At 40.6% G+C, this 115,343-nt stretch carries 109 protein-coding genes and 1 other RNA gene (1 of these 110 running past the window's edge); 67 read left to right on the forward strand and 43 right to left on the reverse strand.

The features are described from left to right. Nucleotides 1-189: 189 nt before the first annotated feature. From pheA to hutC, 4 genes are all read right to left on the reverse strand, one after another. On the reverse strand, nt 190-1,326 hold the full coding sequence (pheA, locus tag FAX86_RS17900; RefSeq protein ID WP_144394856.1) for a prephenate dehydratase: 1,137 nt from the start codon (nt 1,324-1,326) through the stop codon (nt 190-192). A 415-nt stretch (nt 1,327-1,741) separates the two neighbouring features. Continuing rightward, nucleotides 1,742-3,259 (reverse strand): histidine ammonia-lyase, encoded by a 1,518-nt coding sequence (hutH, locus tag FAX86_RS17905; RefSeq protein ID WP_205859249.1) that lies wholly within the window; start codon nt 3,257-3,259, stop codon nt 1,742-1,744. A gap of 11 nt (nt 3,260-3,270) precedes the next feature. Next, on the reverse strand, nt 3,271-4,944 hold the full coding sequence (gene hutU, locus FAX86_RS17910; RefSeq protein ID WP_144394857.1) for a urocanate hydratase: 1,674 nt from the start codon (nt 4,942-4,944) through the stop codon (nt 3,271-3,273). A 194-nt stretch (nt 4,945-5,138) separates the two neighbouring features. Beyond that, nucleotides 5,139-5,852, reverse strand: a complete 714-nt coding sequence (gene hutC, locus FAX86_RS17915) for a histidine utilization transcriptional repressor HutC (RefSeq protein ID WP_144394858.1) — start codon at nt 5,850-5,852, stop codon at nt 5,139-5,141. Nucleotides 5,853-5,938: 86 nt separating this feature from the next. Here hutC and hutG point away from each other — a divergent pair, with 86 nt between their 5' ends. The 3 genes from hutG to FAX86_RS17930 all read left to right on the forward strand — a co-directional run bounded on the left by hutG (nt 5,939) and on the right by FAX86_RS17930 (nt 9,107). Next, nucleotides 5,939-7,150 carry an N-formylglutamate deformylase gene (gene hutG / locus FAX86_RS17920; protein ID WP_246128657.1) on the forward strand — a complete coding sequence of 404 codons (1,212 nt, stop codon included), beginning with the start codon at nt 5,939-5,941 and terminating at the stop codon, nt 7,148-7,150. Between the two features lie 69 nt (nt 7,151-7,219). Then, nucleotides 7,220-8,455, forward strand: coding sequence for a cyclic di-GMP phosphodiesterase (locus FAX86_RS17925; protein ID WP_144394859.1), 1,236 nt, complete (start codon nt 7,220-7,222; stop codon nt 8,453-8,455). 22 nt (nt 8,456-8,477) lie between these two features. Then, a complete protein-coding gene (locus tag FAX86_RS17930) occupies nt 8,478-9,107 on the forward strand; it encodes a hypothetical protein (protein ID WP_144394860.1) in 630 nt (209 codons plus the stop codon). Nucleotides 9,108-9,387: 280 nt separating this feature from the next. Here the strand turns inward: FAX86_RS17930 and FAX86_RS17935 are convergent, their stop codons facing one another. From FAX86_RS17935 to FAX86_RS17970, 8 genes are all read right to left on the reverse strand, one after another. Next, entirely contained in the window at nt 9,388-10,149 is a 762-nt protein-coding gene (locus tag FAX86_RS17935; RefSeq protein ID WP_144394861.1) for an SDR family oxidoreductase, read from the reverse strand. Nucleotides 10,150-10,387: 238 nt separating this feature from the next. Further along, the gene (locus FAX86_RS17940) at nt 10,388-10,888 is read right to left on the reverse strand and encodes an HIT family protein (RefSeq protein ID WP_144394862.1); all 501 of its coding nucleotides are present in this window, start codon (nt 10,886-10,888) and stop codon (nt 10,388-10,390) included. Between the two features lie 4 nt (nt 10,889-10,892). Next, the gene (locus FAX86_RS17945) at nt 10,893-12,500 is read right to left on the reverse strand and encodes an AMP-binding protein (RefSeq protein WP_144394863.1); all 1,608 of its coding nucleotides are present in this window, start codon (nt 12,498-12,500) and stop codon (nt 10,893-10,895) included. A 4-nt stretch (nt 12,501-12,504) separates the two neighbouring features. Then, nucleotides 12,505-14,547, reverse strand: coding sequence for an alpha/beta fold hydrolase (locus tag FAX86_RS17950; protein ID WP_144394864.1), 2,043 nt, complete (start codon nt 14,545-14,547; stop codon nt 12,505-12,507). 26 nt (nt 14,548-14,573) lie between these two features. Next, nucleotides 14,574-14,816 carry a hypothetical protein gene (locus FAX86_RS17955; RefSeq protein ID WP_144394865.1) on the reverse strand — a complete coding sequence of 81 codons (243 nt, stop codon included), beginning with the start codon at nt 14,814-14,816 and terminating at the stop codon, nt 14,574-14,576. Next, entirely contained in the window at nt 14,816-15,676 is an 861-nt protein-coding gene (locus tag FAX86_RS17960) for a diiron oxygenase (RefSeq protein ID WP_144394866.1), read from the reverse strand. The genes FAX86_RS17955 and FAX86_RS17960 overlap by 1 nt, the downstream gene beginning before the upstream one ends. A gap of 263 nt (nt 15,677-15,939) precedes the next feature. After that, nucleotides 15,940-17,673 (reverse strand): dipeptidyl-peptidase 3 family protein, encoded by a 1,734-nt coding sequence (locus FAX86_RS17965; RefSeq protein WP_144394867.1) that lies wholly within the window; start codon nt 17,671-17,673, stop codon nt 15,940-15,942. 105 nt (nt 17,674-17,778) lie between these two features. Further along, nucleotides 17,779-18,753 carry a DUF523 and DUF1722 domain-containing protein gene (locus FAX86_RS17970; RefSeq protein ID WP_164503664.1) on the reverse strand — a complete coding sequence of 325 codons (975 nt, stop codon included), beginning with the start codon at nt 18,751-18,753 and terminating at the stop codon, nt 17,779-17,781. A 53-nt stretch (nt 18,754-18,806) separates the two neighbouring features. Between FAX86_RS17970 and FAX86_RS17975 the strand changes: the two genes are divergently transcribed. Beyond that, the gene (locus tag FAX86_RS17975) at nt 18,807-19,265 is read left to right on the forward strand and encodes a tellurite resistance TerB family protein (protein WP_144394869.1); all 459 of its coding nucleotides are present in this window, start codon (nt 18,807-18,809) and stop codon (nt 19,263-19,265) included. Between the two features lie 15 nt (nt 19,266-19,280). Here FAX86_RS17975 and FAX86_RS17980 read toward each other — a convergent pair whose 3' ends face one another. Then, nucleotides 19,281-21,260, reverse strand: coding sequence for a monovalent cation:proton antiporter family protein (locus FAX86_RS17980; RefSeq protein ID WP_144394870.1), 1,980 nt, complete (start codon nt 21,258-21,260; stop codon nt 19,281-19,283). 171 nt (nt 21,261-21,431) lie between these two features. On the opposite strand from FAX86_RS17980, the gene FAX86_RS17985 reads away from it, so the two are divergent. The 9 genes from FAX86_RS17985 to FAX86_RS18025 all read left to right on the forward strand — a co-directional run bounded on the left by FAX86_RS17985 (nt 21,432) and on the right by FAX86_RS18025 (nt 33,629). Beyond that, a complete protein-coding gene (locus FAX86_RS17985) occupies nt 21,432-22,673 on the forward strand; it encodes a choice-of-anchor H family protein (protein ID WP_144394871.1) in 1,242 nt (413 codons plus the stop codon). A gap of 627 nt (nt 22,674-23,300) precedes the next feature. Continuing rightward, nucleotides 23,301-24,995: an acetolactate synthase 2 catalytic subunit gene (gene ilvG, locus FAX86_RS17990; RefSeq protein WP_144394872.1), complete on the forward strand. Its 1,695-nt coding sequence runs from the start codon at nt 23,301-23,303 to the stop codon at nt 24,993-24,995. Then, on the forward strand, nt 24,992-25,261 hold the full coding sequence (ilvM, locus tag FAX86_RS17995; RefSeq protein WP_144394873.1) for an acetolactate synthase 2 small subunit: 270 nt from the start codon (nt 24,992-24,994) through the stop codon (nt 25,259-25,261). The genes ilvG and ilvM overlap by 4 nt, the downstream gene beginning before the upstream one ends. After that, entirely contained in the window at nt 25,245-26,909 is a 1,665-nt protein-coding gene (gene cimA, locus FAX86_RS18000) for a citramalate synthase (RefSeq protein ID WP_144394874.1), read from the forward strand. Before ilvM ends, cimA begins: the two co-directional genes overlap by 17 nt. Continuing rightward, nucleotides 26,890-27,843 carry a branched-chain amino acid transaminase gene (locus tag FAX86_RS18005; RefSeq protein ID WP_144394875.1) on the forward strand — a complete coding sequence of 318 codons (954 nt, stop codon included), beginning with the start codon at nt 26,890-26,892 and terminating at the stop codon, nt 27,841-27,843. The genes cimA and FAX86_RS18005 overlap by 20 nt, the downstream gene beginning before the upstream one ends. A 61-nt stretch (nt 27,844-27,904) precedes the next feature. Next, a complete protein-coding gene (gene ilvD / locus FAX86_RS18010) occupies nt 27,905-29,731 on the forward strand; it encodes a dihydroxy-acid dehydratase (protein WP_144394876.1) in 1,827 nt (608 codons plus the stop codon). Nucleotides 29,732-29,895: 164 nt separating this feature from the next. Further along, nucleotides 29,896-30,279, forward strand: coding sequence for a hypothetical protein (locus FAX86_RS18015; protein WP_144394877.1), 384 nt, complete (start codon nt 29,896-29,898; stop codon nt 30,277-30,279). A 155-nt stretch (nt 30,280-30,434) separates the two neighbouring features. Next, a complete protein-coding gene (locus FAX86_RS18020) occupies nt 30,435-32,768 on the forward strand; it encodes a carbohydrate binding family 9 domain-containing protein (RefSeq protein ID WP_144394878.1) in 2,334 nt (777 codons plus the stop codon). A 126-nt stretch (nt 32,769-32,894) separates the two neighbouring features. Further along, the gene (locus tag FAX86_RS18025; protein ID WP_144394879.1) at nt 32,895-33,629 is read left to right on the forward strand and encodes a DUF481 domain-containing protein; all 735 of its coding nucleotides are present in this window, start codon (nt 32,895-32,897) and stop codon (nt 33,627-33,629) included. Nucleotides 33,630-33,702: 73 nt separating this feature from the next. On the opposite strand, the gene FAX86_RS18030 is transcribed toward FAX86_RS18025, so the two are convergent. Then, a complete protein-coding gene (locus FAX86_RS18030) occupies nt 33,703-34,341 on the reverse strand; it encodes an MBL fold metallo-hydrolase (RefSeq protein WP_144394880.1) in 639 nt (212 codons plus the stop codon). 150 nt (nt 34,342-34,491) lie between these two features. Here FAX86_RS18030 and FAX86_RS18035 point away from each other — a divergent pair, with 150 nt between their 5' ends. The 7 genes from FAX86_RS18035 (at nt 34,492) to FAX86_RS18065 (ending at nt 44,906) form a co-directional block, all read left to right on the forward strand. After that, nucleotides 34,492-35,703, forward strand: a complete 1,212-nt coding sequence (locus tag FAX86_RS18035) for a cyclic di-GMP phosphodiesterase (RefSeq protein ID WP_144394881.1) — start codon at nt 34,492-34,494, stop codon at nt 35,701-35,703. Between the two features lie 139 nt (nt 35,704-35,842). Then, on the forward strand, nt 35,843-36,847 hold the full coding sequence (locus FAX86_RS18040; protein ID WP_144394882.1) for a response regulator: 1,005 nt from the start codon (nt 35,843-35,845) through the stop codon (nt 36,845-36,847). Further along, nucleotides 36,844-37,812 carry a GGDEF domain-containing protein gene (locus tag FAX86_RS18045; RefSeq protein ID WP_246128660.1) on the forward strand — a complete coding sequence of 323 codons (969 nt, stop codon included), beginning with the start codon at nt 36,844-36,846 and terminating at the stop codon, nt 37,810-37,812. Before FAX86_RS18040 ends, FAX86_RS18045 begins: the two co-directional genes overlap by 4 nt. Nucleotides 37,813-37,926: 114 nt before the next feature. Then, complete coding sequence (ppnN, locus tag FAX86_RS18050) at nt 37,927-39,291, forward strand: nucleotide 5'-monophosphate nucleosidase PpnN (protein WP_144394883.1); 1,365 nt, start codon at nt 37,927-37,929, stop codon at nt 39,289-39,291. Nucleotides 39,292-39,346: 55 nt separating this feature from the next. Next, entirely contained in the window at nt 39,347-41,188 is a 1,842-nt protein-coding gene (locus tag FAX86_RS18055; RefSeq protein WP_144394884.1) for a M1 family metallopeptidase, read from the forward strand. A gap of 518 nt (nt 41,189-41,706) precedes the next feature. Continuing rightward, a complete protein-coding gene (locus FAX86_RS18060; RefSeq protein WP_144394885.1) occupies nt 41,707-42,306 on the forward strand; it encodes a DUF4124 domain-containing protein in 600 nt (199 codons plus the stop codon). A 293-nt stretch (nt 42,307-42,599) separates the two neighbouring features. After that, a complete protein-coding gene (locus FAX86_RS18065) occupies nt 42,600-44,906 on the forward strand; it encodes a TonB-dependent receptor (protein ID WP_144394886.1) in 2,307 nt (768 codons plus the stop codon). A 50-nt stretch (nt 44,907-44,956) separates the two neighbouring features. On the opposite strand, the gene FAX86_RS18070 is transcribed toward FAX86_RS18065, so the two are convergent. Together FAX86_RS18070 and FAX86_RS18075 are read right to left on the reverse strand one after the other, a co-directional pair. Further along, nucleotides 44,957-45,766 (reverse strand): metal-dependent hydrolase, encoded by an 810-nt coding sequence (locus tag FAX86_RS18070; RefSeq protein WP_144394887.1) that lies wholly within the window; start codon nt 45,764-45,766, stop codon nt 44,957-44,959. A gap of 273 nt (nt 45,767-46,039) precedes the next feature. Continuing rightward, nucleotides 46,040-46,618, reverse strand: a complete 579-nt coding sequence (locus FAX86_RS18075) for a superoxide dismutase (protein ID WP_144394888.1) — start codon at nt 46,616-46,618, stop codon at nt 46,040-46,042. Nucleotides 46,619-46,870: 252 nt separating this feature from the next. Here FAX86_RS18075 and grxD point away from each other — a divergent pair, with 252 nt between their 5' ends. Further along, nucleotides 46,871-47,191, forward strand: a complete 321-nt coding sequence (grxD, locus tag FAX86_RS18080; RefSeq protein WP_144394889.1) for a Grx4 family monothiol glutaredoxin — start codon at nt 46,871-46,873, stop codon at nt 47,189-47,191. A 112-nt stretch (nt 47,192-47,303) separates the two neighbouring features. Here grxD and FAX86_RS18085 read toward each other — a convergent pair whose 3' ends face one another. Beyond that, a complete protein-coding gene (locus FAX86_RS18085) occupies nt 47,304-47,498 on the reverse strand; it encodes a (2Fe-2S)-binding protein (protein ID WP_144394890.1) in 195 nt (64 codons plus the stop codon). Nucleotides 47,499-47,706: 208 nt separating this feature from the next. On the opposite strand from FAX86_RS18085, the gene FAX86_RS18090 reads away from it, so the two are divergent. Continuing rightward, nucleotides 47,707-48,312, forward strand: coding sequence for a peroxiredoxin (locus tag FAX86_RS18090; RefSeq protein ID WP_144394891.1), 606 nt, complete (start codon nt 47,707-47,709; stop codon nt 48,310-48,312). A 98-nt stretch (nt 48,313-48,410) separates the two neighbouring features. Here FAX86_RS18090 and FAX86_RS18095 read toward each other — a convergent pair whose 3' ends face one another. The 7 genes from FAX86_RS18095 to FAX86_RS18125 all read right to left on the reverse strand — a co-directional run bounded on the left by FAX86_RS18095 (nt 48,411) and on the right by FAX86_RS18125 (nt 54,468). Beyond that, complete coding sequence (locus FAX86_RS18095; protein WP_144394892.1) at nt 48,411-49,100, reverse strand: hypothetical protein; 690 nt, start codon at nt 49,098-49,100, stop codon at nt 48,411-48,413. 61 nt (nt 49,101-49,161) lie between these two features. Next, nucleotides 49,162-49,650: a hypothetical protein gene (locus FAX86_RS18100; protein WP_144394893.1), complete on the reverse strand. Its 489-nt coding sequence runs from the start codon at nt 49,648-49,650 to the stop codon at nt 49,162-49,164. A 473-nt stretch (nt 49,651-50,123) separates the two neighbouring features. Beyond that, nucleotides 50,124-52,526, reverse strand: coding sequence for an endopeptidase La (lon, locus tag FAX86_RS18105; protein WP_144394894.1), 2,403 nt, complete (start codon nt 52,524-52,526; stop codon nt 50,124-50,126). A gap of 147 nt (nt 52,527-52,673) precedes the next feature. Next, complete coding sequence (locus FAX86_RS18110; protein ID WP_164503665.1) at nt 52,674-53,162, reverse strand: DUF3106 domain-containing protein; 489 nt, start codon at nt 53,160-53,162, stop codon at nt 52,674-52,676. 1 nt (nt 53,163) lies between these two features. Next, complete coding sequence (locus tag FAX86_RS18115) at nt 53,164-53,502, reverse strand: hypothetical protein (protein WP_144394896.1); 339 nt, start codon at nt 53,500-53,502, stop codon at nt 53,164-53,166. Further along, entirely contained in the window at nt 53,486-53,854 is a 369-nt protein-coding gene (locus tag FAX86_RS18120; RefSeq protein ID WP_144394897.1) for a hypothetical protein, read from the reverse strand. Before FAX86_RS18120 ends, FAX86_RS18115 begins: the two co-directional genes overlap by 17 nt. Further along, nucleotides 53,851-54,468, reverse strand: a complete 618-nt coding sequence (locus tag FAX86_RS18125; protein WP_144394898.1) for an RNA polymerase sigma factor — start codon at nt 54,466-54,468, stop codon at nt 53,851-53,853. Before FAX86_RS18125 ends, FAX86_RS18120 begins: the two co-directional genes overlap by 4 nt. 208 nt (nt 54,469-54,676) lie before the next feature. On the opposite strand from FAX86_RS18125, the gene FAX86_RS18130 reads away from it, so the two are divergent. The 6 genes from FAX86_RS18130 to FAX86_RS18155 all read left to right on the forward strand — a co-directional run bounded on the left by FAX86_RS18130 (nt 54,677) and on the right by FAX86_RS18155 (nt 59,462). Further along, on the forward strand, nt 54,677-55,069 hold the full coding sequence (locus FAX86_RS18130) for a hypothetical protein (RefSeq protein ID WP_144394899.1): 393 nt from the start codon (nt 54,677-54,679) through the stop codon (nt 55,067-55,069). A 44-nt stretch (nt 55,070-55,113) separates the two neighbouring features. After that, nucleotides 55,114-55,557: a hypothetical protein gene (locus tag FAX86_RS18135; RefSeq protein WP_205859251.1), complete on the forward strand. Its 444-nt coding sequence runs from the start codon at nt 55,114-55,116 to the stop codon at nt 55,555-55,557. A 13-nt stretch (nt 55,558-55,570) separates the two neighbouring features. Further along, nucleotides 55,571-57,487 carry a DNA repair helicase YoaA gene (gene yoaA, locus FAX86_RS18140; RefSeq protein ID WP_144394901.1) on the forward strand — a complete coding sequence of 639 codons (1,917 nt, stop codon included), beginning with the start codon at nt 55,571-55,573 and terminating at the stop codon, nt 57,485-57,487. After that, nucleotides 57,484-58,203 (forward strand): tRNA (adenosine(37)-N6)-threonylcarbamoyltransferase complex dimerization subunit type 1 TsaB, encoded by a 720-nt coding sequence (gene tsaB, locus FAX86_RS18145; protein ID WP_144394902.1) that lies wholly within the window; start codon nt 57,484-57,486, stop codon nt 58,201-58,203. Before yoaA ends, tsaB begins: the two co-directional genes overlap by 4 nt. Nucleotides 58,204-58,338: 135 nt before the next feature. Beyond that, complete coding sequence (locus FAX86_RS18150; RefSeq protein ID WP_144394903.1) at nt 58,339-58,680, forward strand: hypothetical protein; 342 nt, start codon at nt 58,339-58,341, stop codon at nt 58,678-58,680. 215 nt (nt 58,681-58,895) lie between these two features. Then, complete coding sequence (locus FAX86_RS18155; RefSeq protein ID WP_144394904.1) at nt 58,896-59,462, forward strand: Slp family lipoprotein; 567 nt, start codon at nt 58,896-58,898, stop codon at nt 59,460-59,462. A gap of 82 nt (nt 59,463-59,544) precedes the next feature. Here FAX86_RS18155 and bfr (FAX86_RS18160) read toward each other — a convergent pair whose 3' ends face one another. The 4 genes from bfr (FAX86_RS18160) to fliK form a co-directional block, all read right to left on the reverse strand. Further along, nucleotides 59,545-60,012, reverse strand: coding sequence for a bacterioferritin (gene bfr, locus FAX86_RS18160; RefSeq protein ID WP_144394905.1), 468 nt, complete (start codon nt 60,010-60,012; stop codon nt 59,545-59,547). A gap of 13 nt (nt 60,013-60,025) precedes the next feature. After that, the gene (gene bfr / locus FAX86_RS18165; RefSeq protein WP_144394906.1) at nt 60,026-60,490 is read right to left on the reverse strand and encodes a bacterioferritin; all 465 of its coding nucleotides are present in this window, start codon (nt 60,488-60,490) and stop codon (nt 60,026-60,028) included. A gap of 181 nt (nt 60,491-60,671) precedes the next feature. Next, nucleotides 60,672-60,953 carry an EscU/YscU/HrcU family type III secretion system export apparatus switch protein gene (locus FAX86_RS18170; RefSeq protein ID WP_144394907.1) on the reverse strand — a complete coding sequence of 94 codons (282 nt, stop codon included), beginning with the start codon at nt 60,951-60,953 and terminating at the stop codon, nt 60,672-60,674. Between the two features lie 2 nt (nt 60,954-60,955). Continuing rightward, on the reverse strand, nt 60,956-62,632 hold the full coding sequence (fliK, locus tag FAX86_RS18175) for a flagellar hook-length control protein FliK (protein WP_144394908.1): 1,677 nt from the start codon (nt 62,630-62,632) through the stop codon (nt 60,956-60,958). 87 nt (nt 62,633-62,719) lie between these two features. Between fliK and ccmA the strand changes: the two genes are divergently transcribed. The 13 genes from ccmA to FAX86_RS18240 all read left to right on the forward strand — a co-directional run bounded on the left by ccmA (nt 62,720) and on the right by FAX86_RS18240 (nt 72,816). After that, on the forward strand, nt 62,720-63,358 hold the full coding sequence (gene ccmA / locus FAX86_RS18180) for a cytochrome c biogenesis heme-transporting ATPase CcmA (RefSeq protein WP_144394909.1): 639 nt from the start codon (nt 62,720-62,722) through the stop codon (nt 63,356-63,358). Further along, nucleotides 63,351-64,013: a heme exporter protein CcmB gene (ccmB, locus tag FAX86_RS18185; RefSeq protein ID WP_205859252.1), complete on the forward strand. Its 663-nt coding sequence runs from the start codon at nt 63,351-63,353 to the stop codon at nt 64,011-64,013. The genes ccmA and ccmB overlap by 8 nt, the downstream gene beginning before the upstream one ends. Before the next feature lie 7 nt (nt 64,014-64,020). After that, nucleotides 64,021-64,758: a heme ABC transporter permease gene (locus FAX86_RS18190; protein ID WP_144394911.1), complete on the forward strand. Its 738-nt coding sequence runs from the start codon at nt 64,021-64,023 to the stop codon at nt 64,756-64,758. Further along, the gene (gene ccmD, locus FAX86_RS18195; protein WP_144394912.1) at nt 64,755-64,955 is read left to right on the forward strand and encodes a heme exporter protein CcmD; all 201 of its coding nucleotides are present in this window, start codon (nt 64,755-64,757) and stop codon (nt 64,953-64,955) included. The genes FAX86_RS18190 and ccmD overlap by 4 nt, the downstream gene beginning before the upstream one ends. 9 nt (nt 64,956-64,964) lie before the next feature. Further along, nucleotides 64,965-65,414 carry a cytochrome c maturation protein CcmE gene (gene ccmE / locus FAX86_RS18200; protein WP_144394913.1) on the forward strand — a complete coding sequence of 150 codons (450 nt, stop codon included), beginning with the start codon at nt 64,965-64,967 and terminating at the stop codon, nt 65,412-65,414. Between the two features lie 5 nt (nt 65,415-65,419). Continuing rightward, on the forward strand, nt 65,420-67,363 hold the full coding sequence (locus FAX86_RS18205; protein ID WP_144394914.1) for a heme lyase CcmF/NrfE family subunit: 1,944 nt from the start codon (nt 65,420-65,422) through the stop codon (nt 67,361-67,363). Between the two features lie 62 nt (nt 67,364-67,425). Next, nucleotides 67,426-67,971 carry a DsbE family thiol:disulfide interchange protein gene (locus FAX86_RS18210; RefSeq protein ID WP_144394915.1) on the forward strand — a complete coding sequence of 182 codons (546 nt, stop codon included), beginning with the start codon at nt 67,426-67,428 and terminating at the stop codon, nt 67,969-67,971. Continuing rightward, on the forward strand, nt 67,971-68,465 hold the full coding sequence (locus tag FAX86_RS18215) for a cytochrome c-type biogenesis protein (protein WP_144394916.1): 495 nt from the start codon (nt 67,971-67,973) through the stop codon (nt 68,463-68,465). The genes FAX86_RS18210 and FAX86_RS18215 overlap by 1 nt, the downstream gene beginning before the upstream one ends. Then, nucleotides 68,462-69,703: a c-type cytochrome biogenesis protein CcmI gene (ccmI, locus tag FAX86_RS18220; RefSeq protein ID WP_144394917.1), complete on the forward strand. Its 1,242-nt coding sequence runs from the start codon at nt 68,462-68,464 to the stop codon at nt 69,701-69,703. The genes FAX86_RS18215 and ccmI overlap by 4 nt, the downstream gene beginning before the upstream one ends. Before the next feature lie 270 nt (nt 69,704-69,973). After that, nucleotides 69,974-70,438, forward strand: a complete 465-nt coding sequence (locus tag FAX86_RS18225; RefSeq protein WP_144394918.1) for an HvfA family oxazolone/thioamide-modified RiPP metallophore — start codon at nt 69,974-69,976, stop codon at nt 70,436-70,438. Nucleotides 70,439-70,444: 6 nt separating this feature from the next. Continuing rightward, nucleotides 70,445-71,290: an HvfB family MNIO-type RiPP peptide maturase gene (locus tag FAX86_RS18230; RefSeq protein ID WP_144394919.1), complete on the forward strand. Its 846-nt coding sequence runs from the start codon at nt 70,445-70,447 to the stop codon at nt 71,288-71,290. Continuing rightward, complete coding sequence (locus tag FAX86_RS18235; RefSeq protein ID WP_144394920.1) at nt 71,283-72,050, forward strand: HvfC family RiPP maturation protein; 768 nt, start codon at nt 71,283-71,285, stop codon at nt 72,048-72,050. The genes FAX86_RS18230 and FAX86_RS18235 overlap by 8 nt, the downstream gene beginning before the upstream one ends. Before the next feature lie 55 nt (nt 72,051-72,105). Further along, nucleotides 72,106-72,816 (forward strand): MlaA family lipoprotein, encoded by a 711-nt coding sequence (locus FAX86_RS18240; RefSeq protein ID WP_144394921.1) that lies wholly within the window; start codon nt 72,106-72,108, stop codon nt 72,814-72,816. A 334-nt stretch (nt 72,817-73,150) separates the two neighbouring features. Here FAX86_RS18240 and FAX86_RS18245 read toward each other — a convergent pair whose 3' ends face one another. Then, entirely contained in the window at nt 73,151-73,456 is a 306-nt protein-coding gene (locus tag FAX86_RS18245; RefSeq protein WP_144394922.1) for a PilZ domain-containing protein, read from the reverse strand. Between the two features lie 172 nt (nt 73,457-73,628). On the opposite strand from FAX86_RS18245, the gene FAX86_RS18250 reads away from it, so the two are divergent. Together FAX86_RS18250 and FAX86_RS18255 are read left to right on the forward strand one after the other, a co-directional pair. Then, nucleotides 73,629-74,855 carry a SpoIIE family protein phosphatase gene (locus FAX86_RS18250; protein ID WP_144394923.1) on the forward strand — a complete coding sequence of 409 codons (1,227 nt, stop codon included), beginning with the start codon at nt 73,629-73,631 and terminating at the stop codon, nt 74,853-74,855. Further along, a complete protein-coding gene (locus tag FAX86_RS18255; protein WP_144394924.1) occupies nt 74,839-75,318 on the forward strand; it encodes an STAS domain-containing protein in 480 nt (159 codons plus the stop codon). The genes FAX86_RS18250 and FAX86_RS18255 overlap by 17 nt, the downstream gene beginning before the upstream one ends. Before the next feature lie 25 nt (nt 75,319-75,343). On the opposite strand, the gene FAX86_RS18260 is transcribed toward FAX86_RS18255, so the two are convergent. From FAX86_RS18260 to FAX86_RS18270, 3 genes are all read right to left on the reverse strand, one after another. Continuing rightward, complete coding sequence (locus FAX86_RS18260; RefSeq protein WP_144394925.1) at nt 75,344-76,111, reverse strand: hypothetical protein; 768 nt, start codon at nt 76,109-76,111, stop codon at nt 75,344-75,346. Nucleotides 76,112-76,173: 62 nt separating this feature from the next. Continuing rightward, nucleotides 76,174-76,863, reverse strand: a complete 690-nt coding sequence (locus tag FAX86_RS18265) for a sensor histidine kinase (RefSeq protein ID WP_144394926.1) — start codon at nt 76,861-76,863, stop codon at nt 76,174-76,176. A gap of 5 nt (nt 76,864-76,868) precedes the next feature. Next, nucleotides 76,869-78,494 carry a tetratricopeptide repeat-containing response regulator gene (locus FAX86_RS18270; protein WP_144394927.1) on the reverse strand — a complete coding sequence of 542 codons (1,626 nt, stop codon included), beginning with the start codon at nt 78,492-78,494 and terminating at the stop codon, nt 76,869-76,871. A 124-nt stretch (nt 78,495-78,618) separates the two neighbouring features. Here FAX86_RS18270 and FAX86_RS18275 point away from each other — a divergent pair, with 124 nt between their 5' ends. The 3 genes from FAX86_RS18275 (at nt 78,619) to FAX86_RS18285 (ending at nt 81,826) form a co-directional block, all read left to right on the forward strand. Further along, nucleotides 78,619-79,536 (forward strand): 5'-nucleotidase, encoded by a 918-nt coding sequence (locus FAX86_RS18275; protein WP_144394928.1) that lies wholly within the window; start codon nt 78,619-78,621, stop codon nt 79,534-79,536. Nucleotides 79,537-79,806: 270 nt separating this feature from the next. After that, on the forward strand, nt 79,807-80,784 hold the full coding sequence (locus FAX86_RS18280) for a LysR substrate-binding domain-containing protein (protein ID WP_144394929.1): 978 nt from the start codon (nt 79,807-79,809) through the stop codon (nt 80,782-80,784). A gap of 208 nt (nt 80,785-80,992) precedes the next feature. After that, a complete protein-coding gene (locus FAX86_RS18285) occupies nt 80,993-81,826 on the forward strand; it encodes an esterase/lipase family protein (protein WP_144394930.1) in 834 nt (277 codons plus the stop codon). On the opposite strand, the gene FAX86_RS18290 is transcribed toward FAX86_RS18285, so the two are convergent. From FAX86_RS18290 to pabB, 4 genes are all read right to left on the reverse strand, one after another. Continuing rightward, nucleotides 81,782-82,555, reverse strand: coding sequence for a CPBP family intramembrane glutamic endopeptidase (locus FAX86_RS18290; protein WP_144394931.1), 774 nt, complete (start codon nt 82,553-82,555; stop codon nt 81,782-81,784). The two genes, FAX86_RS18285 and FAX86_RS18290, sit on opposite strands and share 45 nt — an antisense overlap. Nucleotides 82,556-82,636: 81 nt before the next feature. Continuing rightward, on the reverse strand, nt 82,637-84,016 hold the full coding sequence (locus FAX86_RS18295) for an L-serine ammonia-lyase (RefSeq protein ID WP_144394932.1): 1,380 nt from the start codon (nt 84,014-84,016) through the stop codon (nt 82,637-82,639). Between the two features lie 98 nt (nt 84,017-84,114). Then, on the reverse strand, nt 84,115-84,741 hold the full coding sequence (locus FAX86_RS18300; RefSeq protein WP_144394933.1) for an NUDIX hydrolase: 627 nt from the start codon (nt 84,739-84,741) through the stop codon (nt 84,115-84,117). Then, nucleotides 84,738-86,135 (reverse strand): aminodeoxychorismate synthase component I, encoded by a 1,398-nt coding sequence (gene pabB / locus FAX86_RS18305; protein WP_144394934.1) that lies wholly within the window; start codon nt 86,133-86,135, stop codon nt 84,738-84,740. Before pabB ends, FAX86_RS18300 begins: the two co-directional genes overlap by 4 nt. A gap of 219 nt (nt 86,136-86,354) precedes the next feature. Between pabB and FAX86_RS18310 the strand changes: the two genes are divergently transcribed. From FAX86_RS18310 to FAX86_RS18325, 4 genes are all read left to right on the forward strand, one after another. Further along, on the forward strand, nt 86,355-87,872 hold the full coding sequence (locus tag FAX86_RS18310; RefSeq protein WP_144394935.1) for a fumarate hydratase: 1,518 nt from the start codon (nt 86,355-86,357) through the stop codon (nt 87,870-87,872). A 127-nt stretch (nt 87,873-87,999) separates the two neighbouring features. Next, a complete protein-coding gene (gene prpB, locus FAX86_RS18315) occupies nt 88,000-88,890 on the forward strand; it encodes a methylisocitrate lyase (RefSeq protein WP_144394936.1) in 891 nt (296 codons plus the stop codon). A 2-nt stretch (nt 88,891-88,892) separates the two neighbouring features. Beyond that, nucleotides 88,893-90,035, forward strand: coding sequence for a bifunctional 2-methylcitrate synthase/citrate synthase (gene prpC / locus FAX86_RS18320; protein ID WP_144394937.1), 1,143 nt, complete (start codon nt 88,893-88,895; stop codon nt 90,033-90,035). Nucleotides 90,036-90,285: 250 nt separating this feature from the next. Continuing rightward, nucleotides 90,286-90,933, forward strand: a complete 648-nt coding sequence (locus FAX86_RS18325; protein ID WP_144394938.1) for an OmpW/AlkL family protein — start codon at nt 90,286-90,288, stop codon at nt 90,931-90,933. Nucleotides 90,934-91,037: 104 nt separating this feature from the next. Here the strand turns inward: FAX86_RS18325 and tsaA are convergent, their stop codons facing one another. Continuing rightward, nucleotides 91,038-91,745 carry a tRNA (N6-threonylcarbamoyladenosine(37)-N6)-methyltransferase TrmO gene (gene tsaA / locus FAX86_RS18330; protein ID WP_144394939.1) on the reverse strand — a complete coding sequence of 236 codons (708 nt, stop codon included), beginning with the start codon at nt 91,743-91,745 and terminating at the stop codon, nt 91,038-91,040. Nucleotides 91,746-91,753: 8 nt separating this feature from the next. Next, nucleotides 91,754-92,362: a YceI family protein gene (locus FAX86_RS18335; protein ID WP_144394940.1), complete on the reverse strand. Its 609-nt coding sequence runs from the start codon at nt 92,360-92,362 to the stop codon at nt 91,754-91,756. 110 nt (nt 92,363-92,472) lie between these two features. On the opposite strand from FAX86_RS18335, the gene FAX86_RS18340 reads away from it, so the two are divergent. The 13 genes from FAX86_RS18340 (at nt 92,473) to FAX86_RS18400 (ending at nt 108,657) form a co-directional block, all read left to right on the forward strand. Then, the gene (locus tag FAX86_RS18340; RefSeq protein ID WP_164503666.1) at nt 92,473-93,162 is read left to right on the forward strand and encodes an SGNH/GDSL hydrolase family protein; all 690 of its coding nucleotides are present in this window, start codon (nt 92,473-92,475) and stop codon (nt 93,160-93,162) included. 214 nt (nt 93,163-93,376) lie between these two features. Beyond that, nucleotides 93,377-94,555 (forward strand): acyl-CoA dehydrogenase, encoded by a 1,179-nt coding sequence (locus FAX86_RS18345; RefSeq protein WP_144394942.1) that lies wholly within the window; start codon nt 93,377-93,379, stop codon nt 94,553-94,555. Between the two features lie 149 nt (nt 94,556-94,704). Next, nucleotides 94,705-95,277, forward strand: coding sequence for a nucleotidyltransferase family protein (locus tag FAX86_RS18350; RefSeq protein WP_144394943.1), 573 nt, complete (start codon nt 94,705-94,707; stop codon nt 95,275-95,277). A gap of 219 nt (nt 95,278-95,496) precedes the next feature. Beyond that, nucleotides 95,497-98,091, forward strand: a complete 2,595-nt coding sequence (acnB, locus tag FAX86_RS18355; RefSeq protein ID WP_144394944.1) for a bifunctional aconitate hydratase 2/2-methylisocitrate dehydratase — start codon at nt 95,497-95,499, stop codon at nt 98,089-98,091. A 184-nt stretch (nt 98,092-98,275) separates the two neighbouring features. Then, complete coding sequence (locus FAX86_RS18360) at nt 98,276-98,665, forward strand: hypothetical protein (RefSeq protein ID WP_144394945.1); 390 nt, start codon at nt 98,276-98,278, stop codon at nt 98,663-98,665. A 168-nt stretch (nt 98,666-98,833) separates the two neighbouring features. Further along, complete coding sequence (locus FAX86_RS18365; RefSeq protein WP_144394946.1) at nt 98,834-99,625, forward strand: M48 family metallopeptidase; 792 nt, start codon at nt 98,834-98,836, stop codon at nt 99,623-99,625. A gap of 69 nt (nt 99,626-99,694) precedes the next feature. Next, on the forward strand, nt 99,695-100,153 hold the full coding sequence (locus FAX86_RS18370) for a type VI secretion system tube protein Hcp (RefSeq protein WP_144394947.1): 459 nt from the start codon (nt 99,695-99,697) through the stop codon (nt 100,151-100,153). Between the two features lie 209 nt (nt 100,154-100,362). Further along, nucleotides 100,363-102,285 (forward strand): assimilatory sulfite reductase (NADPH) flavoprotein subunit, encoded by a 1,923-nt coding sequence (locus FAX86_RS18375; RefSeq protein WP_144394948.1) that lies wholly within the window; start codon nt 100,363-100,365, stop codon nt 102,283-102,285. After that, on the forward strand, nt 102,285-104,051 hold the full coding sequence (gene cysI, locus FAX86_RS18380) for an assimilatory sulfite reductase (NADPH) hemoprotein subunit (RefSeq protein WP_144394949.1): 1,767 nt from the start codon (nt 102,285-102,287) through the stop codon (nt 104,049-104,051). Before FAX86_RS18375 ends, cysI begins: the two co-directional genes overlap by 1 nt. Nucleotides 104,052-104,079: 28 nt before the next feature. Next, nucleotides 104,080-104,811, forward strand: a complete 732-nt coding sequence (locus tag FAX86_RS18385; protein ID WP_144394950.1) for a phosphoadenylyl-sulfate reductase — start codon at nt 104,080-104,082, stop codon at nt 104,809-104,811. Between the two features lie 118 nt (nt 104,812-104,929). Continuing rightward, nucleotides 104,930-106,009 carry a CNNM domain-containing protein gene (locus tag FAX86_RS18390; protein ID WP_144394951.1) on the forward strand — a complete coding sequence of 360 codons (1,080 nt, stop codon included), beginning with the start codon at nt 104,930-104,932 and terminating at the stop codon, nt 106,007-106,009. 530 nt (nt 106,010-106,539) lie between these two features. After that, complete coding sequence (locus tag FAX86_RS18395; protein ID WP_144394952.1) at nt 106,540-108,273, forward strand: trypsin-like peptidase domain-containing protein; 1,734 nt, start codon at nt 106,540-106,542, stop codon at nt 108,271-108,273. A gap of 15 nt (nt 108,274-108,288) precedes the next feature. After that, complete coding sequence (locus FAX86_RS18400) at nt 108,289-108,657, forward strand: hypothetical protein (RefSeq protein ID WP_144394953.1); 369 nt, start codon at nt 108,289-108,291, stop codon at nt 108,655-108,657. A 76-nt stretch (nt 108,658-108,733) separates the two neighbouring features. On the opposite strand, the gene FAX86_RS18405 is transcribed toward FAX86_RS18400, so the two are convergent. Beyond that, a complete protein-coding gene (locus tag FAX86_RS18405) occupies nt 108,734-109,156 on the reverse strand; it encodes a hypothetical protein (protein WP_144394954.1) in 423 nt (140 codons plus the stop codon). A 151-nt stretch (nt 109,157-109,307) separates the two neighbouring features. Beyond that, on the reverse strand, nt 109,308-110,780 hold the full coding sequence (gene ilvC, locus FAX86_RS18410; protein WP_144394955.1) for a ketol-acid reductoisomerase: 1,473 nt from the start codon (nt 110,778-110,780) through the stop codon (nt 109,308-109,310). Between the two features lie 147 nt (nt 110,781-110,927). Here ilvC and ilvY point away from each other — a divergent pair, with 147 nt between their 5' ends. Together ilvY and FAX86_RS18420 are read left to right on the forward strand one after the other, a co-directional pair. After that, nucleotides 110,928-111,812 carry an HTH-type transcriptional activator IlvY gene (gene ilvY / locus FAX86_RS18415; protein ID WP_164503667.1) on the forward strand — a complete coding sequence of 295 codons (885 nt, stop codon included), beginning with the start codon at nt 110,928-110,930 and terminating at the stop codon, nt 111,810-111,812. Nucleotides 111,813-111,964: 152 nt separating this feature from the next. Continuing rightward, entirely contained in the window at nt 111,965-112,762 is a 798-nt protein-coding gene (locus FAX86_RS18420; protein WP_144394957.1) for a DUF4097 domain-containing protein, read from the forward strand. A 93-nt stretch (nt 112,763-112,855) separates the two neighbouring features. On the opposite strand, the gene FAX86_RS18425 is transcribed toward FAX86_RS18420, so the two are convergent. The 3 genes from FAX86_RS18425 to FAX86_RS18435 form a co-directional block, all read right to left on the reverse strand. Further along, nucleotides 112,856-113,155: an STAS domain-containing protein gene (locus tag FAX86_RS18425; protein WP_144394958.1), complete on the reverse strand. Its 300-nt coding sequence runs from the start codon at nt 113,153-113,155 to the stop codon at nt 112,856-112,858. Nucleotides 113,156-113,198: 43 nt separating this feature from the next. Continuing rightward, nucleotides 113,199-113,624, reverse strand: a complete 426-nt coding sequence (locus FAX86_RS18430; protein WP_144394959.1) for an ATP-binding protein — start codon at nt 113,622-113,624, stop codon at nt 113,199-113,201. A gap of 459 nt (nt 113,625-114,083) precedes the next feature. Further along, nucleotides 114,084-114,611, reverse strand: a complete 528-nt coding sequence (locus tag FAX86_RS18435) for a hemerythrin domain-containing protein (RefSeq protein WP_144394960.1) — start codon at nt 114,609-114,611, stop codon at nt 114,084-114,086. A gap of 426 nt (nt 114,612-115,037) precedes the next feature. On the opposite strand from FAX86_RS18435, the gene ffs reads away from it, so the two are divergent. Together ffs and dnaX are read left to right on the forward strand one after the other, a co-directional pair. Then, nucleotides 115,038-115,134, forward strand: an RNA gene (gene ffs / locus FAX86_RS18440) — signal recognition particle sRNA small type. A 178-nt stretch (nt 115,135-115,312) separates the two neighbouring features. Beyond that, nucleotides 115,313-115,343, forward strand: the 5' portion of a protein-coding gene (gene dnaX, locus FAX86_RS18445; RefSeq protein ID WP_144394961.1) for a DNA polymerase III subunit gamma/tau. Its footprint extends 2,168 nt past the window's final position; 31 of the gene's 2,199 nt are visible here — the first part of the coding sequence; its start codon is at nt 115,313-115,315; the stop codon falls past the right edge of the window.

Here is a 115,343-nt window from a genome sequence, read left to right on the forward strand (position 1 = left end):
GTTCAGCGCCGATGGTAGTGTGGGGTTTCCCCATGTGAGAGTAGGTCATCGCCAGGCATTTAATTATAAGCCCCTGCACATACCGTGCTGGGGCTTTTTTATATCCCTCAGTTTAATAACAATAAACCACTTAAAATTTAAGACTTTGATTATAGGTTTAGAATTAAGCTTTCCGGCCTGAGACCTTTCTCAAGCTAATTTTATTTCACACTTTGGGTAGTTACCGAGCACTTTGAGAAACTGACAACTGTTTTCGGCGAGCTTTAAAGCTTCCTTGACCTCAATGGCATCTAAGTGGCCTTCAAAATCAGCATAAAACATTTCTTCCCAAGGTTTTTCTGGAATGGGCCTTGATTGTAATTTAGTAAGATTGATACCGCATGATTTGAAATCATTAAGAACAGTAGCAAGGGATCCCGGTCCTTGTTGAGTCGCAAATACAATGGAAACTTTACATGGAATTTCTTCAGGAAAAACAAATTCCTTTTTACATATAAAGATGAATCGGGTGAAGTTACTACGTTGATTGCTGATATTCTCTTTTATAATGGATAGATTATAAATTGTGGCTGCATATTCATTGGCAATAGCAGCAATGTCGTCTTTATCTAATTGAATGATTTTTTCGAGGGCATCAGCACTGCTTGCACAGTATTCTATCTCTACATCTGAGTTTGCTTGAATCAGATCATTGCATTGAGTAATGGCTTGGGGGTGACCAAGTATTTTCTTTATCTGATTTGTATTAGAGTTTTTACCAACTAAACAATGTTTTATCTCAAAAATTTCTTCACCAACAATATTTATTCCTGAACCTTGAAGTAAATCATAAACTTCTAAAATTGCGCCCGAAGTTGTATTCTCAATTGGCAGAACTCCAAGATCCATATCTGAATTTTTAACAGAATGAACAATGTCCTTGAATGTTTTAAATGGAAAAGGTTTTGGATTACTAGTTTGATTGTCAAAGTATTTGATAAGAGCTTGATGACTATAACTTCCTTGATCACCTAAGTAAGCAACTCGTGGAGATTTAAATGGTTGGTTCATTTTCATTTGGTATTGTTTTTTTACCGAATGATTAATAATTAATTCAAATAGTTCTTTTACAAAGATTGGGCTAAGTCCAATTTCTTTTGCTAATTCGATTTTGTTTTTTAACAGCGCATCTTCTCTTTCCGGATCTCGCGTAACCGATTGAGTAGCTATTTTGTGCTCGCCTACTTGATCACATAATGATATTCGTCTTGCGAGTAGATTTAATAATTCTAAATCCAAATGGTCTATCGCTTCGCGAAGTTTATTGAGTTCTTTGTTTGATAACATAAGTTGTTAATATCAAAAGTAGTAAATTAGTTAAGTTAGAGTATCAGATCGAGTTTAAGAGTTACTAAAGGCTTGTCAATAAAAAAGCCCGGTGGGGAACCGGGCTCCATAACTGAATGGAATAAATAAATGTAACAACCAAGACTGGGAAACCTGTCTAGCATCATGGTGTCAAGAAATGACTGGGAGAATGATGCTGGATATTGGTTAACCCATATTCAGTATAGTCCAAATTTCTTAATGTCAACTTTTTGCAAATTATTTTAAAAATGATTAAGACTCAATAGCTTACAGTTGTGGTTCTTTTTTATTGACGTTTTAATGCAAAGTAAGTTGTAAAAAACATAATTCATTATAACCAATTTGTCTTGGATTCATGGGCTTTCTTTTTCAGCAATAAGCCTATTGAATATGGCTAAAACACTGTCGGAATATGGCTTACAAAGGATCCAGTCAATATTAGGTCTTGTATTTTTATCATGTCATCGGACATGTATCTATCTTTGTCGTAATGTGAAACATGTTGTCGGATTAATTGATAAGTGGTTAATAATTTCTTCGAGGTCTTCAATGGAGCTCGAAAGTCTATTCCTTGCGCGGCGCACAACATTTCGACGGATAAGATCCCTGCAACATTTTCATTTATGTCTGTTAATCTTCGTGCAGCGAAGGTGGCCATACTAACGTGATCTTCTTGGTTAGCTGAGGTAGGTAGACTATCGACTGAAGCTGGATGAGCTAATGTTTTGTTTTCACTCGCTAGAGCGGCAGCAGTAACCTGGGCAATCATAAAGCCTGAATTGACGCCACTGTTCTCAACGAGAAATGGCGGTAAACCGCTCATATGCTTGTCGACAAAAATTGCGATACGTCTTTCTGAAATTGAACCGATTTCCGAGATTGCTACAGCCAGAGCATCAGCCGCTAGAGCGACGGGTTCTGCATGGAAATTACCGCCGGAAAGAATATCGCCGTCTTCAGTAAAAACAAGGGGATTATCTGATACTGCGTTCGACTCTATGAGAAGTGTATTAGCGACAAACCGAATTTGATCGAGACAAGCTCCCATTACTTGAGGTTGACATCGTAATGAATAGGGATCTTGAACTTTATCGCAGTCCGTATGCGATTGATTAATTTCACTTCCTGTAAGTAACTCTCGATATATCTTCGCAGTTTCTATTTGACCTTGATGACCTCGAACAGCGTGAATTCTTTCATCGAAAGGTGTGACACTCCCCATAAGTGCATCGACACTTAAACTTCCTGCAGCCAGTGCGGTACAAAAATTATTTTCAGCTAAAAACAATCCTTTCAACGCGAGTGCGGTAGAGGCTTGTGTTCCATTTAAAAGCGCGAGACCTTCTTTAGGTGACAGTTCGATGGGTGAATAGTTTAACTTCTTCAGAGCGTCAGACGAATTTAAAGTTACCCCATCCAAGTGAATCTGTCCTTCACCCAATAAAACGGCACTCATATGTGCCAGCGGTGCCAAATCACCACTTGCGCCAACGGAACCTTTTTCTGGGATGACCGGCAAAGCGTTCATGTTAAATAATGCGATGAGTCTTTCAAGCGTCGACATTTTTATTCCGGAATGTCCTTGCGCCAAACTATTAACCTTTAATGCAATGAGTAATCGAGTTGTTGGCTCATCGAGCGGCTTTCCTATTCCTGCGGCGTGCGAGAGAACTAATGATTTCTGTAGATCAACAAGTTTATCGTTTGGGATTCGAGTTTGAGCTAACAACCCAAATCCAGTATTGATTCCGTACACAGTTTGGTTTTTATCAATACAGTTTTGAACGGTTTGCGCCGATTGATTAATCTTATCTATCGCTGAGTCGCAGAGTTCAAGCTGCACGCGTTCTCTAAAAATAATTCGTAAATCATCAAGAGATAATTTTCCTGGGATAATTTTTATCGTTTTCATTAAGGTGTTCCTTAGCCATTAACCATCGGCAAATTCAAACCGTTTTCTTTTGCGCATTGCTTGGCAATCTCATAGCCAGCATCGGCATGTCGCATGACACCGGTTGCAGGATCATTCCATAGCACTCTTTCAATACGTTTATCAGCTTCTTCTGTTCCGTCACAACAGATAACAATGCCGGAGTGTTGCGAATATCCCATACCGACACCGCCGCCGTGATGCAAAGAAACCCAGGTAGCACCGCTTGCAACATTTAGCATGGCATTTAGAAGGGGCCAATCAGAAACTGCGTCAGAACCATCTTTCATGCTTTCCGTTTCTCGGTTTGGGCTTGCGACCGATCCAGAGTCCAAATGGTCACGGCCGATAACTACCGGAGCCGATAATTCACCGTTACGTACCATTTCATTAAATGCGAGACCAAGTTTGTGACGTAAACCAAGACCAACCCAACAGATTCTTGCCGGTAATCCCTGAAAACTAATGCGCTCTCTGGCCATATCGAGCCAGTTATGCAAGTGAGGATCGTTTGCGATTATTTCTTTAACTTTCTGATCGGTTTTATAAATGTCTTCTGGGTCACCAGACAATGCTGCCCATCGAAATGGACCAACACCTTTACAGAAAAGAGGGCGAATGTAAGCTGGAACAAAGCCAGGAAAATCAAACGCGTCTTTGATACCTTCGTCAAAGGCTTGCTGACGAATGTTATTTCCATAGTCAACCGTTGGAATTCCTGCGTGGCAAAACTTCACCATGGCTTCAACTTGAAGCGCCATGGATTTGCGTGCTTCAGTTGCTACAAGTTTGGGATTTGTTTGCGCTTGTTCACGCCACTGTTCAACCGTCCATCCAATAGGTAAATAACCATTTACCGGATCGTGTGCTGACGTCTGATCGGTCACCAGATCCGGCTTTACATCTTGTTTTTCCATTTCTGGGAATATTTCGGCAGCGTTACCTAAAAGACCAATAGAGATGGCCTCTCCTTTTTCTAAAGCGGTATTTAACATTGTCATCGCTTCTTCAATCGAGGTGGCTTTCTTATCGAGGTAACGCGTACGTAGACGAAAATCGATACGCGTTTCATCGCACTCTACGGCAATCATGCAATAACCAGCCATTGTCGCTGCAAGTGGTTGGGCTCCGCCCATGCCGCCGAGTCCACCTGTTAAGATCCATTTGCCTTGGGTTTTACCTTCAAAGTGCTGACGACCGGCTTCAACGAAGGTTTCGTAAGTTCCTTGAACGATGCCTTGACTGCCAATGTAAATCCATGAGCCAGCGGTCATTTGACCGTACATCATGAGTCCTTTTTTATCGAGTTCATTGAAGTGATCCCAGTTTGCCCACTCGGGTACCAAGTTTGAGTTAGCTATCAGAACACGCGGTGCATCAATATGTGTCTTAAAAACGCCGACGGGTTTACCAGATTGAACGAGTAGTGTTTCATCGTTATTTAATTGTTTTAACGACTCAACTATCTTGTCGTAACAGGGCCAATTTCGGGCGGCTCTGCCAATTCCTCCGTACACCACTAAGCTTTGAGGATGCTCAGCTACCTCGGGATCTAAATTATTCATCAACATGCGTAAAGGGGCTTCTGTTAACCAGCTCTTAGCGTTTAGCTCAGAGCCATGAGGCGCTCTAATAACGCGTGTTTCATCGATTCTATTGTCTGTCATGGTTAACCCTTAAATTTGAAGCAATTTATTAACTTTCTCCGAGTATACTGAAAATTTTCTTGTATATACAAAGAGAAAAGGCGTTATAACGCAATGACTTACTGCACTATAACGCCTTGTATATCTCGTTTTTTTTACTCAGTCGCCGATAATCCAGCGATTCATATCAGTTGTATAATCTTGTTGTCACAATTTTATGCTTTTGGAGTAAAGCGACTTCCCAGTCGATAACGCTTACCAGGGTGATACAGCTTGGCATAACTCACGGCATTATCAAAACTCCAGGTAATCCGCGTGAGCAACAAAACGGCCTCATCTTGTTCCAGATTTAACAAGTTGTAGTATTGTTTTTCTGGCACGATAGCCTCAATAATGTGTTCTGCTTCAGTGACTGGAGCAATCTGAGTTAAGTATTCGTTGGGAGTCGTCGATTTAAAATCTTGTTGTAGATAATCCGACGCAACCTCTGGATTAATAAATCGTTCTTCAACTTGGATGGGCTCGTTGTTTTGATAGTGCACAATAACCGAGTGAAAAACGTTACTGTCTTTTGGTAGACGAAACAACTCTGCTAATTCCACAGTCGCCGGTATCGAACTCATTTCAACCAGTGAAGCGCGATGTTGATGACCTTGATTGGTAACTTCTGTTTTAATATTTTTTATTTCTAACAATGAGCTTTGATGCTTTTCTTCGGCAACAAAAGATCCTTTACCACGTACCCGATAGAGAATTCCCTCAGAGTCCAGTTCTTCGAGCGCTCGTCGTGCAGTCATTCGACTGACTTGACAGAGTTTAACTAATTCGTTTTCGGAAGGTACTTGCTGACCAGGTTGCCATAACCCGTTTTTAATACCATCCATGATATGACGTTTAACTTTTATGTAACGAGATTCAGACTTCTGCATAGCACGCACTTTGATTGTATAGACAAGAATTTGAAGGCAGGATGTTATAAAATACTCAGCGCCTAAGCAACGAGAATCGGGGAATTATGCAAAATTACCAAAATGACGATCGTGAATTTTTACATTCCATCGAAAACCACACTTTACCGAAAGAACATTTTAATCATGAGTCCCATCTGAGACTGGCTTGTCTCTATTATTGGCAAATGGGATTCGACTCAGGATTATCGAAACTCGCTCATACTATTCGATCTTATGCAGAGTCGGTTGGTGCAACAGAAAAATATCATGCGACAGTGACTTACGCTTATTTTCGAGCTGTGGTTGAAGTCTTATTAAAAAAACCATCATTGAATAATTGGCTTGATGTAAAGTCGATCATTCAAGACAAGAACAAGAGTTTCAGTTTAGAAAGAGTTAGTTATCATTACTCAGAATTTTTGTTGTCGACGCCGGAAGCTAAAAAAAGTTTTTTACTTCCTGATATAAACGTTTTTAATTCTGATAAAGAATTAAATCAACCGCCTTATGAATGGGTTGAAGGTCAAGTGCCTGTTTTGATCAGTATGCCGCACAATGGAACATGCGTCCCGCAAAATATTCAACAAATAATGACGGATGAAGCACGCCAATTAAAAGATACGGATTGGTTTTTAAGATTGCTGTATAGTTTTGCCATTAAGAAAGGTTGTTACCTTATTAATCCATTGTACTCACGTTATGTGATCGATTTAAACCGATCGAGTACCGGCGAAGAGCTGTATCCTGGCGCAAATAATACTGAGCTTTGTCCAACTACGACCTTTAATCTTGAGCCAATCTATCAATCAGGACATTCCCCAAATAAACAAGAAATTGAACGTCGTATTAATAACTATTGGTTACCTTATCATTCGCGGTTACAACAAGAGATCGATTCTATTCGATCCAAGTTCGGTCGCGTACTCTTATTTGAAGCTCATTCAATAGCATCTGTCGTACCCCGTTTTTTTGAAGGACAACTTCCCGATTTTAATTTTGGTACGAATAATGGAGTTTCATGCAATCAATCGATCGCGAAACTCGTGACTTCTTTCGATACTCAGCAGTATTCAAAAGTGGTAAACGGACGATTTAAAGGTGGTTACATTACTCGACAATATGCCAAGCCTGAGTCGGGAGTCTCTTCTTTGCAATTGGAGCTTTCTCAAGCGACTTATATGGATGAGAAGCAGCTTGAATACAGCCCAGAACGAGCTGAGCAGGTTAAGGTTGTTCTAGCCGATTTAATTGATAATCTAATTCGTGAGATAATATAACTAAAAACGTGCATGTGACTCAATAATTGAGTATTCTTAAAGAATATCGCAACAAAGGACTAGCGAGTTGTGTCACATATAAAGCGAGTCAAAGTATTCTCCGACCAGCTGGAAATTGGCATGTTTGTGTCGGATCTTGATAGAAGCTGGAGCGAAACGAGTTTTCTGCTCCAGGGATTTACGCTTGAAGATCAAGAAGATGTCGCTTCGGTTAAAGAGCAATGTGATTTTGTTTATGTCGACTTTCCTAATGAGTCGCTCTACAAGAAGTTTCGTGCTCGCTCTACCGTCTCACCAACTTTAAAGAAAAAGTACGAGCAAGAAATTAATTCTTCCGATCTTCATGATGAGATCGGTCCTGCCGCAAAAACATTTAAGAAATCCAAACAGGTCATTAAAAGTGTGCTCGATCGAGTGATGCTCGGTGAAGATTTTGAGATCGCTGCGGTTAAAGAGCAGGTGAAAGATTGCGTCCAAAGTATCATTCGCAATGAGAGCGCAATGCTCATGATGACGCTTATAAAAAATAAAGACGAGTACACTGCCGAGCATTGTCTCAATGTTGGCATATTATCTATCGCTTTTGCTCGGTATTTGGGGCTTGAAGAGCAACAGCTGGAGGACATTGGCGTTGCCGGTATGTTGCATGATGTAGGGAAAGTGATGGTGCCTACAGCTATCTTAAATAAACCTGGCAAACTTTCTGACGAAGAAATGGCAACGATGCGCAGTCATGCGCAAAAAGGCTATGAAATCTTGCTGAAAAAACGAGATGCCTTGCCTTCAACCGTTGATGTGGCATTTACTCATCATGAGCGTCTCAATGGTGAAGGATATCCAAGAGGGCTTTATGATCATCAGATCTCGACTTTTTCAAGATTAGTTTCTATTGTCGATACGTTCGATGCGATTACCTCTGATCGGTGTTATGACCAGTCTCGAGCGATAATGGACGCTTACAAGGTGCTAATGTCCTGTCGTGATACCCATTACGATGGCAAGATGGTTACAAAATTTATTGAATGGCGAGGTATTTATCCGCCGGGTTCGATAGTTGAAATGGAAAACGGTGAAGTCGGGATTGTTACAGCGACTAATCCGAGGTACAAATTGCGGCCGAAAGTGCTCTTAATACTTGATGAGAACAAAAAACACCGTCGTCGTGAACGATTGATTGATATGTCTAAGCTTGATTTAGATGCATCTGCCCATACATACCGTATTATTAAGGCGGTTCCAAACCGTGCGTTCGGTATCGATCTTCAAGAATTTGTCGATAAAGGCTTGAAGATCGCAGCTGTATAACCTTGAATGAGTTTAGAAAATTATGTCATTAGAAAATCACCTAGGGCGATTGAAAGCCTTATTGTCTGAAGAAGACCTCCAGAAGTTTGAAGCTTTGAGCCACCGCTTAAGCGAAACTGAGGGCGATTTTTCATTGCTGAATGAAAGCGAACTCGAGCTAATTGCTGAGATGGAGCGTAAATACGGTGATCAAATACATGCCACTGCAGTAAATCATGCGTCTGATGTTGTCGCTGAGACAAATCCCGATTTCTCTGAGACCGAAAGTGAAGGAAACGCAAAAGAAACCATACGAGATACCATAAACGAAAACGCGGTGGTTCTAGATGAGTTTCCTTTGTTAAAAACTGAATTTGCTCAATATGTGAAAGATATGTTGTTACGAGAATTAGGATCGCAATTTCCTGATTTAAAATCTTCGGTTTCCTATGCCTTTGAAAATAAATGGATTCCTCAAGAGTTGAGAAATCAAGATGTCTGCGAAACCTTATATGAGCGCTTCTTTTCAGATATTGAAAAAGCGAATGAATGGCGTTATCAGTTGAATGGACAACGAACTGAGTCGGACAACAAGACAATGGCTATTGGACTGACTTGGTTTATGTACATATTCCAATTAAAACAATGGATTGAAAAGCTAACCGTCGAATAAATTTTATCAAAATATCAATGAGTTGCTGTCATTACATTTGATAAACGGACTATGCTGTGGGACCGGCAGCTCGCTTTGTAATACTGAACTTAAAATAATCCAGCAAGGAACATAAACAGCAGCGCGATTAAAACAATGATCGCCATTTTAAGTACTCTGGTTGAGATAAAGGACCAACATTCAACCACGAAAAGCTGCTAAAAGGCAACATTTCGTGATTCATATTGGCCTATTTAGACTTTAGAGCCAAAAATTGGAGAGATAGTGGTATTTATCTCGATTAAAGTCTTAAAGCACCATCAACTTCGATTACGCGTCCGCTGACATAATCATTCGTAAAAATAAACTTTACTGTTTCTGCAATGTTGTCAGGTGAGCCCATTTTTTTGAGAGGAATAGTGCTTTTAATTTTATCCAGAATCTCAGGTTTGATTGAGCCTGTCATTTCCGTTTCGATAAATCCAGGAGCAACGGCCGCTGAGCGTATGCCATACCGGGCCAACTCTTTTGCCCAGGTTGTCGTCAAAGCGGCTACACCAGCCTTTGCGGCAGCGTAATTACTCTGACCAACATTTCCATTACGAGATATCGATGAGATATTAACAATAACGCCTTTGCGGCCGTCTTCTATCATATGCTTAGCGGCTTCACGCCCACAGAGAAAGACACCTGTAAGATTGACATCAATGACTTGCTGCCAGCTTTTAAGGCTTAATGTATCCGTAACTTGCCCATCTTTAGCTTTTACCAGGAGGCCATCTCGAAGAATTCCAGCATTGTTTACTAAGCCATCAACCCCGCCAAGATCCGATTGAATATTGTTAAAAAGATCCACGACTTGTGCTTCGTCAGCAATATTGCACACAAAGGTTGCTGCTTTACCTGGAAGGGCTTCAAATTCAGCTTTTGCTTGAGCTAATGCTTCACTATTTACATCTATTAAAGCGATGTTTGCGCCTTGCTCAGCCAGTGAGAGAGCAATGGCTTTACCTAGCCCTTGAGCAGCTCCCGTGACTACGATTACTTTCTTTTCTAGATTCATAGTTTGACCCTCGGGTTGATGTCAAAACGGTATGTTGCATTGCAATATAATAGACTAATGTTACCGCTTGGTTAAAGTTTTATCTAGTTTTTCTTTTTTTGGCTCACTCTAAGTTCAGAACCGAGATAGCGAAGGGAGGTTAAACATTTAAACCGTCGGCGTAAAGTTGATTGTTTCAATTGAATAAATTAAAACCAGTAAAATTGAAACTGTGTCTATTGATTTTTATAGAAAGAACTTAGTTATTAGTTACTTCTTCGAGTTTTGTTGGATTCTTATCGAATTGCCATTCTAATCGTTGTGCTATTTCTTGGTGCAATTTTTTCAATGCTTTTGGATTGTTTAAACGACTTAGTGGGTTTAAAAATCGAGTAAGGAGTCGCCAATAAAAAGATAAGGTATCTTTTTTTCTGCGGGGGATAACATGAACGTGAACATGCGGGATATGTTGGCCTGAGTTTGCACCATTATTGAGCAATACATTGCAATCGTTTACATCGGGGAAGAGTTTGGGGAGCTGTTCAGTAAGCTGCTGAACAGCGACAAAAATTGCTTCGTTACTTTCTTTTGAAAGTTGATGAATATGACTTGCATGCTGCTTGCTGATAATCATCATATGGCCAAAGGTCATAGGGCGAATGTCCAAAATGATTTTATAAAGTTCTGACTCAACTATTTTATAATGATGAAGTTGATTTTCGATGATTTCGCAAAATAAGCAGTGTGAGTTTTTCTTCATGCAATTAAACCTTTTCCACTTTATTGGACAATGCGGTTCTGTCTATTTTTCCATTACTGTTTAAGGGCAATTCTGAGAGCTCGTGAATTTGATCTGGAACCATGTAGTCGGGTAAATGGTTCTGACAGTTCTCAATTATTTTCGATTTTGATATTTTACATTGGCTGTAGAATGCGACAAGCCCCTGAGCTTCATTGTTTTCACCTAAAGGAAAAGGAATAACAGCAACATGACCCGCTCCTGTACACTCGCGAATTCTAAATTCAATTTCTTGCAGCTCAATACGATATCCTCGAATTTTTATCTGGTGATCTTGTCGACCATGGAAATGCAAAATGCCATATTGATCTTGATGGACTCGATCGCCTGTTCGGTATACCGACGACATCTTTGTTTTTGATTGTTGTATTCGAAAGAAACTTTTAAGCGTATTATTTAAATCATTCCAGTATTCATTCACTACTTGTGGGCCGAGTAAGCATAGCTCGCCAACTTCACCAGGTCTTACCGGGTCTAACGAATCATCAACGATCAAAATACGATTGCCTTCGAAGGGTTTACCAATGGGTACGACAGGTTGAACGTTATGTTCATCATTTAAACTGTCAGTGCAGCGAAATAGTGTGAATGCAATAGTGGCTTCAGTGGGGCCGTATAAATTGTCAATGGTTGAGTGCGGCGCTATTTTACGCCAAGTAGAAACGGTACTTGAAGGTAGGGCCTCACCGCAAAATAAGCTATGACGAAGAGCAGGAAGCGATAAGTTATCAAACTTATCCTTCATAATTGCTCGAGCGCTCGTTATTTGAGAGGGAACTGAGAACCAAACACTGAGTTGATGTTTTTCTGCAAATTGAACCGGCATCAACTTTGCAAATTCATTGGCTGCAAATAGACAACCACCCGTTGTCCAACAAACCATTAAATCATGCATCGAAAGATCAAAGGTGAACTCAAAAAACTGGCTATGTCTGTCGTGCTCTGAAAAACTATAAAGCTTCTTAATATGATCGAGGTAAGCCACCAAGTTTTCATGTGATACAGGAACTCCTTTCGGAAGTCCCGTACTTCCAGAAGTAAACATAATGTAAGCGATGGAATCTTTAGAGGCTGTTTGTATGGGAGTCAATTGCTGTGATTCAAAAAGAGCGACGTTTTCGGCTGATAGCTCAATATGATTTAACCTATGAAAAGGGGGCATTGTTTTTGTAAATTGGTCAAAGCTATTTGAATGGCCAACAAAAAATACATTTAAAGGATTGTCATGTGCTGTGAGCAACTGGATACATTCGTCTAGACAGCTTTCATCAATCAGTATGTTCTTTGAGCCACTCTGATGAATAATGGACTTTAACTTCTCTACCGGAAAGCTTGGGTTTATAGGTATATAGGTTTTGCCTGTATAAAAGCTTGCTAAAATATTTGAGTAACCAATGAATGTTTTTTTTGAAAAAACAAGTACGGCGTTTTTTTCAAGTTTTTGTTCAATTTCTTTTGCAATAAACTTCGCGCAGCCGAACAGCTCATTATAAGAATAAACATGGTCCTGCACATGAAGTGCAGGACGTTTGGGAAAATCACGAAGCGTGGACTCTAGTTTAGCGATGAGCATAAAGTTATACCAGTTCTTCTGTTACTGCTAAATGACTTTGAATAAATGTTGTTGCCATAATAGCAACATTAGTATCGTAAAATTGAGCAAAATGTCCTGCATCTTGCTCCAGCACCAGTTTAGAGTTTTTAAGTTTTCGGCAAAGTGCTTCCGCCAATTGCGGGTGGGTTACTTCGTCATCTGTACAGCCAAATACTAAAACGGGTGTTTCGACACCTGTCGTGTAGGCATCTTCTCTCTCATTGAATAAGTTATGCATCATATTAGCGTATCGGTAAAGCGACTCAGCGCTTCTAAATGGCATACTGGTCATGTACAGTAAGTAAGGATCGGTACTTGTTAATATGGAATCAATTGCCTTTTCATCGGATTCGCCTGCCTGGTGGTTACCGTAAATAAGTTGGCAGTAAAATTCTGCCATTCGTCGATTACTACTAATTTTGGGTAGAAGCGATTTTAAATTCTCTTCAAATTGAGTAATGGGAATACCTGCTTCATCTTTTAAAGAAATGCCGCCATTTAATAATACAGCAGACGAAATACGATTTTGAAATTCGTGCATGGTTCTAAGGCAGGTTTGCACGCCACTACTCCAGCCAATAATGGCAGCTTGTTCAATATCAAGATGATCCATAATTGAAATCAGGTCTTTCGCATGAGTGAGTGAATTGCACTTATCCAACTCGAACTGATGAGTTAAAGAAGGAACCCAGCGAGTGTCCCAGGTAATCACAAAGTGGTGTTTACTGAGTCTACGAGCCAAAGGCGTGATAAAATCTTTAGGCATCCCATAAGCGTTGGCAATTATAATTGGTGAGTTTGAAGGTGAACCCAAGGTATGGACACTTAATGGCGTAGAGTCCCAGCTCGATATTTGGCTGCGTTCGAAAATACTGCCTTCCTCTTCGGCTTTCAATTCATCAACAAATAAACGCATGTAATTATCAATATCTTGAATGGTTAACCGTTTGTGATTGGGAAGTGAACGCTCGAACGTTTTTTGTGTGCCATAGTATCCTTCGTAAAAACGAGTTTTATTATCGAACAAGGACTCAAATGACGAAACTTTCCCTTCTCGTTCTTTCACTATGGTAATGCAATTTAGCTGGTTGTGCTTTTCACATTGCTTTATCGCATCGAGTATTTTTAAATCACTCAGATTGCATGAGTGATAAATTTCTTGATCTCCAAACCCGATAAACTTTAAGTACAGCATGTCATAAACAACTTGGTCGACAGGAATAAAGTTACCGACCGAATTTTTATCGCCTACTAATCGCAAATCTTTTTTAACTTGAGCCAAGGTATCGCGCATTTGATACATTTCCTGGCAAAATCCATAAAGTCCAAAACGTGTGCCACCACTACTGCGAGTTAACTCAGGCCCAAGAATGATAGAGGGGCGGATAATTGTGCATCCCATAGATTCCAATTGCGTAAAATGATAGATAATCCTTTCAGCTTCGCATTTGCTCGCTTCGTAATAATTGGCAAACTCTGTGTTTTCCGGGTGAAGCTCTTCTTTAATTAATCCATGTTTTTTACCAGCCGTGTAAGCCGTAGAAACATAAACAAATCGTGATATATTTAGCGATTTAGATAGGCTTAGCAGGCGATTGACTCCGTGTATATTAACCGCGTCTATTTTTTCTTTGTCTTCCCAGCGAAAAGAGAGGCTTGCTGCGCAATGCCAAACTTCTTTAATCTTGGTTTGCGACAGCTGATTGTATTGTTCTTCTGAAATTCCTAGGTCGTCCTGTTTTAAATCGCCGACTATGCACTGCAAACGCTTTTCAATGATTTCATCCGATAACATGGGCAAATTATAGCTTTTTGCACAAGTCTCCAGGTTTTCGATAATTCTCTGTTTAGCTTGTTCTGCATTTCTTCCTCTAACTAAAGTGAACACTTTTCCAGGGGTTTGTAATTTCCAAAAAAGAAAATTACCTCCAAGAAAGCCCGTTGCCCCGGTTAAAAAAATTATATCATCTTCCGAGAAGTTATCTTGAGTTACAAAATCTATTAAGTTTCCATAGTTATTCGACATGTCACGACTCCGCTGTTTATTAATTCCTAATCATTAAAGAAGTTATCTTTAATAGCTTGTAAAGAATAGACTTTTGATAATAATGCCTCGTTAACTTCAATTTGCTCATCGATAGACTCTTCGAGCATCATCATAAATTCAACAAACACAAGAGAGTCAACAACTTTTTTCTCGATAAGGTTTAGGTTGAGTGGTATGGGCTCTGCTCGTTTGGTTTTTACTCTTAACCATTCGCAAAGTTCATCAAAACTATCATTAATAACATCCATTACAAGACTTCCTCCATTAGGTTTAAGCCGCAACGTTTTAGAAGTCGCTTAACACCTCGTAGCATTTTTTGTTCATGAATATTGATTCGTCCAGGATCACTCAATAATTTTTCTCTTAATAACATGCCTTGCTTTATTCCTGAGTCGCGATAGGCAGTCGGGTTGTAAAGGGCTCCAATGTTGATAGCAATCGATTTTTCTAACTCTTCACGAATGAGCTCTTTTGCTGATTCGTTAGCGAGAGCTTTTTCTGCAAGTTGCTCAAGAGTTCGATGTCCGTAGGTAATGTGTCGAGCCTCATCTTGATAATGTGCTTCATTAATCTCTCTTACAAATGGATTTACTCGAGCATCTTTTGCATTGAGAATATTAAAGTAATGTCCAATTTCCTCAAAAATCAGCACTCGTGCAAAAACTAAAAAGTGATCAACGTCTTTTGAATATTCTTGCTTTTTTAATTGAAACTTTTTATTCGGATAGACTTTTCCAACGTAGTTGTTGCAGAACTTGTTGAAGTACCACATATGTTGATTTTCTTCATCAATAAGGTGGTGTAAATATTCTCTGGCTTCTCCTAATTCAACTTCGTGCATTATTCGACTCACCTCTTGAATGAGCTCAAGTTCGCCGGTATTGTTTAAGCTGAATATATTGATACATTCCCATTTTGCGAGATGCTTTTTTTGGTCTTCAGTAAAATTTGATTCAACTTCCGAATGTGCAATGGTTAATGCATCTGGTGAAAACCACCAGTCATCTTCCGGAATCGACTCTGGCCATTGAAAGCGACGGAAAGCAGTGTTGTGTTGATCAATAGAAACCTTGGAGAGTGTTTTAGCTCTGGCAATGAACTTTTCCACTAATTATCCCTCTTTAATTATCGTCTTCTGAGAAGACTATGAATAAGTCTTATTTCGGGATCAACAGGTATGACCTCATAAGTCATGTTTTTTATGAGATATAAAACAAAAGGAGATTTTTTTCGTCTTTTAATTTCTTCTGTTATTGCTAGTTGAAATAATCTTAAGCGAGTTTCTGTTCAAAAATAAAAGACTTTAGAAACATTCGAATTAATTTGGGATGAAGCAGCGCCTGAAGCGCTGCTTATTGAATGAAGAGATGGTTATTGGAGTCCTAAAACGCTTTTTCCTTGTGTAAAAACAATATCGACAGGAATGTTGGCTTGAGTTAATTTTTCAAGCTCTGCTTTTAAGTCTTCTGTAATTACACCCTGGGTATCAAGAAGCTTCTTTGCCGCTTCATAATCACCATTGCCCTGAATTGTCAGTAGTAAATTGGTAAGGCTATTCATCGCTTCGGTCATTTTGTCGAAGTCGACACTGTAGCGCCCCGTTTTGTCATCAACTTTAAATGCGCCATGTTCTTTAAAAAAGTTAAAGCGGACCATATTTGCTTTACCGTGTGCGGAAGAAGCACCAAATCTTACCGAGCGAAAAATACTGGCCAAGAAAGTAACGTAGTTATCCATTAATTCGCCATCAGTAATTTCACCTTTCTCAAATAGGGATTTCACCATATATAAACCTAAAATATCGGCTTTACCTTCTTCTAGTGCTGAAGCTGTTTCTTTTAGAGCAACTCGAACAACCCCTTTGTCATTAACTGTATTTTTAATTCCAAGGCCATGTGCTACTTCGTGAAACATTGTATTGGCAAAGAAGGCATCAAATGTGATGTATTTTTGCTGGTCCTCAGCAATGAGTTGTTTTGAAATCGGGACGAGTATTTTGTCAAACTTTGCTTTCATTGCATTTTTTAACTGCAACCGTCGCGTTCCTTTGGCTAATTGAACTTCTTCATCATTCGGGAGATTAATTGCGATGGTTTTTGAGCCCGCATTACTATGACCTGCATAATAAATAACATCATAGGCATTCAAGTCGGCATCTGTGCCCGGCATTTCACTTTTGTATTTTTCATCAACGGGTAAGCCTCTTTGCAACTCTGGAAGAAATGCAGCAAACTTTGCCAAGCGTTCGCTCCACTCGAGGTCTTTAATCAGTACGTAAGATTCAAAAGCGGTTCGATAACCAAATAGTTGATCTTCATAAGTTTCAATTGGACCGATAACCAGTTCAATAGGATTGGTTTTCATATCCATCCAGACAAAGTCGGAAGGTTGATAGTTATTGCTAAGCAGTGCGTCGGCTCGAACGGTCAGGTAATTAGCGAACTCTTTGTTTTCAGCAAGATTAGAAGCTTGTTTTAAAAGATCGGCTGCTTTGAGAAGCTCTTTGTGAAATTTTTCGCTGTAAGGAATAAGTTTTAACTCGCCTGATGCGTCGCGCTCGACCATAGTGTATAGCTCAAAATCGCGATGACTTTCTAATTTTTTCTGGTTGTTTCTTTGCCAATTTTCGTATTCTTCCTTAGTCATATCTGCGGGATAAAACTGCGCTCCGGCGGGTTTTTCTTGAATTCCTTTAATAAATGGTTTGTCGCCCGCAAGTCGATCCCAAGGACCATAGTTAACGTCAGCGAAGTATTTAGTCTTTTCGTGTTTAATATTAGCGAGTAAAGAATTTTTGTCGCCATAAGCCTGTTGCCAAAATAAGTCATCCATAATTTTACTGGCATCGATTAACAGCGAAATCATTCTTTTTTGATTGTCTGATAATTTAGAAAGGTCTGCCGTTAATTTAAAATCGGCATAGATGTCAAATCGTTCGGTGCTGATGGGTTGATAAAGCCCTTCAGGACTTGCTTTTTTATCGGACGTTATGGACTGAGACGCTTGCGTATCTGCAGACTTTGTTTCGTCGCTTGATTCTTTTTTTTGACATCCCGATAAGGCGAGCGTTATCGCTGTTGCCAGAGTAATTAGTTTGTACTTCATTCTATAGGGTCCCCCAAGTCATTGATTATTATGACGTTTAATTTTTTGTTTTTGAGTGGCGGACAAAACTATAACAGGAAATTCATGAAACGCCTATGTATCAAGTCACTCTTTAATGTCGTTCAACTCCTTGGGGTAAGGGCGAAAGAGAGTTGATTGTGACAGTTGATTTATATTCGTTCGATGGGACTGTTCGGCCAGACAAAGGTGGAGTTTGTTAGAACTCTGGATGTCATTGTTCTCGATTAACTGATGGAGTAAACGAGCGAGGTTCTGATATTCCACTCTTTCCCGTCGAGGAAAAAGGATGTTGTTTGCTGCCGATGTAAATGTTTTTGCCAATGAACTCAGACTCAAGTCGGTATCAAAAATATCGATCCAATGTTTGATAGCCGATAACTCAGAGTTTTCGTCTGACATTAGCATTTTCTCGAATAAATTGTCTTCGGTTATCGCATTTTCAATACAATAGGCGGTTAATAGTAATCTGTGGTTGGCAATAAATGATTTTGTCGGTGTTTTTGATCGCTTTTGATTTAAATACCAGCGATGTAGGGTAAATGCTTTAGTTAAAAATCGATGGCGCAAATTTGCTATTTTTATTTGGTTTTCGTCAATGATGGGGAGGAAATTCAAATGAGATTTAAAGTGTTCTATAAAGAATCCATTCCCAGGTTCGATATATTCGTTGGCGACACTTAAATCACTTGTTTTCTCAGGTCGATGAACATGCTTTACTGGCGTATCAACAATCCCGCAGCTAGGCGATTTACTTTTACTAATCAGGCCGCAAAGGCTTGGATTCTGTCCTGCAATTTGATGCGCTATCTTTGCCATTGTCGTGCTGTGATTAATGTGTGTGTTATCCACATTGACTAATTGTCGTTCTGTTCCGACTTTAATTATTTGTATCGGCGGTCTGGGGGTTGGCATACCGCAAGCGACTTCAGGACAATTGGGAACAATCTCCATGAATGGCATGACATAGTTGATGATGAAATCATCAATCTTGTGCTTCCCATCGTACCGAACTGGGTCTCCAATTAAACATTGGCTAATCATCACTTGCGGTTTCATCATAAAACCAACTATATTGGTGCTGTAGTTCACTGACATTATTCAATAAGAAGGCCATGTTAGACAAATTAAAAGCTTTTTTCGACAAGCATCTGAAAGTTAATGATGAGTCACCCGAAGAAACAGAGCACGCTATTCGAGTGGCTGCTGCTGTGTTAATGATCGAAGTGATGAAAATGGATTTTGAGATTAAAGATGAAGAGCAAGAGCAAATTTTGTCATTATTGAAAGAGGAATTTGAACTTACTGATGAAGATGCGAACGATTTATACGAAGTAGCTACCGACAAAGCGCTTTTCGCGACCGATTTTCACGAATTTACTCGACTGCTGAATGACCATTACTCTATTGAACAGAAAATACGGCTAATTCGGCTGCTGTGGAAGGTTGCTTTAGCTGATGGAAAGGTTCATGCGTACGAGGAGCATTTGATACGTCGGGTATCCGATTTGCTGCATCTTCGCCATAGTGAATATATTCAAGCGAAATTGTCTGAAGTCCATGAAATGGAATAAGTTCTGCTGATGATCTCAACCAGAAAATAGTCGGTTTTCAGCATGCTCTATATAATCGGGTTCGCCTGATAATAGGACAATATCTCCTAGTTGAAGCATTAAATTGCGGTCAGGTGGTGTAAAGGATGTTTTTCCTCGTTTAACCGCTTCAATGCAGGTTTTTTCTGGTAGCTCTATCTCATTAATTGCTTTTCCAATAGCAAACGCATTGCCTGTTAATACGACTGCGTGCAGTTGTTCATGGTGCGTCTGTAGGACTCTCATTAAATCCGACGATGAACCGTGAAAAAAGCTTTGTAATAGATGGTACCGATCATCTCGAACGCTCTGTATTTCCTCAATAATTTGCTTCAATGGTAATCCCAAAGTATATAAAACCTGACCGACCAGCATTAAACAAGATTCGAGTGATTCTGGAATGACTTTGGTTGCACCATTTTGTAAAAACTTCTCCAGATGACTGTCATCTTTGGTACGAACTAAAACTGGTACGTGAGGATAGTTGTGTCGTGTTGTCGCTAACAGATCCATGGTTGATTTAGGGTTATCAAAAGTAACTATTACAAGACGAGCATTGCTAATCTCTGCCGCATTCAGAATGCTTTTTCGAGTGGCATCACCATAAAAAATCGCTTCACCCGCGGTGCTTGCTTCTTTTACACGAACGGGATCCAGATCTAAAACTACGGAAACGATATCCATTCGATCGAGAAAACGTTTAATGGTTTGACCATTTCGACCAAAGCCGCAAATTATGACATGAAATTTAAATCCCTTTACAGCTTCACTGATGAGACGCTTGCTGGCGCTATGTTGTTTCAGATGGTCGCTTTTTGGAAATAGTAGATTGTTAATTGCTGTGGAATAGCGGATCAAAAATGGAGAGATAAACATGCTGAGTACGCCAACCGATAAAATAATTGAGGCGACTTCATCATTTAAAATATTTTGCTGACGTGCAAGACCAATCAGTACAAAACCTAATTCACCCGCATGAGACAGTATTAAGCTTGCTTTAAAGGCATCCTCAAAGGATTCTTTCATGACTCTTGCAATAACTAGTATGAGTCCCAGTTTAGAAATCATAAAAGCGATAAGTAAACCAAGAATAAGAAAAGTATGGTGAAATAGCAGTTCGATATCAATGAGTGTACCGATAGTAATAAAAAATAAACCCAGTAATATATCTCTAAATGGTCTTATTTCTGTTTCAATTTGATGTTTGAATTGCGATTCAGCGAGTAACATACCCGCCATAAATGCTCCCAGCGCCATAGAAAGTCCGAGCCATTGAGTAAACCAAGAGGCAACCAAAGCGACCGTTAAACTGGTCATAACGAAGAGTTCATCGCTGTGAGATGATGCGACTTCGTGAAACAGTTTTGGTAAAAGCCATTTGCCAAAAGCGATGATGATTAAAAAGGCAATGGTTCCTTTTAATAAAGCCAGTGAAATTGTCGAGGTGATTAGTTCAGGTTCAGCACTAGCGAGAATGGGTACTAAAATAAGTAGTGGAACTGCGGCCATATCTTGAAAGAGCAAAGTCGCAATGGAGAGTATTCCATGTCGATGATTTACTTCTTGTTGATCGTCAAGCTGCTTAGTTACGATAGCGGTTGATGACATAGCCAGCGCTGAGGCAATGACGAGAGAAACGGTCCAGTCAAGTTTAAACAAGCTGGCGATGATAAAGTAAAACAATATACAGAGTACGACTTGAAGCGATCCAAGGCCAAGTACTTGTGTCTTCATGGCAATCACTCTGGGTAAGGAGAATTCAAGGCCCAAAGTGAACAGCATAAATACAACACCCACTTCAGCAATGATGTAAGCATTTGAATTTGGGGCAAAAAACTCAAGTCCCATTTGTCCGAGAAATAGCCCTACAACTAAATAAGCGAGAATCGTTGGTAGATTTATTCGGCGAAATAAGGCAACAAGCAAGACACTGGCTGCTAGCGTTAATAAAATTTGCGCGTAAATCGCATGATGCATCTGTGTTGAATCTTCTCCATTTTTCGCCTTCAAGTAGTAAGTTTAGTCGCTTTTCCGCGTTTAGATACAGGCAGTAATATATTAAATTTCATAGAGTTAATTGATTCAGGATGCATTCAGTTTACATTTGTTTAAATGGATACCAAGATAATTAATCAGTAAGGAATGGTTATGTCCATTAAAACATTGTCAATAGCAGCTTTAACGTCGTTGTGTTTGAGTTCAGCATGGGCACAAGACAAAACCTCTTCAGAAAGGCAGGCTTTGAAACACGAGAGTGCACCTAAGTCGAGTATCAGTCGAGAAGGTTTTCAAAGTCAAAAACAACTTAAAGAACATTCTTTGACAAGAGATTCTTTAACGAAAAAGAAATCTAGCCGATCATCTATAGCTAATCGAGTCGAGAAGCCAGAGACGCAAGAAAATAAGTCGCTGAAAAAAGATCGAAAACTCACTTCAAGTTCTGAACTCAAACAAACACGAAGCGCATTGGTGACCAAGTCATCGCGAGCAAGTCATTTCAGTTTTTATGATGCGCGCGCATATTTGCTTGATGATATTGATGGTGATGGGTATTACAGTGAATTTGAAATTGAATTCGATGCCGACACAATCTATGACTGGGCTGAAGTTTATGCGCAATTATACATCCGTCGTGGAGCGGGAGACTGGGTTCTTTATCACACCACTCGTGTATTTGATATTTATGGGACTGATGGTGGAGATGATTACTCTGTAGCGACGGTACTTAATTTCGATTATCCGACAGGAGACTACGATATCTTGATTGACTTATACGAAGTGGGATTTAGCGATATCGTTGCCACCTGGAGCTCTTACGAAGATGCTGATCTCTATGCTCTACCACTGGAAGATCGTAATCATGAGTCAGCCTATAGTTCCGGATTCGAGTTTTACGATATTAATACCGACTTGTTATTTGATAATGACGGTGATGGATTTTACAGTGAATTTGCCATGTCATTTGATATCGATACTGAGTATGCATCAGCTGATGTTTATGCCGAAATATACTTTTTAAATGAAGATGGATATTGGGAGCAAGAGTACACGACTGACATTATCACCCTCCAGGGAAATTCTACATTGGATACAGTTCACGTTGAGTTTATTTGGGAGGCGGGTTATCCAGCAGGATATTACGACTTTAAAATAGTTGTGAGAGACGCTTACTCGGACGAGCGACTTGTCGAAACATATAGTGAGTTTGGTGCGCTTAATGCGGTTCCTTTAGAGTCGGTCGATTATGATGACTACCCAGACTCAGGTAACAGTGGTGGTAGTGGTGGAAATCACGGCGGTGGATCATCAACCAGTTATGAAAGTGGTGGTTCTTGGGGGTGGATTATGTTTCTACTCTTATCTTTGGGTGCTGGTTTGAGAAAGCGTTAATCAAAACAATAGCTCAATAAAAAGTGTGACGTAGTTTTAATTGGAAGGATTTTTTTGAGAATGGACTCTTAAATCAAATGGAAATTATCAAATAAAGGAATAGAAAGCTCGGGATAACCGGGCTTTTTTATTGCACCAAAATATAGCGAGTGTAGAAGTATTTATTCATATAACTAAATTGTATTTCTATTTATCAGTCCATGATATATGTTGAAGTTGTGTGCGCAAAAAAATGATTACCAATTATTTTTAACGCAGAAAAAATTATCTGGTTTGTGAGAATACAATGAATCGCTTGTTAACGATTAATAACCAAAGCATTGTCATCGTGATTATCGTGGTGCTCATTAGAGCAACGCGGGGTGCGCCTTTGAGTTAAATTAATCGAAGATAGAAGCCCCCGCACCGAAAGGTCCGGGGGTTTTTTTTTGCCGGTGGAAGATGAAGAGAAAATGAGGTTGATAAGGCAGTGACGGAAAAACGTTGTTTAATAGCTGGACTGGTTTTTATCTTCTTTGTTGAGACATCACTGAGTATTGTTGAAAGTGTTCGACCTGTGCGTAGCAGTGGGTTCCTTCCATTAATTATTGAATTAACGCGCTTTAAGTTTAAAGAGAGAGCAGAGACGTGAATGGTAGCCAATATTTGGTAAACGCACTAGAAGCCAACGGTATAAAGACACTTTTTGGATACCCTGGTGGCGCCATAATGCCCGTTTATGATGCATTGGTCGATAGCGAAATTGAACACATATTATGTCGTCATGAACAAGGTGCTGCTCTAGCTGCTGATGGTTATGCTCGTTCTTCTGGAAAGCTCGGTGTGTGTATAGCAACTTCTGGGCCGGGAGCAACGAATTTAATCACTGGATTGGCTAATGCCTACTTGGATTCTATTCCTGTTTTAGCAATTACCGGCCAAGTGGCTTCAGGATTAATAGGTACTGATGCATTTCAGGAAGTTGATATTCTAGGTATGACCTTCGCTGTTGTGAAGCAAAGTTATTTAGTCGAAGACGTTAATGATTTGCCAGCAATTATTAACGAAGCGATGTCAATTGCGGTGGAAGGTCGGCCAGGGCCAGTTTTAATTGATATACCGAAAGATATTCAACTGAATAGGATACAAACACCGGTCGTTCAGCCTTCAAACGTAAGTCATCAACAATCAATTCATTCAACGGCTTCTCAAGTCAGCGAGCTAGAAGTTAAGACTGTTCTTGAGTTACTCGCAAAAGCTCATCGTCCATTGGCCTATGTTGGCGGTGGGGTAGGGATTGCAGAAGCAGAAAGTGAACTGCGAAGTTTTTTACAAAGTTCACAAATTCCTGCAGTCTCCACATTAAAGGGATTGGGTGCGACTGGAAATTATCATTTGAACTTGGGCATGTTGGGAATGCATGGACTTAAAGCCGCTAATTTCGCTGTTCAAGAATGTGATTTGTTAATTAATTTTGGAGCGCGTTTTGATGATAGAGCAACAGGAAAGTTGAATCAGTTTGCACCTAATGCACAAGTCATTCATTTTGATACCGATGTTGCAGAAGTGAATAAGTTAAAAGCTGCTTATGTTGGTGTAATAGGCCATCTTAAGAGCAGCCTTGAAAGGTTAAATCAGTCTTTTCATCAAATGCAATTTGATAATGCAAGATGGATTGCATGGTCTAACTGGTGTTATGAGCAAAAAGAAGCACATGCTTGGCAATACGAAAAGCCGGGCGATGTCATCTATGCGCCTCGTCTTATCAATACCTTATCTAATATGAGTTGTTCGAATGCCTTTATAAGTTGTGATGTTGGACAACATCAAATGTGGGTCGCACAGCATTGTCAGTTTGAACAACAAAGGTTTCACTTGTCTTCGGGTGGTGCAGGAACAATGGGATATGGACTTCCTGCCGCTATTGGTGCTCAACTAGCGCATCCTAACGCAGTTGTCATTAATGTTTGCGGTGATGGTTCATTCGCAATGAATATTCAAGAGTTAATGACGCTCAAGCGATATAGTTTGCCGGTAAAAATTTTGCTTTTGGACAATTCCAGTTTAGGTATGGTCCGGCAATGGCAACATTTATTTTTTAAAGATCGATACAGTGAAATTGACCTCTCCGACAACCCTGATTTCGTTCGAGTTGCCGAGGCCTTTGGCTTGGTTGCAAAACGAATTAACAAAAAAGCAGATGAGAAAGAAGGACTTCGCTGGTTATTGCAGCAAGACTCTCCTGCTTTGCTTCATGTTGTTATCGATAGTTGTGAAAATGTATGGCCTCTGGTTCCTCCAGGTGCTTCGAATTGTGACATGTTAGAGGAGAAACTTAAATGAAAGCATCATTGACTATGTTAGTTCGTCAACAATTGGGCTGTCTTGAGCGAATTTTGAGAGTGGTGCGTCACCGTGGTTTCACCATTAACGATCTTTCGGTCACGCCAGATGCATTAGCAAACCATTATGTTATGACTTTAAGTGTGGAGAGTAGTCGAGGCATTAATTTATTAACGAATCAATTGGTAAAGTTATTTGAGGTCGAAGAGCTTACTTTAGATAGTGGTCAGAAAGTAAAGGGAGTCAATTATGCAAAATCTGCATAAAGGAAGTTCAAAGCAATTATTGCTCTACGATACAACGTTGCGTGATGGTGCGCAGATGCAAAGCATTCAGTTTTCTGCAGATGACAAAGTTGCAATTGCTCGACGATTGGATGAGTTTGGAATGGACTATATTGAGTTGGGCTGGCCAGGAGCAAATCCAGTAGACGATCGGGTGTTTCGAACTCTAAAACAATCACCTTTAAAAAATAGCAAATCAGTTGCATTTGGCGCGACTTGTAAACCGAATAAGTTAGCGGAAGATGATCCTTTACTCGCTGCTTTAATTAAAACAGAAACTCCTGTAGTTACTTTGGTTGCAAAAAGCTCTCGATTTCATATTGAAAAAATCTTGGAAACAACAATTGAAGAAAATCTAAGAATGATTTTTGATTCTGTACAGTTTTTAAAGCGTCAAGGCAGAGAGGTTTGGATTGATGCAGAGCATTTTTTTGATGGATTTGATAGCGACTGCGAAACTGCAATGGCGTGTTTATCGGTTGCTGAGAGAGCCGGTGCAGAAGGTGTTGTGTTGTGCGATACCAATGGTGGAGCTTTGCCATCTCGTGTCGCTGCGGTTACCCACACAGTTATCGAACGATTAAGGTGCCGTGTTGGAATTCATGCTCATAATGATTGTGAACTGGCGGTTGCTAATGCATTGGCTGCGATTGAAGCTGGCGCTGAGATGGTGCAAGGTACTATTAATGGCTATGGAGAACGATGCGGTAATACTAATTTAGTATCTCTAATTCCTACTTTGCAGTTAAAAACTCAGGCGATGAATAAAAATAACGCTCAGCTTGAAACACTGACTGATTTATCACGTACTGTTTCTAATCGATGTAATTTTACTCCCGATCCCTTTGCTCCTTATGTGGGGCAAGCTGCGTTTGCTCATAAAGCGGGATTTCACGCCTCAGCCGTTGGAAAATATTGTCACAGCTATGAACATATCGAGCCTTCTTTGGTAGGTAACGAACGTCGCATACTGGTGTCTCAGCAAGCAGGTCGAAGTAATTTAAAACATAAGCTATCTAAATTTAATATCAATACTGAAGATTTAACTCAGGCTCTTTCTGAAGTAAAGGCTAAAGAAGCGCAAGGATTTCAGTATGAAGAAGGCGATGCGTCATTAGATTTATTGTTACGTAAACAGAAAAAAAGCTATCAGTCACCATTTCGAGTCGAAGAGTTAATGGTTCATTGTATCCAACGAGTAAATTCGTCATGCGAAAGCAGTGCTGAAAAACTGACTGGCAATGATTTGCATCAAGCGTCGGTAAAAGTTGTTGTTAACGACCATGCTGTTTGGTCTGCTGCAGAGGGTAATGGTCCTGTTGAAGCCATAGATAAGGCTTTGCGTGAAGCTTTAACTCAATTTTGGCCTAACATTCCGTTAACAGAATTAACCGATTATAAAGTTCGCATATTAAATCCAGGAATGGCAACGGCGGCGACAACCCATGTGTGGATTGAAAGCCATTATCAGGGCGTTGTTTGGAATACTATTGGTTGTTCTCCCAATATATTAGAGGCCAGTCAGCAGGCTCTTTGCGACTCTCTGGAATATTTTATTTTAAATTATGGTAAACAAAGTGCAACTTTTAACGAAAAGCGAGGAATGAACAATGGCAATCAAGCAGCCTGATTTAATTTGGTTTAATGGAAACTTAATTCACTGGCATGATGCAAAAGTTCATGTACTCAGTCATGCCATTCATTATGGCTCTTCAGTATTTGAAGGTGTTCGATGTTATGAAACGCCCGATGGTCTTGCCATTTTTCGCTTGCAAGATCATGTAAAGCGGCTGTTTGACTCTGCTAAAATCTATCGTATGGAATTACCCTTTGCTCCTGAAACATTAGAGCAAGCTTGTCGAGATGTTGTTACTGAAAATCGATTATCTTCAGCATACATACGACCAGTTGCTTTTCGTGGTTATAACTCCATTGGTGTGTTGCCGTTTGATAATCCGGTTGAGGTTGCGGTTGCTGCATTTGAGTGGGGAGCCTACTTGGGTGAAGACAGTTTAGCACAAGGTGTCGATGTTGGAGTTTCGAGCTGGAATCGTGTCGCACCCAACACCATTCCTACAGCAGCAAAAGCGGGAGGTAACTATTTATCCTCGCAACTTGTCGTTGAAGAAGCAATGCGGCACGGTTATGCAGAAGGTATTGCTCTTGATACCAATGGTTACATTAGCGAAGGCAGCGGCGAGAATATTTTTGTTGTGCGCAATGGAGTTTTGTATACGCCTCCGGCGACAGCTGCTATTTTACCTGGACTGACAAGGAATACGATCATCACATTGGCCGAAGAGTCAGGATATAAAGTGGTTGAAGGAAATATTGCTCGTGAAGCTTTGTACTTAGCCGATGAAGTCTTTATGACTGGAACGGCCGCAGAAATCGTTCCGGTGCGCAGTGTTGACGCACAAATCATCGGTGCAGGATGTCGAGGTCCAATTACTGAGACATTACAAAAAATGTTTTTTGGATTGTTTTCAGGAGAGACTAACGATAAATGGTCATGGTTAGATCGTATTTATTTGGAGGAGCCGGTCGCACTCCATGGAAGTTAAATTGAGTATGACTCATTCAATAATATTTTTAAACAACGAAACTTTTTCGGGAATTTAGCTTATGCCAGATTATCGTTCGAAACGATCAACGCACGGTCGTAATATGGCAGGCGCTCGCGCACTTTGGCGAGCGACCGGAATGAAAGATAATGATTTTGGTAAGCCAATTATTGCAGTGTGTAATTCGTTTACTCAATTTGTTCCTGGCCATGTTCATTTAAAAGATTTAGGTCAATTGGTGGCTAAAAAAATTGAGCAAGCGGGTGGCGTTGCGAAAGAATTTAATACAATTGCCGTCGATGATGGCATTGCCATGGGACACGATGGCATGCTTTACAGCTTGCCGTCACGAGAGCTTATTGCAGATTCGGTCGAGTATATGGTTAATGCTCATTGTGCCGATGCTATGGTCTGCATTTCTAATTGCGACAAGATTACTCCAGGTATGTTGATGGCCGCGATGCGATTAAATATTCCTGTTATTTTTGTTTCAGGTGGTCCAATGGAAGCGGGTAAAACTCGACTCGCTGAACAAGAACTCAAAGTTGATCTGGTCGATGCAATGGTTGCTGCGGCTGACGCATCCGTCTCCGATGACGATTGCGAAACACTAGAGCGCAGCGCTTGTCCTACCTGCGGTTCTTGCTCCGGTATGTTTACTGCAAATTCAATGAACTGCTTAACGGAAGCATTAGGTTTAGCCTTACCTGGAAATGGAAGTTTATTAGCCACGCATCGCCGACGTAAACAATTGTTCGAAGATGCCGGTGAGCGTATTGTTGCGATAACCAAACGCTATTATCAAGAAAGTGATAAGTCGGTCTTACCAAGAAATATTGCAAACCGCTCATCCTTTATCAATGCCATGCGAGTCGATATTGCTATGGGAGGATCTTCGAATACTGTGCTGCATTTATTAGCTGCTGCGTATGAAGGTGAAATTGATTTTTCTATGAAAGACGTTGATGAACTATCTCGTAGTACACCACACTTATGCAAGGTTGCACCGGCAACCAAAATGTATCATATGGAGGACGTGCATCGCGCGGGTGGCATTATGTCGATCATGGAGCAACTCGCACTTGGTGGATTATTAACGACTCACCAAATTACCGTAACGGGTGACACTTTAGCAAAACAGTTGGATAAATGGAGTTTGTCAAATACTCAGGCACGGGAGTTTTATTCTGCGGGGCCAGCAGGCATTCCGACACAAACCGCTTTTAGTCAAAATACACATTTTGATAGTGTTGATGATGATAGGTTAACAGGTTGTATTCGTTCTTTAAAAAATGCTTACAGTGCCGATGGTGGGTTAGCTGTGTTATTTGGAAATTTAGCGCCCAAGGGCTGTATTGTTAAAACGGCAGGGGTGGATGAATCAATATTTAAATTTAAAGGTCCAGCTCGGGTATTTGAAAGTCAGGATGAAGCAGTTAAAGCCATATTAGAAGATCAAGTAGTTGCTGGCGATGTTGTGCTCATTCGTTATGAGGGCCCAAAAGGCGGACCGGGTATGCAAGAAATGTTGTATCCGACCAGTTATTTAAAATCGAAAGGACTTGATAAAGACTGTGCCTTAATCACTGATGGTCGTTTTTCTGGAGGAACTTCCGGGTTATCGATTGGTCATGTCTCACCGGAGGCTGCGAATGAAGGTGCGATTGCGTTGGTAAAAGAGGGGGATTTGATTGAAATAGATATTCCAAATCGACAGGTTAATTTTCTTTTGAGTGAAGAAGAACTTGATATTCGACGTAGTAAAGAGCAAGAGAAAGAAACTCCCTGGCAAGCAAAAGAACGACCGCGTGAAGTTTCTCGTGCGTTAAAAGCTTACGCTAAGATGGCAGCCAGTGCTGATCTCGGTGCTGTGCGTGTGGTTGAGTAATTGCTTAATGTTGGCCATAGATAATAGCTAAAATAATAAGGGTGTTTACGAAGTAATAAAAGTTATGCGTGTCAGACTACTAAGAGTGAAGGAGAGCTAAGGAATGCTACTCAGCAATAGAAAGCAAAGGCTCGAAATCAATTATTTTATCTAAAGGAGCTTCAATGATTCTGTATCGCTACAAGATGAAAGTACCGTCTGATATTCGCTATGGCAACTGGGAATATAAGTTTACCATCATGGCTATTTTATCAATCCTATCTATATTTATTGAATATTTTAATGGTAGTGCTTGGCTAATAGTGTATTGTTGTCTGATGCAGTCTGTATTAATTGGAGTTTTTTCGGATAAGCTAAAGTGCTGGACTGGAATACTATGGAGCTTCATTATTTACGTTGGTTTACTATCCTCAAGCGGGTTTACTGAAAACCAATCACTTATTTTAATATTGGGATCGTTATACTTTGTGACTCAGCTGGTTGTTTTTCTGTTAGCTGAGAAAATTGATGCCATTCAAACGCGCATAAAAAAGCTTGGAGAGTTGTAAAAGTAGTCTTTAGTTATTCAACTTCGTCTATTATTCAAAAGAGATGGTGATAAAGTGTCCGAAGGTGTGTAACACTTCGAAACAATTAAAACTCGCCTTTTAATCTCAAAGGCTTAGACTAACGGCAAGATTAAAATGAGTTTTTTTTAGAATTTATGTTTCGTATTTTATTTGCGCTGATTACTCTGTCTCTTTCTATTTTTGTCTTCGCAGGACATGTACCAACGGATCATCAATTCCCAAATCTTAAACATTCAATCAAAGTCGATGGCAAGCTTAAAGAGTCAGTTTGGCGTCAAGCGGAGTCTGTGGAGCTGGTTTACGAAAACTCTCCCGGTGATAATCTACCTGCAAAAGTAAAAACTACGGCATTTTACTTTGAAGATGGCGAAAATCTTTACATCGGTTTTAAAGCTTACGATCCTAATCCGCAAGATATCCGAGCATTTTTCAACGATCGAGACAGTTCATGGAATGACGATCAAGTTAGCATAATGGTTGATACATTTAACGATGAAAGACGGGCTTATCAGTTTTTCGTTAATCCACTTGGCGTACAGTCAGATAGCGTCATTAACGAAGTTAATGGCACAGAAGATGTTAGCTGGAATGGTATTTGGGATAGTGCAGGCCACATCGACAACGAGGGATATACCGTTGAAATGGTCATTCCACTGCGAATTCTAAGATTTAATGAGGGTCTCGAGCATCAAATTTGGGGGATTGAATTTATTCGGTTTTATCCCAGGGAGCATCGATATCGTTTTTCAACGATTATTCGAGAGCGCGGCTCGCCATGTGGTTTGTGCTTTTTGAATAAAATTGAAGGTGTACAAACGGTAAAGAATACCAATAATTTTGACCTAATACCGACACTTACTTTATCAAACTCTGAGTATCGAGATCTAGGTGAGTCCAAAGAATGGAATTCTGACGGAACGGAATTTGACTTAGGAGCGGATATTCGTTGGGGAATTAATCAAGATGTTTATTTGAATGCCACAATTAATCCCGATTTTTCGCAAGTCGAAGCTGATGCTGCACAACTCTCGGTTAACCAACAGTTTTCATTATTTTTTCCTGAGAAAAGAACCTTTTTTCTCGATGGCGCCGATTACTTTCAGTCGCCGAACAATTTAATTCATACCCGAAATATCGCGGATCCTGACTTTGGCGTAAAGCTAACTGGAAAATCAAACCGGCACGCTTATGGCGTTATTCTTGCCGACGATACTCAAACCAGTTTTCTAGTACCTGGTAATCAAGGATCGTCTATCCGCAATCTCGATGATGAGGCGAGCAATATTGCTATAGGACGTTGGACAATGGATGTGGGTAATAAGCATTCAGTCGGTGCGTTGGTCACTCATCGATCGGCAACTGATTATGAAAATCAAATTATCGCAACGGATGGACGTTTTTGGATATCAGATAAAGATTGGGTGCAGTATCAATTAATCGATTCTCAAAGTAAAACTCCAGAAGAAGACTCGACTGATTCTATTATTAAGACAAATGATCAAGCTTATTCCATTGTCTATCGCCACCAGGAAGAGGATTGGGTTTGGGGCGCCAGTCATATTAATTTTGGCGAAGAGTTTCGCGCGGATTTAGGCTTTATTAGTCAGGTTGATATTCGGCGTTCGCTCGGTTATCTCGAACATAATTGGTATTTAGACGATAATTCCTTCTTAAACCGACTTAATGTTTATACGGATTATGATCAAACGGAAGATCAAAAAGGTAAAAAGTTGGAAGAAGAAATTGAAGGTTGGATCAATTTTTATGGCGAAATGCAGTTTAATGCATGGATTGGAGGAGGCCGACGAGAGCGACTTGTTGAAAATCAGTTTGAATTGGAGCGATTAACTGACATTAACGATCCAAACTCGGAGCCATCGGGAGAATTTGATACATTTAATCTGAGTGAATACTTCTATGAGTCTTTTTATTCGACGGGGCTTTTTATTCGGCCGATAGCGCAGTGGCGAGTGGGTATTCGAGTAAATACTGGTGATAAGGTCGATATTCATAATGTTCAGTTAGGAACCTCGCACTCTATCAGTCCGGAAATTGAGTGGCTACCCAGTCGCCATATGCGACTAACAGTTCGTCATGTAAAGGATTGGTTGGATGTTGATGGTGGAGAATTATTTAACGCGAAACTGACCGATTTGCGCTTTTCCTATCAATTTGATCTCCGGCATCGATTGAAATTGTCCTATCAATATCTCGTTCTAAAGCGTAATCCTGCTCTGTATAATGAGCGATATCGGGTGGTGTCTGATCTATCTTCCTATTTGGTTGATACGATTGATCCGGTTGTTAAAGACGAGTCCGCTCAGCTAATTTATTCGTACAAAGTTAATCCGCAAACTTTGATATTTCTTGGGTATTCCAGTCACGGATATCAAGATGGGTCTTTTACAAATATTAAACAAGATCAACGCTCATTTTTCGCCAAGTTCAGTTACGCATTTCAAATGTAAACGATTGCTTAGAAAGTTAATCCGATTGTAAATCCATCTTGGTACTCATTCTGACTAAAAGAGTGTTAACACATACCAATTGACTTTGGTATGATGTGCGCAAAAATTGCGGAAGGATAAAATAAGATGAAAGCACTTAGCTTGTTAGTCTCAGCTGTTATTGCCAGCACAGTCGCGGCGGAAGATGATTCATTGTGGAAGGGAAAAGCTGAACTCGGTATTGTTTCGACGTCAGGTAACACAGAAACATCATCGACTAACGGTAAAATTAATCTACTATACGATCCGGAAAAGTGGCGCCAGGAATTTAAACTGGAATACTTTGTTGCTGAGAGTGAAGTGGTTGTTGATGGTAATACTCAGACTCAGAAAACAGCGGATAGAACCTTCTTTCTATCAAAAACCGATTATAAATTTACAGAGCGGTCTTACTTGTATGCTCTATTAGATTACGCTGACGAGACTTTTACCGATAAAGATTACATAGGCAACTTTTCCCTCGGTTATGGTCGAACCTTTATCAAAGAAGATGATGTCGATTTACACGCTGAAATTGGTTACGGTTTACGACGTTTTCAGGAACGGGACAGTACTGTTGCTGTGGAAGAAGAGGTTACTCGTCTGGGGGGTAAATATTCAACTAAAATCGGAGATAATGCGAACTTTTCGCAAGAGCTTACGGCTGAACTCGGTGAGGATTTTGACCAGTATAAGTCAATGACGGCGCTCAATGTTAACATCAATAGCTCGTTAGCTTTAAGTGTTGGTTACGAAGTACAACATGTGACTGAAGTGTTAGCTGAAGGAGCGGAAAAAACCGACACTAAAACGACGGTCAATCTAGTTTATAACTTTTTATAGCGAAATATTTCCATTTTCGCTAACACTATGAGCAAGCGCGATTAAGGGCTTGCTCATAAATATTCCCATCTTTTTATTGGTCTTTTACAAACGGATTCGTTTGTCTTTCCTGCCCAAATGTCGACATGGGACCATGTCCTGGAACAAATTGAACGTCATTACCCAGCGACCATAATTTTGAACGAATTGACCGGATTAAAGTATCGAAGTCTCCGCGAGGAAAGTCAGTTCGACCAATTGAGCCCTTGAATAATACGTCACCCACCCAAGCCATTTTTGTTTCAGGATGAAAAAAAATAATGTGTCCGGGTGTGTGCCCTGGACAGTGATGAACTTCGAGAGTTTCGTTACCGACTTCAACCGTGTCGTTTTCGTTTAGCCAACGATTGGGTTCAAATGACTTGGCCAACGGAAAGCCATATTGCTGACTGATTTGTGGTAGGGCATCGATCCAAAACTTATCGTCAGTATGCGGACCTTCGATTGGCAGGTCCTCTTTCTCTGAAAGCTCGGCAACGCCACCAACATGATCCACATGACCATGAGTCACGAGTATTTTTCTTAAATTGAGATTTTTTGCTTTTACGAGAGATAAGAGTTGCTCCAGATCTCCACCCGGATCGATCAGTGCAGCTTCTCGAGTTTGATCGCACCAAATAAGGCTACAGTTTTGTTGAAAAGGGGTGACTGGATTGATGGCAAACTTAAGCATTTTAATTCGTTTTAGTTTTAGCAAGAGAGCTATTTTAGAGGGCTGACGCCTTTAGGCAATAGAAAAATCGAATATTGTCGAAAAAATGCGAAATTAGAGAAGTCTGATAAACTTAATGTTCAGGTAGGTATAATAATACATTGAGAATTAATGCTAAAGAAAATCGATATTAATGATCTCGTTGTTGGGATGTATGTTGAGGCGATTGCCGATCAAGAGGGAGTGAAAAAGGTTAGTCAACGAGGAGTGATTACCTCTGAGCAAGCTTTAGAGGCGTTAAAAAGCGCGGGTGTCTCAACCGTCATTGTCGATACTGGCAAGCAAATTAATTTAAAAGCTGAGAAAAAGCCGAGCCAACAATCAACCAATCAAAGCTCTAGTGATTTGGAAAAAAGCGCTCTTAATGAAAAAATGCCAGAAAATTTCCAATTGCAGTGTACCAGAGCTCATCAAATATATCGCGAAGCAAAGAAAGTCCTAAAAAAATCGATCCAAAATTGGTCAAAAGGGGAAGTTTTGGATGTTGAGAAATTTAAAGTATTGTCAGAAAACTTAATTGATGGTTTGTTGGAAGATACCGACTCGATGCATTTGGTGACTATGATTCGACACAAGGATGAATACTTACTTGAGCACTCGATAAATGTTGCTTTGCTGATGGCTGCCTTCGCATTACATATGGAGCTCTCCAGAGAGGTTGCACGTGAATTGACCTTGGGCGCTTTTCTGCACGATATTGGAAAAGTAAAAGTCGATGAAAAAATCCTTAACAAACCTGGCCCATTAACTAAAGAAGAGTTCGAGCACATTAAAGAGCATGTTAAATATGGTTTGGAAGCGGTAGCGAATGATCCGAACGTATCAGATACAGCACGATGTGTGATTGGTGAGCATCACGAGTTTCTCGATGGTTCTGGGTACCCTGGAAAATTGATCGGAGAGCAAATTAGCTTGTATGGAAGGATGGCAACGATAGTTGATACTTACGACGCGATAACATCAGACAGATGTTATCAAGACGGTCAAATATCGAGCAAGGCTTTTCGGATCATGTTGCAAAATACCGAATCACAATACGATACCGAGCTAGTTGGTAAATTTGTGAAATGTATGGGGGTCTATCCCGTTGGCTCACTTGTTGAGTTGTCACGAGGTAAAATAGGCGTTGTCATACGTTCGAATTCGGCGAATCCGTTACGGCCGTTGGTTAAAGTGTTTTATAATCTTAAACAGCAACATTACGTCGAACCAGTCGATGTTGATCTTTCCAGAGCGTTTGAAAAAGACGAGATAAAACGCAGTCATCGTGGTGAAGACTTAAAACTCGACATTCCACGATTTTTTGAAGAATTTATCATTTAAATAACTCAGCTTAACACCACTCTTCTGATTTATTTGTGCGATCCTCTGATGATGCAATTATCACTTTGATTTATTGAGAGTTTCTGCCTACATTTAAATGAAATACATAGGACTCATTTCGCGGTGTATGGCACTTTAAATGACAATTCCAGTAACCATATGTGACGACTCAACGTTAGCTCGCAAACAAATTGTAAAAAGCTTGCCGAGCAATTGGGATGTTGAGCTGACCTTCGCAACAAATGGGGTCGAGGGTTTGCAAGCCATTAAAGACGGAAAAGCAGAAGTGCTGTTTCTCGACTTGACCATGCCTGAAATGGATGGGTATGAAGTGCTTGAGACGATTTTTAAGCAGCAACTCAAGACCATGGTCATTGTCATATCTGGAGATATTCAAAAGGAAGCTCAGGAGAGAGTGGCGTCGCTCGGAGCTCTGTCTTTTATTAAAAAACCCGCGGATGCCGACCAGTTGGCCATGATTTTGGACGAATACGGCTTATTGGCGGAGACGACTGAAAACACTCCGCAATCTGAGCAATTCTTAGACAATCTTAACATTCCGCTACGCGATAGTTATCGTGAAGTCGCCAATGTTTCAATGGGAAAAGCGGCCGAAATTTTGGCGCGGTTATTAGATGCATTTATCGTGTTACCCATTCCATCCGTTAACAATATTGAAGTAAGCGATCTGCAAATGGCGCTGTTGGCCATAGAAAATCGAGACACCGTCTCTTCTGTCTGTCAGGGATTTATCGGTAATGGCATATCGGGTGAGGCATTACTGATTTTTAATGATTCAAGTTTTGCTGATATTGCCAAGTTAATGCGGTTTGAAGGAACTCTAGACGAAAATGTTGAACTGGAATTATTAATGGACATTGCCAGTATTCTCATTGGAGCATTTTTAAAGACGTTTGCTGCGCAGTTAGATGTTCAGTTCAGTCAAGGGCATCCAGTTATTTTAGGGCGTCATTGCAATATTGCTGAGCTTATTCATCCAGAAAATGTGAGCTGGAAAGAGACATTAGCGATTGAAATACACTACACCATCGAAAACTACGATGTGAATTGTGATCTATTAATCTTGTTTAGTGAAGATTCAATGGAAGAGTTGAATCGGCGAGTATCATTTTATTCATCATGAGCCTGACAGACGCAAATAACTTAGAAATTAATGAACTCCATTGGATGATGGATATGTTGACCAATGTGGATGTTGGATTGGTCGTTCTTGATTCAGGTTATACCATCCAAACTTGGAATCGCTTCATGCAGGATCATAGTGGTAAAGCCGATGCTGAGGTAAAAAACAAGAGCATCTTTGAGGTTTTTCCCGAAGTTCCAGAAGCTTGGTTTAAACATAAAATCGATTCTGTTTTTATGTTGCACAGTCGTGCCTTTTCCACTTGGGAGCAGCGGCCTTATTTGTTTAAGTTTAAAAATTATCGGCCAATTACCGGTACAGAAGATACTATGTATCAAAATGCGACAATGATTCCGATAATGTCGGCTGGTGGCGACGTCAGTCATGTGTGTTTATTGATTTATGATGTGACCGATATTGCCACGAGTAAGAAAGAATTAACTCGATTAAACAAAGAGTTAGAAAACTTAAGTCGCACCGACCGGCTGACTGGTTTATACAACCGGGGCTATTGGGAAGAGCTGTTTGAAAAGGAGTATGAAAAGTGTTGTCGTTATAAAACGGAGTCGACAGCCATCATATTTGATATTGACCATTTCAAAAAGGTCAATGATACTTATGGACATCAAGCGGGTGATGAGGTCATTCGAAAAACCGCACTCTTACTAAAGGAATTAGTGCGCAAGACAGATATGGCCGGCCGTTACGGCGGTGAAGAGTTTGTTGTTTTTTTACCCAATACTAAAGCGGAGAGTGCAGAAATCTTTGCAGAGCGATTGCGTAAAAAAATCGAATCCTTCACAGTTACTCACGAGGATAAAAAAATTAACTTTACAATAAGCCTTGGTGTGTGTCAGTTTAAAGATACCTTACAAAGCCATGAAAAGTGGATTGAAAAAGCCGACCAAGCGCTTTATCACAGTAAAGAAAATGGACGTAACCAAACAACTATTGCCGAGATTTAATAAGTCTCCTCTATCTATTTAAAATTAAACCGTTAGTTTGGTTGCATGGTTTAATTTCCCACCAGTAAACATCGTTTACCTAAATTTTGGGATAGTAATTTATAAGAGAAATAAATGAGTAAAAGAATATCAACTTTTGTTAATCCAATTGGAAGCTTGGATGTTTTATCAAAATATGAAGTCGAATTATTAACCGATGCAAATCATGAAGAGCTACAACGTGTATTTCGTTTGTGTGCTCTGGCTATATTAAATACAGGAAATACCTCCGATAACAGTAAGCATATCATTGAGCAACATCGTGATTTCGATGTGAAAATTTTGCAAACCGATCGCGGTGTTAAATTAGAAATTATTAATGCACCTGAGGACGCTTTCGTTGATGGTGAAATGATTCGCGGGATTCAGGAGCATTTGTTTTCCGCGCTGCGCGATTTAATTTATTCGCACAACTTAGTGCTGAATAGTGGTCAATTTGACTTGGATGATTCCAATGGAATTACTAGCGCTAATTTCCATATATTGCGAAACGCCGGCGTGCTGAATCCGGTTAAATATTTAAATTTAGTGGTATGTTGGGGCGGACATGCGATTAATCGCCTTGAGTACGATTATACAAAAGACGTAGGTTACCATTTAGGTCTACGAAACTTTGATATTTGTACTGGCTGCGGTCCTGGTGCAATGAAAGGACCGATGAAAGGTGCGGCTGTAGCACATGCGAAACAACGGATTGTCGATTCACGGTTTATCGGTATTTCTGAGCCCGGTATTATTGCGGCAGAAGCTCCCAATCCAATTGTTAACAAGCTGATCATCATGCCCGATATAGAGAAACGACTGGAGTCTTTCGTGCGTCTTTCTCACGCTATCGTTATTTTTCCAGGTGGCGTTGGTACTGCTGAGGAGCTCCTTTATTTACTCGGTATTTTATTGCATCCGGAAAACAAAGACTTGCCGTTTCCTTTGATTCTTACCGGACCGGAAGAAAGCCGAGAGTATTTTGATCAGATGTATAAATTTGTCGAGTTAACTCTCGGTAAAGAAGCGACGGATTTAATGACTGTGATTATTGGTAATCCAGAAGAAGTTGCAACGCACATCAACGCTGAAGTCCGGAAAGTACGAGAGTATCGCAAAGATAAGTCGGATGCGTTTTTCTTTAACTGGCGCTTGCATATTCCTTATGAGTTTCAACAACCCTTCCCAGCCAATCATGAAGCGATGGCTGAGCTTAATCTGTCTTCAAATCAGCCAGTGCATCAATTGGCCGCGCATTTGCGTCGAGCGTTTTCGGGCATTGTTTCCGGAAATGTTAAAGCCGATGGAATTGCGGCAATTGAAGAGAAAGGGCCATTCAAACTTAAAGGCGAGCAATTTATAATGGATTCTCTCGATAAGTTGCTTCGTTCATTCGTCGAGCAAAAACGGATGAAAATCGGAAGTGATGAATACGATCCGTGTTACGAGCTTGTATAAGCTCGTAATCCGAATGTTTTATATAATAAAATCAAAGGTTTATTTAGGGTAGGTTATGTTTAGAAAGATCATTTCTGGCGTGGCAATGGTGATTGTCACGCATCTCTCGTATGCATCTGTAGTTGATGAAGTTTCTTATGCCAATACTTCATCCGTTGTTTCTAAGAACATCCATCTCGATTTGACGGTTCAGTTTGAGCAACGTTCACTCGATGGATACGTTGAGCATCATCTTAAATGGTTAGATGATTCAGCAAAGCAATTGGTATTAGATACACGTGATCTCATCATTCATGACGTAGAGCGAAGGGTTGGTGGGAAATGGATGAAGGCCAATTTCTCGTTAAGTGATAGAGATGCTGTACAAGGGGCAAAGCTGACAATTTCGCTTCCATCACAGGCGGATAGAGTTCGAGTATATTATGCTTCCACGCCGAAAGCCTCTGGCCTTCAATGGTTAACCGCTAATCAAACAGCGGGTAAAAAGCATCCATTTATGTACAGCCAATCTCAGGCAATTCATGCACGAAGCTGGATTCCAGTCCAGGACACGCCATCCATGCGTTTGACTTACTCAGCAACCATTCGCACCCCTAAAGAGTTGCTCGCTGTGATGAGCGCTGATAACTCAAAAAACGAAGAAAAAGATGGTGAGTATCACTTTGAAATGCCTCAGCCAATTCCTCCTTATCTGATTGCGATTGGCGTTGGTGACTTGGACTATCAAGCAATGTCAAAGCAAACAGGCGTTTATGCAGAACCATCGGTTTTGGCATCGGCAGTTGCAGAGTTTAACGACACGCAAAAAATGATAGAAGCGAATGAGAAACTATATGATGAATACCGCTGGGGACAATACGATCTTCTTATCTTACCTCCTGCGTTCCCATTTGGTGGCATGGAAAATCCACGATTATCGTTTATAACACCGACGGTCATCGCTGGAGACAAAAGTTTAGTTAATCTCATCGCTCATGAACTGGCGCATTCTTGGTCGGGTAATTTGGTCACCAACGCGACTTGGCGTGATTTATGGCTAAACGAAGGGTTTACCAGTTACGTTGAAAACCGAGTGATGGAAGAAGTCTTTGGTGAGGAACGAGCTGTCATGGAGCAATGGTTGGGAGTAACCGATCTGAAGCATGAGTTAAAGGATTTGCCAAAAGACGATACTCGATTAAAACTGCCTCTCGAAGGAAGAGATCCCGACGATGCTTTTTCTGGTGTTCCTTATGTGAAAGGTCAGCTATTTTTAATGTATCTTGAAGAACAATTTGGACGTGACAAGTTTGATCCATTCATAAAACAATATTTTAATGAACATGCTTTCCAGTCGTTGACCACTGAAGATTTTGTCCAATATTTGGAAGAGCATCTAATTAATAAATATCCCAATATTGTCAGCATGGAAAAGGTCAATGAGTGGATTTATGAACCTGGCTTACCGAAAGACTCGCCGAATCCGCAAAGTGATGCTTTTGCCAAGGTAAAGGTAAAACTGGACGGTTGGTTATCGGGTAATAAGTCATTGGAATCATTGAAAAATAATTCTTGGTCAGTGCATGAGTGGTTGTACTTTATTGAGCAGTTACCCGATGATCTGTCTAAAGATAAAATGAAGCAAATTGATCAAGTTTTTAATTTAACCACAAGTACGAATGCTGAAATTCGTTTTGCCTGGTTTATGCTTGCGATAAAGAATGATTATGAGATTGTTAATGAGGAGCTAAAGGAGTATTTGAAGGGCATTGGTCGACGTAAATTTATCGTACCATTGTATCAATCATTGTCTGATCATTCTGATAACAAGAAAGAGTGGGCAAAATCAATTTATCAAGAAGCTCGAGGTGGATATCATCCGCTCGCTCAAGGAAGTATCGACAAGATATTCAAATAATAGACGCGAGATTACACAGAACCAAAAATAAAAAGAGCGCCCTTTGGGCGCTCTTAACGTTTGTGGAGAGTCTAATTTTTCGTTTTATTGTTCCCCGGCTGTGTAATTCTCCGTTTACACCACCCGAAGTCTTTAATCCAGTCTTGGTTCTATTTTATTGTTTTAGCTATTTACTTTGGATTAACCGTCATTGGTGTTGACCGTTGGATATACCTTATTCCGAAGGCGTTATAGCGCGCAAGGCACAGCTTTGTGCTAAACCTGTGGATAACTTGTTATTTTTCGATTTATCTCAATATTGTTGTTTTACGAGGCGATCTTTTTAAGAAAAATGTAGATAACTGGCGTTTACAACCTGTGATTGTTCGAACGATGTGCTTTAGAAGAAAGAAAAGTTATTCAAGAATAGTTTCCAACCACTCATAACCATTAGGCATATGCCATTCAGAACTGAAATGTATTTATATTAGAGAGTGTATATTTACGTATTGCTTTTTTACATTCATTTTGTAGAATACATGCTCAATATTGATGGACTCACTGGATGGACTCACTGGATGGACTCACTGGATGGACTCACTGGATGGACTCACTGGATGGACTCACTGGATGGACTCACTGGATGGACTCACTGGATGGACTCACTGGATGGACTCACTGGATGGACTCACTGGATGGACTCACTGGATGGAGTCACTAAATATTGGCAATCTATTTCAGAAATTACCAAAAGGAATTTGATAATGAGACCTATCTCACTCTATCTATTGTTATTTGCTTTTTGTGTTCCACAAAGTATTTTCGGCAGTGAAGTGTTTCGTTGGCAGGACGAAAATGGAAACTGGCACTTTACCGATCAGCCAGAAGATGAAGGGTACGAACCAACTCAAATTAAGCAAACCAATATTATCAATTGGAGCAATTCACCAACTCTGCAAATTCAAAAAGCGACAGCGGCAACTAAAGGTAATGGAAACTTTTCTAAAAAGCGAAAGCGCTGTGATTACTTGAGTGAGAAAATTGAGTCTTACGCAGAAAAATCGAAGCAGAATCCTGATAATTTAAGTTATCGCCAAAAGAAAAGAGAGTTTGTTTGGCGAAAGCAAAAGGAATGCTAAAGATAAGTTACTATATCGACAAATTCGATGAAAAATGTTGGTTGCCTTGTGAAACTCTAGTTTCTCTTCTATAAATACTTTATTCGACAAATAATAGACGTCTAAATGACTGATAAAATAAATAATTTGAATTTATTTATTGATTTGGCGTGTACTGATTAAGCGCAACTGTTATTGAAATAAAATCCTTCATTCATTCTTGAGCTTTGCTGTATTCGCATCCTTTGCGTTTAAAGCTTGTTATGTATTTTTAATTTAATTATCCAGCGTAATTAGTTAGGAGTTCGAACGACATGACTAAGCTTAACCTTATTTCCAGGGCTGTTTCTGCAACTGTATTGCTTATGGCATCGAACAGCTATGCTGATTCGACAGGGGAAGTTGGGAATATTTCACTGGAAGATCTATTAAATATTGAGGTCACCTCGGCATCAAAAATCGCGACAAAGATATCTGAAGCTCCCGCTGTAGTAACGGCTTACAAGCAAAAGCAGCTGGATCAATATGGTTTTAATGTCATTAACGATCTCTTGTACACCTTACCTGGATTTGGGCCAAGTCAAGATTACGACCGACCAACAGTGGGAACACGAGGAAACTTTGACAGTTGGAGTAACAACCATATTCTCCATTTGGTCGATGGCATCCCATTGAATGATAATTTATACGGCACCGCTTACACCTGGCTTACTCCGGTATTTTTTACAAAAACATTAGAAGTCATTAGAGGACCAGGATCCGCACTTTATGGTTCTAATGCGACGAATGGTGTTGTGCAAATGAATACATTTAAAGGTGCGGACTTAAATGGAAAGTTTTACACCAAGTTTAGTCCATTGCCTGGCTCATATGGTACGCGTCGAATGGAGGCTATGACAGGAACGCAATCTGGAAATTTAGATTTTATCATGGCGTATTCTTATCATCAGACCGATGGTAATAATTATATGTCGTATGATGGCTCAGGACGATTATCTGGTGATGTACTTTCGGATGGCTCGCCAGAAGCGGCTCGGTTTATGACAAGAGACAATCGAGATGATTCTTATTTCTGGTCAAAGCTAAGTATTGGTGATGAGTGGCAGTTTCAATATCATCGTCAAGAGTGGGACTTTGATACTTATTTTGGTTGGTTATTTTGGATTCCCGATTACGATGAAGAGATGAATGAATCTCGAGATATTTTTTCTATTAAGTACAGTGGAAATATCAGTGATAATTTATCGCACGAATACGTTGTCAGATATCAGCGACACGATATTACCTGGAACCAACGATATTATCCCGATGATGCGTTCGGAGGATATTATCCGTCGGGTATGTGGGAGTATTTAGATACTGACGCTAATGATATTTTTGTTCGGGCGCAAGTGACTTATCTGTTCGGTGATTCATCTGGCGCGACTTTCTTGGCAGGCTTCGAGGGTGATCGATTTTCTTACGTCGGTGATGATGAGCATTTTAGTAATATTAATGTAGATTCTGAATTCTTCGAACCTTTCCCTGGCGATATTAATACATCGCTTGGACCTTGGCTTGATTACGTTAAAGATGAACCTATTTTAAATACCGCTTTTTACGCTCAATTAACGACGGGCAACTGGTTAAGCTCCGATTTTGAAATGACCTTTGGTGTTCGTTCGGATAATTTGGATGTTGATTACAAAGAGGTTTATACACCTGGGCAACCCGGTCGAAGTAAAAGCTTTTCGCGTGTAAGTCCTCGACTTGCTGGCGTTTGGAGTGCTAGTGACAATTTAGTTTTAAAAATGATGTGGGGTAAAGCTTTTCGTGCGCCAACGCCAACAGAAATGGCAGGAGCTCATACTTTTTCACTGGCTTCGAATATTGCCGAACTTGATCCTGAGCTTATAACAACAACTGAGTTTCAATCTGATTGGAAGTTTGACTCGAATCATGTTTTTCGTGCCAATTTGTTCTTAACAGAATTTGAAAATCAAATCGCCTATTCGACTGTAAATCAAAACCTGAGTACCAATATTTATTCGACTGAAAATTTGGGATATGAATTCGAGTTTATTGGAAATTATGGGAGTTGGAACTGGTTTGCTAATATTTCTTATGTTACGCGGCAAGATGAGTCGATATTAGCATTTGATGATCAGGGTACGCCAAATGATCCTGCTGATGACATTCCTGAGTTTTCACAACATGATAGTGACATAAAATGGGAACCGGGATTAAAAATTAATTTTGGTGCGGCATTCGAGTGGGAAAAATTATCAGCTTCTTTTAATGCGCATTTTCATGGAGAGGTGGAGCGAAGAGACTCTGATAATAATTTATTACTGGGCGACTGCGACTTTGATGGCAATATCGATCCGGAACCAAATTCATTGCCTTTGGCCGTATGTGTGCCAACGGATTTTAACTTGGTTGCTCACCGTGGTGATAAAGTGGATTCTTGGTTGACGATTAACTCTCGAGTAAGTTACGAGCTTAAGGATAATGCTCAATTAACTCTCGAGATTAAGAATTTACTGGATGAGGAAGGGTATTTGGCAAAAACAGGACCTTTTCCATTCGACTACCGAATTCCAGAAAGGCAATTGATGTTTTTTGTCGAGTTTGGCCTCTAAGAAAAAGGCTCCTAGGAGCCTTTTATATTAATCTAATGATCTTAAGTCATCTAAATTTTTTCAAACTGATCGAAGTGACTGATAAGTCGTTGATCATCGATATCCCAAGGATGAAAGCGAAATTTAAAATATGCGAGGTAATGAGTAAAACATTTTCGTATCATTCCTCGCTTACCAAAAAGAAAGCGCCAGGCTGATTTTATCGTTGCAAGTCGGAAAAGCTTTTTGTCTGCGTGGAGGAGGCGACCTGTCATCCATAAAACATCTACAAAAAATAACAAGCTAACTAATGCCATCATGGAGGTTCGTCTACAATATCCTCCGCCAACCGACTGGTAAGTATCAAATGCGACAGCTTTATGTTCTATTTCTTCAATTGCGTGCCAAATCCATATCGTAGCAGAGATATCATCAACTCCTTCGCGCCAAGAATGTTCAGTTAACAAATAATGGGCGAAAATAGCTGTAATATGTTCCAGCGCGACTGTTTGTGCCAGTAAATTTAGCCGTGAGTTAATACGTTGGTTGATATTGGTTTTCTTTTGGAAACCATCTCTCAACCGGTGCCAAAGTTGTGTATTGCTTATATTACTTTGATTAAAATGTTTATGCGCCTGCCGATGATTGGCTTCTTGATGAATAAAGCGTCGAATGTCCTCTTTAAGCTGGGGATCGGATACTTGATCTCGAAAAGGGTGAACACTTTGTACAAAAAACTTCTCACCGATAGGAAAAGTAATTGAAAGTGCATTCATAAAGTGGGTTTTGAAAGCATCATTATTGAGCCAGTAAGCCTTATTTTCATCTGCTGAAATGTCAGGTAGTTTTCTTGGTCGAATCTGCGTAACTGATTTACTCATGGGGGTATAAGGTACTTAGCGGAAAAATTTTGATGCTACTCTACCATGATTTTAATTTTGGTGAATACTTCTGCAGAGTGGCTCTATGGATTTATCGAAGTGAAATGATTAAGCGATTGTTCTTAATGGAAAAATCAACTTGTGAAATATTCCCACACGATAAACATTTCAACTTTTTCATTTCTGTGACTCATTGAGTCAGGTTATGAGATTAAGATGTATGATAAAGAAAAGGCCCAAGACGGGCCTTTGCAAAGAATTATAAATGCAGATTTAACCGAAATTTTTCGCTGCAAAATCCCAGTTAGCAAGTTTGAAAAAGCCTTCCAAGTATTTTGGTCGAGCATTACGATAATCGATATAGTAGGCATGCTCCCAAACGTCAACGGTGATTAAAGGTGTATGACCGTCAGTAATTGGGCAACCTGCATTTGAAGTATTAACTATTTCCAATTTACCAGAGCTGTTTTTAACAAGCCAAGTCCAACCAGAACCGAAGTTGCCAGCCGCAGCTTCAGAGAATTTTGTTTTGAATTCATCGAAGCTACCGAATTCTGCATTGATTGCGTCAGCAAGAGCACCCGTTGGCTCTCCGCCGCCATTAGGGCTAAGACTGTTCCAGTAAAAAGTATGATTCCATACTTGAGCTGCGTTGTTGAAGATGCCGCCAGATGATTTCTTGATAATCTCTTCTAGAGAAGCATTAGCAAATTCACCGCCCTCGACGAGGCCATTTAACTTATCGACATAAGTCTGATGATGTTTACCGTAATGGAACTCCAGAGTCTCCTCAGAAATAGTTGGAGCCAGAGCGTCCTTTGCGTAAGGAAGAGCCGGTAATTCAAATGCCATGATAAAAACTCCTTCGAAGGTTTTGTTTAATTATTGAAAGGTTGCTTGAGCCCAATATTGTAGTCACTATTGGAGTGAAATGTCAGTCCTTTTTGCGAGTTATCGTTTTAATCAATGGAAGAACGATTTTTGTCCTTAATCAAATTATGGTTAATGGACTTTTTACGAGTTTTTTAAGGAAAAGCTAGCGAAATGAGTATCAGTTGATTAAGATCACGCCATATTTAAAGTGGTTCACAAATGAGGTTGTTAATGGAAACCCTAGATCGAATTAAACAGCAAATTGGCGACAATGATATTTTAATTTACATGAAAGGCTCACCGAAGCTTCCCATGTGTGGCTTTTCAGCACAGGCTGTTCAAGCGTTAATGCAGTGTGGCGAAGAATTCGCTTATGTCGACATATTAGAGAATCCCGATATTCGTGCTGAGCTTCCTAAATACGCCAATTGGCCAACTTTCCCTCAATTGTGGGTGAAAGGTGAATTAATTGGTGGGTGCGATATTATTTTGGAAATGTTCCAGCAAGGTGAACTCCAAGAGGTCATCAAAGGAGCTCGAGCAGAGACCTAGAATTTAGATGAATAGTCTTGAGAAATAAAAAAGGCGCTTTAGCGCCTTTTTTAATGCTTACTGTAAAAGAAGATTTTCTCAGTTTAAGAGTTAGTGATTACTATAAATAGGATTATGCAGCGCTGGTAAACTTCACGTCAGGAAGGATACTTTGTTCTAACAATTCCTTTGCAACTCGACCACAGCGGCCGCAGTCACCGGCGATTCCTAAAGCTTTACTCAAGCTTTTCATGCAACTTGCTTTGCCTTCATTGACGGCCTGCTTAATTTGCGTGTCTGTGATACCTCGACAGAGACAAACGTACATGACTGTAACCTCTTCAAACAACAATGATAATCAAACAATAATAAACATTATATGCAAATGAGAATGATTGTCAATTAATAATGTGCAAACTTTGATCTGGGTCACTTAATCGATAAAAGCGATTACTTTGAAAATTCTCAACACACTGAATTTGCTTGGATTATAATGTTCGACCCTGTGTATCAATAACCAACAATTGGAGATAAAAATGGGTGTATTAGTAGGACGTGAAGCGCCAGACTTCACTGCAGCAGCAGTTCTGGGCAACGGCGAAATTGTTGATAATTTCAACCTGAAAGAAGCTATCAAAGGCAAAGATGCAGTAATTTTCTTTTACCCACTAGATTTCACTTTTGTATGTCCTTCAGAGCTCATCGCTTTCGATCGTCGCGTTGAAGAGTTTAAAAAGCGTGGTGTTGAAGTGATCGGTGTTTCTATCGACTCTCAGTTCTCTCACAATGCTTGGAGAAATACGCCTGTGGACAAAGGCGGAATTGGTGAAGTTAAGTACACTTTGGTTGCGGATACTAAGCATGAAATTTGCCAGGCTTATGATGTTGAGCATCCTCAAGCTGGTGTTGCATTCCGAGCATCTTTCCTTGTTGATAAAGAAGGTAACGTTCGTCATCAAGTCGTTAATGACTTACCATTAGGTCGAAACGTTGATGAAATGCTTCGTATGGTAGACGCATTACATTTCCATGAGCAACACGGTGAAGTTTGCCCTGCGGGTTGGAAAGAAGGTGACAAGGGTATGCAAGCGACTCCAGAAGGCGTTGCAGCATACTTATCAACAGAAGCTGACAAACTGTAAGTTTCGAAAGTTGATAATCGCTTTGCACAAGAAAAGCGCTGGAATTTTCCGGCGCTTTTTTTATGGTCACAAAGTCGAATTTATAGACTAATATGTTGTCAGTTTGCACCGACAAGTTGGGTTGGATAATCATAGCCTTCGCGCATATAAAATCCTTTAATCGTAACCTGGCCATTGTCATCGATTGAATATTCACTAAAACTTTTTGAGTCCCAATCCAGTTGATTTCCAATATGCTGAATACTTGTCTGGATATTTTCTTCACTCCCTAACTTATACTCAAGCCGGCATAATGATGTCGAGCATGCGATATCGTTAACTTGTAAATCATTTATGTTGTTTGAAAGTTGTTCCAATGAACGTCTAAAGTGATCTTCCGCGGTTAGTGACCAGTTTTCATCAATGGACTCATTTAAAAAATGTTGTTCAAATACTAATTCCGGATTGGTTTCCGTTTCAGGCTCTATATTTTGAATGGCGTTTTGCTGTTGTGATGATTGAGAGTTCTGTAAGGTATTTTTAATTGCTGCAATTTCTTTTTCGAACTGCTTATTTTGTTCCGTTAGTTTTTGGAGTTGTTGATTCAAATTGATCAGTAAATTTGTGTTTTGTTCTGAGCTCGCGCTATTTAAAACTTCTTGACGTTGAATATCGGTATTGATGCGTGACGTTGACTCAAATTCTAAATCACCAGAAGATGCTTCTGATTCAGACTCCTTGGTAAGCACATATCCGAATATCGCACTTAAAATAATTCCAACGCTTAATAAACCTATTAATCGATTCATAATGACTCCTTTTTATAATAGTGAGCGCACCGAAGTGCGCTCAGAAAATCAATTCAGCGAATTAATCGTTTTCACTTATTTGATAGGTACCTAACCAAGAAACACCATTTGAAGTTCTGCGAGGTAAAGAACAACTGTAATAGTAATGACCATTACTGGCTGCTCCTAAGCCTGAATAATTGAGTCTTTGCCAGTTAGAGTTTATGCCGCTAGTTCTTCTATTTTGGCTCCAGATGCGGCCGGTTGTTGAGCCAACAACATTATAGTGACTGATTAGAGTACAGCTCACATCTTCATTGCTGCTCAAGTCTCGTACTTCAATCCAGCCAGAACGAATGGTGTGACCGATTGAATCTTTAGTCGCAACACAGTCTGTGCGCAATACTTGAGAGCTCGATGTGTTATATATATTACTATAACTTAACCGCTTTCCATCACCGCTATATGCAATGCATGATGATGCGTTATAATTTTTACCATCTTCCGCATGACTTGGTGTTGAGATGAATAACGGTGAAGCGATAAGAGCACTGACTAAAAGATACTTCATGAGTTTTCTCCTTAAGATAATTTTTAGGTGCCTCATTTCAGGCCGCTAATTTATACAAAAAATACCTTAAGATTAATTAGCAAAATTGGACAAGCTTTATTGCAATTATGGACAAACAGTGGATAAATCAATAATTATTTATTGATGAGTTAAATGTTATTGTCGTGAGCTTAGTCACGACTGTTTAAAAACGAAGTATTTAATTTAATGAAAATTTATAAAAAGTTTCATAAAAACCCGATAGCACACTGTATTGATTTTTTGCAAGCTGATTAAGCAACTCAATGATTGATCTGAGTCATCTAATTATTGATGGTTATTTTAACTGCATTGAATGAATGCATAAATGTTGGAGTACTTCAGCAGAGTTCAGGAATTTTCAAGGGGCCAGATAGCCCCTTGTATTTCGAAAGAAGTTTTTTAAATTTTAAAATACGGATTAAAAAGAAGATAAAGAAAACTGTATTAATGCGTCAAAACATTATTTCAGCGACCTGGTTAAAGTCACCAACAAAGTGCACTGTAACTCCTTCTTTAATGTGCTTGGGAAGCTCTTTAAAGTCTCCCTCGCAGGCATCTGGGAGAATAACGGTTTTCACTTTCGCTCGTCGAGCAGCAATAATCTTTTCTCGAATACCGCCAACGGCCAAAACTTTTCCTGTCAATGTGAGTTCGCCAGTCATTGCGATGCCTTTTTTCGGAGATTTGTTCTTAGCCAAAGACAGGAGGGCTGTGGCCATGGTAACGCCAGCCGAAGGACCGTCTTTAGGTGTAGCTCCTTCAGGAACGTGAATGTGAATCATCTCGTTATCAAAAGCATCTTTTTTAACACCATAATCTTCAAGATGCGCCGCAATGTAGGCATAAGAAATTTCAGCAGATTCTTTCATGACATCGCCAAGTTTGCCAGTGAGTCGAAAGCCGCGATTTTTACTGTGAACTATTGCGGCTTCAATATTTAATGTCGAACCGCCCAGTGCCGTCCAGGCTAGGCCGGTAACAACACCAATGCTGTTGGTTGGACTTTCTTTTTGAAACCAGGGGGTTCCTAAAAACTCTTCCACATTTTTTTGAGTGACGCTCACATTTTTCTTTTTCTTGTTAACGATATTAACAACGCACTTTCTGGCAATTCGGCCAAGTTGTTTATCTAAATTTCGAACGCCTGCTTCTCGAGCGTAGTCTTCAATAATTTTTCTAAAGCCAGTATCGCTAATTTTTACCTGGCTTGTTTTTAAGCCACATCGTTCTAATTGTCGTGGCCACAAATATGACTTAGCAATTTCAATTTTTTCCTGAGCAATGTAGCCGGATAGTCGAATGGTCTCCATGCGATCGAGTAGTGGGCGAGGAATGGTATCGAGTTGATTGGCGGTACAGATAAATAGAACCTTTGATAAATCAAATCGAACATCTAAATAATGATCCAAAAAGTTCTCATTTTGCTCGGGATCGAGCACTTCTAATAGTGCACTGGCTGGATCACCCTGATAAGAGCTTCCTACCTTGTCAACTTCATCGAGCATAATCACAGGATTGGAAGATTGACACTCTTTAATCGCCTGGATGAGTTTTCCTGGCATTGCACCGATGTAAGTACGACGATGACCTTTTATTTCTGCTTCGTCACGCATTCCGCCAAGCGAGAAGCGATAAAATTTTCTACCCAGGGCATTTGCGATGGAGCGTCCAATTGATGTTTTTCCAACGCCGGGTGGACCGACAAGCAGTAAGATTGATCCTGCAATATGTCCGGTAAGCGCACCAACCGCTAAAAACTCAACAATACGATCTTTAACATCATCCAACCCCGCATGTTCCTTGTTCAACTCTCGTCTTGCGCGTTTAAGGTCAATGCGATCTTTGGTGGTAATTCCCCAGGGCAAGCTAGTCGCAACATCAAGGTAGTTTCTAGTGACCGAATATTCGGGTGAACCTTGTTCGAGAATGGATAACTTATCCAGCTCTTCATTAATCTTTTTGCGGGCATCGTCTGGCATGTCAAAGCTTTCAATTTGCTTGGTAAAGCGATCGATGTCTGCGGTTTTGTCATCTTTCGCGATTCCTAGTTCTTTTTGAATCGCTTTTAACTGTTCTCGCAAGAAAAACTTTCTTTGATGTTCGGTCAGTTTGTCTTCTACCTGACGTTGGATGTGACTTTGTAATTGAGCGACCTCGAGTTCTTTCTTTATCATGACCAGAACTTTTTCCATTCGTTTTCTTAAATGGACTTGTTCGAGTACTTCTTGCAAATCTTCACGCGTTGCTGTTGTTAAGCTGGCTGCAAAGTCGGTTAAGGGAGAGGGCTCATTGGGATTAAAGCGATTTAGGAAAAACTTCAACTCTTCACTGTAAAGTGGATTGAGAGGTACCAACTCTTTCAAGGTATTAATTATTGCAACTGCGTAAGCTTTCAATTCATCCATATCTGAGTAAGAAGGCTCTTGCGGATATTCAACTTCAACAATGAATGGGGGCTCTTTAGTCATCCATCGTTTTATTCGGAATCTTTGAATGCCTTCCGCGATAAACTGGATTTTTCCAGACGATAAGACGGGATGATGAATTCGGACCAGTGTTCCGATGGAGTTAAACTCTTCTGGTGATGAGTCTTCAGGGTGCGGGTTTCGCACCAGCACTAAACCGGCAATCTTTTTCTCGGTGTCCGCAATGTATTCAATGGTTTCGCGCCAAACTTCTTCATTCATTAAAATAGGTAAAGTTTGTGGCGGGAAAAAAGGACGCTCTGATAAAGGTAACAGACAAATTTCTGTCGGTAATATTTCATCTTCGAGTGATGACAGTTCTCTGGTGCCTTCAGCAGCATCCAAAGAAAACTCAATATCAGGATCACCAAACTCTTGATCTGCGGCCATATAAGATTATTCCTTAATCAGCTTGTGGTTTTAATTATTGTGATGATGTCGGTGTTGTGTGGCTAAGTATAGCAGCCTTAGAGAAAATTACGCAGCATTTGGTCCTGATATATTATTGAAATTATTCAATAAACTGAATGTCACAAGCTACTTATTAGGCGGCTGATCTTTCTTCTGAAAATTATTCTTTAGAGTTTTTGTTGGATACGTTTTTAAAAAACGCTGTTTAAGTGCTTTACGCTTAGCGGCCGGTAAAGACTGAAATTTTCGATACGCTCGTTGGATTTCAAATTGGCGTGTTGGTGACAAATCTTGAAACCGCCGAAAAGCCATTCGCAATTCTCGTTTTTCATAAGCTCTTAACTCCTGCCATTTGCGGAAGCGTTCACTGACTTTTTGTTTTTGCTCTGAACTAAGCTTATTCCAGGTATCCAGGCCTTTTAATACGTTTTGGCGTTCATTGGCCGATAATGTTTTCCATTGCTCTTTGAAAGGCGCTAGCTGTTTTTTTTCAGCAGGAGTGAGTGAAGCATAGTTGAAATCTTTATTTTGAGATTCCGCATCCTGCGTGAATCCGTTGAATGACAGTCCAAGGATTAAAAAACATTGCAAAATGCGAAGGTGTACTCTTTTCACACTAAGCTCCATTGTTCTTTTCATCTGCGTCAGGTTCTGATTGAGCACTACTAACTTTATCTTCAGCTCGATGGCACATAATGACATGCAAAGCACTCAATACAGAATCTGAATCCTCTTCATCGAGAGAGTCGTTTCCACATTTCACTTGCGCTTTCGGTTGAATAACTTCATAGGTTTGTGGATCGACAAGGGTGCCGTCACCTTTGCTGAATTCAGCGAGGTATTCGAGTAATTCCAAACTTAACGTATCTTGAGTTTCCTTGGGAGGAGACTTTTCGTCAGCATAAAGTAATCCACTAAAGCTTAACGTCAAGATCAGTCTAACTGTCCAGTTCATTTGCGGCGTCTTCCTCCAGCCATTCGTAGAACTCGAGTTGCTCAATCATATCAAGCTCTTCTTCGGTTGCTAGCAGCTCAATGTCTTTGAGCAAGTCAGCACGATTATCAACACGTTCAGGTGGAACAACCATCAGTGTTGTCATCATAAAATACGCGACCGTTGCTGCTGTTGCAAGTGATGGGAAGATAAGTACCCAGCGGCGTTGATGTCCTGATTCAGGTTGGTTTTTTAATGCACTTTCTCGCGCTTGCTGAAGCTTGAGTTGTGTTGAGTAGTCGATATTTTCGCTCGTCTCGTCCAACGACCGAACAAGACTCTTTAGCCATTGTTTGTCGTCTGAGTGGTTCATTCGCGATACTCCTCCAGTTGTTCTCTTAAATGGTGAATGGCTCTTGAGTAATGGGTTTTTACCGAGCCTTCACTGCATTTCATGGCAAAGGCCGTCTCTTCCACACTCATACCTTCCCATGCGCGAAGCAAAAAGGCCTGCTGTTGGCGCGGAGACAGTTTTTCAAGGTGTTTGATCAGTTGAGTCGTGGCTTCTTTTTGACGTAATTCCGAAGCCGGACCTTTAGTTGGCGACTTGGCGTTATCGATCGGATCATAATTTAATTCAGGATTTAATTGGCGACTGGGTAGCCAGGATAACCATCGGTTGCGGACATTTTGTTTTCGATACCAGTCGTTTATTTTACTGCTCAGAATGCGATAAAACAGGGGACTCCATTCTTCTTCAGGGCGACTGTGGTACTTTTCTACCAGTTTTAACATGGCTTCTTGCACTAACTCCAGAGCATCATCAGGATTTCGCGTCGATATCAGAGCAATTTGAAAAGCTCGACGTTCGATGGCCGCTAAAAACTGGTTGAGTTGCTGGCGATTCTCCAGAGTCTGTCTCCGCTCAATCTTGTCTTTTTTTATATAATCGGGTTCAACCGTCAGTGTCAATGATAGTTCGGTCATAAGGTTTTATTTTCAGCAGGTTATGAGAGACTTATCTTCAGTTAACGCGGATTCAACGATTTGGTTGACCTCTTCTCAAAAAACGGCTTTTATTCGGCAATTGTGTTAGAATTCATAGTATTAGGATTTAATTCGTCCTGTCGCCAGTAATTGCGAGCGAGGTTTGACTTTGCCAATTAATTTTGTGCCTTTTGACGGCAACAAGCCCATGAGTGAAGTGAAGGCGCCTAAAAAGAAATCGGGCGTGCGGCAGCCCAGTGACGTTAAATCGGTAGATAATGAGCGCAAAGTTGATGGTGATCTTGCTCGTTCATTGAGTGATAACGATGAGCAACCATCTCATCAAAGGGAGCAAGCGAAGGATGAATCTGATGCCGAATATTCAGATGCTAAGCACGAGGCGTCAGAATCGATGGATATTGCAGATGCTGAATCCATCGAGCAGAAAGCTTCAAAGCCTAATCGAAGAAAGCGAAGAGTAAAAAAACAAGTCGATCAACATGATGATTTTGGTTTGTATTCTTATCACCCGTGCGACAAAAAGAAAGTAGCCGAAGAAGAGTTGGAGGAGCCGGATCACCAAATTGATGTAAAGGTTTAGTGATCGCGCAACACTAAATGAGCACTTATGATTTCGAGCGACTCATGTCGCAAACACGTCAATTGGCTGCGCAATATCGAGAAGCCACAGGTCAGTCGCTTCCGGTGACTGTTGAGCTTGCGCGCTTCGATGCAACAACGCTGTTAGGGCTCAAAGAAATTGAAGGCGCAGAGTCTGAAGCCTTGTTAATCGAAGGCGTGCACGAAAAATTGGTGCAAATTAAAGGTCGTGTTATATTTCCCGGAACTCGCTCGCAACCTCGCGTCGGTCAATTAAATATAAAAAGTGACTGGGATTACACGGTCCTCGTCATTTATAATCCTCATTACCAACCACAATCGATTTACCAAGTATCTCGGGAAGCTGTAGAGAAAGCCATGCAAGAAGCGAATAACAATAAACGCGGCTCGATGACTGTCGCTAAATTCAAAGCGATCGGTCAACTCATATGGGAACAAGAGTCCTCCGAATCAGAATCGGCGCAATAACCCGACTTTCATTATGACATCTCACGCCAGTTTTTTACTTTCTGAGCAAGGACCCTTTGCTGACAGTTTTTCGAATTATCGTGAACGAGCTTCGCAGCGTGCAATGGCGGAGTCGGTTGAGTCTGCATTGGCGAATCAAGAATCGCTGCTGATAGAGGCTGGCACAGGTACCGGAAAGACATTTGCTTATTTAGTACCAGCGATTGAACTGGATGGTAAAACTGTCATCTCCACTGGAACACGTAACTTACAAGATCAATTGTTTTTCAAAGATCTTCCAATGGTGTTTAAAGTGTTGGGTAAGAGACGTAAAGTCGCGTTGCTAAAGGGACGCCAAAATTACTTGTGCTTGCATCGTATGGATATGAATTTGGATGGCACGCAATTTACCATGCCCGATACTGGAGAAGAACTTGCCAAAATTCGGGAGTGGAGCCGTAAAACACGCGACGGCGATTTGAGTCAGGCGCACTTTATTGCGGAAGATTCCAGTGCCATTCCTTTTGTTACCAGTACTGCGGATAACTGTTTAGGAAAAGATTGCCCCGCTTATGATGATTGTTTTGTCGCCAAAGCACGGCGGCACGCGATGGAAAGCGATATTGTCGTTATTAATCATCACTTATTAATGGCCGATTTAGCCTTGAAGGAAGATGGCTTTGGAGAGTTAGTTCCTCGCGCTGATGCTTACATTATTGATGAAGCTCATCAATTGCCTGACATTGCTTCGGTATTTTTTGGTCAGAATTTTTCCTCTCGCCAATTGCAAGATATAACGCGCGATTGTTTATTGGCTTATCACTCAGAGGCCAAGGATTGTCGCGGGTTAAAAGAGTATTCCGAAATTATCGACAAGCAAGTTGCTGATTTACGTTTATTACTGGGCGATGAAGTGCATCGTCAGTTTTGGAAAGAATACATTCAACAAGATGTTGTTCATGAACAGTTTGGAGCATTAACTGATTCGATAGAAGCTCTTTGTGACTTATTAAAAGAGCAGGCGATACGCAGTCGTGATTTAGAAAACCTTTTTGAGCGAGCAGAAAGTTTATTTGAGAAAGCACAACTCTTTTTTAACAACGATGAAGAAAAAGATGTTCAGTGGATCGAAATTTATCGAAAAAGCTTTAACTTAAATACCACACCGCTCGATATTGCAGACAACTTTCAAAAGGCGACGGCACCTTACCGGCAAGCCAGCTGGGTTTTAACCTCAGCAACCTTAGCGGTGAATGAAAACTTTAGCCACTTTCAGCACAAGTTGGGATTAGGACAAGCAAAAACGGAAGTGTTTCCGTCACCGTTCGATTACTCGGAGCAGGCCCTGTTGTACTTACCTCGGTATTTAGGTAATCCCTCATCGCCTGATTACACGCGACATTTTATTGAGGCGGCGTTACCCCAACTAAAAGCCTCTCGGGGACGAGCATTTTTACTGTTTACCAGCCATAAAGCACTGCAAGATGCTGCTGAAATGCTTGAGAAACATCGCGAGTTTAATTTGTTTGTTCAAGGGCAAGCGAGTAAAACATACTTACTTGAAAAGTTTCGACAAACAGATAATAGTGTCTTATTAGGGACATTCAGTTTTTGGGAGGGTGTTGATGTTGCAGGAGATGCTTTGTCGTTTGTAGCAATTGATAAACTCCCATTTGCATCGCCGGGCGACCCTGTTAATCAAGCGAGAATTCACGCTTTAAAGCAAAAAGGGCGAGATGCATTTTTCTCGTTTCAATTGCCCGATGCCATTATTAATTTAAAACAGGGCGCAGGAAGACTGATTCGAGATGTGGCCGACAAAGGTGTTCTAATGATTGGCGATCCTCGATTAGTTGGACGAACCTACGGGCAGCGTTTTTTAAACGATTTACCGCCTATGTTACCAACACGGAATTCAGAGCTCGTAAAGGAGTTTTTAGAAAACTTATGATTCGATTAGCAATAGACACTTCGACTGAAGCATTCTCGGTGGCGGTTGAAAAAGATGGCGTCGTTGAACAAGAATTTGATCTTGCACCAAGAAAACACGGTGAACTCATGCTTCCGGCCATAAAGAGATTGTTGGCAAAAAGAGGTGTAAGTATCAATCAGGTTGAGCAAATTGTTTATGGTCGTGGCCCGGGAGCTTTTACTGGAATTCGAATTGCTATATCCGCAGCCCAAGGATTAGCTTTGGGTGTAGGATGTTCACTCATTGGCATATCCAGCTTGCAAAACTTGGCATTGCAGGCTTTTGAAAACACTTCAGCTAACTATGCTGTTGTCGCAATGGACGCGCGCATGGGAGAAGTGTATTTCGCTGTTTACAAACGAACCCTTAACGAGGCCAACCAATTGGTTCCTCAGTTAGTGGGGGAAGAACAAGTTATTAAGCCTGAAGAAGTTGAAGTCGTTAATATAGATGAATCGATCGTCGCAATTGGTAGCGCTTGGGACGTTTATGCCGACGTCTTAAGTCAGGCTTTAGGTTATAACTTTTCTTCTCCGTTAATAAATTATTATCCCGATGCGAAAGCGAACCTAACCTTGGCTCAACTGCCAGAACATCATGCATCGGCTCATCGTCCTGAACAAGCTGTACCGAGTTATTTGCGTAATAACGTTGCAGAAAAATCGACGAAACCTTCTTTGATTAAACCAAAATAGCTAATTGAGAAATGGCTATTGCTTTAGGTTATTTGCAATGCCGTTTATATGAAGAAGCAGTTGGGTGAAAAAGTAATCAATCTTGTCTATAATTGATTATTCAGTCAGAGGTGATTTTATAGATGGGTGAGCATTATGCCGATTGAAGTAAATGGCTTAAATCCTCTTGTTAACAATCAACTAAATACCGAGAATCGTCTCAATACACAGCAGCAACGTCAGCTGGAAAATGAACGTAATAACCAGCAAGCACAGCAGACTGAGCAGACGACTCGCGAACAGGACGATAGAGATACGCAAGCTCGAAGAGCCGAAGCGGTTCAGCAACTTGAGCAACAGCAAAATCGAGTTCGTCGAGACGACGATTCAGATCTTGGCTTTCAAGCCCGCCAAGCTGTGAATCGTTTTAATGAGATAGAGCAGCAAGATCAAAATCAGAATGCCTCTGAAATTCTTGGAATCGACGCATTTGCCTAAAATTTTTGTAATCACGAGAATTACAATTAGACAATTTTGATTTGAATTTTCAAATCTTGTTTATGTTGTCTGAGTCAACCTTTCTACCTATTCTTCGTTTAAATTAACAAAGCCTTACCGTATCTTTGCCAAAAATGAGCGCAGAATGTGTTAAATTTGGCAATAATAAAAATAATTGAAAGAACTTTAAATTTATAAAGTCTAGGAGTTATGGGATGAAACACTTATTCGGATTCATTTTATTGATGGGTTTCCTGTCTGGCTGCAGTATGGTTCCGCACGAAATCAAAGGAGATTATACGCCAGTTACTCTCGAGCAAGCTCGTAAAGATCATCAGTCATCTAAAGTACGTTGGGGTGGTGTCATCGCAAAAGTGAGAAATCAAGAGCAAGAGTCGGTGATTGAAATTGTTGCAAAGCCTTTGAGTTCTAGCGCCCGCCCATTGAATGTGGATGCCAGTGGTGGTCGGTTTTTAGCCGTTATTCCCAACTTTGTTGAGCCAGTTGTTTACAAACAAGGTCGAGAAATTACGGTGGTAGGTACCTTGTCTGACATGGTTGAGGGCAAGATTGGTGAGATGAAGTATGATTTTCCCGTTGTTCGAGTGATAAGCCATCATTTGTGGAAAAAGCGGCAGGAAGTTAAACAAGTGCATTACTGGGGAGCTTCGTTTTGGCCTGTTTTTCCTCATCGCTATTATTATCATCCTCATTGGCACTACTACAAAGGTAAAAAGGTACCTAAGTCTGATACCAAGCCTGCGGTGAAGCCGAAAAAGTAAATGATAATTGGAAATGAATATTGATTGACCAATAAAAAAGGCGCTTAACGCGCCTTTTTTATTTTACAGTCGCTGTGTGGAATTACATTTGAGACTGCAAATAGTTTTCTAAGCCGATTTTGTCGATAAGACCTAATTGCATTTCGAGCCAGTAGGCGTGGTCAACTTCGGTGTCTTCTAAAAGTTGCTGTAAAATTTTACGAGTTTGAAAATCTTTTTCTTTTTCACACAGTTCAATAGCATCTTTAAGTGCTTTATCGACATCGTATTCAATTTGTAAATCGCTTTTCAGCATTTCTGGAACTGTTTTGCCAATCTTAAGTGGCTCTCTGGTCACCATATCGGGTGTACCTTCAAGAAACAGAATTCGTTCGATTAATGCCGAAGCATGGCCTTTCTCATCATCGAATTCGTGATCAATTCGCTCGAATAATTTGGTTAATCCCCAGTCATCATACATCCGAGAATGAATGAAATACTGGTCCATTGCTGTTAACTCAAGCGACAATAAACCGTTTAAGGTTTTTATAATGGAATCTTTACCTTTCATTAGCGAATATCCTTTAAACGTTCGATTGCAGGTAATTTTCCATACCTGTGTTATCGATCAAGTACTGTTGTGTTTCTAACCAATCGACATGATCTTCTTCGTATTTCAAGATATCTTCGAGTAAGTCACGGCTGACAAAATCACTTTTAGTTTCACAAAAAGCAATGGCTTCGCGTAATAGTTCGAGCTGTTCTTTTTGCAAAGTCATGTCGCATTGGAGCATTTCTTGTGTATGTTCACCGATTCGGACTTTGTCTAGTTTTTGTAAATTAGGTAATCCTTCCAAAAACAAAATACGTTCTATTAAGTCATCCGCTTGTTTCATATCCTTGATTGATTTTTTATACACTTTCTCGTTTAATTTTTCCAAACCCCAATTTCGATACATTCTGGCATGCAAAAAGTATTGGTTGATTGAGGTAAGTTCTACGGTAAGAACTTGATTTAAATAACCGATAACTTGTTTATCGCCTTTCATTGATCACCCCAAGTGATTCGATCGTAATGATAAATTAGGGATAAGGTTAAAGTAGGTTTTGATGCATGTCAAAGTAATTAGAAAGAAGTCTAATTGAATCATATTGCGTATTATTCTTATTTGTGTTTAACCTATATCTGGGCATCAAAAATTGCCTTTTTCAGTGAATTCGCTCAAAAGATTATTGATAATCGTCGGGTGTTTTCTCTTGTAGCATGTAGGCAAACGCAATGATTTTTGCGACGGCTAAATATAATTGTTCTGGGATCTCATCACCTAGCTCTAGCTGAGATAAGACATCCATAAGAATCGGATCTTGATGAACAAAAACCTCATGCTCTTCTGCAATTCTGATAATTTCTTCCGCCAAGCTTCCTTGTCCCTTAGCGACAACTTTTGGGGCTGATTTTCCGTCATATTTTAATGCCGTGGCTTTGGCGTGAGTTTTCTTTTTATCGGTCATTTTCAAATTTTATAGTCAACAAGTGATTGCGGCTCTCGAGTTTCAATTAGTTCTGGTGACTCTCCAATCGATGCTTCTGCTTTTTTCAATAGAATTCCGGCATCGATTAATTGCTTCTCCAGATCAGGCATATTTTCCAGAAGCAGGTTTTGTGTTTCTGGACGTTCAGCGACGAAGCGAACATTGAGTTGATTGTTTAACAATTCTGCAATAGCGTGAAATGCACCCAGAGATTCAAAGTCAAATCTGACAGTGACACGCCACTTTTTCTTGTCTTGATCATCTTCCGATGTTGAATCTTGCTCTAACATCATTTGTATACTGGTAAACTGTTTCTGATGAATGAGTGGAAGCTCAAATACCCACTGGGAGTTATCCGTTGGTACCAAGTTTTGAAATTGCGTCACTCGAGTTCGAGCGGAACTCTTCTCAATGTCTTGTGAAAGAAGTTTTAATTTTTCAGTGAGAGCAGAGCGATTAAAATCTTTGTTATTTAATTTACCAAAAGAATGAGGTTTAAATTTGAGTGCCTGTAAATAGTCATTCAAAGATAATTTAGATGAATTGTCTGTACTAAATTGCTGTGAAACACCCAACAGCAGTTGCACCGACTGAAAGAGTGATTTTATATCACCAAAAGGAGAGGTTGGTGATTGATTCGCTTGAGCTGGAGATGAAGGCATGTTTTGTGTTGGTTGAAATAACGAGTTGGCATGACGTTCTCGAAATACACCGGAATTTAAAAGTAGATCTTGCAGTTGCTTGCCAGATAGCGCTCGACCTTCTGGAATTGACTCGAGTTGACCTTTCAACTGTTGAATTGTAGATGGCATAACATTGAGTACTTTTGTCAATTCTTTAAATTGGCTTTGAATTGAGTTGAGTCCTTTGTCAATGGAATGCTGATTGATAAAGTCAGGTTTTAAAATTTTCACAATGTGATTGATTTGTTCGGGAGTCAACTTGGGACGGTTTTTTATTATTGAACTGATTTCTAATTGATAATGTTTCATGACAGTCGTTGTTTTCGAGTTTTGCATCGATGGAACGTCTGGCGCTACAGAGCCTTTTTGACTCGTGGAGCTTTGTATTGGTGATAAAGTAACTCGGTTAATGATCTCACGACTACCGCTAATTGAAGAAGCGAGGTCTTGGGAATTTAAACGTCCAGCTTTGGTTGCCGATAGTACTTCGCTGGCAATGGGGAGCTTTTTTTGAGTTGAGTCAGCTGTAAGATTTTCCCCAGGTTGTAACAGTGTCACGGCTTGCATAGATTTTTGAAAAGCAATGATGGGCTTAGGTTGTTGCAACCAAATTTCGAGTGCTTGAATAAGACGGGATAACGATTGTGGTAGTTGCGACTGAGTCTGACTCCCATTGTTGAGCTGAAAAGAAATTCTGTTCTGTTCTAATTTGGGTGTTAATTGAAGAAAGAGTTGCTTTGACAAAGTTTTCAATTGAGATTGAAAGTCAGCATCATCGATTGGTAGTTTGAGACTTCCTACGGATTGCCCTTGGCGATTGGCCAAAGGTATTTGAATTTCCGGAGGCTGCGTTGTTGGTGAAAGCACTGTGTTGAGGGATTGACCGTTTAAAGACTGAAAAATGCGTTGAAGTTGAGTTACCGTCAACTCCGAGTTTGTTGTTGAATGAAATATTTGTGCGAGCAGATCTGCCATAACATGAGTCAAATCAATAGATATCTATAGGTCATTGTATTAGTATAGCCCGCCAGACTGGCATCGAAAGGGTGACCTAAAACCTTCATGTATCAAGACTTTTCCATAGAAAGTGAACAATTGGCTTTAATTCGTGGCGAGCGGTTACTGTTTAAGCAGTGTAGCTTTAGCATGAAGAATGGTCAGGTGTTACAGATACGTGGTCCCAACGGTGCAGGAAAAACCAGTTTGCTACGTGTTTTGTGCGGAATAATGGAACCGGATCAAGGCGACGTTTTATGGTGCGGAAAATCCCTGAGAAAAATGCGTGAATCCTTTGGCGCAAATGTCTTGTATCTTGGCCATCAAATTGGTGTGAAGCGTAATATGACGGTTCGAGAGAATTTATTGTTCTACTCAAATTTACGCCAAGCCAAACCTTTAACGACGATTGAGGAAGCGATTCAAGCAGTTGGCTTAACGGGCTATGAGGATGAGCTAGCGGCTCATTTGTCGCAAGGACAAACACGGCGTGTTAGTTTGGCGCGCTTGTTGACGGAACCCTCCGCTCTTTGGATTCTCGATGAACCTTTTGTCGCTTTGGACGTCGAAGGGCAAGGTTGGTTAGCGCATCTTTTCGAACAGCACCTCGCCAAGCGAGGCAGCGTTATTTTCACATCGCACCAATCAATTGATTTGAACGTAAAAGTAAATACTCTTGAAGTGAGTGGTGGAAGTCATGCTTAGGGTATTGGTTGGTCGTGAAATAAAGCTGGTGTTTCGACGCAAGTCTGAAATCCTGAATCCATTGTTCTTTTTTCTTATTGTGACCAGTTTATTCCCTTTTGGGATTTCGCCGGAGCCAAGCGTACTTGGGCTGTTGGCTCCTGGAGTCATTTGGGTTTGTGCATTGCTCGCCTTATTATTATCTGTTGACGCACTCTACCGCGAAGATTTTGACGATGGTAGTTTGGTGCAAATGGTGATGAGTGGCGTTTCGCCAGCTTCGATTGTTTTTGCTAAAGCCATTACTAACTGGTTGGTCACTGGCTTGCCGCTAATACTGCTGTCTCCGCTCTTGGGAGTTATGTTGAACCTGGATAATGATGCATTTGGTGCCATGGTTGTTTCATTATTACTCGGAACGCCCAGTATGTGCTTAATCGCGGCAATTGGGATGAGTTTGACAATTGGCCTGCGCAGAGGTGGTATACTCTTGTCGCTGCTGGTACTCCCGCTTTATATTCCAATTTTAATATTTGGCGCCATGGCTGTGAACGCAGCAACAGTGGGCCAGGAGTTTGTTGGTCAATTGGCTTTGTTGGGTGCGGGCTTGGCCTTCACGGCATCGCTAGCACCATGGGCTGCAGGGGCGGCATTAAGAGTTTCATTAAGTGAATAGGTAATCTATGGCTTGGACCTGGTTTTTTCGATTAGGATCACCAAAGTGGTTTTATCAAATCGCTGGTCGTTGGCAACCCTGGATTTGGGGACTGACACTCATTGGTTTGTCTGTGGGAACGGTTTGGGGGTTGTTTATTGCTCCGCCGGACTATTATCAAGGTGATTTAGCAAGAATCATTTATATTCATGTTCCAGCGGCTTATTTGTCGATGTTTACCTACGTCATTATGGCTGTTTCTGCGGCGATCGGTTTAATATGGCGCATGAAAATGGCGTTTATGTTTTCAATTAGCTGCTCGCCGATAGGCGCAGCGTTTACTTTGCTGGCTTTGGTAACTGGATCGCTTTGGGGAAAACCAACTTGGGGCACTTATTGGGTCTTCGATGCTCGTCTAACCTCAGAACTTATTTTACTTTTCTTATATTTGGGCCACATGGCTCTTTACAATGCATCGGATGATATAAAAACAGCCGATAAATCGGCCGCAATTTTAGCGATTGTTGGTGTCGTTAACATACCAATCATTCATTACTCCGTTGAGTGGTGGAACAGTTTGCATCAGCCAGCATCCTTGAGTAAATTGGCGAAGCCTTCAATTGATGAGTCAATGCTTTGGCCATTGTTGATAATGATCTTCTCGTTTAAGTTATTCTTTATTTCGATGGTCCTACCTTGGTTACGTAACAATATTCTCTGGCGTGAACGCGATTCACAGTGGGTACGGGAGATGATCGAAAAATGATGGCCATGATAGTCAGTTTAGCTACAAGTACTCCGCCCGATCGCTGGGAGTTTATTTGGGCATCGTATGCCGCTTATTTGGTAATTTTTGTGGCTTTAATTGTGACACCGATTATTCGTCGGGAAAAAATTAAGGCTCGGTTAAAACACTATTACAAACGTAAAAGTTTACTTGAAGAAAATAGTGCGAAAGAGTAAGAGAGTTGTATGAAAAAACATCGTCAAAAGCGTCTGTATGCTGTTTTGGGTACCGTATTCGGTGTGTCTGTCGCTGTCGGTTTAGTGTTATTTGCACTGAGTGAAAATATCAATTTGTTTTATAAACCTTCTGATGTGGAAGCTGGTAAAGCACCACTGGACAAAACCATTAAAGTTGGTGGATTGGTTGTTCCAGGAACGGTTGTTCGAAACACAGAAACGCTGGATGTTTCATTTGTTATTCGCGACAATCAAAGTGACTTAAAAGTGCATTTTAACGATGTATTGCCTGACTTGTTTAAAGAAGGGCAGGGTATTGTTGCTACGGGGCAATTAACCGATCAGCAAAATTTTAAAGCCTCTTCGGTGTTGGCAAAACATGATGAAAATTATATGCCGCCGGAAGTTGCACGCGCTCTCGAAGAGTCTGGCCATCCCATGAAAAAGAAAAACGATTAAATTTTATGATTGTTGAAATAGCCCATTTTTGTTTAATCCTTGCTTTAGTTGTCGCTGTTGTTACTGCCATCGCTCCCATGTGGGGTAGTTTTTACAATCAAAGCATTTTGGTGAGATTTGCCAGACCGGCGACACACGTTATGTTTGTGTTGATATTCATTTCGTTTGCCGGATTAGTGCATGCCTTCGCAACGGATAATTTCACCGTATCTTATGTGGCGAATCACTCATACTCTCGTTTACCATTTATTTATAAAATTTGTGCTGTGTGGGGTGCCCATGAAGGCTCAATGCTTTTGTGGATTTTAGTTCTTGCAGGCTGGTCTTCGGCCGTTGCTTTATTTAGTCGACAATTACCCGAACAAGCGGTGGCTCGCGTTCTTTCGGTGATGGCATTTATTAGCGTTGGTTTTCTGAGTTTTGCCGTTTTTACATCAAACCCTTTCGAAAGACTGTTGCCCTATTTTCCGATTGATGGTCGAGACTTAAATCCATTGCTACAAGATTTTGGCTTTATTATTCATCCGCCATTTTTATATATGGGCTACGTGGGATTTGCAGTCGCGTTCGCTTTTGCTATTTCAGCCTTAATAAGTGGAGAGCTCGATTCAGCCTGGGCACGATGGTCGCGTCCGTGGACGGTAGCTGCCTGGATCTTTTTAACCATTGGAATATCTCTTGGTAGTTGGTGGGCTTATTACGAGCTTGGCTGGGGCGGCTGGTGGTTCTGGGATCCGGTTGAAAACGCTTCATTTATGCCTTGGTTAACTGGTACTGCTTTAATTCACACGCTTGCTGTCAGCGAGAAACGTGGTGTGTTTAAAGCCTGGACTGTTTTTCTCGCGCTGATTACATTTTGTTTGAGCTTATTAGGTACCTTTATTGTTCGCTCGGGAGTCATTACTTCGGTGCATTCGTTTGCTCAAGATCCAGTGCGAGGTTTGTTTATTCTCATTTTCCTGGCAATAGTGGTGATTGCAGCCTTAACACTTTTTATTTTCAGAGCAGGAGCGGTTCGTTCAACTGGGCGTTATCAGTTGCTATCGAAAGAGTCATTCTTATTATTCAATAATGTGTTGTTGGCTGCTGCGTTGTTAGTTGTTTTATTCGGTACATTATTTCCACTGATTATGGAAGCATTTGACCAAAGCGTCAGTGTTGGGGCTCCTTATTTTAACTTGTTGTTTCCAATCTGTATGCTGCCTTTATTGGCGCTTTTGGGTATTGGACATTGGCTGCATTGGAAAAACCATCCGGTTGAACGTTTGTTGAAAACAGCACGTAATATCTTATTTGTCGCCATCATCTTTTTAGTCGCGATGTCTTATTGGATTTACAGTTTTGCAAATACCATTATATGGATCAGTTTATTTATCGCTTTTTGGATAATATCGTCCATTCTTTACGATGTGGTAGATAAAACTAAACATGGCCAATCTCGATTAGTTGCACTTAAAAAGTTGAAGTCTTCTTATTGGGGCATGCAACTAGCACACAGCGGCTTGGCAGTAACGCTCGTCGGTATTGTTATGGTGGAATATAACAGTATTGAAAAGTTGATTCGCTTTGCGCCCAATGACCAATTCGAGGTTGCCAATTATCAAGTCACTTTTGATGGTCTTTCAAAAGTTAATGGGCCTAATTACATTGCAACACGTGGTTCTTTTACTGTTAATGAAAACGGGAAGGAATTTAAAGTCCATTCAGAGAAACGTCGATATACAGCTTCTGGTCAGATAATGACAGAAGCTGGAATTAACCCTGGATTTTCGCGCGATGTTTACATTTCGCTGGGTGAAAAGTTAGAGGGTAATGAGTGGTCGGTGCGTATCTATATTAAATCGTTTGTTCGGTGGATTTGGTTTGGCACTATTTTAATGGCTCTAGGAGGTTTGCTCGCGATGAGCGATCGCCGATATCGATTAAAGCTAAAACAAAAAATAGCGTAATTTAAATTATCGTACGCTCTTCTGATTTAACGACAAAAGAAATAACGGTAACTGGTAAAACTATGTCTGACAGTGAAGCTGAAAACACATTAAAGCAATGGGCAGTACCCATTTTCATACTGTTCGTGTTGCTGTTTGGTCTATTCGGTTGGTCTTTGTTTCACGATAAAGACATTGTTCCGAAAATGCGAGAACATAAACCGTTACCTGAGTTTCAAAGTAAAAAACTGTTTAGTGACCAAATTATTTACTCAAAAGACATTCGCGGAGAATATTGGATGCTTAATTTTTGGGGCTCATGGTGTCCTACCTGTTATGTCGAGCATCCATATCTTATGCAATTAAAGTCGCAGGGCGTAAAAATTGTTGGCGTGAATTACAAAGATACGGAAAAGGATGCTAAGCGGTTTTTGGATTCGCAAGGAAATCCTTACGCATTTTCATTTTTTGATCCGAAAGGAAAGATTGCTATTGAAATGGGAGTAACCGCAGCTCCGGAAACTTTTGTCATCGGTCCTAAAGGCAAGGTGGTATATCATCGTATCGGTGAGATGACTAAAGAAATTTTTACGCAAGAGATCCAGCCTATTATGCAGGGTGAATCATAATGTCTATGATCAACAAAGCTTTGTTACCGATATTTTTTGTCATCATAATGACCAGCGCCTGGAGTAGTGATGAGTTGCTTGAGTTCGACAGCAAGGCACAAGAAGAGCGTTATCTGCAGTTAATCGAAGAGTTGCGTTGTCCTAAGTGTTTGAATCAGTCGATTGCCGATTCTAATGCTGGAATCTCCGAAGATTTACGTAATCTGGTTTACGAAAAAATTAAAGCAGGGGATACCGATAAGGAAATTAGACTGTATTTGTCTGAGCGTTATGGTGATTTTATTCTCTATAAACCGGATGTTTCTGGCGCAAATTTACTCCTTTGGTTTGGACCAATCGTCATCATATTAATGGTGTTCATAATGGTTGTTCTGAAAATTAAGTCTAAGGCAAGAGATGCTGCTAAACCGACAGAAATGAGTGACTCCGAACTCGAGCGTGTTCAAAAGTTACTGAATGAATCTTCCAGTAGTCAGCAAGGGAAGTCGAAATGATTTGGGTTTTATTATTAATTAGTTTTGTTATAGCATTTTGCTTATATCGTTTCGTTGCGTCCTCGAGTAATGAAAAAAATATTGACCGATTAACCTTGAATACCGAAGTTTTTCGCTCGCGCCAGACTGAATTAATGCAAGACCTGGAAGCGGAACGAATTTCTCAGGACGAATTTGATCAGCTGGAAGCGGAATTAAAGCGTTCGTTACTTCAAGATGTGCCAACGAGTCCTGTATTTAAAAAGCAACAAGCAACACACCAAGGTGTGTTTATTTCAATTTTGGTCGCAATACCGACCATATCTTTGCTTCTTTATTATGCGATTGCTGACTGGAAAGCCTATGACGATTGGCGAACTTTAGTAGATACTCATGGGGACAAGCTGACAAAAGAGGTCGTAGAAACAGATTGGTTGGAGTCATTAACGAACCAAGACTTAATTTTATTATTGCGTTCTCGATTGCATGAAAATCCGGAGGAAACTCGGAGTTGGATTGGTTTAGCACAAACATTGGCTGCGTTAGGTGCTTCAGCTCAGTCAATACAAGCGTTAGAACGAGCCATCGAATCGGCTCCTAAAGACCTACCGACGAAGATGACTGCAGCTCAAATGTTGGCGCGATTAAACTCTCCACAGGCATTGGCTCTTGCGAAATCATTAATTGAAGAGATTCTGGTTTTGAAGCCAAATCATGAAGCGGCTCTGGCTGTGTCGGGTTTTATTTATATGCAAACGGAAGAGTTTGAACAAGCAATTACGAATTGGGAAAAGCTGGTCGCCAATCGGGAGGCTCGAAACCAAGGAAAAGGTGAGGGCATTGAGGTGATTCGACAGCAAATTAAGCGAGCTAAGAACGAGTTGGCGCAACGGAATCATTTTAAGAAAGCTGCGTTTGGCGTCACGGTTAACTTGTCTGTGGATGAGAGTGTAAAGCAACAGTTTGCACCAGGAACTCGTGTTTTCATTATAGTGAAGGGTGACGATGGCATGCCAGCTCCGGTTGCAGTAAAGCCATTAACCTTAAGTAGTTTGCCTGTTTCAATTCGATTAACGGATAATGATGCAATGATGCCAGGACGCACGATGAGCGAAATGAAAACTTTGACGTTACAGGCTCGCATATCTCAATCAGGAAAAGCTACTCCTACAGCAGGCGATTTTGAGTCGGAAAAACAAGTATTTAGTCGAACTGATGATCAAGATATAAGCCTGATAATTAACCAAAAAGTTTTATAATTTGTATCAAAAGATGTCCAGGGGCGCTCTTTTATTGAAAAGCGTTAAAGGTTTGTGATCGCTTCGACATTTTGGGCTTGCGAAACCCCGAATTATGGGGCAAATTTGATGAATCGCTGTCGTCTTTCTCGAGGCAGAAAGAGCGTAATCGGTAAGCCGGAAAAAAAATAAACTTTTGGTGTAACAATCTCCGGTCTCGCCAGTCCATTATTTGAATCCATTATTAACTATGTTGGGTTATTTATTGTAATCATTAGGAGAAACTTTGATATGAACAAAGATATGAAAAAATTGGCTACTCTGGTTGGCGCATCATTAGCGGCATCATTATCGGTTAACGCAGCAAACGCAGACGCAAATCCTTTTGGATTGGATGATCTTTCTGGTGGTTACGAAGTTTCCCAATTCTTGGGCGGTGACAAGCATAAAGACGGTAAGTGCGGCGAAGGAAAATGCGGCGAGAAGAAAGGAAAAGACGGTAAGTGCGGCGAAGGAAAATGCGGCGAGAAGAAAGGAAAAGACGGTAAGTGCGGCGAAGGAAAATGCGGCGAGAAGAAAGGAAAAGACGGTAAGTGCGGCGAAGGAAAATGCGGCGAGAAGAAAGGAAAAGACGGTAAGTGCGGCGAAGGAAAATGCGGCGAGAAGAAAGGAAAAGATGGTAAGTGCGGCGAAGGAAAATGCGGCGAAAAGAAAGGAAGCGAAGGTAAATGTGGCGAAGGTAAATGTGGCGCGTAATCGAACGTGAATACATATAATCTTCAAGGCTCTGGGTTAGGATTCCGACGTGATATCATGTCGGACCTGGCTGAGAGCCCGCCAGCAAATGTTGACTTTATGGAAGTTGCTCCTGAAAACTGGATCAACGTTGGTGGACGTTTTGGTAAACAATTTTCCTCATTTACCGATCGCTATCCTTTTGTGTTCCACGGTCTTTCACTGTCTATTGGCGGTCCAACCCCGATTGATGTTGAGCTTGTTAAAAATATCAAGCAGCTAATGAAAGATCATCAGGTTGAAGTTTATACCGAGCATCTTACCTATTGTAGCGATGACGGTCATTTATATGACCTAATGCCGATTCCTTTTACTGAAGAAGCCGTTCATTATGTTGCGGATCGAATCCGTCAGGTGCAAGATATTCTTGAGCGTCCGATAGCGATGGAAAATGCTTCTTACTATGCGGCTCCTCATCAAGAAATGTCGGAAATAGATTTCATTAATGAGGTGATTAAAGAAGCCGATTGCCAGCTATTACTTGATGTCAACAATATTTACGTCAATTCGATTAATCACCAATACGATCCCGTTGAGTTTTTGAAAGCTTTACCTGGAAAAAGAATTGTCTATGGCCATATTGCGGGCCATTATGATGAAGCCGATGACTTAAAAGTGGATACTCATGGTGCTGATGTTAAACCTGATGTTTGGAAATTATTAGAAATTGCCTATCAGGAGTTTGGCGTTTTTCCAACATTGCTGGAGCGAGATTTTAATTTTCCGCCATTAGCAGAGTTGTTGTTGGAAGTAGAACAAATTCGAAAAATCCAAAAGTCCTTCAATAGTGAAGATGTAGCAGTTCATGGCTAGTTTACCTGCTTTTCAAAAAGCGCAAATGCAATTCGCGCAACATCTCAGAAACCCAGATAAAGAGCCTTCTCCTGAAGGAATCGAAGATCGCCGAATGGCAATCTATCGAGAACTGATTTATAACAATATTGCAGGATTTATAGAGTCCGGCTTTCCTGTTATTTTTTCTTTATTGAATGAGCAAGACTGGCATAAACTTGTACGACAATTCATCGTTGAACATCGAGCACATTCTCCTTATTTTTTAGAAATAGCTAAAGAGTTTGTTGAGTTTTTACAAAAGCACCCGTTGGCGATTAAAGAACGATATCCTTTTATCGAAGAGCTGGCACATTATGAATGGGTTGAACTTGCTCTGATGATCGATCCTTTTGATATTCATCAAATTGAGCGCAAAGATTCTGTTGATCTTATGAATGAGCCTTTAATACTATCGGAAGTTGCTTGGCCATTAGCTTACGAGTTTGATGTCCATCATATTTCAGCGGATTATCAACCGACACAAGTCCCACAATCACCCAGTTTTATCGTTGTTTACCGAGATCGTAAAGACAACGTCGAATTCACTGAAATCAATGGAGTTACTTTTGCTCTTTTACAAATTATGAAAGAGCATCCTAACCAACCAGGTGAAGCTCTGCTCGACTCTTTGGCTCAACAGTTACCGCAAATTCCTCGCGATACCATTGTTTCTAATGGCCTGGATATTCTATTGAAATTGATGAAACGAGACATAATACTCGGTGTGTCAAAGCAATAGCCTCTGAGATAAATCACCCTTATAATGTGCGCTTCAAAATAAAAGGAAGAGAAATATGCGAGCATTTTTAGCATTGGCGGGAATCTTTTTGCTCAGTTCCTGCGCGACCTCGGACAATAAGGTCGATCCTTATGAGTCATACAACCGTAAAATTTACGATTTTAATCGTAGTATTGATAAAGCTGTATTGCAGCCAGTTGCGAAAGGATATAAAGCTATTACTCCCGATCCGGTAGAAACGGGTATAAGTAACTTTTTCTCAAACTTGGATGACTTCGGTGTGATGATTAATAATATTTTACAAGCTAAGTTTATTGATGCATCTAGCGATTTAGGACGGATTTTAGTCAATTCGACGTTAGGCTTGGCTGGATTGTTTGATCCTGCTTCAGCGATGGGACTTGAAAAACACGACGAAGATTTTGGTCAAACACTAGGTGCTTGGGGCGTTGAGCCAGGACCCTATTTAATGCTGCCTTTTTTGGGGCCTTCAACGTTGAGAGATTTTAGTGGTGAGCCTGTAGATAATTACTTGGACCCGTTAAAGGAAATTGATAAAGATTCAACAGAATATCAATTGAAAGGCTTGCGACTGCTCGATCAACGAGCTGATTTATTGAGCTTGGAAGAACAAATTGAAAATGCGATTGATGAGTATTCGTTTGTACGAGATGCGTTTTTACAAAATCGAAAATATAAAGTTTATGATGGTGACCTTCCTTTCGAGGATGACTTTGAGTGCGATCCTGAATACGAAGAGTGTTAACTCATTCAGTGACGGCAATAGTAGTCTTAAAAATAGAGTCTTATCTTTGTAAGGACAGTAAATTGTCTTGGAAAGAATTATTAAGTTAGAAAGGCTCATTGCTTTGTTTAAGAAGCAATGATCTAGTTGAGCTCAGCCGTTGTTACAGGCTTGTTAAAACAACGCCTAGTGTAAGTATGACCGGTAAGATAGCAAGAGGGTCGATACGTCGTCGTGAAAATGTTGGTTTAGCTTGTGTCTTGAACATAAAAAAAGCTCCAGTAATCTGGAGCTTATGATAGTTCTAACAAGCGTTTGAATCTGCGAATTCAGTCGCAAATCCATACAATGTAAACTAGTTCACGTTTGTAATGGTTCCTGCTATTTTATAGCGTCCATCTTCCCCTTTGATTGAACGAATAACTTCCATATTTGCTGTTAAAGGAGGAAGTTTTGATTGGACCGAACTCACTTTGACAACGAGCTTGCGGCCTTCATCGAACGAGTGGTCGCACATGAAGGCGACTCCTCCAGCACTCAAGTCTTCACTGTCACCGGTGAATTGCTCGCCACTCTCAGGATCGGTAATTTCGACCTTAGCATCAACAAACATTCGAATAAAATCACGTTTTTCTTCGTATTCTCTTTCTAACGACTTCATGACAGCCCCTGGTTACATTGATGAATCCCCTTCAACTCAGGCCATAGTAGAAAATAAACGCATTTGGGTCAATCGCGAAATGTGCACTAATTACTATTGCCTTGAATGATCTTCGTTATATGCTATACAAGGTATTGAATCTCTGAATAAATTGCTGACAGGAGCACTGTTTTTGGATACTGAGTCAATGCTGACTGGAGATGCCTTCACAGGGAATTCTGTGCCGACTATTTTAGCCATAGATGATGACCCATTGGTTCGACAAAGCATTGTTATGTACCTTGAGGATTGTGGTTACGAGGTGTTAGAAGCGGAAGATGGTGATGAAGGAGTGGCTATCTATCGAGAGCATCAACCTGATTTGATACTTTGCGATATTCGCATGCCGGGTATGAGCGGAATGGAAGTGCTTGAACTCGTCACTAAAGAGTCCCCTGAGACTCCGGTTATCATGATTTCTGGGGCAGGGATGATTAACGACGTTGTTGAATCGTTGCGGTTAGGGGCTCAGGATTACTTAGTTAAACCGATTTCAGATTTGGGTGTTCTTGGTCATTCGGTAAACCAGGCACTCACCAAAAAGCAATTGGAATACGAAAATCAATTATTTAAAACGGAACTTGAGAAGGCCAATAAAGAATTGCAAAGCAATTTGGATGTCCTGCAAAAAGATCAAGAAGCTGGGCGAAGAGCGCAACTTCAGTTATTACCGCCACCGAGAAGTGTGATTAATAAATACGAATTTCTTCACACTGTAATACCTTCTTTGAATGTGAGTGGTGATTTTCTCGATTATTTTGAGCTGGACAGCCGATATTTAGGTTTTTATATCGCCGATGTATCGGGACATGGTTCAGCATCTGCTTTTGTGACCATGATGCTCAAAAGCCTATTTAATCAACCGATTAGAAATTATCGTGTTAATCGAGATCCGACAATCCTATCGCCACAAAAAGTTTTGAGTTATTTAAATCAAGAAATTTTGACTGCTAACGTTGGCAAACATGTGACTGTTTTTTACGCGGTTATCGATACCGAAAATGATCGCTTAAATTACGGGATTGCTGGTCATTTTCCACGTCCTGTATTTGTCCAGGAAGATAAAAAGGAGTTAATTGAACATCGAGGATTTCCGATAGGGATGTTCGAATGGGTCAGTTTTGAAGAACATTCATTAAATATCGATAAACCTTTTTCATTGTGTCTATTTTCTGATGGTGTACTAGAGTGTATGAAAGAGAAAACCGAAATAGCGGAAGAAAAGCAGCTGTTAAACTTAGAAATTGACCAAAACACTAATATTGAAAATATGATTCAACAGCTTAATGTTCGAAGTGTTGAAAAAATTCCTGATGATGTAAGTCTGTTTATAGTTCGAAGTTATGACACCAAAAATTGAATACGCAAAGATTGAGCAGTTTCACGTATTCCGCCTGAATGGTGATATCCGTTATGGCGATGTAGTTTCTCTACAGCAGTTTGTGGAGCAATTAAAAAGTGAAAATTTGGCATTCATTCTAGACTTGACCAATACCAACCATTTAGACAGTACTGCCTTGGGTACATTGGCTTTAATGGCGAAATACAGTCGAGAAGCCGGTGTTGAAAAAGCAACAATCTATGTGACCGATCCAATTGTAAAAGAAACGCTATTGGGAGTGTGTTTTGATCTGGTTTTCAATATAGAGTCTGCGGAGGCACCATTAAATCCATCCGAATCATTTGCTGAAGTTGAACCAGTAGACATAGAGGCGGAATCACTCGCCGGAGTCGTCAAGAAAGCTCACTTAACGTTGGCTGACATTTGTGAGTCAAATAAAGCGTTGTTTAAGGATGTCAACGATTTACTGAAAAAGTCATAATTTGAGACTTTGATGAAGAAATTGATTACCACTTCTTCTTCGGCTGAAAAAGATCATCTGTATTGTTTCCTTCTCCTTCTTCTTCATTATCAATTGACTCAATAGTTTCTGTTTGAGGTTGGGTTCTCTGTGATTTTACATCGTTGGTTAGGGTTTCGAGATCTTTCAACATTTGTTGGGTTTCTGGACTGGATATATCTTGCCTTAATAACAATTTTTTCGCATTTTCCAAGTACTGTAATGCTTGCACAAAATTTTTCTCTGAAGCTCGTTTTTTCGCAACTCCGATAAATGTGTGCGTTTGAAGATTTAGGTATATTGCTTTCAAGTGAGTTAATGAATTGCTGGCTGCGGTAATATCGATACCTGGCGTTTTACCTATTTTGTGAATAAACCGCATTAAATTCTTGAATCGCCCCATAAGCACAACGAGCTCTTGCGGATCTGACGGTGGACGAAGTTTTTGTTTATCTGCTGGAGCTTCAGGAGTCGTGATTTTTTGTTTTATCATATCCAGTGTTTGAGAAAGGTCTGACAGAGACGGTTCAACATTTAAGGCTTTTTGTAGGTTTTGAGCGATATATTGAAGGATTACTAATCGAGAACTTCCACCAATCGGCAAATCATAAAACTTGTCGTAGAGATCTTGGCCTTGGCGAGCTCGATATCGAAACTTTGAAAGTTTTTGACGTTTTTCCGCTTTTTGCTGCTCTCGATATTGGAAATAGCCACTGGCGGCTACAGCAACGACAAGAATTGCAATGATTAGCGTAATAATAAACGTTGTGCTCATTTAATTCTACTTAGTTGTAATGTTTGTCTACATTGCATCAATGGTATGTCCAAACTCTTCAATCATGGGAGGTACAAGCGAAATATTCCACCATTAAGATCACCACCATTGAGCAATTCAATGCGACCACACGTGTCACCTTGTTTGTGTAGTTTAGCGATTTGACCTGCGAAGTACAGCCCAAGTCCTGTGCTACCAGTACTGTGGTCAATCGATTTTATAAAGTTTTCTTGCTGTTCAATCATTTGCGGAGGATAGCCAATACCATCATCGGCAATTTCAATAACAATTCCGTCACTGTGGTATGCTGAAATACAGATAACACTGTTAGTGTAACGAATCGCATTACCTAATACATTGTTGAGGACGCTGGCGATGAGGTCTTCATCAAAACATCCATCTAATTCCTCTTCAATATCAAACTCTAACCCAATATTTTTTGAGCGCAACAAGGGCTCGTATTGAGAAGCTTGATCCGTTAGAAAATCTTCCACATCGTGAAAGTTTATATTGAGTGGAAGTTGTTTATGCTCTAACTTGAATACTCCGAGTAACTGTACAAGAGCAGAGTTCAGGCGACTCGATTCATATTGTAAAACCGAATGTTGTTTTTTGTCGTCATCATCGACAGCAGGGTACTTTCTCTCTAACGTGTTAATAGCATTAATTAAAATGCTCAAGGAATTCTTCATATCATGAACAGAAGAAGCAAGAACCATTGCAAAGTCGACATTTTCTTCGTTATCTGACATCTGCTTTATTGCTCCTGCTGAATCACTCGAGTGAGCCGCATAAGTTCGCTAAATCGGTCGAACCGGGGATCAGTCGGAGCCAGTGTATTAATCGAATTCAAATAAGTCAGGCATTGCTCGACGACAGAATCACTTGCATTACCCGATTGATGTACTTTAAGAAGCACTTGTACCGTATTAAGTATGATTGATATATTTTTGGGTGATGCTTCAACAGCTTTAGTAAAGCACTTTACGGCTTTATCAAATTCTTTATTTTCGAAATGCTTAATGCCTTTAGAATTTAATTTATGTGCTTCTTTTCCTTTCTCTAACACGCTTTTATCTTTTAGGTGAGGCAGTGCCCGCTCTAAGAAGTGAGAATCTTCAAAGTTGTGCTGAATTGCATCGGTAATCATTTCTTGAGCGAGAGTTGCTTCACCCAAATTATCCAAACCTTGTGCAAGTTCGAGCCCGGTTTCTGCGGGTAACATTGTTTCTAATTCTGAATAGATCTTTTTTGCACGCTCGACGTTTTTTTGAGCCTCGGTGGTTTTTCCTCGACTTTTAAAAAAATTACCTTCGACGACAGCGCCTCTCAGTGTACATATTTTGTCATCACGATAGGTTTTGTAAAAATCTTTAATATAACTTTCCGCTTCTGATACCAAGGCTTTAGGAGCGTTGCCTTCATCTTCAGTAATCTTGGAAGAAACGCTATTGGTGTATTTAATGTAACTATCGGGTGTTTTGTAGATTGAATTATTGCCAAGTTTTATTGACTGTTTAAATGCGCCGATTGAAGTATCGAAGTCTCTGTTGTCGACAGCAATATTGCCGAGTTTTAGCTGACGTTTTATAACTCTTGGGGATTTTTTAATGGCTTGTTGGAGTGTTTTTTGTGCCTCGTCTAGCATTCCTTGTTTTGATTGACACTCGGCGAGTAAGTCATACGCTTCAAGTACCATTGGAAACTTGACAATGGTCTCTTTTAAAACGGACTCAGCAGTTTCGTATTGGCGTTGTGACATTTGTGATTTTGCGAGCCCAATCATTGCCCAGGGAACCTGTCGCCCCGCCAAAATTGATTCGAATATTTCCATGGCTTTTGAGTATTGGCGTTTTTTCATCATACATTCGGCCTTAATTTTTTGAATGGCCATTTTGTATTTTGGATGAGATTCCATAAGTGCATCGCACAATTCTATCGCTTGTTTAATTTTTCCTTTATCGATCGCTTTGAAAATAGGGGATAATGCTTCTTTTTTTGTTAAAAGCTTAGACAGTCGAGATTTAAGTTGAGCATTATTGAAAGGTTTCGTCAGATAAGCATCGGGTTGATTTTCTATAGCCCCCATTACCATGGCTGTTGTGTTCTCTGCGGTAGTCATGATAAAAACTGTGTCGGACCGGATGTGTTTAAAATGATGCAGCTCTTCTAATATCTGCATGCCGTTTTTACCATCACCCAGGTTATAATCTGACAGCACTATGTCGTATTTTTTTTCGGTACATGCTCGTATTGCAGATTCGCCGGTATTGACCAGATCGACATCTTCTATCCCAATTTCGCCAAGCATACCTTTAAGAGAGCGCGCAAACTCTTGAAAATCTTCAATGATCAGGGCTTTCTTTTCTTCATAATTAATCATGCTTATCGTTATAATCCCTCAAAACACAACACAAGTTACAAATAATCTTATTGCATTGTGAAAAGTATAGATGCTAATTTGATTTTTGTAATAGTATTCAATGAATTAAGTTAAGGTATTAGAAATGCCCGCATCCCTTGGAGATAAGCTCGTTGTCGCAATTTCATCGACGGCTCTATTCGATTTAAGTGAAAGTCAACGCATCTTTGAAGAGCAGGGGGTCGATGCTTATTCTGAGTATCAAATTAAGCTCGAAGACGAGCCTTTGGCTCCAGGAGCGGCTTTTGGACTGGTAAAGAAACTACTCAAGCTTAATGAGCACAATTCCAAGTCGACTCCTCGAGTTGAAGTAATACTAATATCTCGAAATAGTGCTGATACTGGATTGAGAGTTTTTAACTCGATAGAAGAGCACAAATTAAATATTTCAAGAGCTGCTTTTACCGGTGGAAGAAACCCTTATCAGTACGTATCTGCATTTAATGCGCACTTGTTTTTGTCGACCAATCCGGGAGATGTTCGTAAAGCATTGGAGTCTGGTTACGCCGCTGCAACGATCGTTTCAAAATCGCCAGCGAGCGGAAATACTCGAGCAGACAACTCAGAATTGAAATTTGCCTTTGATGGTGATGCGGTTATTTTCTCTGATGAGGCAGAGAAAATATATAAAAAACAAGGGCTTGAAGCTTTTCTTGCCAGTGAAAAATCTGCCGCAAAAACCCCTTTAAAAGGAGGGCCATTTAAAAACTTTCTTGCTGCATTGCACAAGATTCAGGAAGAATATTCCCAGAATGATTGTCCGATACGCACAGCTTTAGTTACTGCTCGCTCGACGCCGGCTTATGAAAGAGTGGTTAGAACCTTAAGAAGTTGGGATATTCGAATTGATGAAGCTTTGTTTTTAAGTGGGCTAAGTAAGGGAGAATTTTTGAAAGCATTTGATGCTGATGTTTTTTTCGACGATCAGCAAGAGCACTGCTCTTCTGCACAAAGCTTGGTTGCAACTGGTCATGTTCCACATGGTGTCGCCAATGAGGAATAGTAAAAATTGAGCTTTTTTGCATAAAAAACCGTCCTTTTTTATTTCTAAATCTATGTTTCGCGTGAAACTTATTCTATTTCTGCTTATAAAGCATATTTATTGTCTATATTATAATCAAAGCCCTATATTTGGTATTTAACAGCTTTTGCACATACTAATCATGTTCTATCCACAGATATATCCACATTGGTGAATTTTCAGATAGTGTCTATTCTTAATAAGTATCCGGAATAAGAAAAACCTCTTATTTAAAATCAGGAGTTTAAAAGGATGAAGCTGCAGCAATTAAAGTATATCTACGAAGTTGCTCGTCACGATTTGAATGTATCAGCAACGGCGGAGAGTCTTTATACTTCCCAGCCCGGAATCAGCAAGCAAATTCGTTTGCTCGAGGATGAGTTAGGAGTACAGGTTTTTACACGTAGCGGTAAACATCTCACCAACATAACACCAGCCGGTGTAAGAATTTTGGAAGTCACAACACAAATTTTACAATTGACGAAAAAAATTCAGGATATTGCGGCTGATTTTGTCTGTGAAGATAAGGGTATATTTCGGATAGCAACAACCCACACTTTCTCTCGATATCTTTTGCCGGGAATTATTGAAAACTTCACCAAAAAATATCCAGAGGTACGTTTGCATCTGCATCAGGGAATCAATGCTCATGTCGATCATATGCTGGATCATGGTGATATTGATTTAGTGATTTTTGGCGAACGTGATGAGTGGTTTAGCGACAAGATTCAATTACCATGTTTTCTTTGGCATCAATGCATCGTTGTGCCTCGGGATCATCCTTTAGCCCACGATTCAAATATATCACTAGAAAAGCTTGCTAGCTTTCCTTTATTAGCTAAGTTAACACCTGATGGAAAAAAGTTAACCGATGTGGAAAAGGCATTTAAAGAAGCAGGACTCGAGCCCGACTTCGTTATTACTGCAACAGACTCGGAAATTCTGAAATCTTATGTTCGAATGGGAATGGGCGCTGGATTGATTGCTAGAATGGCTTATCATCCAGATAAAGATAAAGATCTTAAATTGATTAATGCCGACCATTTATTTTCACCTTACAAAGCAAAAATTGTTTTTCATAAAAACTTTTTCTTCCGAAAATATGTGACTGATTTTGTAAAAATGATTGCTCCACATATGGATGAAGAAATGCTCAAAAAGGTCTCTCGCTGTCGTTCTTCAAATGAGCTCAATAATTTGGTTCAGGATGATACATTGCCAGAAAGATAAAAGATTATTTTGTGTGAAGTTCAGGCTGATTTAAAGTCGCTCAATAATATTTTTAATGGAGTCTTTATAAGGACTTGCACGCTCTTGAGTCTATTCATTTGATACTCCTTAGTTATTTATCGAAGACTTTTTAAGTTTATTCGTAAGAGCGGTTATAACTCTGGCATTATCAAGAAATCTTAAACCTCTATTAAGTCTGTTTCCGATAATGAATAAGCCAGTTATTCTACTTGTATTATGCCTGTTATTTATCCAATGGCCTGCTGCCAAGCAATTTGAAGCTGTAGAAGCTAACAATCATTGCGTTATCTTGTTGCACGGCTTAGTGCGTACATCGGGTTCTATGTGGTGGTTCAGCAGACAACTTAAACAAAATGGATTTAAAACTGTTAATACGGGGTATTTTTCGATGTCCAATCGAATTGATGCGCTTGCTGAATCAACTATTCCCAAAGCGATAAGTGATTGCAACCAATATAAATCCCAACACATTAGTTTTTTAACGCATTCAATGGGCGGCATACTTGTTCGAAGTTATTTGCAAAGCCATAAGATTGAAAACTTACATTCAATCATTATGTTAGCTCCACCTAATCAGGGGAGTGAAGCTGTGGATAGATACCTGGAGAACCAAATCGTTGATCGTGTAATTTTTGACTCTTTTCGTCAACTAAGTTCTAAAAAAGCATCCTATGTAAATTCACTGGAGCCAATCAATGCTTCTGTTGCCGTAATTGCTGGTAGCAAGAGTTATAATCCGACTTTATCAGAATGGATCCCGGGTATAGATGATGGAAAAGTCAGTGTCGCGAGTGCTTGCTTAAATGAAATGCAAGAAATGTTAATCATGCCGGTTAATCATACCAGCATAACTTGGAACAGTGACGTATTTGAGCAAGTTCGGTATTTTCTAAACCACCGTACTTTCAATGACGAAACATTACTAAAACGAGAAAATGCTTACCGAATACAACAATGTTCTCAATTGAAGGACGTGTTAGCTTCTATAAAAAGCTTTGAAGAGCAAGTAAATACCCAATAAGGAAATGCACAAAGTTAGCAGGTTAATTTCAAGAGAGTAAATTGGTTGAAGCAATACGTGCTCGCTGACAATAATGATAGTTGCATTATGAATTGAATGTAAAAGTGCGCACAACCATAAGGCTCGCGTTTTATGAAATAGCCAACCAAAAAATAATCCAACTAAGAACGCCGGAAAAAACTGATATAGGTTCAAATGAATGGCACCAAATAAAATACTCGAGAGGATTATGGCGGTTTGAGGTGAGTAGGTCGTTAAAAATGAACGCAGGATTAGCCCTCTAAACAAAAGCTCTTCAAGTACTGGAATAATCAAAATCACGGATACTAGTGTTATCCAGTTGCCCGACAAAATTGAATTTAAAGTTTGAATAGTTTTAATATCTTGGGGAATAAACTGGAAAACAAAGCGAAATAGATCTTGCAGCCACCATAGTGTAGGCAGCAAGACTATTAGTGATATCGGTAAATAATATTTAAGTATTGTTGGCGATGGTGATTTTGACAGCGTCATGATTTCGGCGAGTTGCCAGTGGTTCACACGTAACATAATGACGATGACAACTATCTGCGACGATATCGATGTCCATAAACCGATTGATGTTCGGTCAACAATATCGTTGTTCCAGGTTAATAGAAAACTACCCAACATTTGTTGGAAGGCTACTAATGCCAATAATGCAACCAGAGCTTGAAAGAAAATAAAAGAGGGTGTTTTGATATCACTCAAATTATAAGTCTTAAAAAATTATTCGGAGATTCTCTGAAAAAGAATCTCCGTTGTCATTATGAAGTTATCAAAAGTGTCAGGTTAACACTCGATAATGTTAACGGCGAGGCCGCCGCGAGCGGTTTCTTTGTATTTTGTTTTCATATCAGCGCCAGTATCGCGCATCGTCTTAATAACTTTGTCCAATGAAACTTTATGGCTACCATCACCGCGTAATGCCAAGCGAGAGGCATTTATTGCCTTTATCGCACCCATTGCATTTCTCTCGATACAAGGCACTTGAACCAGTCCACCGACCGGATCGCAAGTTAATCCAAGGTTGTGTTCCATGCCAATTTCTGCAGCATTTTCTACTTGTTCTGCGGTTCCTCCGAGAACTTCAGTTAATGCTGCCGCTGCCATAGAGCAAGCAACGCCAACTTCTCCCTGACAGCCCACTTCTGCTCCGGAAATAGAGGCATTTTCTTTGTAGAGAATACCGATAGCCGCTGCAGTCAGTAAAAACCGAACGATGGAATCGTCTTCTGGCTGACCTTTGCAGTGATGTTGCACATAATAAAACAATACCGCGGGAATAATTCCTGCCGCTCCATTCGTTGGAGCAGTTACAACCCGACCACCGGCAGCATTTTCTTCATTCACTGCGAGAGCATACAAATTAACCCAATCCATGACTGATAGTTCATCGGCTTGATTGTGACTCGCTTTTAATTTGCGAAAAAGTGAAGGCGCACGGCGTTTAACTTTGAGTCCTCCAGGGAGAATACCTTCACGCTCACACCCGCGTTCGACGCATTCGCGCATGGTTTTCCAGATCAATAATAATTTGCTGCGCACGTCTTGCTTGGTATGCCAGGCGGTTTCGTTTTCGAGCATTAAGCTGGAAATGCTCAATCCATGCTCTTTCACCAAGCTAAGTAATTCTTCGGCGGTTTTGAAGGGATAAGCGAGTGGTGTGGTATCTTCTACGAAAGGGTCGTCAGCAGAAACTTCGTCATTAACGACAAAGCCACCACCCACCGAATAGTAAACAGCGCTTTTCAATATCTCTCCGTCACTATCAAATGCTGTGAATTTCATGCCATTGGCGTGTTTGGGTAATGTTTGACGACGATGAAATACCAGATCTTTTGTTTCGTTGTATTTAATCACGTGATCACTATTGAGCGATATTTTTTTCTGAGATCGAATGGATTCCATTCGAGTGGGGACGTTATCCGGATCTAATTGAGAAGCTCGGTTTCCTTCGAGTCCCATTAAAACCGCAACATCACTGCCATGACCTTTGCCAGTTTGTCCTAACGAACCATAAAGCTCACTTTTCACTCGAGTGACTTTTTCTAACGTGTGGTTTTTGATCAGTTCATTCACAAACCGTCTGGCGGCTCGCATTGGGCCAACCGTGTGTGAACTCGATGGGCCAATACCGATAGTAAAGATTTCAAATGTACTAATAGACAACGTATTACCTTGATTAATTAAGCGCCACTCGGAGTGGGCTATTTACATAAGAGAAGTATTTTAATTGTTGTGCTCGCCCGCAGCTAGCCCAAATAGTATCAGATTGAGTGGTCGAATCTCTCAGACAGGCTATTTAGGTGTTTAGAAAACTCGACCAGTACGCGAGCGGTTGCTCCCCAAATATTGTAATTCAGGTAGTTGATAGAATAGTAGTAGCGCTTTTCTCCTTGAAACATTGCGCTTTGTAACTTTTGATTGGCTGGGTTACAGATAAAACTTAAGGGGACCTCAAAGGCTTCTTCGACTTCAGAAGTATCAATTTTGAGCTGATAGTCGTCTTGTAAAATACCAACATATGGAGTCATTAAATAACGGGTCAGTGTCTCATGTTTGGGCAATTCACCAATAACATTAATACGATTGGGTGTAATACCGATTTCTTCAAAGGTTTCGCGTAAAGCAGTGTGCTTTAAATCCAAATCTTTTTCTTCTCTTCGGCCACCGGGAAAGCTTATTTGCCCGGCATGATGTTTTAAATGTTTGGCTCGTCGTGTCAGTAAAACATGATACCCATAACGCTGGCCCACTTTCCGCTCGACTAATGGAACCAGTACGGCAGCGGGAGTGAGTAATTGATCGTTGCGCGTTGTATCTATATCCGCTGTACGATCATTGATTTGACCATCGATAAATAAGTCAACTAAAGCGTCAGGTGTCAGATTCATAATTCATTTAATGGCGTTAGTATCTTACTCAGTTTAGCAAAAGTTTCATCGTATTCGAGACCGCATTCGGAATCATTAACCAATCCTCCACCAGCCCAGGTGTATAACTTTTGCTCGAAAGAAATGATAGAACGAATGAGTATATTACTGTCCATTTTATCGTTAAAACTAAAGTAGGCGATAGAACCGCAGTAAAAATGACGGCGATGAGGTTCAAGTTCTTCGATGATTTCCATGGCTCTAATTTTCGGAGCTCCGGTAATCGAACCACCAGGAAAAGCCGATTTGAGAACATCGATGGCAGAAGTGGTGTCATTGATTTGCGAACGAACCGTTGAGATTAAGTGATGAACCGATGGAAAAGAATACACGCCAAATAATTCCGTTACTTCAACACTTCCTGCAATTGCCGTGCGGCCTAAATCGTTGCGTAATAAATCAACTATCATCAAGTTCTCAGCTTGATCTTTTGCACTGTTTTTTAATTCAGCTTTTAGATGTTCATCATCTTCGGGGGTTTTGCCACGTGGACGGGTTCCTTTGATCGGTTGAGTTTGAACATCGCGTCCCTTAACTTCAATAAATCGTTCTGGCGATAACGACATTAAGGTGCCTGATGAAAAATTTAAATACGCAGAGAAGGGCGCCGAATTTAGTTTACGTAATGATTGATAGGCGCACCATTCTTTTCCGGTGAAATGTCCTTCGAATCGTTGCGCTAAATTTATTTGGTAACAATCGCCCGAGCGAATGTAGTTTTTTACTTGCTCAAATTTTTGAGCGTAATCTTGTTGTGTTAAGTTGGAGTTCCAATCACTGGTCATCGTAAAGTGGTTAATATTTTCGTCAGACTCTGCGGTAAATGAGTTAATTGCATTTAGAATTCTTTGAAACGTGTCATCGAGATTATAAAAGTTGTACAGCTGAACTTTTTGCGCTTGATGATCGATGATTAAAGGACACCAGTAACGACCGGTTACCAGATCTGGAACTTTCAATTCATTGATAGCATTATCGGGTAGTTTTTCGAGAGTGCGACCTAGGTCGTAGGCAAATGCACCGGCCAGTCCGCCGACAAATGGCTGTGTTTGAAAGCAATTCAATTGTTCATTCGAGCTAAATGATGGAGTTTCAACCGAGGCCAACCAGTTATTCATACAATCAAACACATTTGCAACCGACTCTTTTTCTCCGCTGTGAATATTTATTGCGATATTTTCATCATTTTCGCGAAGTAAGACATCACTCGGGTACACGAGAATGATGTCGTATCGATTATTGGATTGGTCAGAGCCACCACTGTCGAGTAAAAGGGAATAAGGTGCATCTACAAAGGGCGCAAAGTAATGTTCTGCCGAATGACGACCCAGGTAATTTAATTCTTTGAACCACATTGAATATTCTCAAATAAAAAAGTTATAACGCACTTAGGCATACTTGGATAAACTATGACCAACTAAGCGGCTGAACACGACTGCAAACTTCAGGTATAATAACAAAGTTTTACTTCGAATCGTTGAACCCTATTGACAATTGATGTAAGGTTGTGCGGTGCAATAATAAGCCGCAAACTCCCTTTTATTCAATCCCCCTTTTTCTAATCGGAGGACTTCATGGCGGTCATTAAAAAAGCCGACTTCATAGACAGCGTTGAAAGTGCGCTGCAGTTTATCTCGTATTATCACCCAAAAGATTTTGTGGATGCGATGCACGAAGCGTATCAGAAAGAACAGAATCCGGGTGCTCGTGATGCAATCGCTCAAATATTAATTAACTCTCGGATGTCAGCCGAAGGCCACCGCCCGGTATGTCAGGATACTGGTATTGTAACGGTATTTGTTAAAATCGGCATGAATGTCCAGTGGGAGTCTGATCTTACTGTTCAGCAAATGGTCGACGAGGGTGTTCGACGGGCTTACGCCAATGCTGACAATCCATTGCGTGCCTCTGTGGTTGAAAATCCAGTTGGGCCTCGTAAAAATACTAAAGACAATACACCTGCAGTGGTTCATATCGATATGGTTCCCGGTGAAAAAGTGGAAGTTGATGTCGCTGCGAAAGGTGGTGGATCCGAGAATAAGTCGAAATTTGTCATGTTGAATCCGAACGATTCCATTGTTGACTGGGTATTAGAAACAGTTCCAAAAATGGGAGCCGGTTGGTGCCCACCTGGTATGTTAGGTCTTGGTATTGGTGGTACCGCCGAAAAAGCGATGGTCATGGCGAAAGAGTCTTTGATGGATCCTATCGACATTCATGAACTTAAAGAGCGTGGGGCGCAAAATTCCGTTGAAGAGTTGCGTTTAGAATTGTTTGAAAAGGTTAATAAGTTAGGCATCGGTGCTCAAGGTCTGGGTGGATTAACCACCGTTCTTGATATAAAGATTAAAGATTGTCCAACCCATGCTGCTTCGTTACCGGTCGCTCTAATTCCAAATTGTGCGGCAACTCGTCATGCTCATTTTACACTCGATGGATCAGGCCCGGCTGAATTGCAAGAGCCTAAAATTGAAGATTGGCCTGAAGTGACATGGGAAGTTGGCGAAGGTGTTCGAAAAGTTAATCTCGATACAGTCACTAAAGAAGAGGTTGCTGAATGGGCGCCTGGTGAAACTTTATTACTGTCTGGAAAAATTCTTACCGGACGTGATGCGGCTCATAAACGTATCCAGGACATATTTGCCAAAGGTGAGTCTTTGCCAGAAGGTGTCGACTTTAATGGTAAGTTTATTTATTACGTCGGGCCGGTCGACGCTGTTCGAGAAGAAGTCGTCGGTCCCGCGGGCCCAACAACGTCAACTCGAATGGATAAATACACCGACATGATGTTAGACAAAACTGGTTTGATGGGAATGATCGGTAAGGCCGAACGAGGCGATATTGCAATTGAAGCGATTAAAAAACATCAGGCCGTTTATTTAATGGCTGTCGGTGGTGCGGCTTATCTCGTTTCTAAAGCGATTAAAAAATCTCGCGTAGTGGCTTTTGAAGAATTGGGAATGGAAGCCATTTATGAATTTGAAGTCGAAGATATGCCAGTTACTGTAGCGGTCGATACCAAAGGTGAGTCGGTTCATAAAACGGGCCCTGCTATTTGGAAAGTTAAATTGGAGGAAATGGAACCTGCATAGTTTTTATTTATCAATAACCGTATTTGTTATTGATAAAATAAAAATTGGAAAGGCCATTTTAGATGTGGACAAGCTTTACTTAAGTTTGTTTGCGTAAAGTTAAAACACGACAAGATAAGAGAGTGATATGAGTCAAACACTAAGTCCAGGTGCGAAGTTTCGTGCCGCGGTAGCGGATAACAAACCGCTTCAAGTTGTTGGAACGATTAATGCTTACACAGCTCACATGGCAAAGCGTGTAGGTCATCAAGCGATTTATTTATCGGGCGGTGGTGTTGCTGCAAACTCACTTGGTATGCCCGACTTAGGCATCAGCTCTTTGGAAGATGTTTTGATTGATGTTCGTCGAATTACCGATGTGTGTGATTTGCCTTTATTAGTGGATGCTGACACTGGTTGGGGTGGCGCATTCAATATTGCTCGTACCGTTAAATCTTTAATTAAAGCGGGTGCTGCGGGTTGTCATATCGAAGATCAAGTTGCCGCGAAACGATGTGGCCACCGACCAGGCAAAGAGGTCGTATCTAAGCAAGAAATGATCGATCGTATTAAAGCTGCCGTAGATGCAAAAACGGATGACGACTTTGTCATTATGGCGCGTACCGATGCTTTGGCCGTTGAAGGTATGGACGGCGCGATTGAGCGAGCTATTGCCTGTGTTGAAGCGGGCGCCGATATGATCTTTCCTGAAGCGATGAACAATCTTGAAGATTACAAAAAGTTTAAAGAAGCGGTGAAAGTGCCTATTTTGGCAAACATCACTGAGTTTGGTAAAACGCCATTATTTTCGACGCCAGAATTAGGTGAAATGGGTGTTGATATTGTGCTCTATTGTTGTGGCGCTTACCGGGCGATGAACAAAGGTGCAATCACCGTTTACGAAGCTTTAAAAAATGATGGACATCAGCGTAATGTGATCGACATTATGCAAACACGCGAAGAATTATACGATTATCTTAATTATCACAGTTACGAGCAAAAGCTCGATTCACTGTTTGCTGAAAATAAGGAGAAATAAAAGTGGCAGAAGAAAAGAAAAAACCAAAAAAGTCGGTGGCACTTTCGGGTGTTGAAGCTGGCAACACTGCCTTGTGTACCGTTGGAAGAACCGGAAATGATCTAGCTTATCGTGGTTATGACATATTAGACTTTGCTGAAAAAGCTGAGTTTGAAGAAATTGCTTACTTATTGATTCATGGTAAGTTGCCAACGGAAGCGGAATTAAAAAATTATAAATTTAAATTAAAAGCGTTACGTGGTTTACCCTTAGCTGTTCAAGAGGCTTTAGAATGTATTCCTGCTGCGGCACATCCAATGGACGTTTTGCGAACCGGTTGTTCTGTTTTAGGCACTGTTTTACCTGAGAAAGATGATCATAATGCACCTGACGCTCGTGATATTGCTGACCGCTTAATGGCATCGTTTGGATCAATGCTTCTTTACTGGTATCACTTCAGTCACAATGGACGACGAATTGATGTTGAAACTGACGACGATTCAATAGGTGCTCATTTCTTACATTTGCTTCATGGCGAAAAGCCAAGCGAGTCTTGGGAAAAAGCCATGCACATTTCATTAATTCTGTATGCTGAGCACGAGTTCAATGCTTCGACATTTACCGGCCGTGTTATTGCCGGTACTAATTCAGATATGTACTCCGCTGTGTGTGGAGCAATTGGTGCGTTACGTGGACCAAAACATGGTGGTGCTAACGAAGTCGCTTTAGAAATTCAAAAACGTTACACATCACCGGACGAAGCCGAGGGTGACATTAAAGAACGTATGGCGCGAAAAGAAATCGTCATTGGTTTCGGTCATCCTGTTTACACTGTGTCTGATCCGCGAAACAAAGTGATAAAAGAAGTTGCACGTAATTTGTCGCAAGAACAAGGTGATATGAATTTGTTTAATATTGCTGAGCGATTAGAGCAAGTGATGTGGGACGAAAAGAAAATGTTTCCGAATCTCGACTGGTTCTCTGCGGTGTCTTATCACCAGATGGGTATTCCGACCGCAATGTTCACACCGATTTTTGTTATTTCGCGAATCACGGGTTGGGCGGCGCACATTATGGAACAGCGAGTTGATGGAAAGATTATTCGTCCATCAGCTAATTACACTGGGCCAGAAGATCTTCAGTGGGTTGACATTAAAGATCGGTAATCGGTCTTTAATTTCTAGAATCCTAGATGAAAGCCAGGCAACGCCTGGCTTTTTTATGTCTTTATATTTTTGTTTTTAGTTTGTTTATTGTTCATTGCTTTTATTTGCTATTGATAAAACCTGATCTCGATCAATTGATTTACTACTTAATTTATCCCGCCTGGTTTGAACTGATCTGGATCAGTTTATTCAACTGCTCAGACAGTAATATTGTCTCCGCAATATCAATAATTGATTGGAGATAAATATAATGAAGTTTTCTGTTTTGGGGTTAGCCGTTCTTTCTGCGCTAGTTGTACCCGCTTTTGCCGATAATCATGATTCCGACTGGACCTTTCGAATTGGCGCAGCACACGTTTCTCCGAATGACGACAGTGGTTCGGTATTGGGTGATGATGGCGTTGCAGTAGATAGCAGTACAGGACTGGGTTTTAGTTTTGAATATGCAATCAATAACCGTTGGGGCTTTGAGGTTCTTGCCGCTTTACCTTTTGCGCACGATATTAAAGGTACCGGAGACCTCAGTGGATTAAGTATCGGAGAAGTGAAACATCTTCCACCAACATTTTCGGCACTTTACTATTTAAACGATGAGAAAACGTTTCATCTTGGATTTGGATTGAATTACACAACTTTTGTTGACGACAAAACAAGTAATGCACTAACGACAACTTTAGGAGCAACTTCAACGGATTTAGAACTTGATGATTCTTTTGGTTTCGCTTTAAAAGCAGGATTTGATCTTCCAATCTCTGATGAATGGTCTTTCAATGGCAACTTGTATTATTTGGATATTAGTACGGATGCCGATGTGATTGTTGATGGTAATGTCGCAACAACGGTTGATGTCGATATTAATCCATGGGTAGTGATGGTCGGCGTGAGTACTCAGTTTTAAATGGATTTATAATTTTCATTTTAAAATTTCAATCATAACTAACGCCATGTTGAGAAGGGTTTTTCCGATTTATCGGGGAAACTCTTTTTACTACCCTTGATTGGCTATGCGTAAAGTATGTTTTCCACTCGTATTATTTGTTCTTCAATACGCCAAGTAATATCAAACTCATACAGCTTGACGCCATAAGTTTTTTGATCGGCTTTATTTCTTTTGTATGCAGGTCTGGGATCTTGCGCAAGAACTTGAATGATAAATTGCTTAAGTCTCGGATAAGTTGAATTAACTTGTTGTAAAAACTGTTCGGCTTGTTGAGTAAACTCGACTTTTATTCTTGTCTCTGGCGCTAGTTTCGCCATGCCGCCATGTGCATCAGCGATACTATCGGAATATGGAATGTAAGGTTTAATATCAATGACTGGTGTTTGATCGAGAAGGTCGGCAATACCCAAATGTAAAATCGTTTGCCCATTTTCTATAAGTACTTTATTTAATGGAACGACTGACATGCCGATATTATTTGGACGAAAACTACTGCGAGTTGCAAAGACACCTATTTTTTGATTACCTCCAAGGCGAGGCGGTCTTACTAACGGAGCGTGCGTTCGATCTAAGTGGTTGTGAAATAAAAACAAGATCCACAAATGGCTGTACTGCGCTATGTCTCGAATATAGTCGGGATGATTAAACGGAGGGTTTAACTCGAGTTGCATGCTAGCTTCTGTAACGAGTCCTGGTTGCCGGGGAATAGAAAATTTTTCTTTGAAAGGAGAGTGAATAACTCCTATGGTTTCTAAGTTAACACTCTCCATATTATTGATTAATTTTTTCGGTCGAATTGAAGATGGAATGAAACCGGAACCGCTGAACTAATAGAGGATAGTTTAGCGAGTTCTTTTAACTTTTCGATACCAGGCACGAGATCAAAAGATTTTGCATCAATAATAACCGGAGCTACTGTAGATACTAATAGTTGGTTCTTATTTTTCCGGATTATGGAAACATCAGTTGTAAGATCGACTTCTTTTCCGTGCAATGACAATTTAAACTTAATTGGCACCGTGCGAGACTCTCCTTTTTTTAACTGAGCGAGGAGTTTGGTATCGATCATAGTTGAAACATTCGCCTGGTTGTATTTTGAGGTATTGAATAAATGTTTCTTCATTCTTTCATTTCGAATCTCGATATTGGTTTCCACACTGTTCAAATCAACAGAGATGTTTGCCTTTCCATCTTTATATACATCACCCGAAAGAGTTTTAAATGTATTGACTTCTGCTATGGAAGACTTTTTTGTCGAAACAAAATGGAGCTTTGATTTATCGCTGTTTAATTGCCACAAGGATTTATCGGAGGCCGTTCCTGATGTGACAAATAACAACCCGATTATAACAAGGGACAATTGTCGTGCTAAGGTGAGGTTTTTCATGGGGATTGCCTTTAAATTTCTGAATATGAGTAAGAATTTATCACCATTGATTTTATCCGTAAATGCTTTAACCTTTTCTGTCTCTAATTTGAGTGAGTCGACTTAGTATTGTGAATATTATTCTGTGTTTTGGCGATAGTTTAGTCTTTGGTGAGCACGATGTCGAAAAGGGTGGTTGGGTTGACCGTCTTAAAGTGGATGCTTTTAAGTCCTATCTTTCTAACAAGTCAGAATTATCTTCTAAGAATGGGGAAGCTGACAACCGTTCTCAGACGTATTTACCGACTCGTACTTATAATCTGGGGATTGCTGGCGAAACGACCGATGGATTGGTTGCTCGTTTAGAAAGTGAACTAACTGCTCGTTTCGTTCGAGGGCAACGTCATCATGTGATTTTGGCGTATGGCTTGAACGATATCGTGATTCATAAAAACAAAAATCGCGTTCCACTCGAAATATTTGTTCGACATATGCAACGAGCAATCGATGTGATTAAAGAAAAGTCGTGCGAACCTTTATTAATGACAATGCCAATCATTCCCGATGAGATGAGCGGTCAAGTAAATTGCCATGGACAAATTCGTCAGCAAGAGGACAGTGTAATATTCAATCAAGCATTGCTTGAATTAACTGAAAGCAATCAAGTTCAATGCATCGATGTATCGAGTTTTCTTGGCAGAGAGGAGCAAAAGGATGGCTCGATTTGGGCGGCCGATGGTGTTCATTTGACTGCTGAGGCACATCGGTTCATTTACAAAGGCATTCGCGCGGCGTTTTCTGACTGGTTCGATAATCATTAATGCCATCGAGTTGACGGCGATCAAGCACTGCGTGAATCTATGAGATTCTAGGAAAATCCCCTTCGTATTAATAAGTTAACTCCATTATAATGAAAGTAATTAACGCGAAAGCGTCTCGACTCCGTCACAGGATCGAGCAATAATGGACTGGTCTGAGTTTGTTATGCGGCTCAGATCTCTATAATCACCCATTTTAACAACTGGAAGGCGCACTATGTCAGGTGGAGTTTTATCGAATTGGGACGATATCCTTTTATTGGATGATCAACTTACAGAAGAAGAGCGGATGATCCGTGACTCGGCTCGCCAATACGCTCAGGAAAAGCTATTGCCTAGAGTATTAGAAGCCAATCGCCATGAAAAATTTGATGTCGAAATTATGCGCGAGCTTGGTGCTTTAGGTCTGTTAGGGTCAACCATCGAAGGCTATGATTGTGCAGGTACCAGTTATGTCGCCTATGGTCTTATTGCTCGTGAAGTCGAGCGCGTCGATTCTGGCTATCGATCGGCTTGTAGTGTGCAGTCGTCATTGGTGATGTACCCAATTTATAAGTGGGGTACTGAAGAGCAGCGTCAAAAGTTTTTGCCAAAGTTAGCATCCGGTGAGTTTATCGGATGTTTTGGATTGACTGAACCCGATGCGGGCTCAGATCCTGCGGGAATGAAAACTCGCGCCAAGAAAGTGGACGGTGGATATTCTCTGACGGGCTCTAAAATGTGGATCACCAACTCACCAGTCGCTGACGTTTTCGTGGTGTGGGCCAAAGACGACGCCGGCGATATTCGCGGTTTCGTTCTCGAAAAAGGCATGGAAGGGCTAACGGCGCCTAAAATTGAAGGTAAGTTTTCTCTTCGCGCATCGATTACGGGTGAAATCGTCATGGATAATGTGTTTGTTCCCGAGGAGAATAAATTTCCCGAAGTTAAAGGTCTAAAAGGTCCTTTCAGTTGTTTGAACATGGCGAGATATGGTATTTCCTGGGGCGCAATGGGGGCCGCAGAGGCCTGTTGGCACGCTGCTCGACAATATACATTGGATCGTAAACAGTTCGATCGTCCGTTAGCTGCCACTCAACTGGTGCAGAAAAAATTGGCAGATATGCAAACGGAGATAACTTTAGGTTTACAGGCCTCTCTGAGGGTTGGTCGGTTAATCGATGAGGGGCGGTTCGTTCCTGAGATGATTTCACTGGTTAAGCGGAATGCGTGTGGTAAAGCGCTTGATGTCGCTCGCACAGCACGAGATATGCACGGTGGAAACGGCATTAACGATGAATATCATGTCATTCGACATATGATGAATTTGGAAGCGGTTAATACTTACGAAGGAACCCATGATATTCATGCCCTAATTCTTGGCCGTGCACAAACGGGCTTACAAGCTTTCAAATAACTTAAAGTTGTTGATTTAACAGTTTGAAAAGCCGGTATATTTGCCGGCTTTTTTGTTGGAGGTATGTTTCCGGAGCGGGTTTTGCTATTTAATTAAATCTATGTGCTATTCTTAGTTAATATGCTCATTAATTATAAAAGCGGAGCTTTATGATTGAGTTATCGGTGCTGGTTTTGGCGGGAGGCGAATCCAGTCGGCTGAAAGTTTGCAAGCAGATGATCGACTATCACGGCAATACCTTGATTGCTCAAGCTTGCCGCAGGGCACTATCGGTCTCTGATAATGTTACCGTAGTCACCGGGGCTTATCGGCATCGTGTTGAAGCTGAAGTGAGTAAATTTAACGTTAATATTTTGTACACTGAAAACTGGAAACAGGGCATTGCTGTTTCGCTGGCTTATGCGGTAAAGCGAGAGTTTAATGTCGACCGACTGCTGATAATGTACTGTAATCAGCCATTTATCCCCGCAGAGCACTATAAGGCGTTGGTGGAGGCTTCGAAGAAAGAGCCCAAAAAAATCATCGCTTCTTCCGTTGATGGACGGCTGACGATTCCTGCGGTAATTCCTCACCATCTTTTTTACGAGCTGACGACACTTGAAAAAGAAGAAACTGCCGATTTGATCATTCAGGATCGAGAAGCAGAAGTTATCGCTATCGATTGTCCGCAAGCTGAGTTTAGTGTGAATACGCCCGCCGATATGGCCAAATTACGCAGTTAATTTTTGAAAAAAAACTACTTTTCTTTCATTTTTCACCAGTATTTATATCCATTTTCATTGTTAAACAGCCGCTTATGTCTCAGGTATCAATTTATTCTGAGCAATGAATCTTGTATAATTACGCACCCGAATTTCAGCAAGTTGCTGCCAAATGGGTTATTTTTGGCTATTTTTAGCAGCATCTTCTTAATAAATTTGTACTTAAACGAGGAATAAAACGTGTTAGAAGCCTATCGTAAGCATGTTGATGAGCGCGCGGCAGACGGGATACCTCCCAAACCTTTAAATGCTGAGCAAACCAATGACTTGGTCGAATTACTAAAAAATCCTCCAGCGGGTGAAGAAGACTTTCTGGTTGAGTTGATCACTCATCGCGTACCTCCTGGTGTTGATGAAGCGGCTTACGTAAAAGCAGGTTTCTTATCGGCCATCGCGAAAGGTGAAGCTACCTCACCACTGATTGATAAAGAACACGCTGTTAAGTTGTTGGGCACCATGTTAGGCGGCTATAACATTTCGACTTTGGTTGAGTTGCTAGATGACAGTGAATTAGCAAAACTTGCGGGTGAGCAATTAAAGCACACTATTTTAATGTTTGATGCTTTCCACGATGTTGCTGACAAAGCGAAAGCCGGTAATGAGGTTGCAAAAGACGTCATTCAATCTTGGGCTGATGCTGAATGGTTTAAAAAGCGCGATGCGCTTCCAGAAAAAATTACCGTCACCGTATTTAAAGTTCCTGGCGAAACGAATACCGACGATTTGTCGCCAGCACAAGACGCTTGGTCTCGTCCTGACATTCCATTGCACTCATTAGCGATGTTGAAAAATCCACGGGAAGGCTTAGAAGGTAATCCGCTAGAAACTATCGAAAAATTGAAAGAGAAAGGTCATCCTGTTGCTTATGTAGGTGACGTTGTTGGAACGGGCTCTTCACGTAAGTCAGCGACGAATTCGGTTCTTTGGTGCACCGGTGAAGACATTCCTTACGTACCGAATAAGCGCGGCGGAGGTTTCTGTTTAGGTGGCAAAATTGCGCCAATTTTCTTCAATACAATGGAAGATGCGGGTGCGTTACCCATTGAAGTTGATGTCGATAAAATGGAAATGGGCGATGTCATTGATATTTACCCATACGAAGGTAAAGTTGAAAAAGACGGAAATGTCATTTCTGAATTTAAACTAAAAACTTCCGTTATGATTGACGAAGTTCAAGCGGGTGGCCGAATCCCAATGATCGTTGGTCGTGGATTAACAGCCAATGCACGTGAATTCTTGGGTTTACCAGAAGCTGACTTTTTCCGTAAACCGGCTGATGTTAAAGATTCAGGTAAAGGATTTACGCTAGCGCAGAAAATGGTAGGCAAAGCCTGCGGTGTTGCTGGTGTTCGTCCTAATCAATACTGTGAGCCGAAAATGACAACTGTCGGTTCTCAAGATACAACCGGTCCAATGACTCGTGATGAATTAAAAGATTTAGCCTGTTTAGGTTTTACTGCTGACTTGGTGATGCAGTCTTTCTGTCATACCGCGGCTTATCCAAAACCTGTTGATGTCGACACTCAACACACCTTGCCTGATTTTATTCGTAACCGTGGCGGTGTGTCATTACGTCCAGGCGATGGAATTATTCATAGTTGGTTAAATCGCATGTTGCTTCCCGATACGGTTGGAACGGGTGGTGACTCTCATACTCGCTTCCCAATGGGGATTTCTTTCCCTGCAGGCTCTGGTTTGGTTGCTTTTGCTGCGGCAACGGGCGTTATGCCATTGGATATGCCTGAATCTGTATTGGTTCGTTTTAAAGGTGAGATGCAACCTGGAATCACGCTACGTGATTTGGTACATGCAATTCCTTATTATGCGATTCAAGAAGGTTTATTAACGGTTGAAAAGTCTGGCAAGAAAAATGTATTTTCAGGTCGTATTCTAGAGATTGAAGGTCTTGAAAAGTTAACCGTTGAGCAAGCGTTTGAGTTATCTGATGCGTCAGCAGAACGTTCTGCGGCGGGTTGTACTATTAAACTTTCTGAAGAATCAGTAACCGAATACCTTCAGTCAAACATTGTGTTGCTTAAGTGGATGATTGCAAATGGTTACGGCGATGAGCGCACTATTTCTCGTCGAATTGAAAAAATGGAAGAGTGGTTAGCGAATCCAGAATTAATGGAAGCGGATAAAGACGCAGAGTACGAAGCTGTTATCGAAATCGATTTGAATAACTTAAAAGAGCCGGTGTTATGTGCGCCTAACGATCCTGACGATGCACGTTTGTTAAGTGAAGTCGCTGGTGACACGGTTGACGAAGTTTTCATTGGTTCTTGTATGACGAATATTGGTCACTTCCGCGCTGCAGGTAAGTTGTTAGATAAAGTTGAGCCAGGTACTTTGGCAACGACTTTATGGATTGCTCCTCCAACAAAGATGGATCAGCATCAATTGATGGAAGAAGGTTACTACAACATTTTTGGTAAATCAGGAGCGCGTTTAGAAATGCCGGGCTGTTCATTGTGTATGGGTAACCAAGCGCGAGTTAAGCCTAAGTCGACCGTGGTTTCTACCTCTACTCGAAACTTCCCGAACCGTTTAGGTCAAGGTGCTAATGTTTACTTAGCTTCAGCAGAGTTAGCTTCGGTATCTGCGGTATTAGGTAAGTTACCTTCAGTACAAGAGTACATGGAATATGCGAAAGAAATCGACAGCATGTCAGATGATATCTACGTGTACATGAACTTCCATGAAATGGAAGAGTATCAAAAGCTCGCTAACTCAGTGACTATACCGGTTGCTAATCAAGTAACTGTAGAAGCTTAGTTAAGCAGTGAATTGATCGTTAAAAAACCCGCTTTTAAGCGGGTTTTTTTGTAGCGTTTGATTTTACTTTCGGTTATAAATTTTCAATTGTTCTTGTTGTTAAACTTATAGCTTTTAAAAAATTGAGTGGATTAACCAATTGAGTTTGCTACAAGGAAAGCTGCTTGCTGAATAGGCGATGATTATGACTAAGAATAATGTTTACAAGCCGCCTGAGGCCGAATTGCAGCCTCTGGACTCATCTCAAAACATTAAGTTCGAGAAAGTTGCGACAGGTCAACGACTCATTATTTATGCGATACTGATTTATTTTAGTGCAGTCGCTTTGCGTTTTGTCATTGGCCCCTTTGTCTTGATTTTTGTACTAGTATCCCTGGTAATTTCGATTATCGGTGTCGCGAAAATGCTTGATGGTATGGAAAGTCATATCGTTACCAGAATATTTGTTTTCTTTTTACTTTTTGTTCCGCTAATTAATCTTCTGACACTATTAAGCTTAAATTCAAGAGCTTCAAAAAAATTGAAGAGTGCGGGTTACACAATAGGACTTCTAGGAGCAAAAAGGCCTGGTTAGGTAGAAATTGCAGTATTAGAAAAGAGAAATTAACATTGGGTTGACCGGATTGTTAATATTAATTAAGAAGCGGTTTGTTATGATAAAATTTCGATTATAAAAAGCTTCAATATAAAAGAGCCTCGCTTTTTGGTATGTTCAAAAAATATTAAATAAAAAGGAAACACTATGTTTCGGTACCTAACTTTTTTCATTCTATGTTTATCTATTTTAAGTTGTGCGGTTTCTCCTACAGGGCAAAAACAGTTATTACTTTTTTCGGGTGATCAAATGTCACAAATGGGAATTACTGCTTATTCTCAAATGAAAGAGCAGCAGAAGGTTGTGTCGAACAAAAGAACATTAGAGTATGTTCGGTGTGTTACGAATAGGTTGTTGCAACATTTACCCAGCGAGCTGAAAGGTCAAACCTGGGAAGTGAATGTTTTTCAAGATGACTCACCCAATGCTTTTGCTTTGCCAGGTGGTAAAATTGGTGTGCACACAGGTATGTTAGATACTGCTAATTCACCTGCAATGTTAGCGGCTGTCATCGGTCATGAAATAGGGCATGTTTGGGCGAACCATGGTAACGCCCGAATGAGCCAAACAGCATTGGCGCAGCAAGGCTTGCAACTCGTTTCTATTATTGCCGGTGAACCAACTCCCGAAAAGCAAATGGCACTCGGTGCCTTGGGACTAGCGACAAAAGGTGTGGTATTAAAATACAGTCGTAAGCATGAAAAAGAAGCTGACTCATTGGGGGTGCGTTTGATGGCTCAAGCTGGATTTGATCCAAGTGAAGCGGTGACCTTATGGCAAAAAATGGCACAAATGAGCGAGGGATCGATGCCCGAGTTTTTATCAACTCATCCGTCGGAAGAGGCTCGTATTAAAAAGATAACCAGCCAATTAAAAAATGTTTTGCCGATGTATCAGCAAGCTATATCTTCAGGGCGAGCTCCTTTGTGTCGTCGTTGATTAGCGGGGCATTTTAAATGTTAAATTAAACTCTAATAGTGATAATAAATAATAAACTAGGAATAAACTATGAAATCAAATTCAAATAATATAATGCTTAGTGTTTGGGACGCAGACGGTACTCCTTTAGGTTCCTATTCAGATTCAACAAAAGGACTACCAGTGATTGACTTTCAATTTAAAACAAGTTTGTTAGACGATGGTGGGAGTAATGATTTTAATGATAAATACTCTCCTTGCGTAATTGTCACTGAACAAGGGCCGCATACGCCTATGATGTTACAGCAGTATGCAGAAGGGAAAGATATAAAGAAGGTTGAAATTAAATTTTATACTCGAATTGGTGGTAAGAAGGAAAACTATAAAACATGGACATTTGAAAACGTTAAAGTTGTTGAGCTGGAGCTAAATGATTTCGATGGAGATATGGAAACAGGTACACAAGTGTTAAGTTTTAATTTTTCGAAAGTAGAAATGACATGCTTGAATAAGATGTTCAATGACAAGGATTATGACAGTCGAAAGTGAATCTTATTTATGGGGCACTGACTGTAATTTAAACGAATAATATTTTGAAATAATGGTACTTCCATTTATTGAGCCAAATTCCATATTTAACATTCACTTAATCTCTTATATGCCTTTAAGTTAGGTCGACATATCTGGCGATTCGTTCCGAATCGTTTTTAAGTTCTCTAAGCTTTGCCCAAGTTTGTCATAAGAAAAGGCATTTGGGCATGATTGCCAATTTACTTCAAGAATTTGCTGCGCCTCTTTCGACCGAGCAGGTCAACAAGGTGAAAGATGCGATCGGTGACCTCTCAATAGAACAGGTGAACTGGTTAAGCGGCTATCTGGCGGGATTAGCCGCGACGGGCTCTGCTGTTGGGCTAAAAGATGTGAGCGCGGTTGTCGGTCAGGCGGGGTCTCTTGAGCAGTCAAGTCAGTCTTTAGCTCAAAAATCAGCATTACAAACTCCGACGTCGCAGCAAAAACAGCGAGTGGTAACTTCGACGATTTTATACGCCTCGCAAACGGGGAATGCGCGTGGTGTGGCAGAAAAGCTGTATCAATTTCTCTTACAAGCGAATAACAAAGCTGTTCTTGTCGATGTTGCAGATTACAACCCCAAGTTACTTAAAAAAGAACAGCGAGTATTTCTTATTACCAGTACTCATGGTGAAGGAGAGCCACCGGACGATGCCATCGAGCTTCACGAGTTTATCAATAGCAAGAAAGCGCCAGACTTATCGTCTTTGGAGTTTGCGGTGCTTTCGCTGGGCGACTCCAGTTACGAGTACTTTTGCCAGACTGGTAAAGACTTCGATGAGGCATTTGCTCGGTTGGGCGGAAAGCGGTTGTTTGATCGTGTGGATTGCGATGTTGATTACTTAAATGAAACTCAAGCTTGGTCGAAGCAAGTTCTTGAACACCTTGAGCGAGAAAACAATTTAGCTGAATGCTCGACAAACGCTTCGGTGAACATTGCCACAGAGCAAGCTCCACACTTAAGGGTGGTGGAACCTGATAATTCTTCATTTGATAAGTTCAATCCTTACCCAGCCAAGGTATTGGATGTTGTGTCGATAACAGCCAGCGGTTCGACAAAACCGACGCTGCATGTCGAAGTTGATCTAGAAGAATCAGGCCTCACTTATCAACCGGGAGATGCCTTGGGTGTTTGGCCTGTTAATCAGGATGAGTTAGTTAAGCAAACACTTAATGCGCTCTCTTTAGACGGAACTGTGGAAGTTACTGTGGGAGAAGAAACAAAGTCATTATTTGAAGCACTGAAGAATGACCTGGAGCTCACACAAGTAGGACCCCAGTTTGTTAGTTGGTTGGCTAATTTTAGTGGAAGTTCAGAATTAATCTCTATCGCTCAAGATAGAGCTAAGTTATCTAAATTTATCTTGAAGTTTCAAGTGCCTGAACTATTGGCTAAGTATTTTGATGTAGTAAGCCGTCCTTCCTTCGACGCCCAAACTTTTATATCGCAATTGCGCCGCATAACTCCTCGTCTGTATTCTATCGCCAGTAGTCAGGACGAAGTCGATGAAGAGGTGCACTTAACGGTTGGTCTGGTGCGAGAATTCCGTAATGGAAGCGAGCGTAATGGAGCCGCAAGTACATTGTTATCGCAGTTGCAAACAGATGATGTCGTCAAAGTCTTCGTCGAAAAAAATAAAAACTTCAAATTACCTGAGAACAGTAGCACCAAAATTATTATGGTAGGCGCTGGTACTGGAATAGCTCCCTATCGTGGATTTATGCAACAACGTGCTGCCGATAATGCTGCCGGTAATAGTTGGCTGATATTCGGTAACCCACATTTTTCGACCGACTTTTTGTATCAGTTAGAATGGCAGCAATATTTAAAAAAAGGCGTTCTATCAAAAATTGATTTAGCATTTTCTCGCGATCAGTCAGAAAAAGTATATGTGCAAGATAAAATTCGAGAGCATTCGAAAGCTATTTATGAGTGGATTCAAGAGGGCGCTCACTTATACGTGTGTGGCAATAAAGATCGACTGGGGCAAGCAGTAGAAAATGCGTTTATTGAAGTACTCAAGACTCAAGGTGATAAAACCGAAGAGCAAGCCAAAGCAACCCTGACTGAAATGAAAAAAGCGGGTCGTTATCAGAAGGACGTATACTAATGTCAGACTCTAAAACAACGGATATTTTCGAGAAAGAATTGCCTGAAGGGCTTGCAGAAAATGAATACATTAAAGATCGTTCGGACTATTTGCGAGGAACCATTAAAGAAAGCTTAGCCAATCCAGTAACCGGACAAGTTGCTATTGACGATCAACAGCTTATTAAGTTTCATGGTATTTATCAGCAAGACGATCGTGATTTAAGAAATGAAAGACGTAAACAAAAACTAGAGCCTTTGTACAGTTTTATGCTTCGTGCACGCGTGCCTGGGGGGATAGCATCTCCAGCGCAATGGTTGACGATGGATAAAATCGCGTCTGATTTTGGTAACAACACCATTCGATTAACAACACGTCAAGCTTTCCAATTGCACGGTATTGTGAAAAATAATTTGCGGCCGACAATGCAGGCAATGGACCAGGTTTTACTCGATTCAATCGCTGCGTGTGGTGATGTAAATAGAAACGTGATGTGCAATCCAAATCCTGTTGAATCTAAAGCACATCAAGAAGTCTATCAGTGGGCTGTTCGAATTAGCGAGCATTTATTGCCCAAAACTAAAGCCTATCACGAAATTTGGTTGAACGGTGAAAAGTACTCAACGAGTCTAAATGAAACCGCTGAGAAAACGGATGAGCCTATTTATGGAAAACATTATTTACCTAGAAAATTTAAAACGGTGGTTGCCATTCCTCCCTATAATGACGTTGACGTTTATGCTCACGATTTAGGATTTATCGCGATCATAAAAGAAGGACGATTATTGGGATTCAATGTGACCGTTGGTGGTGGAATGGGGATGTCTCATGGCGATCCCGAAACGCATCCGCGTGTTGCTGATGTCATTGGTTTTTGTTTTCCGCAGCAAGTGTTAGCTGTCGCAGAGCAAGTAATAAAAATACAGCGAGATTATGGCAATCGTGTGCAACGAAAATTGGCTCGTTTCAAATATACGATTGCCAGCCGAGGGATTGACTGGTTCAAGGAGGAGCTGAACCATCGGCTTGGTTGGAAACTATTAACCGAACAACCTTTTGAGTTTGTCAGCAACAGTGATCGTTATGGTTGGATTCAAGGTTACGATAGCCGTTGGCATTTAAATTTGTATATAGAGAACGGGCGTATAAAAGACGAGGGTGAATATCGATTGCGTACGGGACTTAGAGAAATTGCAAAAGTTCATACCGGGGACTTTCGTTTGACTGCCAACCAAAACTTAATTATTGCCAATATTACAGAAGAAAATAAGTCTGTGATTGAACAGCTCGTTAACGAACATAAGATAAAAATTGGTGATGAAGTTTCTAAGCTTCGACGTCATGCAATGGCGTGTGTTAGTTTACCAACGTGCAGTTTGGGAATGGCAGAAGCGGAGCGTTATATGCCTTCTTTGCTGGATCAAGTTGAGCTCTTATTAGAAAAGCATGAGTTAAGCGAGCAACCGATTACAATGCGTATGACGGGATGTCCTAATGGCTGTGCAAGACCCTACCTTGCTGAAATAGGACTGGTTGGTAAAGGGCCGGGAAAATACAATTTATTTTTGGGTGCCGGTCATCATGGCGAGCGGCTGGGTGTTATTTATCGTGATAATATTGGTGAAAAAGATATTTTGTCATTACTCGATGAATTATTTTTCGATTATCGAAGTAATCGAAATAGTAATGAATTCTTTGGTGATTATTTAGTTCGAGTCGGTGTTGTTTCTCCTTCATATACTGCTGCTGATTTTCATTTTGAACTTAAAACAGCAAAAGCCGTTTGAGTTTTTAAATGATAGGGATTATGTAGTCATGACATTAAGCTGTGCAAATTCGTTCTCTTCAACTGAGCTGGTTAATTCCTTTGACTTTGAGCAGGCAAATTATCAGTTACGCTCTATGCCAGCTTTACAGCGTATTGAATGGTGTTTTGAGTATTTACCCGGCAATCATATTTTAACGTCAAGTTTTGGCGCACAATCGGCAGTGAGTCTACATTTGTTGACTCGAGTTGATCCAAATATTTCTGTGGTGTTAATTGATACCGGTTATTTGTTTAAGGAAACGTATCAATTTATTGATCAATTGACAGAACAATTGAATTTAAATTTAATTGTCTTTCGCTCTTCAATAAGTCCGGCCTGGCAGGAAGCTCGATATGGTGAATTGTGGCAGCAAGGTGTTTCTGGAATAGAACAATACAATCGTTTGAATAAAGTCGAACCTTTACAAGGTGCCTTGAGTCAATTGCAAGCAGGTACCTGGTTTGCCGGTTTGCGACGTCAGCAATCATCAACTCGCCAACATATTGAATTGATACGACAACAAGAATCTCGGTTCAAAATTCATCCGATTGCTGACTGGACTACAAAAGATATGCATCGATATTTAACTGAACATCGATTGCCTTATCACCCGTTATGGGAGAAAGGCTATGTTTCTATCGGTGATGTGCATACGACGCGGCCGATTTCTGGTGAATTGGCGGAAGAAGACACACGATTTTTTGGGTTAAAAAGAGAGTGTGGTATTCATGAGTTGTAATTAAATATCAATTTACAATATTACGACCGGTTCTGAGACGGATAATGTTCGTCAAACGGCTCCTAAATGAGGTAAGATAGGTGAAAATGATCATTCACCTATCTTATTTCGGAAGCGTATGACGTTACTGATTATTTATCTTATTCTTGCCATTGGCGTATCTTTTGTTTGTTCCATTCTTGAAGCTGTCTTACTGTCTGTTAATGACTCTTATGTTGCGATGTTGGAATCTGATGGAAAGAGTTACGGTAAGTTATTACGTGCCATGAAAGACGACATCGATCGACCATTGGCCACAATATTAAGTCTTAATACTATTGCGCATACTGTTGGTGCTGCAGGTGTTGGAGCTCAATCACAAGTCGTATTCGGGAATGCTTACTTGAGCATTACTTCAGCGGTTTTAACTTTTTTGATTTTAATTTTCTCAGAAATCATTCCTAAAACTCTTGGGGCTCGATTTTGGCGAACTTTGGCTGGTCCGAGTGCGAAAACATTACAGATTTTAATGCTTTTGTTGGCTCCTTTAGTGTGGTTTTGTCAAAAGATTACAGGATTAATTGGAAGTGGTGGACATAGCATCAGTTTTACTCGCGAAGAATTTGCCGCAATGGCCGACCGCGGCGCTGAGCAAGGTGTTCTAGAAGAAAATGAAGCAACGGCTTTTAAAAATATGGTGAAGTTTAAATCGTTGTTTGCCAAAGACGTTATGACACCGAGGCCAGTAGTGGTTTCTTTTGATCGTTCAATGACCGTCGGGGATTCGATTGGTCAAATGGAAGGGTTGTATTTTTCTCGCTTTCCAATTTACGGAGAGCATAAAGAAGACATCAAAGGATATGTGTTAAAGCACGATGTATTATTAGAAGCTGCACGAGGTAATAGTGATAAGCCGTTAAACAGTTTAAAGCGCGATTTGTTAGCTGTAATCGATACAACGTTGCTCAAAGATTTGTTTGAAGAGTTGGTCGAACGTCATGAGCACTTGGCGGCATTGGTTGATGAATATGGTGGACTGACGGGTATAGTCACCATGGAAGATATCGTAGAAACTTTACTCGGTATGGAAATCATGGATGAAGTTGATGCAATTGAAGATATGCAATCACTTGCTCGTAAGCAATGGGAAAAACGTGCAAAACGAGTTGGGTTAAAAACGCCAGAAGATTCATTTGAGAATGCTCGAAAGATCGAATAGATCACAAATTAGGAATTTTGTGATTCATAACCATCCGTATTAAACACTTCTGATTTATTTCCTCTTGGCGTTCAACTAAGAGCTTTCTTTAGGGAGATTTGAACGCCATGGTTTGCACAAAGCTCTTTCATCTTTATTCTCCAGCCCACTGAGACAGCACTTAAGTTTGTTCCTAGTTTTGGGATTATACAAGGGGGCCGGCAGACGCGTTATAAAATAGGTATTGAGTGAATGTATGTCGATATATAAGATAGATCCTCAGTATACAAGCAAAGATACTAAATTACTGTTCTGTTGATTGAATAATCTATACGAGGTATTTCGCTCCTAACCTAATAAGGTGTTTTTGATAAGTTTTCTGAATTTTGAATTTTTAGAAATGATAGGTTTTAAAAAAAAATCTATTACAAACCTTGAGCTATAAAGGAGTAGCAAAGCAAAAATTGTCAACTTTTACCGTGGAATCATTCTCTTTTTTTTCGGGTTTTAAGCTAAAGTAGAGATATACGTAAGTTTAAGAGGTATTACACGTGACTAAGTACGTTTCAATTTTATTCTTTCTAGTGGGATTTATAGTTTTAAATCCCTCCAGTTCTTATGCGGAAGTTATTTCTTCTGTCGAAAAGATGTCATATCAGGATCGACCATTTTCGCTGAAATACAAATCATCGATTGCCAACGAATATCGTTTTGAATTGCCTAGAGTGGATGTCGAGCGAAATATGGCAAAGGCTCTTGATACAAAGCGCGGCCAAGGCCCGTACTTATTTGCTGAACCCTATTATCCGGCAAAGTCGAGACTGGACGATATTCGCTGGACTGAAGTATCAGGAACGTCTGTTTGGCGCATTCGATTCAGTTCTCCTAATGCAAAATCTTTGAATATTGGATTAACTGATTTATTTTTACCCCAAGATGCAAAAGTTTATTTTTATACGCCAGACGGCTCTCAAATAACCAGATTTGATGAACGCTCTAACAAAAGTCATGGTCAACTTTGGACTCCGGCCTTTCACTCCAATGAGCTTATTATGGAGCTTAATGTCCCCAGTCATTTGCAAAAATACGTGACTTTCAATATTAAGTCAGTGAACCAGGGATTCAGAAGTATTAAGCCTTCGGCAATGGAGAAGTCGGGTGATTGTAATATTAATGTAATCTGTCCGGTTGCTGATGATTGGCGTAACGAAATCCGTGCGGTTGCACGCATATTAATTAATGGTAGCGGATTGTGTACAGGTACTTTGGTAAATAACGTTGCGGGTGACAATACGCCTTATTTCTTGTCGGCAAATCACTGCGGAATTACTAATAGCACGGCATCTACCATCGTATTCTATTGGAATTTTGAGACTTCTCAATGCAATATGAATACGGATGTCGCCGATGGCAGTTTAACTCAGTTCCAGTCGGGCTCAACATTCCGAGCGCGCTCAGAACCTTCTGACTTTTCTTTAGTGGAACTCGACTCAAATCCAGAAGCAGCTTTTAATGTGCACTTTGCCGGCTGGGATGCTACCGATACAACGCCAAATTCAGTGGTGGCGATTCATCACCCCTCGGGCGATGAAAAACGCATCAGCTTTGAAAATGATACTCTGACTATTACGTCATATGGAGAAAACGCTACTAATCCGAATGGAACGCATTTTCGAGTGGGCGCTTGGGATTTGGGAACAACCGAAGGTGGTTCTTCAGGCTCTGCAATTTGGAACTCCGATAAGCGTGTCGTTGGTACCCTACATGGCGGTTTGGCGGCATGTTCTGCGCCTAATGATCCTGACTGGTATGGTCGAGTTTCTGTTCAATGGCTAGGCGGCGGAACAGCTTCAACTCAGCTAAAGGCGTGGCTTGATCCAGACGATACTGGTGTTCTTTCTTTGGACGGTTTTGATGGCTGTGATGCACCAACCGGTACGGTAACATTGTCCAGTTCGGCGATAAATGTTGGCGATGAAGTGACAGGCACGGTTGATGCGACAGGTGGATCGGGTGCAGGATACACTTACAGTTGGGATTTCAATAATGATGGTACAGAGGACGGAACTGGCACTTCTGCTGCATTTACTTATTCTAGTGCCTATAGCGGTAACGTTATTGTTCGTGTTACAGATGGCGCTGGTTGTAAGTCAGTCGCTGTAGCATCCATAGTTGTCACAGGAAACTCAACCGGTGGTGGTTCTTCTGGCGGCGGTGGTTCATTAACCGGCCTCGTATTATTATTGTTGGCCAGAGCTTTCTTTATTCGACGTTACAATAAATAAAAAAAGGGTTGTGTGATGTATCGTTATCTTTTAATGGTGTTGTTGAGTACGTTGTTGTTGGGTTGTAAACACATGGAATCTGATGATCAAGGTACCAGCGAAATGAAGGGTGCTTATATTAAGATCTTTAACTCTGAAAATAAGAGTTTGATCTCATTGACGAATCCTGAAGACGTTATGCCCATTATAAAAATGATCGAGCAACGAGAAAAAGTGCTGTTAAAACGGTTGCCTATTTTTACTCATACGCTTGAAGTTTTTGACGGCAAGACGACTGCAACGTGGGAGTTCGTTGGTGAAGGTATCATTCAACCAACAAATATTAAAGGAACCGATTTGCAAAGAATCAGTTCGCCAGAATTGATAACGAAACATCTGAAATAAGCCTTTAGTTTTCCACCTCTACTCGGGTAGGGGTGGATTCACTCAGTTATCGAATTTTTTATTCCCTGGTTGTACTTTACTCTCGTGTTAGTAATTTCAATATTGGGAATTTACTTTTTCCGAAGTAAACACTGAGCGATAAGGTCTCGTTCGATTCAAAAGTATTTTCATCAATTATTGGAAATCGTCGCTTTCCGTTGGCGAATACTGCCATAATATGATGGTTTTTTAATATTCGACGACCAGTAGCTTGATTGCTGATCGTTAATGTCGCCCAACGCTCACCGCGCTCGTTACTCATAGTCACTGAGTGAATAATTTTGAAATCGCTGGCCTCTGGGTAGAGTTTTTCATCATTTTTAAATTTAATGACTTCAGAGTTAACGATTGATTGCTCAATCATCAGATTACTGGATAATTCGTCGGTACTGGCGGCATTGCTGGAGGGAATTAGCAAAAAAGAAGAGACGATAGCGATAAAAAGACTGTTTTTGTTCATTAGGAACACTCACCGTTGTATTTATTCTGAGTATCTAGGTTAGAACAACTACCTTAACCTAAACTGAACTCTATCACTATCGAGTCAATTTCTTGTCCTTCAATATGAGTTTGTATTTATAATCGTTCAGACCATAACTTATGAATCATTTTTACTGGTTCTTCATTGCCTTCATGTAGGAGCGAAGTTTTTTACCAACCTGTTCAACCGGGTGTCTTTGAATTAACTCATTAGTAGATAAAAGGTGTTCGTTATTAACGCCATGATCCGTCAAATCGAGTCCGTATCCAATAACGTCAGTTGACAATTGCGGCATGAGTTTTTCTCTAAGTAATGGAATGGCTGCATTTGAAAACAAGTAGTTTCCATATTCGGCCGTATCTGAAATGACAACATTCATTTCGTACAATCGCTTGCGCGCTATAGTGTTGGCAATTAATGGTGTTTCGTGAAGTGATTCATAGTAAGCTGACTCGGGCAAAATGCCGGATTCCACCATGACATCAAAAGCCAGTTCAACCCCAGCTTTAACCATTGCAACTAAAAAGATGCCTCTATCAAAATAGCTTTGCTCGGCAAATGTTTCTTCGCTGGTAGGAGCGGTTTCAAATCCTAATTGGTTAGTTGCCTTTCGCCAGGTTAAGAGATCTTTATCATCATTCTGCCAGTCTTGCATCATGGTTTCTGAAAACTGACCCGATAAAATATCATCCATATGTTTTTCGAATAAGGGGCGTACCTGCTGCTTGATTGATTCGGCGAGATCGAATGCGCGAAGTTTCGATGGGTTATTCAAGCGGTCCATCATATGAGATATGCCGCCGACTTTTAATGCTTCGGTAATTGTTTCGAGCCCTTGTTGTATGAGTTTGGCGGCAGTACCTGATTGTATTCCACCATCGAGCATTTTCTCATAAGCTAAAACAGAAGCTGTTTGTAGCATGCCACACAAAATGGTTTGTTCGCCCATAAGATCCGATTTCACTTCGGCAACAAAGGAGGACTCTAATACACCGGCTCGGTCTCCGCCTGTCGCAGAGGCAAGTGCTTTGGAAACAGCCAGACCTTGTTGAAGCGGATCGTTCTCGGGATGGACTGCAATTAAAGTCGGAACGCCAAAACCGCGCTTGTACTCTTCGCGCACTTCCGTTCCTGGGCATTTCGGAGCACACATGACGACGGTAATATCTGGTCGAATGCGTTGCCCTTGTTCGACAATGTTGAAGCCGTGAGAGTAAGCTAACACCGCACCGTGTTTCATCAATGGCTCAAGATGTTCAATCACGGCTTTATGCTGCTTATCTGGCGTTAAGTTATACACTAAATCGGCTTCTGGAATGAGTTCTTCGAACGTACCCACAGAAAAGTTATGTTCTATTGCGGTTAAATAAGAGATTCGTTTTTCTTTGATCGCAGAATCGCGAAGGGCATAACAAACATCTAACCCGGAATCACGCATATTTAATCCTTGATTTAGGCCTTGTGCGCCACAGCCGACGATGACAATCTTTTTTGCTTTTAAAGCATCGCATCCTTCATTAAATTCATCGCGTGACATAAATCGACATTTACCCAGTTGAACGAGCTTTTCTCGATGGTTGAGTTGGTTGAAATAATTACTCATTGCATTTTCCCTTAGACAGTGGCGATAGTATTAGATTAGTTGCTGAGCCTATGTTGCGTAAAATGATATATAATCAAAACAATATTGCGCAATATGCAATGCAAAAGGTGTCAAATATGATGGATATAGGAAAGCAGGAGGGTGAAATTGAATATTCGTGAGTTAAATGCGTTTCTTCATTTATCGGAGTCATTGCATTTCGGAAAAACGGCAACGGCAATCCATGTCAGTCCATCAACTCTCAGTCGTATGATGCAACGATTAGAGGAAGAGTTTCAGCAAACATTATTGATTCGTGATAATCGCCAGGTCAGTTTATCAAAAGAGGGTGAGCGATTTGTCATTTTTGCTAAAGAAGTGGTTGCTTTATGGAGTAATCTTAAACACGACTTTCAATATCAAGGTCAAGATGTTCAGGGCGAATTGAAAGTGTATTGTACCGTGACCGCCGCTCATTTATATTTATCGGAAATTTTGCCGTTATTTCGGCAGCGTTACCCGAATATTGAGTTGACGATTGATACTGGCGATGTCTCTCTGGCTCATTCTCATGTAGCTGATGGTTTGGCCGATGTTTCGTTTGCTGTTGCCGGAACTCATTCTCCGCGTAAATACCTGTTTACTCCCGTCGATACCATTCCCCTCAAAATCATTGCTCCTCACGATGGCGGTGATTTTGCTGCAGAGTTGCAGCGCGAGGATATTCAATGGAGCCAAATCCCCTTTGTTATGCCCGAAGCCGGGCCAGCCAAAGAGCATGTAAAACAGTGGTTAAAACGAATGAATATCAAACCTAAGGTTTATGCTTATGTTTCAGGGCACGAAGCGATTGTGAGTATGACGGCTCTGGGATGTGGCATTTCTGTGGTTCCTCAGCCGGTTTTAGAGCACAGCCCGTTAAAGCATAAAATCCGAGTTCTGCCTTGTCGTGTGGTGCCTCAACCCTTTCAGTTAGGAGTCATTTGTTTGAGTCGACGTAAGGATGAGCCTGTTATTCGGGTGTTTAATGAATTAATGATGGAACTCTTTTAAACCTTTTTTCTTACTTCTGCGTCCAATTGTTTAAAGGTTTGGCACCATGGCCAATAGTCATACTAAACATCATGACTTTTGGCGCATGACATTCTGGACCTAAATTGAGATTCTAGATAACAACATTAAAATTGAAAACCAAAGGAGCTACCATGCCTAACCATTTTAAGACTGCGTTTATAGGTGTTTCATTGTTAACTTCTGCCAGTATTGCTTCGGCCTTTGATATAGAAGAAACACGCCAGTTAACTCTGGACGTCAGTAGTTTGTCGGCTTTCAAGGTGGATGCTAGTGCGGGGTTTCTCGTTATAAAAGGTGAAGAGGGTATCAACACTATTTCAGTTGAGGCGGAACTCAATGTCGATGAGGGAGAGTTCGATCTCAAGCTAGAAGAAGTCAATGGAAAGGCATTTCTGATGTCGGAAGTGGACGGTAGTGGCGGCTTTTGGGGAAAAAGTCCATCAATAGATTTGACCGTCACGGTGCCTGCTCGATTATTACTGGATGTTAAAGATGGCTCCGGAGCCATGACGATTTCTTCAATCAATAATGACATCAAAGTTCGAGACGGATCGGGTGAATTGAATATCTCTGACATTAAAGGAAATGTATCTGTCGATGATGGTTCGGGCAGACTTTTTATTGAAAATATTCAAGGTGAATTAGTCGTTGATGATGGCTCGGGCAGTATGGAAGTTCGTAAAGTTACTGGTCCTGTAGACATTGAAGATGGCTCAGGTTCAATTACCATCTCAGATTTAATGGATGCATTACGAGTTAAAGATGGATCCGGTGGTATGATGGTCAGTGATGTGAAAGGGCATGTAACGATTGACGATGGTTCTGGTGGTATTGAATTAAGTCAACTTGAACAGGGCGTTACTATTTTAGAAGAGGGAAGTGGAAGCTTAACGATGACCGATGTTCGTGGTGAAGTGATAAAAAAATAATGTGTATATATTTATCATTTATAAATTTATCACAGTAAAATTACCAGCTGATAAAGGTTAATTAAAAATTAAGAGAGGGGAAGTCCCCCTCTCTTATCGAATATCAAAAACCTTTTCTAAACGCGCTAGTTTAAAAACCTTTAATGCGGGTTCACTAACGTCCGTTAAAGAAAAGTTTAAGTTTCTCTTTTTTGAAGCTTGAAGCGCTTCAACCAAGCTTGCAACACCTGATGAATCGATATAATTCACTTCCGACATATCGACAACCAGGTTTTGTCCTTGGTCAACAGTATCTAACAAAACTTTACGTGCTTCTGGCGAGCGTTCCAAGTCCACGTCGCCGGTTAAGAACACAGTAGTGCGATCACCGTTTTGAGTGACAGAGTAGTTCATTTAGTTATCCTTAAATGAGCGTTAACACACGAAACCAAGTTTTCTATGCTCGGTTATGTTTTTTCATGACCAATTTGTTCCCTGTCCCTTTCGGTGGTGGGCATTCATACTCCACCGAGTCCATTAATTTATTCATAAACATTGTACCTAGTCCGCCGGGCTTTAGTTCCTTTTGAGCTTTAGGTACACAGCAGGCTGGATCAACCGGGTCTGCAAAATCAATTAACTCAACCGAAATAGTATTATTTGATAAATAAACACCAAGATCAATAATACCAGAATCATCAAATTGATAAGCATGTCGAATTATATTTTGGCAAGCCTCATCAACCGCAAGCACAACATCTGAAGTACACTCTTCACTAAACCCTTTAGTTTTCATTGAGTTATAAAGTGTGTCTCGAATGGCTTTCAGGTTTTTAGGTTGCGCATTAAAGCGCTGCTCGATGATTTTTTGATTTGCGCTCATGACCCACAAATGTCTTATAAATAAAAAGCATAAAAGCTTATTTCTCGCCAGAGTATACAGTAAATGTCATATGCTTTGGATTTGCAAGAAAATTAAATCAGATTCAATAACGACTTGCGATGACATTTTTAGTGACAATTAAATCGATGAAGATTCGTTTGAACACAAATCATTTAATTGGCAATAAAAAATAATGAACCACTTAACAATTTTTAATGAAAAGAGAACAAGCTCAGGTTACTTTTGTTGATCGAACTCTCGATTATTTTTGAAAGTGAAAATTTAAGTGTTAAGAGTTATGAATTATTAGGGTAAGTGAACTGTGAGATTTAATGGTTAGGTCGAATTTACTTTGAGTCATCGTTCTTTCTGTTAAAACACAACCAAACGATTATTCATTTATTTAGAGGTTGGTTGTTGCTTTCGTTTCTTAACTTCAACGACTGAAGATAAAGCGTGTTACTCTGGCTGGTAAAGTAGGTAAAGTTCGTTCTCTTCCATACTGACTCGCCGAGTAAGTACCTCGCCAATTTTTATATAGTCGCGTTCAAACTCTTGCTCCATTTCGTCGGTGAAAGCTTGGTGTTGATATTTTTTACAAAATTGAATCACTGCATTTGCAATATCATTCATGTCGCTGCGAAAATCTTTAACTACTTGTAAAGTGTGTAAGTCATCCGATAGCGATTGTTCCAAATACACATAAAACTTTACATTTTCTTTAAGTAGGTGAGACTGAAAGCTCGCTTTGAACTCAGCGATTAAACTGGAAAGACGTTTAAAGTCTTTCATACTATATCCCTCATCCCAAAGTTTTCCATAAAGATCGACCAACTTTGAATGATCGTTCTTTAAGGTTTCAATTAAATGGGCATCATAATGAATGGTGCGTTCTGTTTTGGCGGATGTGCCAGACACACCTTTTATATTGGGCTTTGTTTCTTCTTTCGGACGGCCTTTAAAAAAATCAGCGATAAATGCGAACATACGTTAAACCTCGAACATTCAGCTGTAGATAAACGTTAACAACTCGACTTGAGCAGTCACAATAATTGAGTCTTCAAACCCACATTAATATAAGCGTAATGGATAAAATGTAATCAGGTGTAAAAATATCGGGGAGTAAACCTTTATTTCGTGATTAAGTTCATTAAGTCAATTTCTTTATTTATAGGAGAGATTAACGTTTGATGTTGAGCTGGATAAGGCGTGGATGCGTAAAATCAAAATTAATTTAACGGCGATTTTATCGAGTTGATCGGGTATTTATCAATCAAGAATCGCAGTCGCTCTTTGATTGATGCGTCTAAAGGCACTTATATGATTGAAAATTAAGCAAATATTTCTTTCTTTGAAGGGCTTTTCAAGTGACCTAATTTCAGGGATAATGCGCGTTCTTTCGCTATGGGTACCTGCTGGTTCCCTCGCAACGATACGTCACGAATCCCGCCAGGCCCGGAAGGGAGCAACGGTAGTGACCGACTCGTGTGCCGAGGTCGGGCTGGCAGGTCCCACCCAATCTTTTCTAATCAATTTCTCTCAACTCTTGTCATTGTCTAATTCGAAGCTGCGTTTGCCTTTCAGTAAGGGCGTATCTGTGCAAATAATGAGCTTGCTTAATTATGTTAGAGTTCCTTCGGAAGGTTGATTATAATGGTCTCTGGTTCTGAATTTTAATTGAGTGAAGCATGTCTTACACCGTATTAGCGAGAAAGTGGC

Origin of the sequence: Pleionea sediminis, from assembly GCF_007570825.1 — a bacterium.
GTDB lineage: Bacteria > Pseudomonadota > Gammaproteobacteria > Enterobacterales > Kangiellaceae > Pleionea > Pleionea sediminis.

Bases quoted from the DNA above. Each gene is read 5' to 3' on its own strand.
- pheA (WP_144394856.1), bottom strand. From the start codon at position 1,326: ATGTTATCAAACAAAGAACTCAATAAACTTCGCGAAGCGATAGACCAT.
- hutH (WP_205859249.1), bottom strand. From the start codon at position 3,259: ATGAAAACGATAAAAATTATCCCAGGAAAATTATCTCTTGATGATTTA.
- hutU (WP_144394857.1), bottom strand. From the start codon at position 4,944: ATGACAGACAATAGAATCGATGAAACACGCGTTATTAGAGCGCCTCAT.
- hutC (WP_144394858.1), bottom strand. From the start codon at position 5,852: ATGCAGAAGTCTGAATCTCGTTACATAAAAGTTAAACGTCATATCATG.
- hutG (WP_246128657.1), top strand. From the start codon at position 5,939: ATGCAAAATTACCAAAATGACGATCGTGAATTTTTACATTCCATCGAA.
- FAX86_RS17930 (WP_144394860.1), top strand. From the start codon at position 8,478: ATGTCATTAGAAAATCACCTAGGGCGATTGAAAGCCTTATTGTCTGAA.
- FAX86_RS17935 (WP_144394861.1), bottom strand. From the start codon at position 10,149: ATGAATCTAGAAAAGAAAGTAATCGTAGTCACGGGAGCTGCTCAAGGG.
- FAX86_RS17940 (WP_144394862.1), bottom strand. From the start codon at position 10,888: ATGAAGAAAAACTCACACTGCTTATTTTGCGAAATCATCGAAAATCAA.
- FAX86_RS17945 (WP_144394863.1), bottom strand. From the start codon at position 12,500: ATGCTCATCGCTAAACTAGAGTCCACGCTTCGTGATTTTCCCAAACGT.
- FAX86_RS17950 (WP_144394864.1), bottom strand. From the start codon at position 14,547: ATGTCGAATAACTATGGAAACTTAATAGATTTTGTAACTCAAGATAAC.
- FAX86_RS17955 (WP_144394865.1), bottom strand. From the start codon at position 14,816: ATGGATGTTATTAATGATAGTTTTGATGAACTTTGCGAATGGTTAAGA.
- FAX86_RS17965 (WP_144394867.1), bottom strand. From the start codon at position 17,673: ATGAAGTACAAACTAATTACTCTGGCAACAGCGATAACGCTCGCCTTA.
- FAX86_RS17970 (WP_164503664.1), bottom strand. From the start codon at position 18,753: ATGATGAAACCGCAAGTGATGATTAGCCAATGTTTAATTGGAGACCCA.
- FAX86_RS17975 (WP_144394869.1), top strand. From the start codon at position 18,807: ATGTTAGACAAATTAAAAGCTTTTTTCGACAAGCATCTGAAAGTTAAT.
- FAX86_RS17980 (WP_144394870.1), bottom strand. From the start codon at position 21,260: ATGCATCATGCGATTTACGCGCAAATTTTATTAACGCTAGCAGCCAGT.
- FAX86_RS17985 (WP_144394871.1), top strand. From the start codon at position 21,432: ATGTCCATTAAAACATTGTCAATAGCAGCTTTAACGTCGTTGTGTTTG.
- ilvM (WP_144394873.1), top strand. From the start codon at position 24,992: ATGAAAGCATCATTGACTATGTTAGTTCGTCAACAATTGGGCTGTCTT.
- cimA (WP_144394874.1), top strand. From the start codon at position 25,245: ATGCAAAATCTGCATAAAGGAAGTTCAAAGCAATTATTGCTCTACGAT.
- FAX86_RS18005 (WP_144394875.1), top strand. From the start codon at position 26,890: ATGGCAATCAAGCAGCCTGATTTAATTTGGTTTAATGGAAACTTAATT.
- ilvD (WP_144394876.1), top strand. From the start codon at position 27,905: ATGCCAGATTATCGTTCGAAACGATCAACGCACGGTCGTAATATGGCA.
- FAX86_RS18015 (WP_144394877.1), top strand. From the start codon at position 29,896: ATGATTCTGTATCGCTACAAGATGAAAGTACCGTCTGATATTCGCTAT.
- FAX86_RS18020 (WP_144394878.1), top strand. From the start codon at position 30,435: ATGTTTCGTATTTTATTTGCGCTGATTACTCTGTCTCTTTCTATTTTT.
- FAX86_RS18025 (WP_144394879.1), top strand. From the start codon at position 32,895: ATGAAAGCACTTAGCTTGTTAGTCTCAGCTGTTATTGCCAGCACAGTC.
- FAX86_RS18030 (WP_144394880.1), bottom strand. From the start codon at position 34,341: ATGCTTAAGTTTGCCATCAATCCAGTCACCCCTTTTCAACAAAACTGT.
- FAX86_RS18035 (WP_144394881.1), top strand. From the start codon at position 34,492: ATGCTAAAGAAAATCGATATTAATGATCTCGTTGTTGGGATGTATGTT.
- FAX86_RS18040 (WP_144394882.1), top strand. From the start codon at position 35,843: ATGACAATTCCAGTAACCATATGTGACGACTCAACGTTAGCTCGCAAA.
- FAX86_RS18045 (WP_246128660.1), top strand. From the start codon at position 36,844: ATGAGCCTGACAGACGCAAATAACTTAGAAATTAATGAACTCCATTGG.
- ppnN (WP_144394883.1), top strand. From the start codon at position 37,927: ATGAGTAAAAGAATATCAACTTTTGTTAATCCAATTGGAAGCTTGGAT.
- FAX86_RS18055 (WP_144394884.1), top strand. From the start codon at position 39,347: ATGTTTAGAAAGATCATTTCTGGCGTGGCAATGGTGATTGTCACGCAT.
- FAX86_RS18060 (WP_144394885.1), top strand. From the start codon at position 41,707: ATGCTCAATATTGATGGACTCACTGGATGGACTCACTGGATGGACTCA.
- FAX86_RS18065 (WP_144394886.1), top strand. From the start codon at position 42,600: ATGACTAAGCTTAACCTTATTTCCAGGGCTGTTTCTGCAACTGTATTG.
- FAX86_RS18070 (WP_144394887.1), bottom strand. From the start codon at position 45,766: ATGAGTAAATCAGTTACGCAGATTCGACCAAGAAAACTACCTGACATT.
- FAX86_RS18075 (WP_144394888.1), bottom strand. From the start codon at position 46,618: ATGGCATTTGAATTACCGGCTCTTCCTTACGCAAAGGACGCTCTGGCT.
- grxD (WP_144394889.1), top strand. From the start codon at position 46,871: ATGGAAACCCTAGATCGAATTAAACAGCAAATTGGCGACAATGATATT.
- FAX86_RS18085 (WP_144394890.1), bottom strand. From the start codon at position 47,498: ATGTACGTTTGTCTCTGTCGAGGTATCACAGACACGCAAATTAAGCAG.
- FAX86_RS18090 (WP_144394891.1), top strand. From the start codon at position 47,707: ATGGGTGTATTAGTAGGACGTGAAGCGCCAGACTTCACTGCAGCAGCA.
- FAX86_RS18095 (WP_144394892.1), bottom strand. From the start codon at position 49,100: ATGAATCGATTAATAGGTTTATTAAGCGTTGGAATTATTTTAAGTGCG.
- FAX86_RS18100 (WP_144394893.1), bottom strand. From the start codon at position 49,650: ATGAAGTATCTTTTAGTCAGTGCTCTTATCGCTTCACCGTTATTCATC.
- lon (WP_144394894.1), bottom strand. From the start codon at position 52,526: ATGGCCGCAGATCAAGAGTTTGGTGATCCTGATATTGAGTTTTCTTTG.
- FAX86_RS18115 (WP_144394896.1), bottom strand. From the start codon at position 53,502: ATGAACTGGACAGTTAGACTGATCTTGACGTTAAGCTTTAGTGGATTA.
- FAX86_RS18120 (WP_144394897.1), bottom strand. From the start codon at position 53,854: ATGAACCACTCAGACGACAAACAATGGCTAAAGAGTCTTGTTCGGTCG.
- FAX86_RS18125 (WP_144394898.1), bottom strand. From the start codon at position 54,468: ATGACCGAACTATCATTGACACTGACGGTTGAACCCGATTATATAAAA.
- FAX86_RS18130 (WP_144394899.1), top strand. From the start codon at position 54,677: ATGAGTGAAGTGAAGGCGCCTAAAAAGAAATCGGGCGTGCGGCAGCCC.
- FAX86_RS18135 (WP_205859251.1), top strand. From the start codon at position 55,114: ATGTCGCAAACACGTCAATTGGCTGCGCAATATCGAGAAGCCACAGGT.
- yoaA (WP_144394901.1), top strand. From the start codon at position 55,571: ATGACATCTCACGCCAGTTTTTTACTTTCTGAGCAAGGACCCTTTGCT.
- tsaB (WP_144394902.1), top strand. From the start codon at position 57,484: ATGATTCGATTAGCAATAGACACTTCGACTGAAGCATTCTCGGTGGCG.
- FAX86_RS18150 (WP_144394903.1), top strand. From the start codon at position 58,339: ATGCCGATTGAAGTAAATGGCTTAAATCCTCTTGTTAACAATCAACTA.
- FAX86_RS18155 (WP_144394904.1), top strand. From the start codon at position 58,896: ATGAAACACTTATTCGGATTCATTTTATTGATGGGTTTCCTGTCTGGC.
- bfr (WP_144394905.1), bottom strand. From the start codon at position 60,012: ATGAAAGGTAAAGATTCCATTATAAAAACCTTAAACGGTTTATTGTCG.
- bfr (WP_144394906.1), bottom strand. From the start codon at position 60,490: ATGAAAGGCGATAAACAAGTTATCGGTTATTTAAATCAAGTTCTTACC.
- FAX86_RS18170 (WP_144394907.1), bottom strand. From the start codon at position 60,953: ATGACCGATAAAAAGAAAACTCACGCCAAAGCCACGGCATTAAAATAT.
- fliK (WP_144394908.1), bottom strand. From the start codon at position 62,632: ATGGCAGATCTGCTCGCACAAATATTTCATTCAACAACAAACTCGGAG.
- ccmA (WP_144394909.1), top strand. From the start codon at position 62,720: ATGTATCAAGACTTTTCCATAGAAAGTGAACAATTGGCTTTAATTCGT.
- ccmB (WP_205859252.1), top strand. From the start codon at position 63,351: ATGCTTAGGGTATTGGTTGGTCGTGAAATAAAGCTGGTGTTTCGACGC.
- FAX86_RS18190 (WP_144394911.1), top strand. From the start codon at position 64,021: ATGGCTTGGACCTGGTTTTTTCGATTAGGATCACCAAAGTGGTTTTAT.
- ccmD (WP_144394912.1), top strand. From the start codon at position 64,755: ATGATGGCCATGATAGTCAGTTTAGCTACAAGTACTCCGCCCGATCGC.
- ccmE (WP_144394913.1), top strand. From the start codon at position 64,965: ATGAAAAAACATCGTCAAAAGCGTCTGTATGCTGTTTTGGGTACCGTA.
- FAX86_RS18205 (WP_144394914.1), top strand. From the start codon at position 65,420: ATGATTGTTGAAATAGCCCATTTTTGTTTAATCCTTGCTTTAGTTGTC.
- FAX86_RS18210 (WP_144394915.1), top strand. From the start codon at position 67,426: ATGTCTGACAGTGAAGCTGAAAACACATTAAAGCAATGGGCAGTACCC.
- FAX86_RS18215 (WP_144394916.1), top strand. From the start codon at position 67,971: ATGTCTATGATCAACAAAGCTTTGTTACCGATATTTTTTGTCATCATA.
- ccmI (WP_144394917.1), top strand. From the start codon at position 68,462: ATGATTTGGGTTTTATTATTAATTAGTTTTGTTATAGCATTTTGCTTA.
- FAX86_RS18225 (WP_144394918.1), top strand. From the start codon at position 69,974: ATGAACAAAGATATGAAAAAATTGGCTACTCTGGTTGGCGCATCATTA.
- FAX86_RS18235 (WP_144394920.1), top strand. From the start codon at position 71,283: ATGGCTAGTTTACCTGCTTTTCAAAAAGCGCAAATGCAATTCGCGCAA.
- FAX86_RS18240 (WP_144394921.1), top strand. From the start codon at position 72,106: ATGCGAGCATTTTTAGCATTGGCGGGAATCTTTTTGCTCAGTTCCTGC.
- FAX86_RS18245 (WP_144394922.1), bottom strand. From the start codon at position 73,456: ATGAAGTCGTTAGAAAGAGAATACGAAGAAAAACGTGATTTTATTCGA.
- FAX86_RS18255 (WP_144394924.1), top strand. From the start codon at position 74,839: ATGACACCAAAAATTGAATACGCAAAGATTGAGCAGTTTCACGTATTC.
- FAX86_RS18260 (WP_144394925.1), bottom strand. From the start codon at position 76,111: ATGAGCACAACGTTTATTATTACGCTAATCATTGCAATTCTTGTCGTT.
- FAX86_RS18265 (WP_144394926.1), bottom strand. From the start codon at position 76,863: ATGTCAGATAACGAAGAAAATGTCGACTTTGCAATGGTTCTTGCTTCT.
- FAX86_RS18270 (WP_144394927.1), bottom strand. From the start codon at position 78,494: ATGATTAATTATGAAGAAAAGAAAGCCCTGATCATTGAAGATTTTCAA.
- FAX86_RS18275 (WP_144394928.1), top strand. From the start codon at position 78,619: ATGCCCGCATCCCTTGGAGATAAGCTCGTTGTCGCAATTTCATCGACG.
- FAX86_RS18280 (WP_144394929.1), top strand. From the start codon at position 79,807: ATGAAGCTGCAGCAATTAAAGTATATCTACGAAGTTGCTCGTCACGAT.
- FAX86_RS18285 (WP_144394930.1), top strand. From the start codon at position 80,993: ATGAATAAGCCAGTTATTCTACTTGTATTATGCCTGTTATTTATCCAA.
- FAX86_RS18300 (WP_144394933.1), bottom strand. From the start codon at position 84,741: ATGAATCTGACACCTGACGCTTTAGTTGACTTATTTATCGATGGTCAA.
- pabB (WP_144394934.1), bottom strand. From the start codon at position 86,135: ATGTGGTTCAAAGAATTAAATTACCTGGGTCGTCATTCGGCAGAACAT.
- FAX86_RS18310 (WP_144394935.1), top strand. From the start codon at position 86,355: ATGGCGGTCATTAAAAAAGCCGACTTCATAGACAGCGTTGAAAGTGCG.
- prpB (WP_144394936.1), top strand. From the start codon at position 88,000: ATGAGTCAAACACTAAGTCCAGGTGCGAAGTTTCGTGCCGCGGTAGCG.
- FAX86_RS18325 (WP_144394938.1), top strand. From the start codon at position 90,286: ATGAAGTTTTCTGTTTTGGGGTTAGCCGTTCTTTCTGCGCTAGTTGTA.
- tsaA (WP_144394939.1), bottom strand. From the start codon at position 91,745: ATGGAGAGTGTTAACTTAGAAACCATAGGAGTTATTCACTCTCCTTTC.
- FAX86_RS18335 (WP_144394940.1), bottom strand. From the start codon at position 92,362: ATGAAAAACCTCACCTTAGCACGACAATTGTCCCTTGTTATAATCGGG.
- FAX86_RS18345 (WP_144394942.1), top strand. From the start codon at position 93,377: ATGTCAGGTGGAGTTTTATCGAATTGGGACGATATCCTTTTATTGGAT.
- FAX86_RS18350 (WP_144394943.1), top strand. From the start codon at position 94,705: ATGATTGAGTTATCGGTGCTGGTTTTGGCGGGAGGCGAATCCAGTCGG.
- FAX86_RS18360 (WP_144394945.1), top strand. From the start codon at position 98,276: ATGACTAAGAATAATGTTTACAAGCCGCCTGAGGCCGAATTGCAGCCT.
- FAX86_RS18365 (WP_144394946.1), top strand. From the start codon at position 98,834: ATGTTTCGGTACCTAACTTTTTTCATTCTATGTTTATCTATTTTAAGT.
- FAX86_RS18370 (WP_144394947.1), top strand. From the start codon at position 99,695: ATGAAATCAAATTCAAATAATATAATGCTTAGTGTTTGGGACGCAGAC.
- FAX86_RS18375 (WP_144394948.1), top strand. From the start codon at position 100,363: ATGATTGCCAATTTACTTCAAGAATTTGCTGCGCCTCTTTCGACCGAG.
- cysI (WP_144394949.1), top strand. From the start codon at position 102,285: ATGTCAGACTCTAAAACAACGGATATTTTCGAGAAAGAATTGCCTGAA.
- FAX86_RS18385 (WP_144394950.1), top strand. From the start codon at position 104,080: ATGACATTAAGCTGTGCAAATTCGTTCTCTTCAACTGAGCTGGTTAAT.
- FAX86_RS18390 (WP_144394951.1), top strand. From the start codon at position 104,930: ATGACGTTACTGATTATTTATCTTATTCTTGCCATTGGCGTATCTTTT.
- FAX86_RS18400 (WP_144394953.1), top strand. From the start codon at position 108,289: ATGTATCGTTATCTTTTAATGGTGTTGTTGAGTACGTTGTTGTTGGGT.
- FAX86_RS18405 (WP_144394954.1), bottom strand. From the start codon at position 109,156: ATGAACAAAAACAGTCTTTTTATCGCTATCGTCTCTTCTTTTTTGCTA.
- ilvC (WP_144394955.1), bottom strand. From the start codon at position 110,780: ATGAGTAATTATTTCAACCAACTCAACCATCGAGAAAAGCTCGTTCAA.
- FAX86_RS18420 (WP_144394957.1), top strand. From the start codon at position 111,965: ATGCCTAACCATTTTAAGACTGCGTTTATAGGTGTTTCATTGTTAACT.
- FAX86_RS18425 (WP_144394958.1), bottom strand. From the start codon at position 113,155: ATGAACTACTCTGTCACTCAAAACGGTGATCGCACTACTGTGTTCTTA.
- FAX86_RS18430 (WP_144394959.1), bottom strand. From the start codon at position 113,624: ATGAGCGCAAATCAAAAAATCATCGAGCAGCGCTTTAATGCGCAACCT.
- FAX86_RS18435 (WP_144394960.1), bottom strand. From the start codon at position 114,611: ATGTTCGCATTTATCGCTGATTTTTTTAAAGGCCGTCCGAAAGAAGAA.